Raw genomic sequence first — 95,486 nt, 5'->3', positions numbered from 1 at the left:
CGCTTCCGTCTCATACTCGACGTGCGAGGTCGCGATCGTGATGCCACGCGCCCGTTCTTCTGGCGCATTGTCAATCTGATCATAGGCCCGTACTTCTCCACCAAACTTCGTCGACAGCACCTTCGTCAGCGCCGCCGTCAATGTGGTCTTCCCATGGTCCACGTGACCAATCGTTCCCACGTTTACATGCGGCTTCGTCCGCTCAAATTTCCCTTTGGACATCAGAAACTCCCCAAGAAAACAGACCCAAGAAAAAAACAATATGGAGCCCACAACCGGATTCGAACCGGTGACCTCTTCCTTACCAAGGAAGTGCTCTACCGCCTGAGCTATGTGGGCCTACTTCTGGAGCGGGTGATGGGAATCGAACCCACACCATCAGCTTGGAAGGCTGAGGTTCTACCATTGAACTACACCCGCATAAACCGTGGCGCCCGCGCCGCTTACTACTTATTAACCTATGCATTCTTAATCGAAATATGGTGGAGGGAGGAGGATTCGAACCTCCGAAGGCAGAGCCGTCAGATTTACAGTCTGATCCCTTTGACCGCTCGGGAACCCCTCCACGATTAGCGGCGCATTGTGCCGCTTAGTGCTGGCACCTGTCAATAGAAATTATGACAATCTCTGTCGCACTTTATTTATCCCGCACCACGCCAGTCAAGTGCCCCAGGTGGCTTTTTTGATCTTGATTTTAAAAGATCCTCTTTGCTTATTGTGCCCATTTCTTGACATCGTTGCCGATTTACAACATTCTCTGCCTGGCTGTACTAGATTTTGCTAGGTAGATTTCTGCCCGGGCTTGAGAGGAGGGTTTATAATGCAACATATTAAACGTATTACGCTGATGCTTGCCATCAGCGGCGGTTTTATTGCTGGAACGGCGTTTGCTGATAATGCTTACAACGGTTATGCCATTGAGGCTGGTGGAAAGCCGGTAGTCGCTTCCAATGGTGCTTGTGTCCGTGGCGGACGTCCAGTCACGGATGGCGCCATTCCTGCTTATTGCGCACCTCAGCCTGCTCCGGTTGCGGTGAAGCCAGCACCCGCTCCGGCTCCCGTTCCGGCACCTATTGCCCCAGTCGAACGTACGGTTCTGGTCAGTAAGCCCATTACCATTACTGGCATCAACTTTAAATTTGATTCCTACAAACTCCTGGATCATGACATCAGAGTTTTGGACGAAGTAGCCGATTTTGCCAAAAATCATCCGGCGGCTGTTCTGGACGTGAATGGATATTGCAGCAAGGTTGGTAGTTACGCCTACAACCTGAAGCTGTCCAAGTTGCGCGCCCAAAGCGTTGCTCAATACCTTGCCAATCATGGTGTTTCCAATGATCGCATGGTCTTGAAAGGACATTCCTACAATGATCCCGTCGCCAGCAACGCCACTTCACAAGGGCGCTTCCTGAACCAGCGTGTGGAAATCAATTCCAACATCAAGGTTCAAAAAACAGTTCAGTAACCAGTCCTGAACGGCTGAATAAGGCGGGTCGAAATTGATCCGCCTTTTTTGTGCCTTTTGTCCATCATGCAGCATTCAAATTCCATGCTAGACTAGCGACCATGCGACAATCCCTGCTTCGTTTCGTACGTACTCTGCACATCACTCGCGTCCTGGTGAGGTACCGCCTGGATGAAGTGCTTTATTTTCTGCCCATATTAAAGCCGTATCAGGCTATTTTACGCCTTAGCCCCATGTCCTGGCTGGGTCCCAAGCCGCAGGGGGATTTTGCAGAACGACTGCGCCAGGCTCTGGAAACTCTGGGACCAACTTTCATCAAGCTCGGACAAATGTTGTCGACCCGACGCGATCTTCTGCCTGACTATATCACCCAGGAACTGGCCAAGCTGCAAGATGCCGTCCCACCCTTCCCCTCTGAAGAAGCTTGCAAAATCATTGAAAGCGCATTGGGCAAACCGATCAATACAGTGTTTTCAGAGTTTCATTCCAAACCGGCTGCGGCGGCTTCTATTGCTCAGGTTCATTTCGGCGTGCTGCAGGATGGTCGCGAAGTCGCTATTAAGGTCCGCCGTCCCGGCTTAAGACGAATTATTGATCAGGATCTGGCTATTTTAGGCCTGTTGGCTGATTTGGCGGAACGCTATTCCCAGGAAGGACGACGACTGAGAATTCGCGCTGTTGTCGCGGAATATGCCAAGACCTTGCGCGGAGAACTGGATTTGCTTCGCGAAGCTGCTAATGCCAGTCAATTACGTCGCAATTTTGCCGCCGATCCTGATCTGCTTTATATCCCTGAAATTTACTGGGATTACTGCAGTTCCTCGGTCCTGGTCATGGAACGGATTTACGGTATCCCGATTGGTCAGTTGGATGCCTTACGCGCTGCCGGCATCAACTTTGATCAACTCTCCAGACGCGCCGCAGATATTTTCTTCCGTCAGGTTTTTCGCGACGCCTACTTTCATGCAGATATGCATCCCGGCAACATTTTCATAGATCCCCAAAGCGGGCGCTTTATTGCTGTGGACTTTGGCATCATGGGCAGCCTGGATGATGCCAGCCAGCATTATCTGGCAGAAAACATGATCGCCTTTTTTCAAAGAGATTACCGGAGAGTCGCCGAGGCGCATGTGGAGGCAGGCTGGGTTCCGCCCGATACCAATGTTCAGGATTTTGAAACAGCGATCAGGGCCATTGCCGAACCTGTGTTTGAAAAACCCCTAAACGAAATATCGGTCGCTAACTTGTTGCTGCGCTTATTCCAGACGACCCGGGCCTTTCACATGCAAACCCAGCCCCAACTTCTATTGCTCCAGAAAACTTTAGTGAACGTCGAAGGTATCGCCCGCGATTTCAATCCTGCATTGAACATGTGGGAAGTGGCCACTCCACTGCTGACTGAATGGCTCAGTCGTCAGCGCGGCCCCCGTGGCTGGTGGACGGAAATGAAGCGCCATTTTCCAGAATGGGGACTGGTCCTTCCGGAAATGCCCGTTTTACTGCATGGCATTCTTCGTCAGGCCCAACAGGGAGAGCTGCCCCTGGTTATTCGTAATCAGGATCTGGAAGGGATTCGTAAGGAAATCCGTCGCGGCATGTTGCGCCTTTCATTTGGTGTCAGTGGTACTTTCATTGTCGTCGGCATTGGTATTATGGCGGCACTCGCGCATAAATTGGATTACGCGATTTTCGATCTGCCTCTCTGGGCATGGTTGATTTTAATACCTGGATTCACCTGGGTTGGCGTTCGATGGGTCGGTAGTTTTTTCAGGATCCGAGATTAACGCTTAATCGATAAACAACAAGGGAGGATTGCTTTTATGTGGGTCATTATTTCGCTGGTGATTGCTGCTGTTGCTGTCCTATTCGCCGTACAGAATAATACCATGACATCCGTGCATTTTTTTTCATGGACTTTTGCCCAATCTCAGGGCGTGATTTTACTGGGTGGATTTGTGGCGGGGTTTATAGCCAGTATGCTGATCTATCTACCCACCCATATCCGCAACAAGCTCAAAATACGTCGTCATGAACGCCGCCTGTCTGATCTTGAAGGGCAACTCAATGAAGAAAGGGGCAAGCGGGAATATATCGAAAAAGAACATGCCGCCGCCTTACGCATCCAGAAAAACAACGGTGTGACCGGGTCCAAGGCCGAAAGCTGAGAACCCGGCGATATTGGTCTGCTTATTCGGCTTTTTTGTCCGCGACGGGTACCGCAGAAGCCGTTTTATTAATCGGCACAGCACGGGCAAGTACTTCGAGGTTTTTGGTAGCTTGCGTGTTACCTGCTTCTGCCGCCTTGTGCCACCACAATGCCGCTTTGGCGTAATCCTGAGGAACACCCTGGCCCATGAAATAGAGGTTGCCCAGATTATACTGAGCAGCCGAAACCCCCAACTCTGCCGCCTTATTCCACCAATAGGCCGCTTTAATCAGGTCTTTGGGCACCCCCTGACCAAAATAATATTGCATGCCCAGGTTGTACTCGGCCTTGCCGTAACCGTGCATGGCTGATTTTTCAAACCACTGTGCCGCCAACGTGTAATTTTGTGGCACACCATCGCCCAATGCGCAGCGAGTACCAATGCTGTTTTCCAGTTTGGCGGTGGTCAAATCGGTCGGCTGCGAGCTGGCTGAGTCTTCCATTTCTGCTTTATTGGCCGTCGTCTGGGCATTGGCCAAGGGTGTGGCAAGGAGCAAAAACGCGGCAGCCGAACAAGCAAGCACCGCAGGATTGGAAAATAAACGATGAGCTGGCATGATTCACTCCATAAATGAGGGTTAATAGCTTTCAGATGTGAAGGTTACACCATAAAGCTAAGAAACTGCCACAACTTTTTACGCCAACCTCCCAACCAGGGAAAATCCTCTTTCAGGATTTTGTGCTTTGCTCTATCTCGCTCTGGCGCCAGCGCTGGGCCAGCTTATCAAGTACCGCATTGACAAAACGATGTCCCTGTTCAGCCCCAAAGTCCTTTCCCAGTTCAATGGCTTCATTGATGACTACCCGGTATGGTGTTTGCGGCAGATCTCGGAGCTCATAGGCGGCAAGACGCAAAATGGCGCGCTCCACTTCACTGATTTCATCAGTCCAGCGCCGATCCGGGATTTCTTCGGCAATGGCCGGATCCAAGTGCGGAATCGCCTGGCAAACGCCTTCCCATACTGTCGCAAAGAAAGCGCGATCAGCGCCCTGAAGCCGTTCCGGGTCTGTAGTAAACTGAAGCGCAATTTCTGCACAATGTCCCGGATTCAGCTGCCACTGATAAAGGGCCTGGATAATAGCCTGACGCGCCAGGCGACGACGACTGTTTTTCATGGAGACTCAGATCTGACCCAGAAGCTGTACCATTTCGAGAGCCGTCATGGCCGCATCAAAACCTTTATTGCCTGCCTTGGTACCGGCACGCTCAATAGCCTGTTCAATGCTGTCAGTGGTTAAAATGCCGAAAATCACCGGAATACCTGTGTCCATGGCCACCTGTGCCACACCCTTGGAAACCTCTCCTGCTACATAATCAAAATGGGGCGTTCCGCCACGAATAACGGCACCCAGACAAAGAACCGCGTCGTAATTTCCACTACGCGCCAGTTTTTGCGCAACCAATGGAATTTCATAAGCGCCAGGCACATAGACCACATGAATTTGTTCATCACTGGCACCATGACGACGCAAAGCATCTATAGCGCCCTGCTCCAGTTGCTGGGTAATGAAACTGTTAAAGCGGCTGACCAGCAGGGCAAATCGAAACTTACCGGCCTGGAGACTACCTTCTATTTCCTGAATCATGATTTTTCCTTATTTATTTTCCTGAAATGGACGCTGGCCCACAATTTCGAGACCAAATCCGCCAATACCCCGGTACTGGAAATGGCTGTCACTCAGCACCTCGGCACGATGCACGCCCAGATCCGTGAGGATTTGGGCGCCAATACCAAAAGTGCGCAAAACCCGACCAGCATCTCCAGCCTGCCCAGGCCCTTTGGGCATTTCCGGCAAGGCAGATACTTCCTGGACCAGCTCTTCCACACTTTCTTCATGGTGCAAGTACACCAGCACGCCCCGACCCTCAGCCGCAATCCGCTCTAACGCGCGCGTATTCGGACTGGCCGCTCCCGCAAACAAATCATTGAGGGTTTTACCCACCTGAACACGCACCAGCACGGGACTTTCTGTAGCCGCCACTTCACCCATGACCAAGGCAAAATGCGTTTCTTTCGCTACCCAGTCCCGATAAACCGTTAGCTGGAATTCTCCATGGGGACTCTGCCATGGCCCCTGCGCTTGACGCTCGACAATCCGCTCTCTTTCAAGGCGATAGCGGATCAAGTCGGCAATGGTGCCAATTTTGAGTCCATGCTTTGCTGCATAGGGAAGCAGATCGGGTAAGCGAGCCATTTCCCCATCGGCATTGAGAATCTCGCAAATCACTCCTGCTGGCTGACAACCCGCCAGTCGTGCCAGATCAACGGCCGCTTCGGTATGCCCGGCGCGGACCAGAACCCCACCCGGCTCGGCAGCAAGGGGAAAAATATGTCCGGGCATGACCAGATCTTCGGGCGCAGCATTTTCAGCAATAGCAGCCTGAACTGTGGCTGCCCGGTCGGCTGCAGAAATACCCGTAGTCACTCCCCGAGCCGCTTCAATGGATACTGTAAAGGCGGTTCCCAGGCTGGCCGTATTATGTCCGACCATTTGTGGCAGACGCAGCTGCTGGCAACGTTCCCGGGTCAAGGGCAGACAGACCAGTCCGCGTGCCTGGGACACCATAAAATTAATGGCGGCGGGAGTCACGAACTCCGCCGCCATGATCAGGTCACCCTCATTTTCACGGCCCTCGTCATCCATGAGGATCACCATACGACCCGCTGCAATTTCGGCAATAATTTCTTCGGCGGGACTGATGTTACCTTCACTCATACGGGGTATCCTCTGGCAGCTAGTGATTCGCGGGTAATTTTCGATTTTAGCCCCGACTGCGCCTCCGTCGCTACCCAACGTTCCAGATAGCGGGCAATCAGGTCCACTTCGAGATTGACCGCCTGACCCGCACGCCAGGCTGATGCAGTCGTATTTGTCAGTGTATGGGGAATCAGATTAAGCATAAATTGCTCGCCTTCCAGCGCATTGACGGTCAGGCTGATACCATCCACGCAAATGCTGCCTTTGGCGGCGATATAGCGCAGCAGTTCGCGCGGTGCGGTCACCGCAAAAACCTGTGAACGTCCGGATTTCTGCACACTATGGATTTGTCCGACCCCATCCACATGACCCGCCACCAGATGACCGCCCAGACGGTCAGCCAGACGCAGTGCTTTTTCGAGATTCACGGCACTACCTGTTTTAAGGCTACCCAGCAGGGTCTTGTCCAGGGTCTCGCGGGAAATATCCACGGCAAACCCGTCTTTGTGCAGTTCCACTACGGTCAGGCAAACACCCGATACAGCAATACTGTCACCGAGTTTGACATCACCCAAATCCAGCCCGCCAGAGGCGAGCGTCATCCGAAAATCACCGCCCTGAGGCTGCAATTGTCTAACCTGACCCAAGGCCTCGATAATACCGGTGAACATGAATCAAAACTCCTGCGGACCCAGGGTCCACTTCAAATCATTACCCAGCGACTCGACCCGAAGACTCCGCCAGCGCGGCGCTTCGGTCAGTTGTTGAAAAGGACCAACCTGCATGGCGGGCAATGCCCCCTGGCCAAGGAGCATGGGGGCCATATAGAGCAACCACTCATCGACCAATCCGGCTGCAAACAGGGTACTGGCCAGACCCGGGCCCGCCTCTACCAATACTTCATTCATTTGTTTCTCTGCCAAAATGCGCATGACTGCCGGACAATCCAGGCGCTCGCCATCCAGCGGCACGGCAAACAAATCTGCACCTGCCGCCTGCAATGCATTTTTGGCTGCCTCCGGCTGGTCCGGCCCATGAAATATCCAGACCGCGCCGGGTGAAGCAAACAGTGCCGCATCCGCCGGGGTCCGCAAACGAGTGTCCAAAATCACCTTCAATGGACACCGGCGCAGCGGAATATCCAGACGCGGGGCCAGACGCGGGTTGTCGGCCAGAACCGTGCCAATCCCCACCAGGATGGCACTGGCGCTGGCCCGCTCTTTTTGCACATCGGCGCGCGCCAAGGTACCGGTCAGCCACTGACTTTGTCCATTGCCCAGCGCCACACCTGCATCCAGACTGACTGCCTGCTTTAAGCGAATCCAGGGACGCCCACCTTCCATGCGCATAAAAAATCCGGGGTTCAGCGCACGACTTTCGGCTTCGCAACAGCCCAGTTCAACCTCGATGCCAGCGGCTCTGAGCCGGGCAATGCCCTGCCCGGAAACCAGAGGATTGGGATCCTGAACCGCCACCACCACCCGTTTCACCCCTGCGGCCATCAGGGCGTCCGCACAGGGGCCGGTCCGCCCCTGATGACTGCAGGGTTCGAGGGTGACGTACACGGTCGCGGCACGCGACGCCGCTCCGGCTTCGGCAAGGGCCAGCACTTCGGCATGGGCTTCACCAGCAAAAAGGTGAGCGCCACGACCAACAACGATCCCTTCCTGCACCACCACCGCACCCACTCGCGGATTAGGGTGCGTCGAATATAAACCCCGCTTCGCCAGGTCCAGGGCCATTTCCATGAAATGATGGTCCTGCTCAGTCAGCACCAGAACGGCCTTTTCCGGGTACCTGTTGCTGATCAGGATGGGGGCCCTCTTTCAGGCGGGCAATTTCCGCACTGAATGCATCCACATCTTCAAAACGCCGGTACACCGAAGCGAAACGCACATAAGCCACCGGATCGAGGCCACGCAAAGCTTCCATAACCAGTTCGCCAATCAGGCGCGCCGGCACTTCGCGTTCGCCCCTTTCGCGAAGACGCCGTTGAATCAAACGCAGGGCTGAATCTACCTGGTCGGTAGCGACCGGACGCTTGCTCAGCGCCCGCGTCAAACCACGCTGCAATTTGTCTTCGTTAAAAGACTCACGACGCCCATCGGTTTTAACCACCATGGGCAAAGCGAGTTCGGCACGCTCAAAAGTCGTGAAGCGCTGATTACATTGCGGACATTCCCGACGGCGCCGCACCGTCCCGCCCTCATCCGCAAGGCGGGAATCCACCACCCGGGTGTCAGCGAAGGCGCAGAACGGGCAATGCACGGAACCTAGCCGTACACCGGAAACTGCTTGCACAGGGCAGTCATATCCGCCTTGACCCGAGCAATCACTGCGGCATCTGCGGGAGCATCCAGCACATCGGCGATCCCCTTGCCCAAGCGCTGCATTTCCGCTTCTGCAAAGCCACGGGTGGTTGCTGCCGGGGTGCCGATGCGAATACCACTGGTCACCGCTGGCGGACGGGTATCGAAAGGCACTGCGTTTTTGTTGACCGTGATGTGCGCCTGACCCAGCGCTTCCTCGGCTTCCTTACCGGTCACCTTTTCGCCCAGATTGAGGAGGAAAAGGTGATTATCCGTACCGCCTGACACGGCTGTATAACCTCGCCCGGCAAGTACCTGACTCAGCGCCTGGGCGTTGCGAATGACCTGCTGCTGATAGGTTTTGAACTCCGGCTGCAAAGCTTCACGGAAAGCTACCGCCTTGCCAGCAATGACGTGCATCAGAGGACCACCCTGCAAGCCAGGAAAAATCAACGAGTTGACCTTCTTGGCATATTCTTCCCGACAAAGGATGAGACCACCACGCGGTCCACGCAGGGTTTTGTGGGTCGTGGTGGTGACAAAATCCGCATGGGGAACGGGACTGGGATGTAAACCGGCCGCAACCAATCCGGCAATGTGGGCCATGTCCACCAGCAAATAAGCGCCGATACTCCGGGCAATTTCACCGATCCTTTCGAAATCGATAATGCGCGAATAGGCACTGGCCCCGGCGACGATCATTTTGGGACGTTCCTGCTCGGCCTGCGCTGCCATTGCCTCATAGTCAATTCGACCATCTTCGGCGCGCACCCCATAAGCGGCCACCTGAAACAGCTTGCCCGAAACATTTACCTTGGCTCCGTGGGTCAGATGTCCACCATGCGCCAGACTCATGCCCATAATTTTGTCGCCCGGCTTCAATACCGAAAGATAAACAGCCTGATTAGCCTGAGAACCGGAATGGGCCTGAACGTTGGCGTGTTCTGCGCCGAACAGCTCCAGAGCCCGATCAATGGCCAACTGTTCAGCAACATCCACATACTCGCAACCACCATAATAGCGTTTGCCCGGATAACCCTCGGCATACTTGTTGGTCAGCACTGAACCCTGCGCCACCATTACCATGGGGCTGGCATAATTTTCAGAAGCAATGAGTTCCACATGATCTTCCTGGCGCTGGGTTTCTTTGCACATGGCATCCCATAGTGCAGGATCAAAATCAGCAATACTGAGGGTTTTGGAAAACATGGTGCACTCCTTCAAAAACTTCCGTTAAAATTGTGGCTAGACACTAATGGATGCAAGAACGAACGGCAAGGGTAAAAAATGCGTGCAAGTCATGAATGAAACTCATCAGAGTTTGACACGCACCGGCTGCGGGTGATGGGCGAGTACAAAGCGGGCGGCCTTCTTTTCTTTCTTTTTTCGGGGAGGACGCCGCTTGTCAGCAAAAATATCCTGATAGGCCACATGGATGACCGGTGGACCCAACACCCAGACAATCAAGCCCAACCATAACTGGGAAAAAGCTGGCATAAACAGATTCGCCAGCAAAATGACGGCCCAGAGACCGATCAGAGGATCCCGCAATTCCGGCCTGAACAGCAGGGTGAGTGTAGTTTCCACTTCTGACTCCAGCCAGCCATGTCCTTTGTGCAAGGCAAGGGCAATCCCGAAAAAAGCCGGAGAGAACCAGAAGTAAGGCATTAGCGATAAATCCGAAAACCGCTGTCCGAAAGCGAACCACCAGCCCCAGAATCCCTGACCCATGCCCGAGTCGTCATGCCAGGGAATATTGATCCCGACCAGCAAGCTGCCCATGACCACTATGTCTTGGCCAAATTCGAAAATCATGCCAAAAACGGCAAAAAGCATACCCCAAACCACCGCCACATGGAGGGCATGCCGCATTTGTCGGTTCGTATAAGATTCCGTTTCTTCATCGGTATTGGCAGCGATTTCCAGGCCAAACAGCAGGCCAAAGGGCGCCATGGCGTACATCAACCATTCGGGAAAGGGAATGGCCGCAAACACCAATGCAGCAGCGGAAAGCAGCAGCCATGGCCGAGGCCGGGCCACTACCAGCTCAGCACCTCCCTCGACCCAGCTCACTACACGATTTACCCACTTCCAGGCCAAAATCATCTCCCAGCAACATGACACACGGCCAAGCACAACTTGTCGCTCATGCTATCTCTTTTGATTCTAAACCATCAAGGCGCATAAAACTAAAAACAGCAGTTGCCGTGGGTGCTTTGCCGCGACTTTTGTTCTGAGCCGTTGTTGTTCTTGGCGAAATCCTGCGCCCGTCAGGAGAGCTGTTTGAGCCCGCAGGGCGAGTTCTCTCCTGACAGCAGGATGAGCCATAGAACAACAGGCGAGGAACAATGGAGCAAAAAGCACCCACGGCAACTGCCGTTAGGATAAACACAAAATGCTGCCGCCTTACGCCGCTTGTCGCCGACGGTCTTGACGTTTAGACTCTTCCGGCTCTGTTTGATGATTATAAAAGCACACAATGCCTGCTCAGATACCCGCTGATTCCGTTGGACTGGTAACCCCGCAGACGGTCACTTTTCCAGCTGACCTGCAACTGGAGTGTGGGCGCAGCTTGCCGGGTTACACCCTGGTTTATGAAAGTTATGGGGCCTTGAACAAGGATCACAGTAACGCGATTTTACTCTGCCATGCGCTTTCTGGTGATCATCACGCTGCCGGGTATCATCACATGGATGATCGTAAGCCGGGCTGGTGGGAGCATCTGCTTGGACCCGGCAAGGCCATGGATACTGAACAGTTTTTTTTCGTCTGCGCCAATTTTATCGGGTCCTGCAAAGGCTCAACGGGTCCAGCCAGCATCAATCCTGAAACCGGCAGTCCCTGGGGTCTGGATTTTCCTATGGTCACCGTCCGCGACTGGGTAAAAACCCAGGCCGACCTGGCCGATCATCTGGAGATTGAACAATGGGCAGCGGTTATTGGCGGCAGCCTGGGTGGCATGCAGGTTATGCAATGGAGCATGGATTATCCGGACCGGCTGCGTAACGCCGTGGTCATTGCTGCTGCGCCCAAACTGACGGCGCAGAACATCGCCTTCAACGAAGTTTGTCGCCAGGCCATCATGACGGATCCGGATTTTCATAACGGCCGTTATTATGCCCATGACACCAAACCGCGCCGGGGACTGTCACTGGCGCGCATGATCGGCCACATCACCTATCTTTCCGATGACGCCATGCGCACCAAGTTCGGTCGGGATACCCGGGGCGGCAAGGCCTTTTCCTTTGGCTTTGATGTAGATTTTGAGGTGGAAAGTTATTTGCGCTATCAGGGTTCAAGCTTTGTCGAACGCTTTGATGCCAACAGCTATTTATATATTACCAAGGCATTGGATTATTTTGATCCGGCCAGTGCGTATGGCGGCAGCCTGGCAGAGGCCTTTGCCCGGGTACAAGCGGCATTTTTGGTAGTCTCTTTCAGTTCTGACTGGCGGTTTTCTCCGGAACGTTCCCGCGAAATCGTGCAGGCACTATATACCTGTAATCGCGATGTCAGCTATGCGGAAATTGAAGCCACCCACGGCCACGATTCGTTTTTAATGCCCATTCCCCAATATGTCGCCGTTCTCGGCACTTATCTGCAACGTGTTGCAGAGGAAATCGGACTATGAAGCTACGCCAGGATCTGGCCATTATCGCCGAATGGATTCCCCCGCAAAGCCGCATTCTTGATCTGGGCTGCGGGGAAGGAGAACTGCTGGCCTATTTGCGCGCCGAAAAGGGCGTGCAAGGTTATGGGGTGGAAATTGAGGAAGATCGGGTCGTCGCCGCCATCCGACGCGGAATTCCGGTCATTCAGCAGGATCTTGATCAGGGACTCAAAAATTTTGCAGACCAGAGTGTCGATACGGTAGTACTTTCCCTGACCCTGCAGGCTTCTACCTATCCCCGTCAGTTATTACTGGAAATGTTACGCGTCGGCCGTGAGGTCATTGTCACCTTTCCCAATATGGGACACTGGCATGCGCGCTGGCAACTGGGCGTGCTGGGCAAAATGCCCACCACAGACGCCTTGCCCCATACGTGGTACGATACCCCCAACATCCATCTGTGTACGATTCGTGACTTTGAACAACTCTGTGCCGACAACGGCATCGCCATCCATCAGCGGGTCGTGCTCAATGAGCGGCGGCGCAGCACTTGGCGCAACCGTTTGTTACCCAACCTATTTGGAGAAGTCGCTTTATATCGTTGCGCCCTGGTCGCACGCTGAAGCTCATGCGAGGAGAACGCCATGACCCTGGAACTGATCAGCTTCCCCCTCTGCCCCTATGTACAGCGTTCGGTGATTACTCTGCTGCACAAACAGGTAGTCTTCAAACTGACGCACATTGATCTCGCCCACAAACCCGAATGGTTTCTCGAACTTTCGCCCATGGGCAGGGTCCCCTGCCTGAAAATCGGCACTGACGCCGTACTGTTCGAGTCTCAGGTGATTAATGAATATCTGGATGAAACCATTGCACCGCCACTGCATCCTTCTGACCCGCTGGAACGCGCCCGGCACCGCGCCTGGATTGCCTTTGGCAGCGAAATGATTGGTGATCAGTTCCAGATGATGGTGGCCCAGGGTGAAGAACCTTTTACGGCGGCCAGTCGCCAGCTTTTTGACAAGCTTGAGCGGATGGAAAAAAACATGGCCGAAGGACCATTTTTTGCGGGTCAACATTTCAGTCTGGTGGATGCTGCCTTTGCTCCCTTATTCATGCGCATGGAAATTCTGCACGCATTACGGCCATTGCCGCGTTGGGAATCCTTGGGCAAACTGCGCCGCTGGACGGCCTTACTCATGGAATTACCCGAGGTAGCAGGCTCCGTAACCGCCGACTTTCCAGAACGGCTGCGGAATTATATCAGCGAAAAAGGCAGTCTTCTGCTACGCTCAGTCTGAATACAAGCTGCCGCATTTACGATTTGCACAGGAGTCATGCGTATGAGTGATCAACAGGGAGAGGACATGCAGGATCAGGCGCTCGTGCCCACCACCCACTTTGGTTATCAGGAAGTTCCGGAAACGGAAAAAGAACACCTGGTCAAAGGGGTTTTCAGCAGTGTCGCGGGTAAATACGACCTGATGAACGACCTGATGTCACTGGGTGTGCATCGCCTGTGGAAACGCTTCACGGTTGACCTCGCCCGTCCCCGTCCCGGCCAACGGGTGCTGGATCTCGCCGGAGGCACGGGTGACCTGGCTGCCGCCATTTATCCGCGCATCAAACCCAATGGTTCCATTGTGGTCTCCGATATCAATCCGGAAATGCTGGCGGTTGGCGAAAACCGCCTGGCGGACAAGGGTATCATCGCAGGCGTCGAGTTTGTCGAAGCCAATGCGGAAGAACTCCCCTTTCCCGACCGCGAATTCGACCTGGTCACCCTGGCCTTTGGCATCCGCAACATGACCCATCCCGAACGGGCCTTGAAGGAAATTCACCGCGTCCTCAAAACCGGCGGGCGGGCATTGATTCTGGAGTTTTCACACCCGCGCTGGCCGGGGTTGCAGTCCATTTATGATCTGTATTCCTTCAAGTTACTGCCGCGCATTGGCGAACTCGTCGCCAGGGATCGAGACAGCTATCAATATCTGGTGGAATCCATCCGCCGCTTCCCCGATCAGGAAACCTTCAAAATGATGATGGAAGAAGCCGGTCTGGAACGGGTTGAGGTGTTCAACCTGTCGGGTGGTATTGTTGCCCTGCATCGCGGCTTTCGTATGGATTGATGAATGCTTTTCATCTGAATGCCTAAAAATTCCCTCTTGAGCCGAGACTCCGGGCAGGGCATGATGGCGACAATTTTCGCAGAGGAGTAATGCCCATGACGTCCGTCCACAGTCTCGGTTTTCCGCGTATCGGTCATAAACGCGAACTCAAAAAAGCACTGGAAAGCTTCTGGTCCAAAGAAATTGATGAGCAGGAACTGCAGTCCCGCGCTGCCCAGTTGCGTGACCGTCACTGGAAAATCCAGCAGACCTGCGGGATGGACTTCATCCCGGTCGGAGATTTCAGCCTCTACGATCACATGCTGGACATGAGCTGCACCCTCGGTGCCATTCCTCCCCGTTACGGATTCTCCGGCGGTCTGGTGGGTCTAGATACCTTTTTTGCCATGGCACGCGGCTCCAGCACCCAGCCCGCCATGGAAATGACCAAATGGTTTGATACCAACTATCACTTCATTGTGCCGGAATTCCATGAAAACATGGAGTTTCACCTGGGCAGCGAACGCCTGTTCGACCAAATCAAGGAAGCCCAGGCCCTAGGCCTCAAGGCCAAGCCCGTACTGGTCGGTCCCATCACCTATCTGTGGCTGGGCAAGGAAAAAGATCTGAATGCCGAAGCCCATCACGAAGCCCAACATCATCATGACGACAGCGCCTGTCATGGTCATGGTGCACCGGCGGGTAATGCCTGCTTTGACCGTCTGACTTTGCTGCCCAAGGTGCTGCCTGTTTATGCCGAAATACTCGAGCGTCTTGCCGGCATGGGCGTGGAATGGGTGCAAATGGATGAACCCGCTCTGGCACTGGATCTGCCCGCCGAATGGCACCAGGCTCTGACCTCTGCCTACCAGACCCTCAGCAAGGGCAAAAGCCCCAAGGTATTGCTGGCCACCTATTTTGATTCTGTAGCGGAGCATGCCGAGGCTCTCAAAGCCCTTCCCGTCGCCGGCCTGCATCTGGATTTGCGGCGCGCTCCGCAGCAGCTGGACAGCTTCCTGAAAAATTATCCGGCTGACAAAGTGCTTTCTCTGGGCGTGGTAGATGGCCGCAATGTTTGGCGCGCCGACCTGGATGCAGCCATCAAGATCCTGGAACCTGCACATAAACAGCTGGGAGACCATCTCTGGGTAGCGCCTTCCTGCAGCCTGTTGCACACCCCGGTTGATCTGGATCAGGAAACCGAACTCGACACCGAATTGAAATCCTGGCTGGCTTTCTCCGTACAAAAGCTCGATGAAGTCGCCCTTATTGGTCGCGCTCTGAGTGAAGGCGTGGCAGCCGTAGCGCAGGAACTGTCAACCGCCCGTGCCGCCGTACAAGCACGTAAAACTTCACCACGTATCCACAACCCGGCTGTTGCCCAGCGTCTGGAAGGGCTGGGTAAGGACGACGGTCAGCGCAAAAGTGCTTTCCAGGCCCGTGAAGCCGCACAGCGTGCTCGCTTCAAACTGCCGGCTTTCCCCACCACCAGTATCGGCAGTTTCCCGCAGACCCCCGAAATCCGTAAAGCCCGCCTGCAAAATCGCAAGGGCGAACTGAGCAATGCCGACTACCAGAAAGCCATGGAAGCAGAAATTGCGCTGGTCGTGAAAGAACAGGAACGTCTGGGTATTGACGTGCCGGTCCATGGCGAGCCCGAACGCAATGACATGGTGGAATACTTCGGCGAACAGCTCGCTGGATTCGCTTTTACCCGGCATGGCTGGGTGCAGAGTTACGGTTCACGTTACGTCAAGCCGCCGTTGATTTTCGGTGACGTATCCCGTCCTACCCCCATGACCGTGACCTGGAGCAAATATGCCCAGTCTCTCACCAAGCGGCCCATGAAAGGCATGCTCACCGGTCCGGTGACCATCCTGCAGTGGTCTTTTGTACGCGATGATCAGCCCCGTGAAAAAACGGCACTGCAGATTGCGCTGGCCATCCGCGACGAGGTCAAGGACCTGATTGACGCCGGTATCGGCATCATCCAGATTGACGAACCCGCCTACCGTGAAGGACTCCCCCTGAAGCGCAAGGACTGGGATCAGTATCTGAACTGGGCATCGCGTGCATTCCGCATTTCTGCGCAAATTGCGCCTGATGACGTGCAGATTCACACCCATATGTGCTACTCGGAATTCAATGACATCCTCCCCGCCATTGCGGCCATGGATGCAGATGTCATTACCATTGAAACTTCCCGTTCACAAATGGAGTTGCTGGATGCTTTTGCCACTTTCAACTACCCCAATGAAATCGGACCTGGCGTATATGACATTCACTCTCCCCGCGTTCCCAGCGTGGAAGAAATGGTCGGCCTGATGGAAAAAGCGGTCAAAGTGGTTCCCGCAGAGCGTCTGTGGATCAACCCCGACTGTGGTCTGAAAACCCGTAAGTGGGCAGAAGTCACCCCGGCTCTGGAAAACATGGTCGAGGCAGCCAAACAGGTACGTGCCAAACACGCCTGATTGAAGACCGGCTTCAAACTGACAAGGCCCCATCCGGGGCCTTTTTTAATGCTTGCTGATTACCAGCCCCCCCTATAAACTCACTGGCAATTAAAAAGATACCATGTGATTGCTTGCACCGTGCTCCGCGACTCATAAGTTTCCTGCTATCTTTTTGGAACTTTTCATGAATCAGTCAATCAATCTTTCCCCACTCAAAAATCTACGGGCCGATGCGCCTGCCGCCGTGGTCGTCGCTCTGGTCGCCATGCCCCTCTGTCTTGGAGTCGCCCTGGCTTCCGGCACCCCACTGATTGCGGGTTTGATCGCTGGCATCATGGGTGGGGTTCTGGTTCCTCTGTTCAGCCGCTCGCCCCTGGCCGTCAGTGGCCCCACCCCAGCCATTGTGGCCACGCTGCTGGTGGCCATGGAAACCCTGCACAGTTTTCCGGCGTTACTGCTCGCTGTGGTTATTGCTGGCGGCATTCAGATTATTCTGGCGCTCTTGCGTGCAGGGGTGGTGGCTTATTTTTTCCCGTCGGCCGTCATCCAGGGTATTTTGTCGGCCATCGGGATTATCATCATCCTCAAACAATTTCCCTATGCCATTGGTTTTGATATTGGCGAATTTGGTAATCAGGATTTTTTTGATGCCCATGGAGAAAACACCTTCAGTGCCGTTATTGCCGCACTCGCCCATGTGGAATGGGGAGCGCTGCTGGTCAGCGTACTGGCCCTGGTCATCCTGATTGTCTGGGATAAGATAGCCGTCCTGCGCAAACAGACCTGGCTCTCCGGCCCGTTGATGGCGGTGGTGTTCGGAACCCTCCTGAATGTGCTGTTTGTCCATGCCCTGCCCGGGCTTGCTATCGACAAAAGCAATCTGGTCAACCTGCCTGAAATTCGTTCTCTGGCGGACTTAAGGGGCATGCTGCAAATGCCTGACTGGGGCATGATCGGTTCAAAAACCGTATGGATGACCGCTATCGCCATCACCTTTATTGCCAGCCTGGAAAGCCTGCTTTCCACAGAAGCCTCCGACAAACTGGATCCTTTCAAAAGACGCACCCCTCTTGACCGCGAACTGCTGGGACAGGGAGTGGCCAACATCGCCAGCGGCCTCATTGGTGGACTTCCGGTTGCCGCCGTCATAGTGCGGAGCACGGCCAACGTGGCGGCCGGGGCACGCACCAAAGCCAGCGCTTTTTTGCACGGGATTTTTCTGTTGCTGGCCGTCCTGTTTCTGGCTACGCTGATGAATCACATTCCGCTGGCTGCCCTGGCTTCCATCCTGATTTTCGTCGGTTTCAAACTGGCTCATCCGAAAATTTTTCAAAAAATGTTCAGGCTGGATAAATCCCAGTATTTGCCCTTCCTCATCACCATTATTGCGATTTTGTTCACCAGTCTGATTACCGGCGTAGTCATCGGACTGCTCACGGGTATTTTCTTCGTCCTCAAAGCCAACTATCACAGCGCCATCGATATTGGACGGGAGGGCAACGCCTACAAAATCTCCCTGAACAGGGAGGTGACTTTCGTCAACAAGGCGCGTCTTTCCCACATTCTGGAGAGGCTGCCCAGAGACGCCGAAGTGATTCTGGATGGCAAAAAAGTCCGTTTCATTGATCACGACGTGCTGGAAGTCATTCGTGATTTCGAACGTGCCGCCGAACTGAAAAACATCCAGTTACGCGAACAGAATTTCGACACACCGATACTCAAAGCCCCCGTATAATCCTTACAATCGGCCCTGGGAGAGCAGCTCCGCGTTGCCTCCTGCTGCCGTGGTGTTGATGCTCACCGTCTGTTCGGCCACCATGCGCAATAAATAATGGGGACCACCGGCCTTCGGGCCGGTTCCACTCAAGCCTTCGCCACCAAAGGGTTGCACACCAACCACTGCACCAATCATGTTACGGTTGACGTAAACATTGCCGCAGCGGGACCGCGCAGCGATATGTGCCGCCCGCCCATCAATCCGGGTCTGGACACCTAAAGTCAGCCCAAATCCCAAAGCGTTGATGGCATCCACCAGGGCATCGATTTGTCCGGCTTTCCAGGTGACCACCTGCAGCACCGGACCAAATATTTCCTCGCGAACCTGACTGACATGAGTAATGGCATACGCACAGGGGGCTACAAAATGCAGATTACTCTGCTGATCGTCCTGCATGGTCAATGCTACAGAATCATCCGTAACCCGGGCATTTTCCAGCAAAGCCGGGGGCCAGGCACAACGGGCCAGCAATTTTCCCCCGCCCTGCTCCACCCGGGCAATTTGTGCCAGAATATTGGCCTGCGCTTCGGCATCAATAACGGGTCCGACATCAGTGGCATAATGGATGGTCGCTCCGATCACCAGTTCCTGCATGGCCCCTTTGAGCATGGTTAGAATTTCTTCTGCACATTCTTCCTGTACACAGAGCAAACGCAGTGCCGAACAGCGTTGTCCGGCGGAACGAAATGCCGAGGCAATCACTGCATCCACCACCTGTTCCGCCAGAGCCGTTGAATCCACAATCATGGCATTAATGCCGCCGGTTTCGGCAATCAAGGGCACAATGGGGCCTTCCTTGGCCGCCAGACCCTGGTGGATGTGGCGAGCAACACCTGTTGAACCGGTAAACACCACGCCGCCAGTCAGCGGATGCTCTACCAGAGCCGCGCCTACGGTTTCGCCAGCACCGGGCATCAGCGCCAGCACATCACGGGGAACTCCGGCCTCCCACAAAAGTTCGACAAAAGCCTGGGCAATGGCCATGGTCTGCTCGGCGGGCTTGGCTGCCACACTATTGCCCGTAACCAGCGCCGCAACAACCTGACCGGCAAAAATTGCCAGGGGAAAATTCCAGGGACTGATACAAACGAACACACCGCGCCCCCGCAGACTCAGGGAGTTGGCCTCACCGGTGGGACCGGGCAGAGCTTCCTTGCGCATGAGCGCCTTGGCCTGAATGGCATAATAACGGCAAAAATCTACGGCCTCACGCAGTTCGGCAACCGCATCTGCCAAAGTTTTATGTGCTTCGCGCATAATCAGAGCAAGCAATTTGTCCTGTCGGGTTTCCAGCAGCTCAGCCGCCTGAGCCAAAATTTCGGCACGACGCTCGACGGGTACTGCATCCCAGCGCATTTGCCCGGCATGCAGTGTGTGCATTAAGGGGTCTACTTCTTCCACCTGTATTTCTTCGGGGGTCTTTACCCGCAGGGCCAATGCGGCTTCCAGGGCGGGGCTACGTTCAGCAATGTAAGTCATATCCATTCCTTGGCTGTTCAGTCGTAATTCACCATGAAGATGGCCGTAAATCTCTATGGGTTTGGGCAAGGCCGTCTCTTCCGCCCGCCAGAGCGGACTGATCAGCAGATCTTCGGCAGCCACATGCTGATTAGCCAACTGATGAACAAAAGACGTGTTGGCGCCGTTTTCGAGAAGCCGCCGGACCAGATAGGCAAGCAGATCGCGATGACGACCCACCGGGGCATATATCCGCAAGTGCTGAATGCGGGCGTGGCGTAAAACCTCCCGATAAATTCCTTCTCCCATGCCATGCAGACGCTGCATCTCAAAACGGGCATCGGGTTGTTGATCCGCCAATTGCAAAACAGCAGCAATGGTCGCTGCATTGTGGGTGGCGAATTGCGGGTAGACCAACGCCTGAGGACCGTTGGCGTTTTCAAGGAGCCGCGCCGCACCGGCCAGATAGCTGATATCAGTATGATGTTTATGGGTAAACACCGGATACCCGGACAAGCCCATCTCCTGGGCTCTTTTGATTTCCATATCCCAGTAAGCGCCCTTGACCAGCCGCATCATCAAATGGCTCTGATTGCGGCGCGTTCGGGCCAGAACTTCGTCAATGGCAGCATCTGCCCGGCTCTGATACGCCTGCACGGCAATGCCGAGACCGTCCCAGCCCGCACAAGTGGCCTGCCCGGCAATATGCTGTTGCAAGGCATCCAGCAAATCGAGCTGCAACTCAAGACGATCGCTTTCTTCCGCATCCAGCGTCAGATTCAAACGCCCCTGAGCCGCCAGTTCGGCCAGTTGCTGCAACTTGGGGAACAGCTCTTTCCACAGACGGGCGCGCTGGGCTTCTTCAAAACGCGGATGCAGTGCTGACAATTTGATGGAGATGCCATCCCGCTCCCGGGAACCCCCACTGCCGGGTTGGGTAGCCAAAACGCGCAAGGCAGATTCATAAGAAGCCGCATAGCGGGTTGCATCGGCACTGTTGCGGGCACCTTCTCCCAACATATCGTAGGAATAGCAGAGTGCGGGCTGTTTTTTTCGGGCTTCGGCAGAGCGCCGGCGCGCCTCACCAAGATCCTGCCCCAGTACAAACTGCCGCCCCAGTAGCGCAATGGCCCGCACTGCTGCTGTCACGACGGTATTCATGCCCAGTCGTTGCACCAGACTGCGTGTTTCTTTTTCGGCAAGCAGACGGCGGGATAGAATCAGCACCCGACCCGAAATCTGGGTAATCCATGACTGTTTTTCCTCACCGGCAAAGCGCGCCCTGCCCAGCTGATCCGCTGCCAGCAAGGCCGCCGTACCCGTATCGGGCACGCGCAGCAGGGCCTCGGCCAGACGCATCAAGGCCAAGCCTTCGGCGCTAGTGATGGGGTACTCCCTTAACAGCGACTCCAGAGCCCAGAACGGGGCTGGCTGCTTGCGCACCGCCTCCACCCAGGGCCGCGCCTGATCGATGACGTTCAGCCAGTTCAGCTTGCCGCTGAGCGCCGACAGCAGTGCTTCAACCTGCTGATTTTCATCCCGGTACGGGGGTGGTAGTGACACAGGCTCCTGAAGAAAATCCGGAGAATCATTGAAATCACTGGGCAAAATGGTATGTAAACGGGTTTGAGACATTCCTACAAGGCTCCTTGCAGCAGGTAATCGGGTCCATGATCAGCCTGTGCCTGCCTCCTTTTTTCATTTACGGGTTTTTATGCGCTTTTGGCTATTGCAGCGCTACAACCTCTTGTAATCAGGTTGTCATACTTGGGGTGCCTGATGCAAGTGATTGGACAAGGCATTCCAGATGCTTACCCGCCATCTACATTTCAACTCATTCAGGTGGGTTGTTAGCTACCACATAACGGGATGTTGGCATTGCCAGCAAGTTCCATCTATGCCAAGGTCCATTCCTCTATAATATCCGAGTCCTTCCATGCATATCTGGGTCGATGCCGACGCCTGCCCCAATGTCATCAAGGAAATTCTGTTTCGCGCCAGTACGCGTCTGAAACTGCCCTTGACCCTGGTCGCCAATCAGCCCCTGCGCGTGCCCCAATCGGCTCATATTCGCAGCGTGGTAGTGCCGGGCGGCTTTGATGTGGCCGATAATGAAATTGTGCGCCGTATTGAAGCGGGCGATCTGGTCATTACCGCCGATATCCCCCTGGCCGCTGCCGTACTGGAGAAAAATGGCCATGCGCTCAGCCCACGCGGCGAGCGGTACTCCTCCGAAACCATCCGTGAGCGTCTACGGATAAGGGATATGATGGAGCAACTGCGAGATTCCGGCGTGCGTACCGGCGGCCCTGCCACTCTGAGCCAAGCCGACCGCCAAGCCTTTGCCAATGCTCTGGACCACTTATTGCCACGCGCTTGAGCGGTTCGTTCAGACAATTTAAGCACCGATGCAGATCAGCCAACAAAACAAGTCTTCATCCTCTTGCGTTAATAGACTGATAACGCTATCCTTGCGAACTTTTCCGGACAGTACCGGGTAAAACCCTTGTTGGAGGTTTGTGATGTACGCGGTCATTGAAAATGGTGGCAAGCAGTATCGGGTGACGGTGGGCGACAAGCTCCGGCTCGAAAAGATGGAAGCAGAGCCAGGTGCGGAACTCGCGCTGGACCGGGTACTGATGGTCGGCGTTGGCAGTGATGTAGTGGTCGGTCAACCGCTGGTAGCAGGTGCAGCCGTCAAGGCCACCGTGCTCAGTCAGGGACGGGCTGCCAAGGTGCATATTTTCAAGATGCGTCGGCGCAAGCATTACCGTAAGCAGCAGGGACATCGTCAGTATTTTACTGAAGTCCGCATTACCGGCATTGAAGCCTAAGGAGCACAGTCATGGCACATAAGAAAGCGGGTGGCTCTTCGCGCAATGGACGCGATTCAGAATCCAAGCGCCTGGGCGTGAAACGTTACGCCGGACAGCTGGTTATCCCCGGCAACATCATCATTCGTCAGCGTGGCACCCAGTTTTATCCGGGTAGCAACGTCGGTATCGGCAAGGATCACACCCTCTTTGCCACCGCAGAAGGGGTCGTAAAATTCGAGCGCAAGGGACCGCGCCAGGTACGTACCGTCAGCGTCGTATCCGTGGCCTGAACCGGCCTCTGCGCAGAGGGACCCCGCCCCGTTTTTGCGGGAGCGGGGTTTTTTATGAAGTTTATTGATGAAGTACGCATCCATGTTGCTTCGGGTACCGGTGGGCACGGCTCCCTGAGCTTTCGTCGGGAAAAATTTATCCCCTTTGGCGGTCCAGATGGTGGTGATGGTGGCCGCGGTGGCAGCGTTTTCCTCGTCGCCCAGGCCAGCCTCAATACCCTGATAGATTTCCGCTACCAGCGCCGTTACCGGGCCGAAACCGGGCATGGTGGTGCGGGTAGACAAATGACCGGGCGCGCGGGTCTGGATAAGGAAATCCACGTCCCGGTGGGCACCTTGGTCTACGATGACGACACCCGTGAATTATTGGGTGATTTGCGCGAAGACGGGGAACGTTTGCTGGTCGCTCAAGGCGGACGCGGCGGACACGGCAATTTGCATTTCAAATCCAGCATCAATCGCGCACCCCGTCAATATGAAAAAGGCACGCTGGGAGAAGAACGCAATCTTCGCCTGGAACTGCGGGTTCTGGCCGATGTCGGCCTGCTGGGCCTGCCCAATGCGGGCAAAAGCACGCTGATCAGGGCAGTCAGTGCGGCCCGTCCGAAAGTAGCAGACTACCCGTTCACCACCCTCTACCCTAATCTCGGCGTAGTCCGGGTGGCGACCCACGAATCTTTTGTTCTCGCGGATATTCCCGGCCTGATCCCCGGAGCCTCCGAGGGCGCCGGGCTAGGTACCCGTTTTCTGAAACATCTCAGTCGAACCCGCCTGCTCCTGCACATGGTCGACATGGCTCCTGTGGATGAGAGTAACCCTGCCGAGAACATTCGCGGTCTGGAAGAAGAGCTGCTCGCTTACAGCCCCGCCCTCGCTCAGCGCCCGCGCTGGCTGGTAGTCAATAAGGCCGACCTGTTCAGCGCTGAAGAAGGCGAGGCGCGTTTTCAGGAGATTCGTGCCGAGCTTTCCTGGGATGGTCCGGCATTTTTGATTTCCGCTGCCAGCGGTGCGGGCTGCAATACCCTCACCCACGCCATCTGGCAGGCACTGCCAGATCTGCCACCCGCACCTGATCCAGTACAGTCGGAAGAATGGGGCGATGAAGAGGAAAAATATCTGGAAGAGTGGGAAGGTGATGATTTGAGCGCCGACTGGGATGACGATGAATGAGCCGCGACCTTAAAAATGCCCAGCGCTGGGTCATTAAAATCGGTAGCAGCCTGCTCACCAATAATGGCCAAGGTCTGGACCTCCCTGCTATTGAGGCCTGGGTCAAACAACTGCTGGTGCTACGCCGGCATGGCCTGGACATCGTACTGGTTTCTTCCGGCGCCGTGGCAGCCGGCATGGAGCGCCTGGGCTGGACGAGCCGCCCCAATGCCCTGCACCAGCTGCAGGCGGCAGCCAGCGTCGGCCAGGCAGCACTGATTCAGGTGTATAACGAATTCCTCCGCCGGGGCGGGGTTCACGGCAGTCAGGTCCTGCTGACCCACGAAGACCTTCAGGAACGCCATCGCTATCTGAATGCGCGAGCAACCCTGCGTACGCTGCTGGAACTCGGGGTCATTCCCATCATCAATGAAAATGATGCCATTGCCAGCACCGAAATCCGTTTTGGCGACAATGATACTCTCGCTGCCATGGTTGCCAACCTGCTGGAAGCTGATTTACTGGTGATTTTGACGGACCAGGCGGGTTTGTACGACCAGGATCCCCGTAAAGCCCCTGATGCCCGTTTACTGACCGAAGTGGAGGCTGGGGATCCTGCCCTGCTGGGCATGGCCGGGGGCAGCGGCAGCGCCGTCGGCACCGGCGGAATGAGCACCAAGGTCCACGCAGCCAGCCGTGCGGCACAATCTGGTGCGGCCACCATCATCGCGCCGGGTGGCGCTGAGGATGTCTTGCTGCGCATCTGGGCGGGAGAACCTTTGGGCACCTATTTTCGGCCCGGCGTCGCCAAGCTGGCGGCACGCAAGCGCTGGCTGGTCGGTCAGCTCCGCACCAACGGGTTGTTGCATCTGGATGCCGGTGCGGTAAAGGTCTTGCGCGAAAAAGGTAGCAGCCTGCTACCTGTAGGGATTACTGCTGCCGAGGGCGATTTTCAGCGCGGCGATCTGTTATGCTGCGTCGACCCGGAAGGACAGGAAATAGCCCGTGGCCTGGTGAATTTTGCTTATGAAGATGTCCTGCTGAGAATGGGAAAAAGCAGCAAGACGCTTTTGGAATTATTCGGAGATATTGACGAGGTGGAAATCATCCACCGTGATAATCTGGTACTCAGCAACTAACTTTGCAAATGTTCAGAAAATTATTTGCCCGCTGGAGCCTGCAAAGAACAGACCCCGGATTCCTGCATTCCCAGACAGGTCCCGTACAAATACAGGCTATGATCGCTGATGAAAAACCCCTGAGCTCCGGCGATTTCATTTTGACGGGCTTCCAGCGCCTCATCAAAAAACTCCAGAACCTTGCCACAAGCCGTACAGACCATATGGTCATGGTGACCGGTTTCGTTCATTTCAAAAACGGCCTTGTCCCCTTCAAAGTGATGACGGCGTACCAGACCAGCCATCTCAAACTGGGTCAATACCCGATAGACCGTGGCCAGACCCACTTCTTCGCCGGCATCCAGCAACTGACGATACACTTCTTCCGCCGTTAAATGCCGGGTGTCACTGTCCTCAAAAATGCGGAGAATCTTCAGACGTGGCAATGTAGCTTTCAGACCAGCCCGCTTCAATTCGTCACTATTCAATTTTTCGTAGTTCATGTGCTCGTAGCAATTCCCATGCGTAATGGTTTAGGATAGTTGTACCTGACGCTTAAGACAAGGACTATGAGAAGCCTCCGCCTGATTACCCTGATTACCTTTTGTGCCCTCTCGCTCGGAGCCTGCAGTATTTATCGGGTTGCCGTACAGCAGGGTAACGTCGTCACCAGCCAGCAACTGGCAGAATTGCATCCGGGTATGGATGCGCTGCAAGTGCGTACCATTCTGGGTTCACCACTGCTGAAGGACCCTTGGCACCCCCATCAATGGATTTACTCTTATAGCTATAAGCCAGCCTATAGCAGTACCCAGGTTCGCAAGGTGATTGTCCTTTTTGACAAGGACGACAAGCTCATCGGCGTGCAGGGGGATGTGAAAGGCACAGTTAAAAGCCCGGAAAAACCCGACGCCTAGACGGATAAACCTAAAAACGGCAGTTGCCGTGGGTGCTTTGCAGCGACTTTTGTTTTGAGCCGTTGTTGTTCTTGGCGAAATCCTGCGCCCGTCAGGAGAGCTGTTTGAGCCCGCAGGGCGAGTTCTCTTCTGAAAGCAGGATAAGCCTTAGAACAACAGGCAAGGAACAACGGAGCAAAAAGCATCCACGGCAACTGCCGTTTTTAGGGTGAAAACCTAAGAAGATGGACGGTCCCCTGTTACCGGAATGGCTGCAGGGGGGCCATATACAGCGCGCGCTCTTTGCGCAAAACGCTGCACCATGGTTTCAGCTGCCTGCTTGAAAATGGGCTCCAGAAACGCGCCCACCAGCCGTGAGGCAAATTCGAAGCGCATATCCAGCGTCACCCTGGTGCCCTTGGAGTCAGGTTCAAGCTGCCACAATCCTTCCAGAAAACGAAAAGGACCATTCACCAGACGCACTTCTGCCAGCTTGGGGCGCTGATAGCGGTTTTTGGTGGTAAATGATTTACCAAATGCACCATGAGAAATGGTGATTTCGGCAATCACTTCTTCGCCCCGATCCTGAATGATTCGGGTTCTGCCACACCAGGGCAGAAATTGTGGGTAGGAACGAATATCTTCAATTAGGGCCATAACCTGACCCGCGCTGTACGGCAACACAGCCGTTTTACAAATATGATGCATGCATCCTCTCAATAACGGCGTTGACCCATGGCATGGGCCTGCACCCAGCGATCGAGCTGAGCCAGGCACCATTCCGGCAAACGTCGCCAGTAGGGGCGTTTACGCCAGGGTTCTGGATCGATTTTTCGGGATATGGCAAATTCACGCACAAATAATCCGTGCAACAGCAAGGATACCCGGGCCAAACGCAGTTCAAGATTGAGCTCGTGATTAAACCACAAACTCAGGAAATCAAAATTTGCCGAACCCAGTGTCGCCCAGGATCGGTCTACCAATACGTACTTGGCGTGGAGGAAAGCGCCCTGATATTCATAAATATGCACGCCTCTACGCATCAGTTTTTGATAATACGCCTGAATCCCGAATCGCAAAAGTGGATGATCAGTAATGCGTCCAGCCAGCAGCAACCGCACATCCACCCCGCGCTGCACCGCCCGATAAATACTGCGCAATATCACCGGATCAGGATTGAAGTAGGGCGTCGCAATCCAGATGCTTTGGCGCGCCCCCCGAATGGCCGCCAACAAGCGTCGGCGCACCGCATAACTGGCAGGCGGAGTTCCTTCGAGAAATCGCCCTTCGCCCCAGGATTCTGGAGAGAACGCCATTTCTTCACTCACTCCGGCAGGCAGGGCTGGCAGATGTTCCGGCCGGTGCCGGAAAAATATTTCCCGACCACGATCCACCAGAGCACCACGACAGGCAAACAGCATGTCCCGGTAAGGCGGACTTCCTGGTTTGGCATCCAGCCACTCATCATCCAGGGCAAAGCCACCAACGGCCAGCCATTGGCCATCAATCGCGACAATACGACGGTGGGTACGCCGCAAGCGCTTTTCCAGCCCCTTCAGTTGCAAACGGTGATAAAAATGCAGGTGCGCTCCAGACTGGCGCAGCTCGCTAATCCAACTTTCGGGAAAGCTGCGACTACCCAGGGCATCGAGCGTAATATATACCGCCACTCCGGTCAGGGCTTTGTCGCATAATATCCGCAAAATTTGCTGGGGCCAGAGACCCGCCACAAAAATATAATTTTCCAGTAAAATTTCCCTGGACGCGGCGCTCAAGCGGGTTTCCAGCCATGCGGCAATGGACTGCATGTCATTCAGCAGCGCCCAGTCAGGAATAGCCTCCTGTTGCCGGGTACGACGTCGTAGCAAGTGCCCCGTCAACAATCTGGACTCCACCATGTTCCTCCCTTCGCACTGAGCAAAAATTCCACAGGAGGGCATGTAAAGTCAATGCCACTTTCTGCATACCCCTTTTTTCACGTACAATCATCGGCTGACTGGCACGGGAGTTGTGCAATGAGCAGCACCATCGCCCTGAATCGTGAGGCGAAACACGATTATTTCATAGAAGAACGTTTTGAGGCGGGAATCGTCCTGGAAGGCTGGGAAGTCAAATCCATGCGCGCCGGGCGCCTGAACCTCAAGGACAGTTACGTCATTGTCAAAGACGCTGAGCTCTGGCTGCTGGGTGCGCATATCAGCCCCCTGCTGACCGCCAGCACACACATTCACCCTGATCCTACCCGAACCCGCAAGCTGTTGATGCACCGCGAGCAAATCAACCGGATGATTGGCAGCGTGGAACGCAAGGGTTTTACCATCGTCCCTCTGGCCATGTACTGGAAGCAGGGCCGGGCCAAGGCAGAAATAGCGTTGGTCAAGGGCAAACAGGAACATGACAAGCGGGCAACGATCAAAGAGCGGGAATGGCAAAGGGACAAGGCCCGGATCATGAAAGGCGGGTCCAGGGATGTTTGATGGGCTGCACGCCCAAATGATATCCATTTTGCCTCACAACTGAAGCATACAAGGAATTATGCCCATGATTCATGCACTGAAAAATTTGCACCGGACTTGTCTGACGCTTTGCTTATTGCTGGGGGTTCTACTTGTTCAGAGCGCCTCGACCGTTGCCGTCGCTGGACCAGCAACAGGCAGTGACGGGGATCAGGATTATTGGCAGGCCCTGACCCACACCCATTACATTCAGGAAGGCAGCAAGGGACCGATTATTTATGATTTTTACGACCCCAATTGTCCTTATTGCCATGAAATCTATACCTGGCTGCAAAACCCAATCCATAACAAACAAATACAGGTCAGATTCATTACCGTAGGTTTTCTGACACCCAGTAGCGCCGGTAAAGCTGCTGCCATTCTCGCGGCCAAGGACCCGCTAGCAGCCCTGAAACTGAATGAAAATAAATTCAGTACCAAAGATGGTCCAGAAGGGGGCATAGATCCTGCGCCCATAGCCGTACAAAATAAAATGAGTGATGTACTGAATTTCAATGCTTCGCTTTTGGTCAACAAGGAAGCCGAAGTGCTCGGGATTCCCGGAGCCAGTGTGCCTTTTCTGGTCTATCGCCAGGATGGCAAAATTCGTTATGTCCCTGGTTTACCCAACAACAAACAATGGTCAGAAATTATTCACGCACAATGACTGCGTCCAGATACGCATCCTGGCTGGCGGCTCTGGTCATTCTGGCTGGCATCCTTGCCTTTTCGCTGGTGCTGTGGCTGCAGTTTGCGCAAGGTGAGCAACCTTGCAGCATTTGTGTTTACCAACGTCTGGCTGATCTGGCCGTCATCGTCATTGTTACCATGGGCTTTTTCTGGAAAGGCACGGTACGCCAGGGTTTATGGATATTGGCAGCGTTATATGCCCTGCTGGGCGCAGCCCTGGCAGGGTGGCAGTGGCACCTGACGCAGATGGCGGCAGATCAGATAGAAACCTGCTCTTCGGTCCAGGTTTTTCAGAGTAGTCCCGCCCTGGGCGGCTTGGGAAATGATTTAGCCTCGACCTTATCCGGCCATGGTTCCTGTGCGCTGGCTGGCAGCAAAAGCCTGGCAGGATGGCCCATCACCCACTGGAGTATGGCTTTTTTTGTGGGTTGCGCCGTCCTGCTCCTGATCGCCCAGTGGTTGAGCCGCCGCGTTCAGACTTAATCCTGAAAACGGCAGTTGCCGTTTTTTCAGCGGGCAGGCAGTTAACGCGGCCAGTTCCAGTCCTGGCGCAGCGTCTCCAACACCGCCAAAGCCCGCTCGACATCAGAACTCAAGGCATTTACATGGCCCATTTTGCGACCGGGGCGGGCTTCCTTCTTGCCGTACAAATGAACCTTGATTTGCGGATGCTGGAACAGCTTCTGCCAATCCGGTCCGCCTTCTTCCCACAAATCACCCAGCAGATTCATCATGACTACGGGGCTGAGCAGACGGGTATCTGCCAGGGATAACCCGCAAAGCGCACGTACCTGCTGATCAAACTGACTGCTGACACAGGCATCAATGGTATAATGACCACTATTGTGGGGGCGCGGGGCCATTTCATTGACCAACAGACGGCCCTCTTCCTCCACAAAAAATTCAACGGCAAGCACACCGACATAGTTCAGCGCCTCAGCAATGCACGCCGCGCTTTGTCGCGCCTGATTTTGTAGTGCCTCTGGAATTCGGGCGGGCACAATACTGAGATCAAGCACAGCATGGTGATGACGATTTTCTGCCAGGGGATAAAACACCATCATCCCCTCCACTGAACGCGCCAGCACTACGGAAAACTCCTGCACCAGTTTAATCCGTGACTCCAGAATGGCTTCCGGGGTATTCAGGCTGGCCCATGCGGCTGGAAGTTCGCTGGCCGTGGTCACATTCTGTTGCCCCTTGCCATCATACCCAAAGCGGGTAGTTTTCAGGATGGCAGGAAAACTCAGCTTTCGTGGCACAAGCTCCACATCATCCTTTTGTCTGAGCAGTGCAAAAGGCGCGACTTCCAGACCGAGGTCCTGAAAAAAGGTCTTTTCCCGGACCCGGTCCTGGGCAATGACCAACGCCGTGGAGCCGGGGCGCACAGGTATTCGCGCTTCCAGATAAATCATGGCCGAGGCAGGGACATTTTCAAACTCGGCGGTCACCGCTGCACAGTGATCCGCCAAAAGTTCCAAGGCAGAAAAATCATCATAGCGTGCACAAAGATGACGGTCTGCCACGGCCGCCGCCGGACAATCTGGATCAGGATCGAGAACCCATACACCATAACCCATGCGCCGGGCCGCCAGCGTAAACATTTGACCCAACTGCCCACCTCCCAGAATTCCGAGGGTGGCACCGGGTAAAATCATGGCTCAGAATCCGGCAAAGTCATGGCTAATACGGCTGCTTCCTGTTGGTAACGAAAATCCTGCAGGCGCCGGGCAAGCATCGGATCACTTGCCGCCAACAAGGCTGCGGCGAAAAGACCGGCATTGGCGGCACCCGCAGTGCCGATGGCAAAAGTGGCTACCGGAATGCCCTTGGGCATCTGTACAATGGACAGGAGTGAATCCATGCCGTTCAGATGTCGGGAAGGCACCGGCACACCCAATACCGGCAAGAGGGTTTTGGCGGCGAGCATCCCCGGCAGGTGGGCAGCGCCGCCCGCTCCGGCAATAATGCAGCGCAGCCCCCGGGATGCGGCCGTCGCGGCATAATCAAAAAGCAGGTCCGGGGTTCGATGCGCCGAAACCACCCGCTTTTCATGGGGAATATTCAATGCCTGCAGTTGTTCTGTCGCAGCGACCATGACTTCCCAGTCACTGTTGCTGCCCATTACCACCCCGACCAGGGGATGTTCCATGCCTGCTCTCCTCTCTAGGCCTGCACATTAAACGAGTTATAATGCCTGTCATGGAAGAAGCGCTCAATACCGGGCAACGCCCGATTCGCAGTTTTGTATTACGCCAGGGACGTATTACCGCCGCACAACGTCGGGTGATTCAGGACGCCCTCCCCGCTCTGCAAATCCCAACCGGGGAACCCTGGCAGGATCCCTGGAATGGGCAACGGAACATCACCCTGGAAATCGGTTTTGGCAACGGCGAACATCTTGCCGCCCTTGCCGCCGCAAATCCCGATCAGAGTTTTATCGGTGCAGAAGTACACACTCCCGGAGTCGGCTCTCTCCTGTTGCAGATGGAAAAAGCGGGCATTGATAACATCCGTATTATTCATGATGATGTCGCCGCCTGGATGAAAACCCTGCCAGATGCTTTGTTTGCGCACATCATCATTCAGTTTCCCGATCCCTGGCCGAAAACCCGGCAACAAAAACGCCGCCTGATTCAGGCTGAGTTCGCGGACACATTGCAGCGCCTGCTCAAAACGGGTGGAGAATTACAACTGGCAACGGACTGGGCTGATTACGCAGAACAAATGCTGACCGTCCTCAATCAGACCCAGGGCCTGATAAATACGGATTCTGGAAATAGCTTTTCGGAGCGACCCGCCAATCGTATTCCGACCCGTTTTGAACGTCGTGGCGAAAAACTCGGACACAGTGTTTATGATCTGGTGTATCGACGCACAAGTTGATCCATAAACGGCATCTGCCGTGGGTGCTTTTTGCTCCGTTGTTCCTCGCCTGTTGTTCTAGGGCTCATCCTGCTGTCAGGAGAGAACTCGCCCTGCGGGCTCAAACAGCTCTCCTGAAGGGCGCAGGATTTCGCCAAGAACAACAACGGCTCAAAACAAAAGTCGCGGCAAAGCACCCACGGCAGATGCCGTTTTTAGGATAAGACTTTTCGGTATGCTGCCTTCCGTTATGGTGCAATATCCCGGAAAAGGTTTTGCGATATACTCATGCATCGAAATGGATGCTTTTATATGGAAACCCATGAACGAGGACCGATAACATGCACAAAGTCAGCATTATAGGAGCAGGGTTTGGGGGTTTGACCGCCGTGCGGCAAATTCGCCGGCAGTTACCCGATGCCGAAATCACCCTCATCGCCCCCAAGGCAGAGTTCATTTATTACCCCAGTTTGATCTGGATTCCCACCGGTCTCCGTCAGGGTGAGCAGCTCCGCATCCCCCTTGACTGGTTTTTTCAGCGCAAAAATGTGCATTTCCATGCCGGGCGGGTGACGGAATTGCGCGACGCAGGTCGGACGGTGGTTACTGATCAGGGTGAAATAGTCAACGATATTTTGATTATTGCCAGCGGTGGCCGGGGTCTGCGCAAATTGCCGGGCATCGAGCATAGCCTGGCCATCTGTGACGGTATTGAGGCTGCCGAGCAAATTCGCGATCGCCTGGCGGCCCTGGACAAGGGCACTATCGCCTTTGGCTTTGCCGGTAATCCCCAGGAGCCCACCGCTGTGCGCGGCGGGCCTGTTTTTGAGCTCCTGTTTGGCATTGACAGTTATCTGCGCAAAACCGGCAGGCGTGAACAGATTGATCTGGTATTTTTTAATCCCATGACCGAACCCGGTAACCGCCTGGGTGCCAAAGCAGTTACCGGATTGCTGGCCGAAATGGAAAAACGCCAGATCAAGACGCATCTCGGTCATAAAATCACTGGATTTTCTGCAGATAAAGTCATGACGGAAGGTGGCGAAATCGCGGCAAATCTGATTCTCTTCATGCCCGGCATGACGGGACCTGATTGGGCACAACAATCCGGTTTACCGCTTTCGACCGGTGGCTTTATCCAGGCGGATGAGTACTGTCAGGTTCCCGGACATCCGGGGGTTTTTGTGGTGGGCGATGCGGGATCCTACGCCAACAGTCCGGACTGGCTGCCCAAGCAGGGCCATACCGCCGACCTGCAGGCCGAAGCCGCCGTGCACAATGCGGTTTTAAATCTCCAGAACCAGGCTTCTGACAAGCCTTTCCGGGCTGAGCTGGTGTGCATTGTGGATGCGCTGGACAGCGGCATCATGGTGTTTCGCAATAAGGACCACGCCAGCGTTCTCCCCAATCCCCTCTGGCATGCCGCCAAAATGGCTTTTGAATGGCGGTATCTACTGCATTATCGATAAGAACGCATCCATTCTGCGCCATTTATCAGTGTTTTTCTCCAGACTGGTCATAGTGGCGCCCTTTCCAGGCGCCCCCTTTGCCCAGATAGTGACGGCGTGCAGAATCCAGCGTCATGAGCATGTAAAGCATGGCTGCAAGGGGCAAGGTCAAAACCCAGAGGCTGTTCTGTGCATAGAGGCGGACGCTGGGTAAATAAGCCCTGAACATCAGGGCCAGGGTCAATGCCGACAGGATCAGCCCTAGCCATTGCTGCTCCCAGCATCCGGCAATCAACAAAATCAGTGGTACGGCGTAAAGAAAAAGCATGGCCACTGTCGCCGTCAACAGCCGCCATGGACTGAACTCCAGCTGCACGTAGGCCGAACGTGTCACCATCCGCCATATTTCGCCGAGAAAACGATAGTCACGCAGGCTGTAACTTTCGGTACCCAACCCTAACCAAATCGGGCCCTGAGTTTTCAACAAGGCAGCCAGCGTACAGTCATCAATCAAGGCCCCGCGCATGGCAGCAAAGCCCCCTGCCTGCATCAGTAAATCCCGCCGCAACAACATGCACCCGCCTGCGGCTCCAGCCAGCTTGCGGCGCGGATCATTCACCCAGGGAAAAGGATAAAGCATCTGAAAAAAGAAAATGAAGGGCGGGATCAGCAAGCGCTCCCAGAAACTGTGACAGGACAACATCACCATCAGCGACACCAATGCGCGGTTTGCACGCTGCTGCAGGGCCACCAAGCGGGTGAGCACATCAGGACCATGGACAATGTCCGCATCGGTAAACCACAGCAGTGACACATCCTCAGCAGCCAGCGCACCCTGGTGCATGGCCCAGACTTTGCCCGCCCACGCTTCGGGTAGCGTTGTTCCACTGAGAACCTGCAGACGATCTGAAGCCCCTGCCTTTTCAGCGGCTATTTTCGCACGCTGTGCAGTTCCGTCCTCACTTTGATCATCCACTACGATGACCCGCAGCTCTCCCGGATAATTCTGGCGCAGCAAAGCCGTTACACAGGGTCCGATGCCTTCGGCCTCGTTACGTGCCGGGACAATGGCCGTCACCGCCGGAAGACCGGCGGTATTGGTTTCAGCGGCTTTCAGGAATTCTGCGGAGAGCACCGGCAAGCGCTGATCAGCGCGCCAGAAAAATCCCCGGGCAAAAAACAGCACCAGCCAGGCCAGGAGATCCAAGGCTGCTAGTGCATCCAGAAACCAAAACACAGGGCTTCCCGCTATATTTGCCACTTATCCTCGGAAGAATGCTTAACCCCTGGGTCATCCAAACCGCGACGCAAGCAATCCTGCTTGATAGCCAAACGTAAATCATTTTGAGAATCGGCGGCACGGAGCGCATCTTCATATTCCACCAAACCCTGAGCGTATAAATTCAGCAGACTCCGATCAAAGGTTTGCATGCCCACATCATTGGTGCGACCCATGGCTTCCTTGAGCATTCCGACTTCGCCTTTGTAGATAAGATCAGCAATCGCCGGCGTATTAATCAACACCTCAATGGCGGCAATACGTCCCGCCTGCCCCTTGATGGGCAGAAGTCGCTGGGAAACAACGGCTTTCAGATTCAGGGATAAATCCATCAGCAACTGCTTTTTCCGATCTTCGGGGAAAAAGTTGATGATGCGTTCAATGGCCTGGTTGGCATTATTGGCATGCAGAGTAGACATGCATAAGTGCCCGGTTTCTGCGTAGGCCATGGCGTGATCCATTGTATCCCTATTACGCACCTCACCAATCAAAATCACATCAGGCGCCTCACGCAGGGCATTTTCCAGTGCTCTTTCATAACTAAGCGTATCTATGCCGACTTCCCGCTGATTGACAATCGATTTCTGATTCTTATGAATAAATTCAATAGGATCTTCGATGGTCAGGATATGACCGGCAGCATTCTGATTACGATACTGAATCATGGAAGCCAATGAGGTACTTTTACCCGAACCGGTCGCGCCCACAAACAGCACCAGACCTCGCGAAGTCATGGCGAGATCCTTCAGAATGGGTGGCAATTTGAGCTGCTCCAGGGTCGGGATTTGGGTTTTAATGGCACGCAACACAAAACTCAGTTCACCACGCTGATAAAATCCATTGACCCGAAAACGCCCGATGCCTGTAGCTGAAATAGCCATGTTGATTTCTTTTTCGTGCTGAAATTCCTGCAGACGCTCCATCCCCAGAATTTCCTTGGCGAGACTGAGCACTTGCCCGGGTTTCAACATATCTGTACCCAGATTTACGGCGCGTCCATCAATTTTCATGACCGGCGGAGAACCCACAGTCAGATACAAATCAGAACCGTTTTTTTCGACCATCAATGCCAGCAGATCATCCAGTACAGACATTCAATATTCCTCAGGCCACATTCATAAAACTGTCTTTGTTCTGCACCCGGCGCATTGCCTCTTCGCGAGTAATTTTATGGGCACGCACCAAATCTGCCAGGCATTGATCCAGCGTTTGCATGCCCTGGTTTTGTCCGGTCTGAATGACTGAGTACATTTGTGCCACTTTATTTTCGCGAATGAGATTACGAATAGCCGGCGTGGCAATCATGATTTCATGAGCTGGAACCCGCCCTTTTCCATCGGCAGTTTTCAGCAGGGTTTGCGAAATGACCGCCCGTAAGGATTCAGACAACATGGAGCGGACCATGTCCTTTTCCCCGCCCGGGAAAGAATCGACAATACGATCAATGGTTTTTGGTGCTGAACTGGTATGTAGCGTCGCAAAAACAATGTGTCCGGTTTCTGCTGCCGTCAAGGCAAGCCGCATGGTTTCCAGATCACGCAACTCACCGACCAGAATAATATCCGGATCTTCACGCAGCGCCGAACGCAGGGCGTTTTCGAAGGAATGGGTATTCGGCCCCACTTCACGCTGATTAATCAGGCACTTTTTAGCCGTATGGATGAACTCTATGGGATCTTCGATGGTAATAATATGATCTGGCCGATTAGCGTTGATATGATCCACCATAGCCGCCAGGGTCGTGGACTTACCAGACCCGGTTGGTCCGGTAACCAGTATCAGTCCACGCGGGATATTAATAATTTCCGTAAAAGATTTTGGCGCATTGAGATCTTCCAGACTCAGCACCTTGGCCGGAATAGTGCGAAATGCCGCAGCGGGACCCCGATCCTGATTAAAAGCATTCACCCGAAAACGCGCAATACCGGGCAGTTCATAGGCAAAATCGATTTCCAGATTTTCTTCATACCATTTTCGCTGGGAATCGGACATGATGTCGTAAATCATCGCGTGGACAGCCTTTCCGTCCAGTGCTTCAACATTGATGGGACGTATATCGCCGTTAATCCGCAACATGGGTGCGAGACCCGCAGATATGTGCGTATCTGATGCGTTATTCTTCACCGCGAAGGTGAGTAGTTCAGCAATATCCATCTATAAATCTCCACATGGCATGGTAATACCCGGCATTTGGGCATTGGGACTCATGCGCGTTACTATAGTCGACCTTGGCCATTTCGCCCACGTTTCATGGAGCAGCATGTCCCTCGCTGAAAATCTGGCAAATATAAAGCGCACTCTAAGGCAGCCCGACCGCCCCACATTACTGGCGGTGAGCAAGAGGGTCCCGGCGTCTGTCATCCGCGAAGCCCATGCCTTGGGAATGCGTCATTTCGGTGAAAATTACCTTCAGGAAGCGCTGGATAAACAGGATGAACTACACGATCTGAAGGATATTTACTGGCACTTTATCGGACGGATTCAGCGTAACAAAACCCAGGAAATTGCCCGGCACTTTGCCTGGGTCGAAAGCGTTGACCGTCTGCTGATTGCCCAACGACTAAACAGTGCCAGACAGGAAGTTTCGACTCCCTTGAATGTGCTGATTGAAGTGGCCGTCAGCTCGGAAGACAGCAAGGGAGGATGCCCACCTGCGCAGCTTGTGGCACTTGCAGAAGGCATCCAGCAACTCCCCTTTCTCCGTTTGCGTGGCCTGATGGCATTGGTCCATCCCGACCCTGACCAAGCAAACGTCAATTTTCAGCAAATGCACAGCTTATTCAACACGCTGCTACAAAGCGGGAATTACCCTGACCTGGATACTTTGTCCATGGGAACTTCGTCTGATTTTGTGCAGGCGCTAGAGCATGGAGCCACAGAAATCCGCTTGGGTACGCGCTTGTTTGGCAGCCGTCACCAGGAGGCAACATGATTGAACAAGATATCGTATTTATTGGCGCAGGCAATATGGCTCGTGCCCTTATTTCCGGAATGCGCCAGCTTGGCGTACCAGGTAGCCAGATTCAGGTACATGCCCCCAGTACCCAGCGTCGTGAAGCCCTTGCCGAAGAATTCGGCCTGCGTAGCCGTCCTGCCAAGGCCGAAAAGCTGCCGCAGAACAGTCTGGTGATTTATGCCGCCAAACCCAAACAGGTAGATGGAATTCTCAGCGAATGGCGGGAATCATTCGCGGATGCCCAAGTCCTTTTTGTATCCGTTGCAGCGGGCATTTCCAGCCAGCAAATGCGCAGCATCCTGGGAGAGAATGTGGCCGTAGTCCGCGCCATGCCCAATACGCCTGCGCAGGTGGGAGCGGGAGCGACGACCCTCTTCGCCCAGGCAACGGTCAAGGCAGCGCAGTGCGACATCGTGCAGCAGATTTTCTCAGGGGTGGGCAAGGTGTTCTGGTTGCATGACGAATCCCTGATGGACGCAGCTACCGCCCTGGCGGGCAGCGGCCCTGCCTATGTATTGTTATTTCTGGAGGCACTGGAAGACGCCGCTGTACTTGAAGGACTGGATCGGAACACCGCCCGGGCTCTGGCTTTACAGACGGTGTGGGGTACCGCCCAGATGGCAGCAGCAAGTCCTGCGAGCCCCAGTGAACTGCGCCACCAGGTCACCAGTCCCGGTGGTACGACCGCTGCCGGTCTGGCGGTCTGGGAAGAGCAGTTGCGGCCCCTGGCCCAGCGTGCCCTGGCTGCAGCCGCCGCGCGCAGTCGTGCTTTGGGCCAGTTTCTGAAGACCAAAGCATGAATGCAATCAGCATTGAAGCTGCTCGCCTGACGGATCTGGTACTTACCCTGCTGTTCTGGGCCATCCTGATTCGCGCCATTTTATCCTGGGTCCAGCCGGATCCCCGTAACCCCATTGTCCATTTTCTGGACCGGGTAACCGGACCCATCCTTTATCCCCTGCAGCGGATTATTCCACCCATTGGCGGAATGGATCTCAGCCCGCTGGCGGCCCTTTTACTCATCGAGTTATTGAAAGGTCTGCTGGTCAATGCCATTCTGAACCTCGGCGGCGTTTAATACGCCAGGCACCTTTCGACGCGAACCGGAAACGCACATGACACCTTCTAAACACACTTACAGCCTGGACAGCATCCTGGAAATCTATGCACGTCCTTTCAATGATCTGATTTTTGAGGCGCAGCAAATTCATCGTCAGCATTTTGATGCCAATACCATCCAGTGTTCCACCTTACTGTCCATCAAAACTGGCGGTTGCCCGGAAGACTGTGGCTATTGCTCGCAAAGCGTCCACCATGACAGCAGCCTGAAACCGGAGCCCCTCATGGATATTGAAGCTGTGCGCAGTGCCGCCACCGCCGCCAAGGCCAACGGTGCGCAACGCCTGTGCATGGGGGCAGCCTGGCGCTCTCCACACGACAAGGATATTGAAAAAGTCGCCGCCATGATTCAGGTGGTCAAAGAGCATGGGCTGGAAAGCTGCGTCACCCTGGGCATGCTGAAAAGCGGGCAGGCAGAACGTTTGCAGGCTGCCGGACTGGATTACTACAATCATAATCTGGATACCTCCCCGGAATTTTATGGTGAGGTCATTCATACCCGCAGCTTTCAGGATCGTCTGGACACTCTGGAAGCCGTCCGCGATGCGGGCATCAAAATCTGTAGTGGCGGTATTCTGGGCATGGGTGAATCGCGCCGGGATCGGGCCCGGATGCTTCAGGTGCTGTCGCAACTGCCTCAGGCACCGGAAAGCATTCCCATCAATGCCCTGGTACCCATTCCCGGCACGCCTCTGGAAACGGCCTCGCCCATTGACGGCCTGGAGTTTGTCCGCACCATAGCCGCTGCCCGGATCATCTTTCCGCAAGCCTATGTCCGCCTTTCTGCAGGACGGGAAACCATGAGCGACGAATTGCAGGCTCTGGCTTTTCTGGCTGGTGCCAACAGTATTTTTCTGGGGGATCGATTACTGACCACCAGCAATGCCAGCAGCGGACATGACCAGATTTTATTTGAAAAGCTGGGGCTTCACGCCGGATAAGCTGAAAGCCCTCTGACCCATAAGGAATCAGAGGGCGTAGCCAGCTCTAAAAACTCAAATCAGGAATGCTCCCCGAAGGACAAGGGCATGGAATAATTGAGCATGATTTCATCTTCGCCCGGATCGCTATCCTTGATATAAGCATTCGAAATATGAGCGATTTTCAGGCCGAAACGGGACTGATTGGCAAACTGGTAATCGAGACTGAGCTCCAGACGAAACTGAAAAGTGCCATCCAGATATTTGCCCCGCCCTTGATGATAACCACCCATGGCCAAAACGGGGGTCAGCACCCAGTGATCCCAGGCAACATCCGTATAAAAGCCCGTATACCCCATAAAGCCGCCATTGGTATTGGCCATCAGACCATAGACAGCACCAACCCCGAATAACTTGGCACCCGTTTGATATTCGAGGTTAATCTCTGGAAGTGTGGCATTAGTATAGCCTGGACCAGGAGTCACACCTGCCGCATTAAATGCGCCAAGACCAATATTAAAATACGAAGGTCCGCCCTGAATCACGTGCAAACCTTCGCTATCCGCCAGTGCTGGAGTTGCCGCCAATAATCCGAGAACGGCACTGCCTAAAATACCCGTCCAGGCCCACTGTTTGTTTTTCATGATTACTCCTTATATCCAGTTCATTCATGCATCATCTTGCCGACTTGAAGTGTTTAGGTTAAGGTATCAACCGAACGGTCAGTATGCGATTTACTTCCGAGCCTGTCAAAATTTAACAACAGGACTGAACTTACGCTACTGACTCACCGGAGTACCCTGGAGCCTAGTATATATGGAATATTATGCTTCGTTGATGGGGTGCTTCTGGAATTGGCTGCAGTAATTGCAACACAAGGAAAGCTATGCGCTGGCTCAAACGCTTTTTGGTCCTGATCATTCTCATTATTGTCGCTTTCGGTGCCTATGCCTATTTTCAGATTGCCAATTATTACCCCAACACCGATGACGCTTACATCCATGCCCACGTGGTCAACATTTCGCCACGCGTGACTGGACATATTGTTCATATTTATGTGCGCGACAATCAGGTGGTACACGCCGGGCAGCCTCTGGTCAAAATAGACCCCGAGGCCTACCAGTACGATGTAGAGAAAGCCGAGGCAGAACTCGCTCAGGCAGAACGCCAGACGGATGCTATTCAGGCCAACATTGCGGCAGCCGAGGCGCGAGTCAGTGCCGACCAGATCACTTACCAGAACGCCCAACGCAATGCCCAACGCGCTGCGGCACTGGCAGCTCAAAAATATCTGTCTGCGCAGGAAGCAGATAACCGGATGACGGCTGCAAAAGGCGCCATGGCACAATGGCAAGCCGAAAAGGCCAATTTGTCTGCTACCCGCGCCCAGCAGAGCCTGAATGCAGCTCGAATCGCCGCAGCCAAGGCCGCACTGGGGACCGCCAAAATGTATCTTGCGGAAACCACTTTGTATGCGCCAATCACCGGGGTGGTCAGCAAAGTCGACAAAATTCATGTGGGCGATGTCGTCAGCATCAACCAGGATCTTTTCCCGTTGATCGGAAACGCTCAATATTGGGTGGAGGCCAATTACAAGGAAACCGATCTGAATCGGGTTCACCCCGGTCAGGCTGCCAGTATCCACGTAGACATGTACCCCAATCACCAATTCAAGGGGACGGTGGTCAGCCTAAGCGGCGGTGCCGGCAATGCTTTTTCCTTGTTACCACCGGAGAATGCGACAGGTAACTGGGTAAAGGTCACGCAACGGGTACCCGTACGGGTGATGATTACCAACCCTGATCCAAAGCTGCCCTTACGTATTGGTACCAGCGCTTCGGTCACCATCAATACCGGCGGTGCACCGGGTTGGGTCAAGTTTCTGAAACCACTTCTGTAGTCTCCTGAAACGGCAGTGGGGCTTGTAAGCTTTGCAGCGACTTTGGCCCGCGCCGTTGTTGTTCTTGGCGAAATCCTGCGCCCGTCAGGAAAGCTGTTTGGGCCCGCAGGGCGAGCTCTCTGCTGACAGCAGGACGAGCATTAGAACAACAGGCAAGGGACGTTGGAGCAAAAAGCTTACAAGCCCCACTGCCATTTCAGGACAAATCGTAACGCCAGCCCATGATTGATGGAACCCGGCTATGGGCGCTACGCGAACGCCTGCGATTTTTTTCAATGTGTACCGTACGCATACCCATCCAGCGAGCAGTCCGCAAATTAGCCAGCGTGTCATCAAAAAAAACACAACGCCAGGCGGGAACTTTCAATCTTCCAAGAACCTGATGATAAGCATGATGCTGGGGTTTCCCCTGAAAACCTGCGGTCTCCATATCAAATACATCCACCACAATATCCGCCACGCCCAAACGCTCCAGCACCCGCCAGGCATGACTGGCCAAGCTGTTCGTAAAAACAAATACGGGGCCGGGAAGTTGCACGAGCCAACGACGTAATTCCGGATTTTCGGGGACCTGGGCAGACAGAACCGGGGGATGAATGGCCTTCAGGAAAACCCGGGGATCAACAGTATGATGCCGCATCAAACCCGCGAGGGTGGTCCCATAAGTCCGCCAGTAATGGCGCCGCAACTGATCGGCGGCTTCCATCTTCAGGCCAAGCTCCTCCATCAGGAAGGCATTGATGTGCTCATGCATCCAGGGAAAGCAGTAACGGTCTGCATCATACAGGGTATTGTCGAGATCAAAGAGAAAAACCGGCAGCGGGCCGCGTCGCCAGGCTAACAGACGACGCTTGCGGGCTGCCGCAGAAAAAGCGTGTCTGTTACGCTGTGGAGCAGGAACGGACAGCTTTTTCAATGGCTGCCAGCAATCAATGTCCCCACCCCGGCGTCGGTAAAAATCTCCAGCAACAAGGCATGGGGGACTCTGCCATCAATAATATGCGCAGCCTGCACACCGGCAGCCACAGCATCCAGACAACACTGAATTTTGGGCAGCATGCCACCATATATCTGACCATCGGCAATCATTTGTGCCACTGCGCCAGCCTCCAGCCGGGTTTGCAGGGTACCCTCTTTATCCAGTACCCCAGCCACATTGGTCATTAAAATCAGCTTTTCGGCTTTCAGGGTGGCGGCCAGCGCTCCGGCGACCAGATCGGCATTGATGTTGTAAGACTCGCCCCGAGCGCCGACGCCAATGGGGGCCACTACCGGGATAAAGTCGCCCTGGTCCAACCAACGAATGACTTCCGGATTGACGGCGGCCACTTCACCGACCATCCCCAGATCAGCCACCGCATTGCGCAGCGGACGGGCGCGGAGCAAAGCCCCATCTTTGCCGGTCAGCCCCACTGCCCGCCCACCGGCACGATTGATTCCCTGAACAATTTCCTTGTTGACGCGACCGCCGAGCACCATTTCCACTACTTCCATGGTCGCCGCATCGGTTACGCGCATGCCATCTACAAAGCGGGTTTCGACGCCCAGACGTTCAAGCATGGCGCCAATTTGCGGCCCCCCGCCATGAACCACCACAGGATTCATCCCTACTTGCTTCATCAAGGTCACATCATAGGCAAACTGCTCTTGCAGATGCGCCTCTGTCATCGCATTACCACCATATTTGATGACAATGGTCCGTCCATGAAAGCGTTGCATGTAGGGCAGGGCTTCCACGAGAACATGGGCTTGCAGTTGAGGATTTTTATCCATAAGAATCTCTATGTGGGATGAAGCAAAACTCAGGATGAGGCCGGGACCAGCCCACGCAAAAGAATTTCGACAATACCCGCATCATATCCGGCAGGATCGTCTGCAAAAGTAATGGGGGGATAATGCCGTAATATATCTCTCGACTGGAAAAAAAACACGTTGGCACCCAAGAGGAGCGTAGCGACCAGAGCCGGATCAAAGTCCTGGCGAAATTCGCCTCGGCTCTGTCCCAGCTTCAGAACATCTACCAGAGCAGAAAACATATCCGCGAAACCCTGCTCGGCAAATTCCTGTGCTCGTGGCGCGCCCCTTTCCAGGATCTCCCGCCAGACCAAACGCACCAGTTGTGGCCTGTTCAGCAGTGCCTGCAGATGATTGCGGGCAAAATGCCGCAATACATCCAGAACCGAGCCGTGGGCACTGACGGCTTCGTTCAGCACCGCACGCAGATTATGGCTGGCCACGCGCAACACCGCGAGATACAGCGTGTCTTTATTCGGAAAATAGTGGTAAATATTGGCTTTACTGATACCAGCCTCGCAGGCAATAGCATTCATGGAAACCGCATCAAAGGCTTTATCCGAGAAGAGTTTTTCGGCAGCAGCGAGGATACGTTGCCGCCCCTCGCCTTCTACCATCGCCAGCGTATTATCCATAAAATCCCCTCAGCGATCTCTTTCCACATATTATCAGCCACTTGAAAAACACCCGACCAATCGGTCAATATCAGGTCAGTGTAGCATCAACAAAGGCGATTGTCGCTTTACAGTAAAAATCTAACCGTTATCCTTGGCATTCATCCTCAAGATCGGTTACTGAAAAAGGAAGCTCCCATGTTTAGTCATTCTCCCAGTCAGGGAGACCTGTCTTTTTCGCTATTACTGCGCGCATTACGGGGAATCACCCTCTGGCAACCCATTTTGGTGTATGTCCTCGCCGTTTTTATCGGCATGGCGGGCCTTGAATTTTTTGTGCAGTGGCTAGGTGGGATGCTGGGTGCCAGCATCGGAATGCTGATTTTGTTCGTCAGTTTTGGGGTGGGGTATCTGGGTGCTGGCGGGGTACTATTACATGAAGCCCGGGGTGACTCCTTACCCGGGATTTTGCGTAGTCTCCGCTTTGGCTTAAAAGCTCTGCCCCGGCTGATTGGCTTGCTGATCATCGAAAGTCTTTTGCTCTTTGGCATTTTTGTGGTTGAGCTACTGGGATTTCTGGCCTGCAAAATACCAGGAATAGGAGCGATTTTGTTTGTACCGCTTTTCCCGGTGGCCATGTTGATAAATGCCGTAGTTTTCGTTCTGGCCATCATTGTTTTCAATCTGTCCGGTCCAGCGCTTTGGCATGGTGAATCGGTCAGCAACTCCCTGCGCCACACCATTGGTATTGCCCGTAACAAACCCGGCTCCATTTTGCTGATGATGTTGTTACTCGGGGCGTTATCTGCTGGTCTGGCAATCATTATCGCCATCATCCTTTACACCGGATACAGTATGGCACTGTCCGCTGCGGCCCCAGCTCTGGCCAGCGAACTGAGCCGTAGCGCCGATATGTTTTGGCAGATGATGGATGCGATCACGGGTTATCCTTTTATGCTGGACCATGCAGCGCATTCCAGCATCACTGCGAATACTGCCCTGTATAATGTCGGGCTCAGCATGGGGATGGGCGTTGCCACCGCATTGGTTTTCATTATACCCAACGTCGTATTTTTGCTGGGCATGGCCCATATTTATATTGAGGCCCTTGAACTGGTTGCCCCTGAGGATGTCTAATTTGCTTATGAAAAAATGGTTACGCCAACTGGAAATCGAAAAAAACCGCTGCCAAAGTTGTGGTATGCCTTTACAGTTTGATCCGCAAGGCGGTGGCACGGAAAGCGATGGCAGCCACAGTCGGGATTACTGCAGTTACTGCTATGCAGATGGCACGTTCAAGGACCCCCAATTAACCCTGGAAGCCATGCAACAGCGAGTAAGGCAATTGCTGCGCAAAAGACAGGCCCCTTGGTATATCCGTGCCTATATGGCCCATCGGGTGCCCATGTTAAAGCGTTGGCGCAGTTGCAAACGCTAATGCCCGACGTAAAAAAGCCCCCGAACTCAGTAATTCGGGGGGGCTTTTAACTACATGAAATTAGAGCGCGCTGCGCGGACGCCGTCCACGACGTGGCTTTAGTTCCTGCATCAATGCATTTCCATGAGAATCCAGTTCCTGCAATGCATGATGGTTATCGCCTACCCGATCCCGTACTTCGGCAATAGCTGCCAGAATCTGGGTAGGTTCCCAATCAGGTACCAGACGGGAAATGCGATCCATCAAAGAACGCCGCTGTGCTTCACGTTCGCGTTTGGCACGCGGATTTTCCTGCAAAGACTTTTTCTGCTGCTCAATTTTGGCCAATTGCTCGCGCAGGCGCAATTCCGTTTGACGTTGCTTCTCTTCCAAATCAGCAAGGCGCTCTTCGGCACTACGACGATGACGTTTTTTTGTTTGAGATTCCATACCCGCTCACTCCTGAAAAAATAAGTTGAAATTTTGGCTAAAGTCGCCAATAAAATTATTATGTCAGCTTGTTTTTGCTTTGGCAAATACAAATGCGTCTGCGAATATATGTTCTGAATCCAATCCTGCCTGAGCTAAAGCCGCAGATAAAGAAAAAACCATATCCGGATGGCCGCAAATATAAGCATCAAAAGCACTGGCATCAGGAAAATCTTTAATCACCTGCTCTGTTACATATCCCGTAGGGCCCGACCACCGGCTATCCGGTTGTGAGACAATTTTGGTCAGATTAAAATGGTTATGGAGCGACTGCCATTCCTGTAACAGATCTTCATAATAAAAATCTTCAGAATGACGCACCCCCCAATAAAAGTGTATTGGCCGTATTGATCCGTGAGCAAAAAGTGATTCAAGCATCCCCTTGAGCGGCGCAAAGCCTGTCCCTGTAGCCACCATCAATAACGGTCGGGTTGATTCCTGGCGTACAAAAAAAGTGCCCAAAGGTCCCTCAAATCGCACAATATCCTTTTCTTTCATTGCTGAAAAAACGTGCCCGGTGAACGTACCACCCTCTACTTTCTTGATATGTAATTCCAGCAAAGCGTCATCATTGGGGGTATTCGCCAGCGAGAAACCCCGACGCCCGCCATCCTTCAGAAGAAGGTCTATATACTGGCCGGGGAGGAACTGCAGGCGCTCTGTACTGGGTATTTTGAGGAACAGTGCGCGCACGTCTGGAGCCACGTCCTCTATTTTAGCCACCCGTGCCGGCAGGGTTTTAATCTGAATATCCTTGGCTGCACCAATTTCGCGTACTTCAATTTTCAGATCAGATAGGGGCATAGCCTGGCAAAACAGGGCCAAACCGTCCATTTTTTCTGCCTCACTGAGCACTTTTTCTTCAATATCCCCATAATCTACCGTGCCACTTAAAATACGCCCCTTACAGGTTGCACAAGTACCATTGCGACAGCTGTAGGGAATATTAAAGCCATGACGCAGTGCCGACTCGAGTATGGTTTCATCACTATCGCAATCCATCTCGTGACCGCTGGGTTCAATTGTCAGACGATAAGGCATGTTTTGCCCCTCTTAAAATGGTAGATGCAGATATTCTAACAGAAGCACCGGATGTTGACTGCTGTTGCAACCACTTCAGGGATATTCCCGATTCAGGTCAAAACCATTCACTATCTTGCAAAATAGTTCAGCCGTCTGGCGCGCATCATATAACGCTGAATGTGCCTGCTCATGATCCCAGGATAAACCTGCCGCCAGTGCCGCTTTGGCCAGTACCGTTTCACCATAAGCGAGACCCGCCAGACTGACGGTGTCAAAAGTACTGAACAGATGAAATGGATTGTTTTTCACTCCGGAACGTTTTTCTGCTGCCTTGATAAAAGACAAATCAAAGGCGGCATTGTGACCTACCAGAATCGCCCGCCGGCACTGTGCAGCCTTTACCGCCGTACGAATGGCGCGAAAAATGTTGCGCAGTGCTTCTTCTTCGGAAACCGCTCCGCGCAATGGCTGAAAAGGATCAATTCCGGTAAAAGCCAGCGCCGCAGGATCAAGCACCGCGCCCGTAAAGGGCATGACGTGAAAGTGATGGCTGGCTACCGGTTTCAGCTGTCCCACTTCTCCACCGATAATGACCGCCGCCACCTCCAGCAGAGCATTACGCTCAGGGTCAAAACCCGCCGTCTCCACATCCACCACTACGGGCAAAAAACCACGAAAACGTCCAGCCAGTGCGGCCATATCAATTATCCTTCGGTACGCTGCGAAAAGGTCAGGGCGTAAGGTGCCGCCAACAAGACCGCCGTAGAAACACTCAAGGTGACTGAGGCGGTCAGCATCAGCATCACCACCAACTGCATGGAAACCGCTGCAAGCGGCGCCATGCCCGCCAGAATCATGCCCGCTGTAATACCTGGAATATGAATCATGCCGACACTTTTCAGGCTATCAATGGTAGGAATCAGCGAACTGCGCACCACAATGCCGTAGAGACTGCGCATGGCCTGACGATGTCCGGCACCCAGCGCCAGCATCGCCAGCAACATATCCTCGCGCTGATCAATTTCACTGCGCAAACGATTCAACGCCAGAGATACGGCATTCATGGCATTGCCAATAATCATCCCGCCAATGGGCACCAGAGACTCGCCGCGCCAGAATACCAAACCCGAGAACAGCATCCAGGTCAGCGTGACTGTTGCAGCAAGGCCTATACTACCAACACCAATCCAGTAGGCGTGGGGGATACCGGCGCCCCGTTTGCGATTGAAGCGACCGGCCATCAGAATCATCAGGACGAGAAACGCCAGCAGCAACCAGGGTTGATGCTGGCGAAACAGCCAGCCCAGCACAAAACCCATGATTCCCAGTTGCACCGTCGCGCGCGCAGCAGACCAGAGCAGGTCCTTGCCGACCCCCAATTTCTGCCATGCCGACAGGGCCCAGGCACTGCCCAGAAGTCCCAGTACGCCGGTCAGGGCCCAGGGTGAAAAGGTACGGAATATATCCGGTGCGGCATTATGCATAGATGCGATTTTCTATCTGGATTAACGATGGATGGAAAGCGGTCGCCATGCACCGGCGACAAAACCTTCCAGGGGCGAAAAACGCCTTTTATAATCCATTTTTGGACTTTCTGCGACCCAATAACCCAGATACAGGTAGGGAAATCCCTGGCTGCGGGCCCATTCGATCTGACTCAAAATCGCAAAAATACCCAGGCCGCGCTTCACCAGGTCGGTTCGGTAAAATGTATAAACTGCCGACAACCCGCGACCTACCTGATCAACCAGAGCTACGGCCAAGGGCTCATCATCCATTTCAAAAATCAGCAGCCGCGAATCCACGGGGCTGGTATCTGCCATCATTTCTGCATACAGACGCTCAGCCTCTTGGTCCATGCCACCATGCGGATGACGCAAACGCTGATAATCGGCAAACAGGCGGGCATGTTGCGCATTCCGGTATGGTCGTGCCACACGCAGACTGAGATCCTGATTCCGTGCCCAGGTGCGTTTTTGCCCCCTGTCCGGCTGAAACTGATCCACCGGGATACGCACGGAAATACATGCATCACATTGCGGGCACATAGGCCGGTACGCGACGGGACCGTTGCGTCGAAAGCCATTCTGCAACAGTTGATCGTATTCCCCACGCTCCAGGACTGCGCGTGGATCACTCAACACCAGCAGTTCTTCCTGTTCCGGCAGATAGGGACAGGTTTGCAAGGTCGACATGTAAAAACTCATCGCCAAAAAATGTGCTCCCAGGGCAGGAACTCCTGCCACGCCCCTTGAGTTGCCTGGGCTTTCAATCTGGTCAAAAGCTGCAAAAATTCAGCACGTGGAATTTCAGATGCACCCATACTTTGCAGGTGTGGGGTCAAAAATTGGGTATCAATCAGACCAAAACCCCAATGCGTCAAATGTCGGGCCAACCAGACCAAAGCTATTTTTGAGGCATCGGGAACCCGACTGAACATGGATTCCCCGAAGAAAACCGCTCCCGACTCGACACCATACAATCCACCGACCCTCTGGCCATGTTGAAAAATTTCTACACAGTGGGCCATCCCCGCAGCAAAGAGATCCAGATAGGCATTACGCATCTCGGCAGTTATCCAGGTCCCGCCCTGACCTGAACGCGGGGCCGCACACTCATCCATAACAGCAGCGAAATCCTGATCGAGAACCACCTGCCAGGACGCGACCTTGGCATTTTTCAGCAAACTGCGACTGATATGAATGGCACGGGGTTCAAGCACCCCGCGTGGATCAGGGGACCACCACAAGATAGGGTCTTCTTCTCCGAACCAGGGAAATATTCCCTGAGCATAGGCTTGGAGAATACGTTTCCGGGATAAGTCCCCACCAACGGCAATCAGGTTACTGTCGGCTTGTTCCGGATCCGGAAAAATGACGGAGGCATTTTGACTGCTGAGGAGAACCGGTTTTACCCGTTCAGGACGCAATGCTGTCCACTCCCAAATTCAGGTGCATCTAAAATCACTCCCCAGCCAGAATACTAAGGGTAACTATACCCTTTTTGCAGAGCCTGCAAAGCCGCAACCCGTGCCTCAAGACTGGGGTGGGTGGCAAACAGCCCATGCCAGCTTCCCGAAATATAGGCGGTAGCCATGGGATCACGGACCGCATCATGCTCGACGTGCATGGCTGTAGCCCGCTGATGCAGCTTCTGCAAGGCAGAAATCATCGCCCCAGCGCCGACCTGCTCTGCGGCAAAACGATCTGCTGCAAACTCCCGGCGGCGCGAAAACCAGGTGATGGGAATCAGTGCCAAAAACGACAAGGCAACCTGCAGGAACATGGAAACCGCAAAAGCAATCATCGGGCGATCATCAAATTGCCGGGCCGCCAACATCGACAACCAGAATACAAAAGTATTCATTAACCCCTGAAGCAACGTCGTGCTGACCATATCGCCATTGTAAACATGACCCATTTCATGGGCCAGCACCGCTCGAACTTCATTATCATTGAGCAGATTCACGAGCCCGCTGCTGACCGCCACCATGCTGTGGTTACGCCCCGGCCCCGTAGCAAAGGCATTAGGATCATCACTCCAGTAAACCCAGACTTCCGGCATCCGGATGCCCAAACGCGTAGACAACTGTGCCACGGCATCGTAAATCAGCCGCTCCTTGGCGGACTGAGGTTGCTCGATGCGTTGCATCTGCATACCTGCCCGCGCCAGCTGCTTGGACATCAGCAGGGAAATAAAAGCGCCCCCAAAACCAATGACCAGCGCCCAGAGTAAATCTGTCACACTGACTACCCCGCGCAGATCTACGCCAAAAGCGGGTAAAACCACATTCACCAGGACCGAAAAAGTAATGGAAAGGGTGATAAAAATAAGTAAATTGGTACCCACCAACAAGGCTATGCTCTTGAATGATTTCATGACATTCACGCTCCATCAGAATATCTACGTTTCACTGTCACGGCTTCCGCTGTAATACCCGCCGCGCCGTGACCAACTGCCCTCTATTTTTTTATGGCAGACGTTTGAATCCTAACATCAATCCCAACACGCCGGAAGAGACAGATACTGACTCCTGCAGACACTGGATGCTTCTGCCTGAAAGGGGATTTCTCCCAGGCAGGGGCTGGGCATTAGTCGCTGCAAAGTTTCCAGGGTTCCCGGAGCGAGATCGGGTTGAAGATGATTAGCCACCCAGCCCGCCATCGGCAAAGCACGGGCAAGAATAGCCTCGGCACTAAGCAGGGCATGGTTGATGGCTCCCAGGCGCAGACCTACGACCAAGAGCACCGGAAATTGCAAACCAAGGGCCAGGTCAGCAAAACTCCAATTATCACCCAGCGGGACCAGAAAACCGCCCGCTCCCTCTACCAGTACGGCATCCATATCTGCTGACTGCTGTTCAATAAAGCGCTGAATCTTGTGCCGGTCCAGGGTCAGGCCGGCTTGTGCTGCCGCCCAATGCGGAGCGATGGGCGGATCCAAAGCATAAAGGCAGGTTTGTTCAAAAGAGCGTGAGGGCGTTGACGCGGTGCGCAGAATTTCCACGTCACTCCACTGCCCATTGGCTTCCACACCGGAAACCACCGGCTTTAAGGCTGCGACCCGGCCCATTTCACGTGCACAGCGTTGCGCCAGAGCAGCTGTCACCGCCGTCTTGCCCACACCTGTATCCGTCCCGGTGACAAAAAGACTCCGGAGCGGCTGCGCTGGCGGATTTTCCAATGTTTCTGACGGATTCATTTTATGTGCCTCCGCATTTGCGGATAGGGCAGGGTAACTGCGCCATCTTCGCGAATCTCGGGGCGCGGGCCACTGCTCCAGGCATGCCCGTAAACCACCTCATAGGTGGCTGGCAAATACCCATCTTTACGAAACTGTTCATAAGCATCGCGCAGGATCTGCAGGCGACGAGGCGTCAACAGGCCGCGTGGGCGATTGACCGAGGCATTGGTCGCACCAATGCTGCGCAAATCGCGCAAAAGATCCTCCAGCGCTGCGTAAGTCAATTGAAAATGTTCGACATCCAGCACCGGCATTTCATAACCCTGGCGGACCAGGGCATCGCCAATATCGTGCATATCCATAAATGGTATGACATGGGGTTGATCATCCAGTCTGGCAAAAGACTGGCGCAACTCGCTGAGGGTATCCGGACCCAGGGTACTGAACATCAACAGCCCCCCGGGACGCAGGACCCGGGCAAATTCGCGCAGCACCCGATCCAGATCATTACACCATTGGATGGACATGTTGGCGAAAAGCAGGTCCATGGATCCTGTCGCCAGCGGCAGATGTTCGGCATCCCCCTGACAAAAGTACTGGCGTTGCCGCCAGCTCTTGCGCAGTCGCGCCTGCTGGAGCATGCCGACGGCCAAATCCACCGCCAGCAACCGTGCCTTGGGATAACGACGATTCAGGCGCCGACTTTGCAGGCCGGTGCCACTGCCCAGATCCAGAATCCATTGTGGTTCCAGCTTGACCAGGTCCAGTCGTTCGATGAGTTGCTGGCCTACCTGGTCCTGAAGAACAGCACTGGCCTCATAGGAGCTGGCAGCCTGGTCAAAAGCGCGGCGGATCGCGCGCTTTTCCAGCTGATAATCTGCTGGCGTCGATGGATTCATGCCCAGACCTCCAAAAGAGCATCCCGGCAGGCTTGCGGCTGCGATAAAAAGGGCGCATGCCCTGCCTTTTCCAGCACATGCAGATGGCTGCCGGGAAGATGTTGCTGCAGGTAAAAACTGGCTTCCGGAGGCACAATGCGGTCCTGCGCACCATGAATCAGCTGAACCGGCATGGACAAGCTATCCAACCGATCGCGTAAATCTACTTCGTGGAGAAGAGTCAACCCATCAGCCAGACAGACGGGATCAGGCGACGGCCAGTTGCTCATACCCTCCAGCGCCCGTCGTCCTTGTGGATCACCCAAAACCTGCAGGGCTAAAAACCTTTTGCGGGTTCCCTGGGGATCACTGTGCAGGCGCTGGCCAAAATCTTCCAGGGTTGCGGCAGGAATCCCTGCCGTCCAGTCTGGACGCTGGCGGAAACTCGGCGAACTCGCCATCAGTACCAACCCTTTCAACGAGGCGGGCTGCGTCAGACCCAGTCCGAGGGCGAGCAGCCCACCCAGAGACCAACCCAACAAAATCGGCGCCTCTACTTCACGATCCAGCATGTCCGTCAACTGTTCCAGAACATAAGCCCATTGCATGCCATCCGCCGTACAGGGGCTGCGGCCATGACCGGGCAAATCGTAGGAAATGCAGGTAAAATGCTTTTCCAGAAAAGGGCGCCAACCCGCAAAAACCCGGCTTTCCATGCCCCAGCCGTGGAGCAACAGCAAGGCTGGCCCTTGACCCGTCTGTTCCCGATACCAACTCATAAAATCTCCCGAAGGGCGGTCACCAACTGCGTGAGGTCTTCGCGATGATGCGCAGCACTGAGGGTGATCCGCAAACGGGCGCTGCCCTTAGGCACGGTCGGGGGGCGCACTGCCGGGCAGTACAGTCCGGCCTCGCGCAATCTGGCAGCCGCCTGCACAGCCGCCGTTGCCTCTCCCAGTACCAGCCCCTGAATGGGCGTTGTGCTGGGCAGCCAGGGCGCATCGGGAAGCTGGGCATGCAGCCAGTCCTGATGCTCTACCAGGCAGGCACGACGGGACTCCCCGCCGCGCAACAACTGCAAAGAGACCCGCGCTGCCGCCGCCAGTGCCGCAGGCATGGCCGTATGATAAATAAAACTCCGTGCCCGGTTACGCAGCAGGTCAATCAGATCCTGACTGCCTGCCACAAAGGCTCCATAGACGCCAAAGGCCTTGCCGAGCGTCCCCATGATGACATCCACAGAGTGCGTATCCAGTTGATAGTGCGCGAGGGTTCCTCGCCCCTCTGCGCCCAACACGCCCAAGGCGTGGGCTTCATCGAGAATGATTCTGGCCTGATACCGGCGGGCAAGAGTTACGATTTCAGGCAGGGGGGCGAGATCACCGTCCATACTGAATACACCATCGGTGATGATCCACGCCTGCCCCGAAGTACCGCGCTCCAGCAGCTGCTGCAAATGCGCCATATCGCCGTGCCGGTAACGCTGCAGACGCGCCCCGGACAGACGCACACCATCCACCAGAGAGGCATGATTGAGACGATCGGCATAAACCCGGTCCTGACGGCCGACCAGGGCGGAAATAATTCCCAGATTGGCCAGATAACCACTCCCGAAAAGCAGCACGGCTTCCACACCCAACCAGCGTGCCAAATCTGCCGCCAGAGCCTGATGGGCCGGACGCTCACCGCCCAGCAGGGGGGCTGCGCCGGCGCCCACCCCACTGCGTTCCATTTCGGCAATGGCTGCCTGTCGTAACGCGGGCTCCCTGCTCAGACCCAGATAGTCGTTACTGGCAAAAGAAAGGAGTAAGCGACCTTCCGCATCCACAAACAGTGGACGATCGGCGTCCGGGTCCGGTTGTAGAGACTGCAACTCCCGCCATAGTCCCTGCCGACGAATATCCGCAAGCTGCGTACTCCAGGTATTTTCTGCTGTATCAGGCATAGCTTCTTATAAGGACGGGTATCTACCTTGTCAATGTCAGCCCGAAGCGCCAGAATCCATAAACTGCAGCCTCCCACTTTCGCAAAAGGTGTACGGATTCCCTTGCCCCGCTTCTCCCTGCAACAGCTTTCTCAAAGCAGGCGAAAACTCACTCAGTGGCTTTTCCCGGAACATTGCCGCGCCTGTGGCGTGCCCGGTACTGCCCTCTGCGAGGCCTGCGCCCGGGATTGGCCACGCCTGCCGGAAAACCGTTGCAGTTATTGTGCATTGCCGCTCCTGGCCAACGGTGACTGCCCGGTATGTTCTGTAGAAGCGCCCCAGTACGACCATGTCTACACGCCTTTTGTGTATGCTGAACCCCTCAATGCTGCCATTCTCGCCTGGAAATTCCACCAGCGTCTGGACTGGACCCGCGCCTTGGCGACGACCTGGGCAGACAGTTGGGGCACGCAGCCACCTTCGCATCCCGCATGCTTGCTACCCGTGCCTCTGCACCCCAAACGACTGCGCGAGCGCGGCTACAATCAGGCGCTGTTGCTGGCCCGCTATTGGGGAAAGCGCTGGCGTATTCCGGTAAAAGCTGGCGTGTTACGACGCTGTCGGAATACTCGTCACCAGACCGGACTGAGCGCGGCCGCCCGGCGTGAGAATCTGGATTCTGCCTTCACCCTGCGGGGCAAATTGCCCGACCATGTGGCCATTATCGATGATGTGATGACGACGGGAACAACAGCGGGGCAAATTGCCGAGTTATTGAAAAGTGTGGGTGTGCAGCGTATTGATGTCTGGGTTCTGGCCCGCGCCCTGCGCGAAACGGTCCCTGCCCATGCCTGAAACTTTTTTGCACGTCATCCTTTATGAGCCGGAAATCCCGCCCAATACCGGCAATGTTATCCGGCTCTGCGCCAACACCGGCGCGCGCCTGCATCTGGTGGAGCCCTTGGGTTTTGCCTGGGATGATCGTCGTCTGCGCCGTGCGGGACTGGATTATCATGAATTTGCCGAGGTGCTGCGGCATCCGGATTGGCAACATTGCCTGAATGCGCTGCATGGAGCACGAATTTTTGCATTCAGCACCAAAGGAAAAAACCTGTATCAGCAGGTGGCTTTTGAGGAAGGCGATGCCCTGCTGTTCGGACCGGAAACCCGTGGCCTGCCCACGCCGATCCTGGAGAGCCTCCCCACCCAGCAGGTACTCCGTTTACCCATGCGTCCGGGACAGCGTAGCCTGAATCTTTCCAATGCCTGTGCTGTGGGTGTATTTGAAGCATGGCGACAATTGGGATTCAAGGGCGGCACTTGAAAGGCAAACCTGGAGAGCACAGGTTACTCGCGCAACTTTCGGGTGCCGTTTCCGGCATAACGGGGCGGTGGATATTGCTTGTTGCGGGCAGTGTCCTGCTGAGCGTTTTATTCCGCTCCTGGCAGATTCCCGCCGCAGCCCTGTTTGCCGGTGTTGTTACTGGAATCGCCGTCAACAGTCTCGGGAATCTGACTTATCCCCGTCATTTTTCCCGAGCCGGACAAGCCATACTGGGCATGGCTATTGGTTTGATGTTTACGACTGCTGCGCTGGAGGCCATTTCCGCCCATCTGCTACCCATATTGCTGGTAACAGCTGGCACCCTGATTTTGAGCTTGGCTTCTGGTTTGCTCTTCAGCCGCTGGACGCAGATCAAAGCCAGTACCGGTCTGCTGTCCATGACTGCAGGAGGGGCGGCAGGGATTACCGCTATTGCCCAGGAATTCGAGGCCGATGTAGGACTGGTGGCGATCATGCAATACCTGCGCGCCATTCTAGTCATGATCAGCCTGCCTCTGGTGGTTCTCTTTGTTTTTCATGATTACAGCGCAAATACGGCGACTTTGGCGGGCGCGCATTTACCCGCATCCTGGGCAGGAAGTCTCCTGTTGCTGCTGCCCGGTGCCCCTTTCGGTATCTGGTTGGCCCGAAAAATCCATATCACTGCGCCCTATTTGTTGGGGCCTTTGCTGCTCACTCTCCTGCTGACCTTGCTTCACGTCAATCCAACCCGGGCGCTTCCTGGTCCGCTTCTGGAAGCTGCCTATTTGCTGATTGGCTGGCAAGCCGGGCTGCAATTGTCCATAAGCCGCCTTCGTCTGCACTTACGCCTGATTCCCCGTGCTTTGCTCATTATTCTCGTTCTGAACCTGTGCTGCGCCCTGCTCGGTGTTCTCCTGGCGCATCTGGTCGGCGTCAGTGATCTGGATGGTTATCTGGCGACCGCACCCGGTGCCCTGTATGCAGCGGTTGCCGTCAGCATGGCAGCTCACGGTAATGTCCTTTTTGTCCTCGGTGCCCACCTCATTCGCTTGTTGATGATGCTGCTGATCATGCCGCCGCTGGCGCGCAAATTGCTCGACCCTGCGCGCAACACCTGAGCCTGCTTGCAGGCCCTTCCCAAGCATCCGACCGGACGGTATCTTGTGTTAGACTAGGGATGACAAACAGAAATGACTTAAAAGGAGCAATCATGGCGCGTACACGCATTACTCCACTTCGTCTGGACGGTGAGAATGCTGAACAAAAACGGGAAGAAATTCGCAGGGTTTTCCATGAAACCTTCTCCTTGTATGAATCCTTGTTTGATCACTTGCAGGACTCTGCTGCCTGGGTGGAAAAAGCTATTCCTCTGCGGCATCCCCTGATTTTTTACTTCGGGCATACCGCTACTTTTTATGTGAACAAATTGCAATTTGCGGGACTGATTGAAGCCCGTCTCGACCCGCATCTGGAATCGGTATTTGCCGTCGGCGTTGATGAAATGTCCTGGGATGATCTGGACGAAACCCATTACGACTGGCCTACCCCTGAAGCCGTCCGCCTTTATCGCCAGGAGGTACGGAAAATGGTGGATAGACTCATTTCGGAGTTACCCCTGACTCTCCCAATTACCTGGGATTCACCCTGGTGGGTCATCCTGATGGGTATTGAACACGAAAACATTCATCTGGAAACCAGCTCGGTCCTGATGCGCCAATTGCCACTTTCCCGGGTCAGCCCGGTAGCCGCCTTTGCACCCTGGGATCAGGCCGGTACGGCCCCACAAAATGCTCTGCTGCCCGTACCCGGTGGCCTGGTCAAGCTGGGCAAGGCAAAAGATGACCGCCAATATGGCTGGGACAACGAGTACGGGAACCATCAACATGAACTGCAGCCTTTTACTGCCGCAAAATTTCTGGTCAGTAATCAGGAGTTTCTTGCCTTTGTCGAAGACGGTGGTTACCACAATCCCGACTGGTGGGATGAAGAAGGCGATGGCTGGCGGCGCTTCAGTCGCGCTGAACATCCGCCATTTTGGGTGCCCGATGTTGAAGGATGGCGCTTGCGTCTGATCGCCGCAGAGCGGCCCATGCCCTGGAACTGGCCGGTTGAAGTGAACACTCTGGAGGCAGCGGCTTTTTGTCGCTGGAAATCGACCCAAACTGGTGAAAACCTGCGTCTTCCCAGTGAGGACGAGTGGCGCCATCTGCGCAATCTCAGTGTTTTGAGTGACAGCGATGGCTGGGAAGATAAGGTCCCCGCCAATATTGGCTTGAGTGCCGGCTGCTCTCCCTGTCCGGTGGATGCATTTCCTCAGGGCGATTTTTACGATTTGATGGGCAACGTCTGGGAGTGGACCAGCACACCGATTTATCCTTTTCCAGGCTTTGAAGTCCATCCGGTGTACGACGATTTTACGGTGCCGACTTTTGATCAGCAGCATAATCTGATGAAAGGGGGATCATTTATCAGCCTGGGTAACGAAATGCAGAAGGAAGCACGTTATGCCTTCCGCCGGCATTTTTTTCAGCATGCCGGATTCCGTTATGTCACCTCAACCAACACCGTTCCTGAAGTACCCATTTATGAAAGCGACGCGTTAGTCTCCCAGTATGCGGAATTTCACTATGGACGCAGCTATTATGAAGTACCTAACTTTGCGGCTGCGGTCGCTGAACTGGCGCTTCGAGCCATGGCGGGTAAACCTTTGCGCCGGGCCTTGGATATTGGCTGCGCGGTGGGGCGGAGCAGCTTTGAAATGGCAAAACACTGCCCGGATGTGACTGGACTGGATTTCTCGGCGCGCTTCATCAGTGTCGGTGTACAACTTCGTGAGCGCGGACATTTTTCCTACACCCTGGTTGAAGAAGGGGACTTGCGGAGTTATCAGAGCATCGATCTGGCGGCCTTGGGTCTGCGGGAAACTGCGGACCATGTCCATTTTTTCCAGGCCGACGCCTGCAATCTCAAGCCATTGTATCGGGACTATGATCTGGTGGTCGCAGCCAATCTCATTGATCGCCTGCATCATCCCCGCAAATTTCTGGAGGATATTCGGCAGCGCATTGTACCGGGCGGCATCCTGCTCATCACCTCACCTTACACCTGGCTGGAAGAATATACCGCACGCAGTGAATGGCTCGGTGGCTATAAAAGAGATGGCGAAAATCTCACTACCCTGGCGGCCCTGAAAGAAATTCTGTCGCCCCATTTCCGGCTTCGGGAAGAAAGCCCGCTGGATATTCCCTTTGTCATCCGCGAAACCGCACGCAAATATCAGCACAGTATCGCGCAAGCTACCCTCTGGGAACGCCTATGAAAAATCATGATGATCTGGTCTCGCCATTTGATGCCGTTATTCCGCGTATGGGCACCGGTTCCGTAAAATGGGATGAAGCCGCGAATCGCTTCGGCGGCGAGGTTTTGCCCATGTGGGTTGCCGATATGGATTTTGCTGTTCCCGACCCTATCATCCAGGACTTGCGCAAGCGTCTGGAGCACCCGATTTTTGGATATCCCAGTGACGGGCCGGTCATGTTACGTGCAGCCGACGAATGGATGGCTGCACGTCATGGCTGGCGCCCGGAACCCGGCGCGACAGGAAGCATCAGCGGAGTGGTACCGGCCTTATTTGCAGCCGTGCGGGCATTTACTCAACCTGGCGACACCGTCATGGTTATGCCGCCCATCTATCCTCCCTTTATGAACGCCGTGCGGAAAAATGGTCGGGAGCTGCTCCTCGTGCCCTTACAAAAGGAAAAGGATCTTACTTACCATATCGACTGGCAGGCTCTGGAAAAGGCCTTAAGCCGATCTCGTCTGCTGTTGTTCTGTTCGCCGCACAACCCGGTGGGACGGGTCTGGACGGAAGAAGAACTTCAGCGTCTGGCCCGGCTTTGTAAGGCGGCCGACTGCTTGGTTGTCAGCGATGAAATTCACGCCGACCTCAGTTATGCGCAACACACGCCCTTTGCAAAGCTTGCAGCCCGGTCTGTATTACTGAGTTCGGCGGGCAAGAGTTTCAACATTGCCGGCATTGGCGGCGGAATTGCCATTATTCCGGATAACGAATTACGCCAGACTTTTCGGGATGAACTGTATCGCAGCCAGATTCATCAGACTAATGCCTGCGCCCTGACGGCCATGACCAGTGCCTGGCAGCAGGGTGCAGAATGGCAGACGGCGTTGCGGGAATACCTGTTTGCCAATGCACAATTCATTCAGGAATTCCTGCGCCGGGAACTGGCGGAAGTCGGTTACCGCATTCCGGAATTCGGTTATCTGGCCTGGCTCGATGTGGCGGCTTATGGCGACGACGATCACATTCAGAAAAGCCTGCTCAAGGCCGGACTCGGGCTCAATCTTGGACCCAGTTTCGGGCCGGGCGGAGAGGGTTTTGTACGTCTGAATTTTGCAGCACCCCGCAGGGTCCTGGAGGAAGGATTATTGCGTTTGCGGAGCGCTCTGTGGCGCGGACCAAAGTCGCTGCAAAGCCTCTCGGTCCGCTGCCAGCTCTAGGACAAATCCAGTTCTTCCAGAAGCTGCATGACCTTTTCCAGAGAACCGCGCTGCTTTTGGACAAGGGCCAAAGCTCTTTTTCCCTGTTCCTGGGCATCCTCGGGTTGGCGCAGCCAGTGCTCCAACCGGGCCTCCAGGGCTTCAGCATCATCAGCCTGAACGGCAGCTTCAGCAGTCAGCATATCCCGCGCAATACTCCGAAAATTTTCCATGTGTGGACCAAAAATAATGGGGCAGGACAATACCGCCGCCTCTAACGGATTATGTCCACCCACAGGGACAAAGCTGCCGCCGACCGTCACCAGATCCGCTGCTGCATAAAAATCCATCACTTCTCCCAAGGTATCGACCAGCAAGACGTTTTTACTTTCAACTTCAACATCCCGGGAGCGCAGCGCAAACCCTATCCCGGCCGCTTGCAGCTCCGCCTCTATGGCATCGCATCGGCTGGGATGCCGGGGAATCAGCACCAGCAAAAGGTGGGGCCAATGCACGCGTAAATGTTCGAGTACCGCTATTGCTATTTTTTCCTCACCAGCATGGGTGGAGGCAAACACCCAAACCTGCCGGGTTGCCAGATGTTGCCGCCAGATGCGTCCCTTTTCCAGGGCATCCACAGGTTCAGGAAGATCGTACTTGATATTTTCGATGACCAGGACCCGGGAAGCGCCCAGACTCTTGAAAGCCTCGGCATCCTCGGGACTTTGTGCCGCCACCGCCGTCATGGAGGCCAGCGCCGGGCGAAACAAACCCGAAAAACGTCCATATCCCCGCAGCGAACGCGGCGACAAGCGCGCATTGATCAATAATAGCGGGATGGAAAACCGGGCCGTCCAATAGCATAAATTCGGCCAGATTTCCGTTTCCATAATCAGACAAAGGCGGGGCTGCTGACGCTTCAAAAACCGTCTTACAGCTACCGAAGTGTCATAGGGCATGTAGTGTTGGCGCACTGCCGAACCCAGACGCTGAGCGACGATGGCAGCACCCGTTGGGGTTGTGCTGGTCAGCAGAATCGGAAGATTCGGATAGCGAGTTTGCAGGGCGTGCACCAGCGGGATGGCGGCAATGGCTTCTCCGACACTCACCGCATGAATCCATAGGGGGCGATCCTGATGCATTTCTCCCCAGCCGAAGCGTTCCCGCCATCTTTCCCGGTAAGGCGGACGACGCCAGCCGCGCCATAAGGTGAAAAGCAACAGGAACGGACTGAAAAGGCCAAGTAATCCGGCGTAAATACGGCGATTCATCATTCGCGACGCAGCAGACGATCGGTCAGCCAATCCAGACGATACCAGGGGCGGAAACTCTTCAGTAGCGCATCACGGTCATAATCGCGCTCTACCCACTGGCGCAGGGTCAGTCCCGGTTCATTGCCAAGAGCCAGTCGGTAACTCGCGAAAAACCAGTCAAGAATCCCGGTATTGGCATGACGGATATGACCAAAGGGCCATAAGCGCAACTGCTTTTGGGCTTCCGCAATGGGCTGCTGCAAGACCAGATGCATGTACAGGACACTCATGAACCCGGCCCGATCTGCCCCCGATTTGCAGTGCAACAAAAAAGGCTTAGGGAGCTCTGTCAATAAATCCATGGCCGCCAGCAAACGCTCTTTTTCGGGTAAATCCCGGGAACCGAAACCATGCAGAACAATATGCTGCATTCCGGTAGCGTCACAAATTTCCTGTTCCAGACGGTAATGGGGTTCCCGAGGCGCTGGGGCCCGCAGGTTCAGCACCGCCCGGAGAGCATGGCGCTTATGCCAGAGCCGCAACTGCCTGGGCGAAGGTTGTGCCGAACGAAATACACCCGGTGCCATTTCATGGAAATTGGCATAAAACCATTCCCGAAAGATGCCGTGATCGCTCCAGAATTGATGGCGACGATAGCGACGACGCTCTTCCGGCAAAAGCCTGAGGGACGGATTCATGAAGCGGACGACTCCAGCAGGGAAGATAAAGCGGCCCAGACCTGATCAGGCTCCAGCGCCTCCTGACAAAGTATCCGGCCATTTTGCGCCTCGGGCAACGGACAGCGGGCTTTGCCGCAGGGGGCGCAGGATTGTGGACTTTGGAGATTGATCTGTTGCTCACCTCCATGGGCTAACTGTTCTACAGATGTAGGTCCATACAGAGTTACTCCAGCCAGCCCCAGAGCACTGCCCAGATAAGACAGTCCAGTATCCATGCCGACAAAAGCCTGCGCTTTGCTCATGATGATTGCTAGAGTTTCCAGATTCAGACGGGGCAGCGCTATAACATTATCAGCACCCGCCTGTATGCTAGCCACCCGCAGGCGCTCGCGTTCGTCCGCTGCGGGTAGCAATAAATTCAAGCCCTTTACGCACAGATGAGAAGCCAGTGTCCTCCAGTGCCGTTCCGGCCATTCCTTGGTTTTCCATGCGGCAGAAGTTGCATGAAAGCCCATGACAAAAGGCTTTCTTACCCATTGCAGCAACGGATCAGCCAACGACTGATCCTGCCATTGCCTACGAAGAGGGGCTAAAGCAAAGTCCGGTGGCGTATCCGGAAGCGGATATTGCAACGCCGCCGCGAACAACTGACGATTGCGGGCAATGGCAGGACTGGACCAGGGAACCGTAAAGCGCTGTTGATACAAGCGGGAAGCCCCAGGCTCTCTGGCACTGTCCGCTGCCAGTCCCGAAACCGGAGCACCCGCCAACCGGGCCAGCAATGCACTTTTATAGAGTCCCTGACTATCCAGCACCGCATCATAGTGCTTCGCAAGCAGGGTGTTGCGGAGCTGGCGCAGTTCGGCAGGAAAAGTGAGTGGTGTTTGTTTCAGAGCTCGCAGAGAAAAAGGCATGGCATTTTTGACGTTCGGATGCCAGGCAACAACCGGAGCGAAAGCAGGCTCCACCAGCCAGTCCACTTCCACATCAGGACAATGCACCGCCAAATCGGACATGGCCGGCAAAGTATGGAGCACATCCCCCAAAGAGCTGAGGCGCAGCAGCAGCAACTTCACGAATTTTCCTTGTCCTGCAACTGCATTTCACGGGCAATAGCATATTTCATGAAGGCACCCAAGGCTGTGGTCCAGGCAATGGCGGCCCCATCGACGCCGTCGAGAATGCCTAGGCGCAAGAAATAAGCCCTGAAAAAAGCCCAAAATGCATGAGTCATAGGCATGTACGCACGTGAGATCCGCCGTTTTTGCAGAACTTGTTCGGCATTAAGAATGGCGTACCGGCGCATTTTATCCAGTAGTTCAGCATAATTTGCGTAGGAATAATGCAGCAAACAAATGTCGGGCAAAATATCACTGGGAGCACTGCTATGCCAGGCTTCATGCACCAAGCTGTTATCATAATGTCCCAAGCGGCGATCAAATAAGCGCAATACCCGATCATGAGCCCAGTCACCGTGGCAAATTTGCCTGCCATGGAATACACTGCGACGTCGCAGAAAATAGGATCCCACCGCTGAAGTGCAGGAGAGCACATTACTAATGGCTTGAATTCCCGCATCGGTAAGAATTTCATCTGCATCAAGCATTAATATCCATTCATGGCGGGCAGAATCAACAGCTAACTGTCGTTGTGCCGAGAACCCCTGCCAAGCATGAGAAATAATTCTGACATCATGGGCTTTGGCGATACTTAAGGTTTGATCTCTGGAGCCGCAGTCCACCATCACAATTTCTGCAGCGATTGTCTTTACCTTCTCCAAAGAACTGTTCAGATGTCTCTCGGCATTCAGGGTAATATAAACGACGGAAAGAGGCAGACTGGACATTATCAGCAGGCTTTCTTTGGGCTAGAAAGTCTTTGATGCAGGGGCAAACCCGCCATTAGGGCAATAGTAATAGAATCTGCGTAACCCCAGTTTAAACTATTGTACATGCCACCAACAATGTAAATAGCTATATACATCAGTGCAAACCAATTCTGAGGCATCAACCTGTCTTGCCAAGCTTCTTTAGCCAAGCTCCAAAGAAACCATAAAAAGGCCCCTATACCGATGATTCCCAAAACGGCAGCTTCGCTGATATAACTGTTTGCCGCTGTGTTCATAATGAACAAAGGCGTCTTCGGAAGCAAATGCGCATTCTGCATCGCGGTGATACCTGGCAAAAAATCACCCGTACCAACGCCAAACAGCGGGTGGGCAAAAAACATCCAGACGCCGCCTACCATAGCAATTATTCGCAATCCCCAACTAGAGTTCGTATCGGCAGCATGAATATTAAAATGAATCAATTGATGAACACCAAGTGAGAACATGGCATATACTGAAGGTATGAACAACATTCCCATTGCGCAGGCCAAAACCCCCAGAGAAAGCCAATATCGCCACCTTCCCTCATAAAGAATCCATATCGCTGCTGGAATCAATAAAATGAATAGCACTTGACCCGAACGGCCTTGCGCCAGAATCAACTGTGCGAAAAGTATAATAGCAATCAAAATGTTCAACCAGGGCTTAAAATTCCACGAAAACTTGAAATCCCAGAGCATCCACAAAAAAACATGGACAATAGCCAGAGAAATGAATATATGCCCACCAAAACCGGTGTAGGGTAGATTGTTCACATTGTGCCATGGCAAAACATGCCAAGTCATCAAAAAGGCTAAAACCGCATTAATCACCAATCCAGCTATAAACATTCTAATCAGAATTTTTATCCATTTTTCCTGCCAAGGTAAGGTAGCCCCCAAAAATGCAAAAACCCCGTAACCCGTAGCCTCAACCACTTTCATCCCAAAAAACATATTCGTTGACCAGGAAAGGCCTAATATGGTCCATCCAATCAATAATAACAAAGGAAACGACCACGATCTTTTGAAAATCTTCCGCCAATCTCGCCAATATCCGCTTAGTACATACACTAACAAAAGGAGTGCGGAAGATATACCAGCGCCAGCAGTACTTAAGGGAAAAAATAACAAAGGTAAAGCATACAATGAAAACATCAATCCGTCTGGAATTTTTATCCAATTCACGATGCTTTCCTCAATAAAATTTTGGTTAGCTCTGTAGAAATTTCATCCGCAATAGAGCAGCATGACTGATGCAACAAAAAAATCTCTGCTTTACTATGATAATGTTCAGGACTCGAGAAGTTGAACAACGCTAAGGTCGGAACGCCCAGGGCCACTGCCATATGATAAGGGCCAGAATCACTGGATACGAAAGCATCACATAGCTTGATAGCTCCAGTAAGGCTTGTCGATGATGTTCTACCGGCAATATCTATTATATGCGCATTATTACCCCATTTTACTTTATATTTATCTATAAATGATTTGTTTATAAAGCTTTCGTTGGGAGCACCTGTCAACAACAGGATATACGGGCTTTCTTTATAAGCTCTCCCGAAAGCCATTACTAATAAGTCCAGGTCAGGACGCTTCTGTTCGGCATCCGGTGTACCGCAACCAATATTTAGACCGATTATCGGCAAGTCTTTTGGCAAGATCTGCTGCATTTCATCACGAAATAATCGACCATCAGAGGTTTCCGTCAGGACTATGGATTGATTTTCTCGATGCAAACCGAGTGCTACCAGCGCTGCGAAGTCCCTTTCGGTATAGTCCATTGGCCAGTCAAGTTGCTCATTTTTAGCATATTGCTGCAGGCTCGGGCCCGACCTGTCATACAACAACCCACGCCCCATGACCTGATTAACACCGACTATGGCTGACTTGCAAAAGCGACGTAGCCATCTTGCCGCTATGGTAGTTTCCAAACCATGAGGCTCATGATCAATAATCAAATCAGGCTGAATCTGCTTTGCAATTTTTCTCAATTCCGGCAACAAACGCCTCCAGGTTCGAGGTCCCACCCCACGCATCCCCCAAAAATGCCCTTCCTGCATGGGCAGAAAATGTGCACTGGAAAGCAGGAAATGCTCACGAATCAAGGCCTCACTAGGATATCCAGGCCAGCGCGTTAAAAACAGCAAATGCAACTCGACATCGGGCCAACGGTTTTTGAGGACGGCCCAAGCCGCAGAGCTGCGGAGAATATCACCTATGCCCGCGCTGTGGGATTTGATCAGTAAAATACGCCGAGGATTGGCAGGAATAGCACGCGCCATGTTTAGCCCACAAAACCAGCAATCATTGCTGCAACTCCTGCAAAAATTTACAGGCAATGTTTTCTGAGGCAAATCCTGTTGCGTAAACAGGTCCTGCATCAGCAAAATTTTCTCGCAACGCCGGATCCGCCAACAAACTCAGCAGAGCATTTTCCCAGCGCACAACATCTCCAGCCGGCAACAACCATCCACCCTGGCCATCCACAAAACTTTCGGGAATACCCCCTATGTCCGCGCCCAGCACCGGTGTTCCACAGGCCTGCGCCTCCAGGCAAACCCGGCCGAAAGTATCGGGTTCTATGGACGGCAGGGCCAAAGCATCCATCACACTATACCAAGGCATTACCGGATTTTGCCAACCCAGCACATGGTGCCAGGGTTTATTGGCCAGTCGGGAGCGCAATGTTTCCTCGTGCGCCCCACCACCTAACCATAGGCCATGAACATGCGCATTTTGTGCGTGGGCGGCATCAATGGCATCGGCCAGCATAAAAACGCCTTTACCACGATGCCATGCACCCACAAAACCCAACAGAAAATCCGCATCAGTCAGCCCTAAATCGCGTCGCCGATTGTGACGGGCTTCAGCATCTCGATGGAATTCTGTTAGATGAATGGGATTCAGGAGTACTTCTACCCGCGCCGGAGGAATGCCCTGTTCAATCAGACGACGACGCAAGTATTCGGATATGGCGAAAAGTCGCAAGGGCCAGTGGGATAACAGCCAGCGGGTGCTGGGTCGGAGGCGTAAATCCATATGCCGGAACAAGGCCAGAGGACATCCACTCATCCGGCTGAGTATGGCCAGAGGCCAGTATTCCTTGCTGAAACTCCCGATCAGCCAATCGGGTTGCACATGACGGATAATTTTCCATAGCTTGCGCATGGCGGGCACATCGGCACTGTTACGAAATGCACCATAGTGCAGCTTGACCAAACTGCCAGACAAAGCCTCGCCAATATGTCCCCGGGGATGCACAAATACATGCATGTCCACGCCGACATCCGCCAAAGCCCGACACATGGTGATCATGTGGGTTTCTGTCCCTCCCCCCCCCGGATTTGTGCCTACCCAGAGCAAACGCCGCCCGGTGGTGCTCAATGCCGATCCTCATGCGCTGTCCAGATCTGCATGGGGAACACATGCGGGCCATGATGTCCGCCAACCATGACCCGGGGAAGGTCAAAAGGGTCCTCCTCCCCCGCTCGGGCGCGCCCCCGACGTACGGTCACGGCCGCCAAAAATCCGGCCTGTTTTGCCGCTTCCCGCTCGCGCTGTCCTGCCGCACCGTAGGGATAACAAAATTGCGTGACGGGAACAGCCAACAATTTTTCCAGATCCTGTCGGGAACCGGTCATTTCGTTCAGCAGATCCGCTTCCGTCAGATCCGGCAGACGGGGATGATGACGACTATGGGCGCCGACTTCCATCCCAGCTGCTTGCCATTGCCGCAACTCTGTTTCGGACATCAACGGCTTGTGTACGCCCAGAGCTTCCGCATCCCAGGCATTGTCCGCGCCCAGGGCCGCGCTAACCATGTAACAGGTCGCCGTAAATCCATAATGCTGCAAAACCGGCAAGGCATTTTCCAGATTATCCCGATAACCATCATCAAAGGTAATGGCGACGACTTTTCCTTTGGCTTCGCCACGAATATAAGGCAAGGCCGCAGACATGGACAAACCCTGATAACCAAGGCGATGCAGCAAGGCCATCTGGCGCCGGAATCGTTCTGGAGAAACGTAAAGACCGCGCAATTTCACCCCTTTGGGTGCGCGGTCAATATTGTGATACATCAAAATAGGAACAGGCATCAGGGTTCGGCACCCGGGTCAAGATGCACCGTATGGCGAATCACATAAGTCTTTTTATCCTGGGATTCATGATATATCCGCGACAACATCTCCCCGACAATACCCGTATTCAAAAACTGCAGTCCTCCCAGAAAAAACAGGACGCCCGCAATGAGCATGGGTCGACCGGAAATCTCTGCACCTTCGGCGAATTTATCAATAAACAAATAAATCAGCATGCCGGAACCTATAAACAGCGAAAACAGTCCGACGGTACCGAAAAAATGCATGGGTCGCTGGCTGTAACCCAGAAAAAACTTAACAAACAACAAGTCTACCAGCACCCGAAAAGTTCGGGAAATTCCGTACTTGCTCTTACCTGCCACGCGCGCATGGTGACGCACGGGCACTTCCACAATACGATCGGTGTAAGTCAGGGTCGATAACCAGGCCGGGATAAAGCGGTGCATTTCTCCATAAAGGCGCACCCCTTTGATCACCGAAGCCCGATAGGCTTTGAGCGTGCAGCCGTAATCATGCAAACGTACCCCCGTAAAGCGGCGAATGAGTCGATTGGCAATACGCGAAGGTATTTTGCGCAAAAACAGGCCATCTTGGCGATTTTTGCGCCAACCCGCTACCACATCCAGATTTTCAGCCAGCAAGCGCTCAGCCAAAGGGAGAATATCCTGAGGATCATTTTGCAGGTCCGCATCCAGGGTCACGATGACTTCCCCCTGGGCGGCATCAATTCCCGCCTGCATCGCCGCTGTCTGGCCAAAATTTCTTTGCAGATGAATCATCTTGAAATGGTTTCCGCGTGTTGCGGCTTCCCGGTCCAGGGCCGCCGCACTGCCATCACGACTACCATCATCGACAATGATGATTTCAGCATCTGCTCCCGCCAGCGCCGCACTCAGGGCATCACACAGCGGTGTGACGTTGTCGATTTCGTTGTACAGCGGGATCACGACGGAAATTCGGGGCACTCAGGGTCTCCAATAGCGCAGAAAATCACTGGTGGTAACAAAAGGATCAGGAGCGTCGAGAATTCCCGAGAGGATGGCAACCCCACTGGCCCCGGTAGCCATTGCTGCAGGAACCCTTTCCACACTCAGTCCGCCCAGGGCGATCAACGGAATAGCCGATGTTTCCACTAGTTCGGCAAATGCTTTTTCGCCCAATGGCAGCGTATCCGGATGGGAGCGAGTGGAAAACAATGGTGAAAGCAAGGCATAACGGGCCCCCGCCTGGGCCGCCTGGTGGATTTCCCCGGCATTGTGACAGGAAGCACCAAAGGGCTCCGAAGGGCGCAAGCCAGCTTCCAATTGGGATTGCGTCAAATGCCGACCGCTATGCGGCCAGTCCGGCAGAGGTTCAGCATGATTCAGCCAGACCTGCGCACCTGCGGCCAGGGATTCTGCACAAAGGGATTTCAACAACTTCGCGCTCTCTTCATCCACAGCGCTTTTGCAACGCAGAATCACCCATTGCAGGCCTGCTCTCAGCGCTTCCCGCCAGGCATGAGCGAATGCCTGGGGCTCCACACGGGCCGGATCTACAATCAGGCATAGTGGCGGGTGCGGCAAAGATTCTTCAAGTACGGCTGCCGTCATCCGCAGGTTGGCGGGCAGACACTCCAACGCCGGAATTTCCCAGGGGTACAACCAGCGAATTTGCTGCCCTTCCTTACCATGAGCCGCACCATCCCAGCGTCGCACCCGGTAAAAATGCAGACGCACCGTCCGCTCGGGATAGGTGTAATCCAGGGTCCGGAATGGCTCTGCATCCTGCACCCGGATGCCAATCTCTTCCCATAACTCCCGATGTAGGGCTTCCTCAGGCGTTTCACCCGGGTCCACTTTTCCACCGGGAAACTCCCAAAACCCCGGCCAGGGTTTGCCTTCAGGGCGCAAGGAAATAAGCAGACGACCATTTTCGTCCTCAAGAATACCTGTGGCTACAGGAACGACGGTCATCAGCTGCGATAATCGGCGTTAATACGCACATAGTCATAGGATAAATCACAGGTCCAGATTGTCGCGCTCGCCAACCCGCGACCCAAATCCACCCGCACCGGGATTTCTGCCTCAGCCATCACCGCCTGCCCGGCAGCCTCGGTGTAATCAGGGTCTCGGGCCCCATCCCGGACAATGCGCGTTTCTCCCAGACTGACCTGAACCTTATCCACTTCCAGATCATCCACCCCCGCTGAACCAATGGCGGCCAGCAAACGTCCCCAGTTGGGGTCTGAAGCAAAAAAGGCCGTCTTGATCAGAGGACTGTGCGCCATGCGATAGGCCACCTGCAGACATTCCTCCTCATTGCGCCCCCCTGCAATCTGGATAGGAATAAATTTGCTCGCTCCCTCGCCATCCCGAACAATGGCCTGGGCCAAAAATTGGGCCACCTCGGTAATTACAGAACAGAGCGGTGCATAGCGCGAATCTTCCACCCTGCTAATGGGCTCAGCGGCAATTTTGCCCGTCGCAATCAAAATACAGGCGTCATTGGTTGAAGTGTCTCCATCTACCGTAATCCGATTGAAGGACTGCGCCATGGCGTCCTGCAGACACTGCTGCAAGGCTTCTCCCTGCAGGGGGGCATCGGTAGCCATATAAGCCAGCATGGTCGCCATATCCGGACGAATCATGCCAGAACCCTTGGCCATGCCCGTTACCGTCACCTTTTGACCATCCAGATCAATCTGCCGCGAGCAGGCCTTGGGGATAGTATCGGTGGTCATGATGGCCGCAGCAGCTATTTCCCAATGATTTTCATCCAGGTGTATTTTTAAGGCGGGAAGCGCAGCAGAGATTTTTCCGGCCAGATCCACCGGCTCACCAATCACCCCGGTGGAAAATGGCAGCACCGACTCTGGAGGACAATCCAAGGCAACAGCAACAACCCGGCAGGCATCCTCTGCCGCCTGCAAGCCTGCAGCCCCCGTACCCGCATTGGCATTACCCGTATTGATGACCAGCGCCCGGATGGGGGTTCCCGAGGACAAATGCCGCTGGGCCACCACTACCGGAGCAGCCGAGAAGCGGTTCCTCGTAAACACTCCAGCTACCTGGGTGCCTTCATCCGCAGCAATCAGGGTAAGATCACGGCGTCCGACATAACGGATGCCCGCTTCGGTGACCGCCAGCCGCACACCGGCTACAGGCAGCAAATCGTGGGGAGGAAGAAGGCCAACAGCCATAGCAGCTCCTTATTGTAAGCGTCCGTGACAATGCTTGTATTTTTTGCCTGATCCACAGGGGCAGGGCTGATTCCGGCCAATTTTATCATCGGCAATCAGGGGCGACTGCGCAGAAGAATGAGTCGACGAATCAGTCAGCTGTTCTCCGAGGACGCCCCCGGCCAATGCGGTCAGGCCTGAATTTTCAGCCCCCGGCTCCGCCGCAAAATCAGGATGAGAAAACTGTAAGTGCTGGGGTGCGGCGGCACGCGCCAGGGCGTCCCAATCCATGGTTTCCGCTGCCGGACTGACATGCAGACGCGACAGGGTACTGATGACCTCTTCGCGCATGCGCGCCAACATACTGTTGAACATCGCCAGGGACTCTTTTTTATATTCCTGCTTGGGATTTTTCTGCGCATAACCGCGCAAATGAATACCTTCGCGAAGATGATCCATACTGGCCAGATGATCTTTCCACTGGCTGTCCAGCACCTGCAGCATAATGGATTTTTCAAAATGGCGCGCCATTTCGCTACCCATCAAGGCTTCTTTCTCGGCATAAGACGTTTGCACCAGCCCCATGACTTTGCTGCGCAGACCTTCGTAGTCCAAACGCTTGTCGAGTTCCAGCCACTGCTCAACGGGGGCTTCCAGCCCGAACACCCGCTGCAGGGCCGACTCCAGACCCGGAACATCCCATTCTTCTTCCATGACCCCGGCGGGGGTATGGTCTGCCAGCACCGCATCGAGCACATCTTCTCGCAACAACTGGATTTCTTCGCTGACATTATCCGCATCCATAAAGGCATTGCGCTGCTGATAAATGATTTTGCGTTGCTCGTTCGCCACATCATCATATTCCAGCAGTTGTTTGCGAATATCGAAGTTACGGCTTTCGACCTTGCGCTGCGCATTTTCAATGGATTTGGTGACCCAGGGATGTTCGATGGCTTCGCCCTCTTTCATCCCCAGTTTCTGCATCAGTCCACCCAAACGGTCACTGCCGAAAATCCGCATCAGCGGGTCTTCCAGACACAGATAAAAGCGGGTGGTGCCCGGATCGCCCTGCCGACCGGAACGACCCCGCAACTGATTATCCACACGCCGTGATTCATGACGTTCAGTACCAATAATGTGCAGACCACCCGCTTCGATTGCCCGGTCATGCAGACCTTGCCAACCATTTTTCAGAGATTCGGCGCGCTCGCTTTTACGTTCTTCATCCATATCCGGATCAGCCAGCACCATATCTACCTGATGACCAACGTTCCCTCCCAACACAATATCCGTACCACGACCGGCCATATTGGTGGCAATGGTTACCGCTCCGGGCGTACCCGCCTGGGCGATAATTTCTGCCTCCCGCTGGTGTTGCTTGGCATTCAACACTTCATGGGGGATTTTTGCCTGCTTGAGCAAATGCGAGAGAAACTCGTTGTGCTCAATGGAGGTTGTACCCACCAATACCGGTTGTCCACGCTGATGACAATCACGAATATCCTCAACAATCGCCGTCCATTTTTCCTGAGCAGTGCGATAAATAAGATCCGCCATATCCAGACGCCGAACCGGCTTGTGGGTCGGGATAACCACCACTTCCAGATTGTAAATCTGATTCAGTTCAAACGCTTCGGTATCTGCCGTACCAGTCATTCCGGAAAGCTTGTCGTACATCCGGAAATAATTCTGGAAGGTAATGGAAGCCAGCGTCTGATTTTCATTCTGGACCTCGACCCCTTCCTTGGCCTCCACCGCCTGATGCAATCCGTCGGACCAACGCCGCCCGGTCATCATACGACCGGTAAATTCATCCACAATACAAACTTCACCATCACGGACAATGTAGTCGGTTTCGCGATGATAAATGACATGCGCCCGCAGCGCCTGATTCAGATGATGCACCAGGGTGACATTAGCCAGATCGTAAAGATTATCTTCAGTCAGCAGGCCATGTTCAGCCATTAGCCTTTCGGCCTTTTCAATACCTTCCTCGGTGAGCATCACCTGCTTGGCTTTTTCGTCAACCGTGTAATCTTCCTCGACGACAAATTGCCCTACCAGCTTGTCTACCCGGAAATATAAATCCGTATTTTCTTCGGTAGGGCCACTGATAATCAGGGGAGTCCGCGCTTCATCAATGAGGATGGAGTCCACTTCGTCAATAATCGCATAATGCAAGCCACGCTGGACCCGGTCAGCAGGCGAGAATGCCATATTGTCGCGCAAATAATCGAAGCCGAATTCGTTATTGGTACCATAGGTAATATCGGCTGCATAAGCTGCACGCCGGTCTTCCGTAGCCAGATCGGAAATGATGGTGCCCACACTAAGGCCCAGAAAATTATGTATTTTGGCAACCCACTGGGCATCGCGGCTGGCCAGATAATCATTGACGGTAATTACGTGCACGCCCTTGCCCGACAAGGCGTTCAGATAGGCGGGCAGCGTAGCGACCAGTGTCTTGCCTTCACCGGTCCGCATTTCTGCGATTTTGCCTTCATGCAGCATATATCCGCCAATCAGCTGCACGTCATAGTGGCGCATACCTATCACTCGCCGGGTAGCTTCGCGAACTACAGCAAAGGCTTCGGGCAGTAAGGCATCGAGGCTTTCACCCCGGGCGATGCGCTCTTTGAAAAGCGCTGTCTGCCCGGCCAGACTGGTATCGTCCATGGCCTGGTATTGCTCTTCCAGCGCATTGATTCTGGCCACTACAGCACGGGCTTTCTTGATCAGGCGCTCGTTGCGACTACCAACCACATGACGGATGATGGTTCCAAACATGAATAGACAAACCTAGGTAAAAAATATTTTGCAGGTTAGCATGAAAGCCCATGAATGATAAACGACAGCGACCACAACGCCCATTTACCCTGCGCCACTCAGGTAATGTCGGCAGCATCGTACAGTATGCCCGCCTGCTGCGGGAACGTCAGCCTGCCTGGAATGCCATGCTCGACCTGGAAGTCCAGGACCACACCTGGCTGGTGGCCTGGTCGGGTAACACTTTACAAGTGCTTTGCCAAAGTCCGGTTTGGCACGCGTGGTTACGGCGTAATGAAAAAAAAGTGATTAAACGCTGGAACAAGGAATTCCCCGAAGATCCGGTGCAACAGATCCAGTCCAGCATCAGGCACTGGCATGCCCAACTACCCGCCCAGCCCAGAGTACAGAAAAAACCTAAAATCTACGCGGATCAGGCTGCCCAAACCCTCAAACAAAGCAGCAAGCAGATGGCGCCAGACATCGCCCGAGCCATGCTGCGCCTGGCAGAGACCCTGGAAAAAGCTCAGGCGGGAGAAGCCACCAAGCTTTCTGCAAAGGAAAAGGGGGCAGAGCTTTCGGAATAATCCGCAAACTCCCAGGCATCCTGACGCTGCAACAATGCTCGCAGCAGACTGTTATTGAGGGCGTGCCCTGCCTTATGCCCGGAAAAATGTCCCACCAGAGGATGCCCCAGCAGATACAAATCACCAATGGAATCAAGAACCTTATGACGGACAAATTCATTGGTGTAACGCAAGCCCTCTTCATTGAGGATGCGATAATCATCGACCACAATGGCGTTATCCAGATTACCACCCAGAGCCAGGCCCATTTTTCGGAGAGTTTCCACTTCCCGCATAAAACCAAAAGTCCGGGCGCGCGCCACTTCTTTCAGGTAAGAGGTGCGTGAAAAATCCACAGTCACGTCCTGGCCACCGTTTTTGACGACAGGATGGTCAAAATCAATGGTGAAACTCACCTTGAATCCATCAAAAGGTTCCAGACGCACCCAACGATCTCCGTCTTCGGCAAGCAGTGGCTTGGTGATACGGATGAAACGCTTGGGTGCATTCTGCTCTTCAATGCCCGCGCATTGAATCAAAAAAACAAAAGGCGCCGCGCTACCATCCATAATCGGCACTTCCGGACCATCCAGGTCTATATAGGCATTATCAATACCCAAGCCCGCCAGAGCGGACATCAGATGTTCAATGGTGCCCACACGAATCTGGCCGTCGCCAATATTGGTGGAAAGACGGGTATCCACCACATGGAGGGGATCAGCCTTGATCCAGGCGCCCCCTTCGATGTCACTCCGGTGAAAAACAATGCCGGTGTTAATCGGGGCAGGACGAAGACCCAGATAAACCTTGCGGCCGCTGTGCAGGCCGATTCCGGTGCCCCAAATCATATTTTTAAGTGTGCGCTGACGGATCATGATTTTAATTCCTATGCGATCCTCAGGACCGCCCTCCCATACAGTTGTGGTTTAGGTTACAACTTTTGTTGTCTCTATACAACTAACCGACTGGTCAGGCAGTTTACAGCGACCCACAGTCCTCGACAAGGCCTATTGACATTCATTAACAAATAATATTTTCCCATCAGACACTCTATCCTCATGGAAATACCCCAACAATGCGGTACTCATGTATAATCAACGAGCCGATGAAATCCCCTACGGGTTTCATGCTGAAGATATACTCTACTTGCGATCAAGGAAGTTCAAATATGGCCACGCCCAGCAGCAAAAAAACTCTGATGACATTGTATTCCAGCGACGATTGCGTGTTTGCCCACCGCGTGCGTTTTGTTCTGGAAGAAAAGGCAATGGAATACCAGATCATTGAAGTTGACCTCGCCCACAAGCCTGAAGAACTCGCTGAACTCAATTCTTATAATCAGGTTCCCACCCTCCTGGACCGGGACCTCGCCATCCATGAATCGGTGTTGATTATGGAGTATCTGGACGAGCGTTTTCCTCACCCTCCCCTTATTCCTGTTGATCCCATTTCCCGGGCAAAAGTTCGTCTGGGGCTGCTGCGCTTTGACCAGGACTGGTTCGCGCCGCTTTTCCAGCCCGGCTTCAGTCCGGAACAAATCAAGACAGCCAAAGAACAAATCCGCAGTACCATGGCGGGACTCAGCACCATTTTTACGCAACAGCGTTTTCTTTTTGGCGATGATCTGTCCATTCTTGATTGTGCCATTGCCCCCCTGCTCTGGCGCCTTCCCATACTCGACATCAGCCTGCCAGCAGCGGCCAAGGCTACCCAGGAATATATGGACCGCCTGTTTCAAATGGAAAGTTTCAAACGCAGCCTGACCCCTGCCGAGAAGGCCATGCGCTGAAATGGTGGCAGACCTTGAACGTTTTCGGAGTCTGCCCGAAGGGCTGTTCGCCCGTTGCACACTGGATCCAGATGGCTGTATTGCCCTGGAGCGCCAGCCCCAGGGCTTCCAGAAAGTCAGTGCCGCCCATTTTCAGGCCCGGGTACAGGCGCGTGCCGAAGGTTTGCTGCGCTTAGGTGTCAAAAGGGGAGAAAGAGTCATATTGATGGCCCCCAACTCCATGGACTGGGCCATTATGGATTTCGCCATTCTCAGCATTGGCGCCATCACGGTTCCTCTTTATCCCAGTTTTAGTCCCCGGGAAATTCACTACGTTCTGGGGGATAGTGGTGCCGGACTGGTATTGCTGGAGGGCAGTAATGAGTGGGAAAAAATGGGTGGCGAGGGTTGGGGGGTCCCGCATGAACGCATCTTACTCAGAAATCCTGACGCAGCCCGAAGCGCCAGCCTGAAAAACTGGGCACAACTCGAACAGGAAAATACCGCGCTGCACAAACAGGAGCTGACAGAACGCCTGGGTAGCTTGCAGCGTGAGCAGATTGCCAGCATTGTTTATACCTCCGGAACCACCGGATGGCCCAAAGGCGTCATGCTCAGTCATGGCAATATTCTCAGCAATATTGCCGGTTTTTTGCCTTTAGTCCCCTTGCGGCGCGGCCAGCGACTACTGTCCATCCTGCCGCTGTCACACGTGTTCGAGCGGGGGACCGGGCATTTTGGCGCTTACCTGCTCGGACTGGAAGTGGCTTATGCTGAACGCCCCGACACCGTCCTGCGCGATATGGAAGCGGCTCATCCTGATATCGTCATTGCTGTTCCCAGAGTCTTTCAGTTGCTTTACAGCAGGGTCCGGCGTGGTATTGAAGAACGCCATGGCCTGCTCGGTCGTTTCATGCAGCGCGGCGCCGGGTTATGTGACAGTGATCGCTCTGCCCCTCCATGGCAACGGTATGTCGCGCGCCGCCTTTTAGTCTCCGGGCTACGCAAAAAACTGGGAGGACGTCTGCGCTTTTTCGTTTCCGGAGGCGCTCCGCTGGATACAGATATCACCCGTTTTTTTCTGGACATCGGCCTGCCTGTGGTGGAGGGATATGGCATGACCGAAACCAGCCCGGTCATCGCCGCCAATCCTCTGGATGATATCCGACCAGGAACCGTCGGCCGCTTCCTGCCTAATTTGCAAGGTCGTATTGCCGCCGATGGCGAAATCCTGGTGCGCGGGCCATCTATCATGACCGGCTACTGGAATAATGACGGTGCCACCCGGGAAACCATCGTGGATGGCTGGCTACACACCGGCGATGTCGGCAGCCTTGATGAAAATGGATACCTGACTATTTATGATCGCAAAAAAGATCTGATCGTCAATTCGGCGGGCGAAAACATTCCCCCGCAAAAAATTGAAATGCGCCTGATGGCCCAGGCGCTTATCAGTCAGGCCGTCGTTTTTGGAGACCGCCTTCCCTACCTGAGCGCCCTGATTTTCCCCAACCCGGAACAGGTGCAGGCGCGTTTTGGCGCGAAGCCGGACACCAGTGTCCTGCGCAAGGCCCTTCAGGAAAGCATTCATACCGCCCTGCAGGATCTGCCTTCCTATGAACAGGTACGGCGTTTTGCCGTTTTGCCGGAAGCGCTGAGTGAAGCTCATGGTGAAGTAACACCCACCCTGAAAATCAAACGTCGGGTTGTGGCCGAACGCTATGCCGAATTATTAACCGAGATGCGCAAAAACTAGGTTTATGGAAATATTCATCCCGCCAAAACTGACGCCAATAATCAACGCGTTGGAACGTGCGGGGGCAAGGACGCTGCTGGTCGGCGGTGCGGTTCGCGACAGTCTGTTAGGCCTGCCCATCCATGACTGGGACATGGAAATCCATGCGCTGAATGAAACGCGACTGGAAGAATGCCTGGCGCCTTTTGCTGCACATCGGGTGGGTGGTCGCTGTGCAGTCTGGGTCGCTGGCGGTGCGGAATTTACCCTGCCCCAAACACGCGGCGAGACAGACCCGCACCTGCCCTGGTCCATTGCTGTCCAGCGTCGTGATTTTACGGTCAATGCCCTGGCCTGGGACTGCTGCTCCGGACAAATACTGGATGCTGTGGGTGGGCTGCGCGATCTGCAGAAAAAACGACTGCGCATCGTGAATCCCGGCACCTTTGCTGATGACCCTCTCAGAGCATTCCGGGCTGCGCGTTTGGTCGGGCAACTGGATTTTCATCTCGAAGCAAGCAGCATCGCACTTTGCCAAAAACTGGCGGAGCAACTGTCGGAAATCCCTACTGAACGGCTGCGCAAGGAATGGGAGGCGCTCCTGCTGCGTGGCTGCAACCTGCGGGCAGCCTGGGATGCACTGGCACTCACCGGTAGCATTCGCGCATTCCCTGCCCTCCAAGCACTGCAGGCCGTACCCCAGCGTCCAGATGCGCATCCTGAAGGTGATGTCTGGATACATACGGGAAAAGTGCTTGCCGAAGCCGCCAACCTGCGCCAAGGCCAGCCCGCACGCGACCTCATCCTGATGCTGGCAGCGCTCTTGCATGATCTGGGTAAAGCCGACAGCACCCGGCGCGATCCACAAAATCGCTGGCGGGCCATAGGGCATGAGCATTCCCTTGCCCGGGCACGCGACTTCCTGAATCGTTATTTTCCCGGACAACATCTACAACGGCAGATTTTACCATTACTCCGTTGGCACGGTGCTCCCCACGCCCTGTTTCGGGATCGAGCCAAGCAACAGGCCTATGCGCGTCTGGCTCTACGCGTTCCTGACCGCAGCCTGCTCCTGGATATTGCCCAAGCCGATGCACGGGGTGCCGGTTATAGCGATACGGCATCCATCGTGCGAGCCCGCGAAATCTGGCAGAAACTGGGGCTCTGGGAGACACTTCCTGAAGCGCTGATCCGTGGCGACGATCTCATGGACCTTGGCGTTCTTCCGGGACCAGAACTCGGCAAGGCCCTGCGCAGCGCCTACCAGAGACAGGTTTTGGGCAACCATCAAAACAAGGAAACCCTGCTCAGGGCATTACATGGCCTGATCCCCGCCATCAATCTCCCAAACGACCCCGCTTGTTAACCGCCGTAGCATTGCCCCATTGGCTCATGTCCTGTACCTGCACACCAACCCACCAATAAGGGGCCACACTGTCCTGACCGTGCCCGCCTACCAGCGCCTGCCCGGGCGCCAAATGCACATGTTCGAGCAGTTTTCTGGCGTCCTCCCGACTGCGGAAAATGGACCAGGCCACCACTCTTTCCATCGGCGTAGTTGAGGGAACATCGCGTGCTTCATCCAGAAAATTGTCAGTAATCATAATATTCACTCCTTCAGCAAACAGTACCGGTTACCTGGATACCCGATACACCACCCATTCATGTGAACAAAGTATAGTTCGCAAAATGGATGGTTTTTCTTCTGACAGTCCTGTTGAAAACGCGTATGATCCGCCTCGGAGTGGGCCAGACGACCGCCGCAGATTTATCTGGGGAGGAAAGTCCGGGCTCCATAGGGCAAGGCGCCGGTTAACGGCCGGGGGGCGTGAGCCTACGGAAAGTGCCACAGAAAATATACCGCCAAGCGCGCAAGCGCCGGTAAGGGTGAAAAGGTGCGGTAAGAGCGCACCGCATTTCCGGTAACGGAAATGGCAGGGAAAACCCCGCCTGGAGCAAGATCAAATAGGCATGCGATACCGTGGTCCGCGGTGCATGCGGGTAGATTGCTGGAGCCTGTGCGTAAGTGCAGGCCTAGAGGAATGGTCGTCCACGACAGAACCCGGCTTATCGGCCCACTCCAATTTTTATTCCTTGCGTCATCTGCTTCCGGCAGAAATACCGACACAACGACCCAACTGAATGAAATAAATAGATAATTTATTTACATCATGGCACATACAGCTGCTCTGCTGATTTTCTGTCAAACACGTTCAAAATCACTTTGTACTGCATAATCCAATGATTACAAGAACCCTTTAAAGTGTTTTATAGAGCTTTATCAACATGCTCTAACATGCCGTAATTATTCAATATTTCTTCTTGACAGCCAGATGTGCGCCCTCTATTCTTCAGCTTGTGGGGAAAAGTGGGTCAAAGTGGAAGGTTTTGGAGAGTAAAACGCAAAATGTTTAGGGGAACGCACCGGCACAATCTCGACAGCAAGGGACGCATGAACGTCCCGGCCCGCTTCCGCGACTGGCTGAATGCCCATTGCGACGGTCAGATTGTCGTCACCATTGATGTGCAAAGCCGCCCGGGGGAACATTGCCTGGTGGCCTACCCCCTTCCCACCTGGGAAAAAGTGGAAGCCCGAGTAGCCGAACTCCCCAGCAACAATCCCGCCGCCCGCCAGTTTCAGCGGATGTTTGTCGGCCAATCAGAAGAAATGCGTCTCGACAGTCAGGCACGCATCCTACTTTCACCCAATCTGCGCCGCTTCGCAGAAATCGACAAGGAACTGGTCGTCGTCGGTCAAATCAACAAATTCGAAATCTGGGATGCCCAATGCTGGGATCGTTACCAGGAAAACAGCCTGAACAATAACGATGGATTTGCCAGCCTGGGAGATCTCATCCTGTGAACATGCCCGCGTCCGGATCTCACATTACGGTACTTCTGCAGGAAAGCGTCGCCATGCTCCAACCCGCCCTCAGCGAGGGCTCAGCCAGACGTTGTGTGGATGTGACCGGAGGACGTGGCGGGCATAGTGCGGCATTGCTGGAAAAGCTTCAGCATCAGGATATGCTATTGATTCTGGACCGCGACCCCAGCGCCATCGCGGCACTGCAAGACCGCTTTGCCGACGATGAGCGGGTACTGATCCGCCAGGCACGCTTCAGTGAAATCCGCAGCGTTTTGGAAAGTCTTGGCTGGGAATCCGTGGATGCGATTCTCGCCGATCTGGGTGTCTCTTCTCCGCAACTCGACGAAGCCGAACGTGGCTTCAGCTTCCTCCGTGACGGTCCTCTGGACATGCGCATGGATCCCGGCAGCGGCATCAGTGCCGCCGAATGGCTGAACGGTGCTCCTGAAACAGAAATCCGCCAGGTACTGAAAAACTACGGTGAAGAACGATTTGCCCGCGCCATTGCCCGCAAAATCGTCAAATATCGCGAGCGGACCCCTTTGCAGCGAACCAGTCAGCTTGCCGAACTCATCGCCGAGGTCATTCCCCGTCACGACTCCGGATTGAATCCAGCAACGCGCAGTTTTCAAGGCATTCGTATTTTTATCAACCATGAACTGGAAGAGCTGGAACTGTTTCTTCCCGAGGCCATGGAGGTACTGCGTGCTGGCGGACGCCTGGCTATCATCAGCTTTCATTCACTGGAAGATCGCATGGTCAAACGCTTTTTCCGGGCAGATGCTTTTCGGGTCAGCAGCGACCTGCCCTTGCGCGCAGCGGAAATCCCACCCTTACCATGGTCCGCCGTCGGCAAGGCCATTCATGCCAGTACGGAAGAAATTCAGATGAACCCCCGTTCCCGTTCAGCGGTACTCAGAGTGGCCGAAAGGAGTGAACGTCATGCGGCGTAATACGGTAATTCTCGCCATTCTCATCATGGTAACGCTGCTCGGTATAGTAGCTGCACGGGAAAGCACCCGAAGCCAGTTTATTGCCTTGCAGGAAGCACAGGCGAAACATTTTGCCCTGGATAATCGCTGGGGACAGCTGCAACTGGAGCAGGCCACACTCGCCTCCAATGCGCGGGTCGGGGATATCGCCCGGCAGAAGCTGGGCTTGAGCGCCCCCAAAAACAGTCAGATTGTCATGGTGAAAGCGCAGTGACCCGGACTTCTGCCTATCCGGCCAAAATCCCCGCACGCCCATTACCGGCGTGGCGGGCGACGGCCGTTTGGGCAACCGTAACACTCGCCTTTGCTGCAGTCATGGCTCAGGCCTGGCGTGCCCAGGTGGAACATGGTCCATTTTTACGCGACCAGGGAGCCCAACGCTATTTGCGTCATTTTCCGTTGCCGGTGCAACGCGGACCCATTGTTGATCGCGATGGCAAGCCACTGGCTTTGTCCGTACCAGTCAAAACCCTCTGGGTAGATCCGCAAGTATTCACCCACCAGGAAAATCAATGGCCGCTTGTGGCTTCCGCCCTGGGAATCAGCGTCAACGAACTCGATGCCCGTGTCCATGCGGGTGGTAGCCACTTTGCCTTTATCGCCCGCCAGATCAGTCCCGAACGAGCCGAAAAAATATCGGCACTGCATATTTCCGGCCTGCATAGCCTCACCGAGAATCGCCGTTATTATCCTGCCGGAAGCATTGCGGCCCCACTGATTGGCTTTACCAATGTAGATGGTAAAGGCATTGAAGGATTGGAGTTGACCTATAACCAGTGGTTAACCGGCAAGGCGGGGGAAGAAACCGGGTTGCGTGACAATTACGGCCACCCGCTGAGCCTGCACGGCCCAGCCCGTTCTGCCCAGCCCGGCAAAGTCCTGACTTTGAGCATTGACCGCAATCTCCAGTATGTGGCTTACACCGCTCTGGCCTCGGCCGTACAACGCTTCCAGGCCCGATCCGGGGCAGCGGTGCTCATGAATGCCCGGACCGGTGAAGTGCTGGCCATGGTCAGTTATCCTGCTTTCAACCCCAATGATCGCCACGATTATCAGGCTGGTCTTTATAATAATCGGGCTGTGGCCGACACCTTTGAACCCGGTTCCGTGATGAAACCCTTCACCATTGCAGCGGCACTGGACGATAACAGTATCCAGCCCGACAGTACTTTCAACGTCAACACCAACTGTTTTCGAGTTGCGCGTTTCTGTATCCAGGATGATGTCCGTCACAGCAATCTGGATCTGGCGCAAGTCCTTAAATATTCAAGCAACATCGGGGCCGCAAAAATATCATTGCGCACCCCTCCGGCGGATCTTTTTCAAATGCTCCATCAGGCTGGCTTTGGACAAGGCAGCGGCCTCGGGCTCCCCGGAGAAAGTCCGGGGACGCTGCCGGCCTGGCAGGGTTGGGATATTGCCCGCAGAGCGGCGATGGCTTACGGATATGGTTTATCGGTAACTCCCCTGCAACTGGCGGCCGCTTATGCGGCCATTGCCAATCAAGGTGTGTATATAGCACCCACCCTGATCCGCCAGGATACCCGCTCAGTAAACGGGATCCGGATTATGCCTGCAAGCACTGCCGCACGACTGAGCCGATGGCTGAGTGGCGTTACCAGTCCGGGCGGTACCGGCTTTCTGGCCAGCATCCCGGGTTACAGGGTGGCGGGCAAAACCGGAACTTCCATCATGGCCAACGGTAAAGGTGGCTTCCATAAAAACCAGGTAAACACCAGTTTCGTGGGCTTTGCCCCTGCTCAGGATCCGCGCCTGGTGATGGCTGTCGTGGTCCGCGCCCCGACCCAGGGATGGCGCTATGGTGGAGTCGTGGCGGCACCGGTATTTCGGGTGACCATGGCAGCTGCCCTGCAAAGCATGGGCATTCAACCAGACCCGAGCCTTTTGAAAACCACTGCCGAATATCCATACCGCACTGTCACCGAGGCCCAGCAGTGGGCAGAAGGAGCGGGTGATGCAGCGCACTGAACCCCTATCCCGGCTATTTGATGCCGTACCTGACGCCTTCAGGGAACTGGCTGTAACCGGCATCGAAACAGATACCCGCCGCTTGCAGCCGGGCATGCTCTACGTGGGATTACACAATCATCGTGGCGATGCCGATCAGTTTCTGGCAGAAGCCTGGAAGGCGGGGGCCGTGGCCGCCGTGCTGGAAGCCGGGCACGAAGCCGTCATTCCGCAAGTCAATGGCCCTGCCTGCTGGCAGACTCCCGACCTTCGCGACAAGCTCGGCCAGGCCTTGCGCCGTTGGCATCGCTGGGATGAAGGAGCAGCACCGCTATTGATCGGCGTCACCGGCACCAATGGCAAAAGCAGCGTCACCCGGCTGATTGCCGAACTCGCCCCCCAACCGGCCATGATTATCGGAACCTTGGGCTCCGGGCCGGTTGATGCCCTCGTCCCCCATGCCAACACCACCCCGGAAGCCGTTCGACTCTGGGAGACGCTGGCCTCGCTCCGGGATCGGGGGGCCAAGGTCATCGCGCTGGAAGCTTCCTCCCATGCCCTGGCCCTGGGCCGGGTAGCTGCCGTCCCATTTGCTGCGGCCGTGTTTACCAATCTCAGTCGTGATCATCTCGATTTTCACGGCGACATGGATCAATACGGCGCTGCCAAAGCCCGTCTGTTCAAATTTCCCGATCTGAAACTGGCCGTACTGAATCGGGATGATCCCTTTTCTGCACAAATTGCGCAGCAAATCGATCCCTCCGTCAATGTTCTGGGTTTTGGATCGGGGGCCTGGGATTTTCAGGTCCGAGAAATACATGCCGGGGCCAGTGGTACGCTCCTGACCCTGGGTACACCGGAAGGTCTGCGGCAATTACGTAGTCCGCTCCTCGGGCAGAGCAATGTCGAAAACCTCCTGGCCGCCCTGGCCGTCGCCCATGGGATGGGCTGGAAAGTCAGTGACGCAGACGTTCACCATCTAGATTTGCCCGAGGGACGTTATCAGCGCCTGCCGGCAATATCCGGCAAGGCACAGGTCATGATCGACTACGCGCATACTCCGGATGCATTGGAACGGGTTTTGAAGGACATACGTGCCGTCGCCAAAGGACAGGTCCATGTGCTTTTCGGCTGCGGCGGCGATCGGGATCGGGGAAAACGTCCGGAAATGGGAAAAGTTGCCGAACTTCTGGCCGACCGGGTCACGCTTACAGATGATAATCCCCGCAGTGAAAATGCCGATGACATTATCCGCGACATTCTCGCGGGCATGCAGCACCCTGAAGCCATCGAGGTCATTCATGATCGGGCAGCAGCCATCCACCAGGCCATCCACCAGGCCCAAAGTGGGGATTGGGTGTTGATTGCCGGTAAAGGACATGAACGCACCCAGGAAATCATGGGTCAGAAAACTCCGTTTCATGACCAACAGGTAGCGATGGAGGCACTGCGCCCATGATGCGCTACTCCCTCAACGAAATAGCCCGCATCACCGGTGGCCAGCTTCTGCCTGGCAGCCAGGGAAAGGACGAAATACACGGCATTGCCACGGACAGTCGCCAACCAATGATTGGCAAACTGTTTGTTGCACTGACCGGAGAACACTTTGATGGGAACGACTTTGTTCCGGCAGCTTTAGCCCAGGGCGCGGCCGCCGTACTCAGCAACCGTCAGGTGGATGCGCCCGGAGTAGTGGTCAAGGACACTTTGCAAAGCTTGCAAAGCCTGGCACAGCATTGGCGCCAGCGTTTCAACATACCGGTGCTGGCGGTTACCGGCTCCTGTGGCAAAACCACGGTCAAGGAAGTCCTGACAGCCATTCTCGCCGAAAGCGGCCCCGTACTGGCCACTCAAGGCAATCAGAACAACCATATTGGCGTGCCCCTGACCCTGGCAAGACTGGGGGCGGAACATCGTTATGCGGTACTGGAAATGGGCATGAACCATCCCGGCGAACTCGCCCTGCTCAGCGCACTGGCCAAACCAACGTTGGCCCTCATCAACAATGCCGGCCCCGCCCATCTGGCGGGACTCGGAACTGTGGCTGCCGTCGCGGCGGCCAAGGGCGAAATTCTCTCGGGACTGGACAATCGTGGCATCAGCATTTTGAATGGTGACGATCAATTTGCCGACTTCTGGGCAGAAAAAGCTCCGGGCGAAGTGTGGCGCTTCAGTCTGAACAACCTCCCGGTACGCGTCCGTGGACATTGGCAGGATCGTTCAGGAAGCAGCGGCCAACTGGATGTACGCGCCCCCCAGGGCGAATTCACCCTCGAAGTCCCGCTCCCGGGAAAACATAATGGTGCCAATGTCCTGGCTGCCGTCACCGCCGCACTGGCCCTGGATATCAGCATCCCTCAGATTCAGCGTGCTGTGGCCGCGTTGGAAGCCATCCCCGGGCGCTTGCAATGGCGCAACGGAAGGGGCGGCTGCCGGGTTCTGGATGACACCTACAACGCCAATCCAGCTTCATTAGAGGCCGCATTACGTGTTCTTGCCGCCCAATCCGGCCAGCGTATTCTCATACTCGGAGATATGGGTGAACTGGGTCCCGATACGGTAGTTTATCACCGGCAGGCAGGAATTCTGGCCCAACAGCTGGGCATTGATGCGGTTTACGGACTGGGACAACTGGCTGCCGAAGCCGCCGAAGCGTTTGCAGCCGGTACAGAGCATTTTATGGAACTGCCCCCCCTGATTGATGCTCTGCAGCCCCATCTCAATCCGGAAACGGTGGTGCTGGTAAAAGGTTCCAGAGCCGCACACATGGAACGTGTCGTTCAGGCACTCGTGGCTGGAGACGCCTGATGCTCTACGCACTATTCATGCAACTCGGCCATATATACCACGGTTTTTACGTGTTTCAGTATCTGACCCTACGGGGCGTACTAGCGATACTGACCGCGCTAGTCCTCTCCCTGGTTATTGGCCCCTTTTTCATTGCCCGTCTGCGCTATTACAAAATCGGGCAGATGGTGCGCAATGATGGGCCGGAAACCCACTTCAGCAAACAGGGGACGCCGACCATGGGCGGGGCCCTGATTCTGCTGATTGTCATCATTACCACCCTGCTCTGGTCAGATTTGCGCAATCCTTTGGTCTGGGTGGCGGTCATCACTACTTTTGCCTTTGGCGCCATAGGTTTTATTGACGACTGGCGCAAGCTGCGGCGTAAAAACACCAAAGGTTTATCCGCCCGCGCCAAATATGGTTTGCAGTCCTTGTTTGCCCTGGCTGCAGCTGGAGTATTGTATGGACTGGCCAATAAGCCCGTAGAAACCAGCCTGATTATTCCTTTTGTACCGCATGTCCTGATTCCCTTGGGGTTCGGCTTTATCATTTTCAGCTACTTCGTTATTGTCGGCACCTCCAACGCCGTCAATTTGACTGATGGCCTGGACGGGCTGGCCATCGTCCCAACCGTCATGGTGGCTGCAGCCCTGGGAATATTTGCTTATGTTTCAGGAAATTCTGTATTCGCCCATTACCTGGATCTGCCCTGGGTGCCGGGTTCCGGACAAATGCTGATTTTCTGCGGATCACTGGTTGGTGCCGGGCTCGGCTTTCTCTGGTTCAACACCTATCCGGCCGAAGTATTCATGGGCGATACCGGCGCACTGGCCCTCGGTGCCGCCCTGGCCATTGTCGCCATCATCGCCAGACAAGAATTGGTATTGGTCATCATGGGTGGGGTTTTTGTCATGGAAACCCTGTCGGTGATGATTCAGGTGGCCTCCTTCAAGCTGACGGGCAAACGGGTGTTTCGCATGGCACCCATTCATCATCATTTCGAGAAAAAAGGCTGGCCAGAGCCACGGGTAGCCGTGCGTTTCTGGATTATCACCGTGATTCTCGTGCTCATCGGCCTTTCCAGTTTGAAGATCCGCTGACATGAAACTCAACGGCAAAAAGGTATTCGTCCTCGGCTTCGGCAAAACCGGACAATCTCTCCTGAAAACCGCCCTGCGCCTGGGTGGACATTGTCAGGTGGCGGATACCCGCCACCTGGAAAATGCTGACACCCTCCGTACGCAATATCCCGAAGTCACTTTTCATTTCGGGGCGCTTCCTGAAAATCTGCTTCTGGACAGCGATCTGATTCTGCTCAGCCCCGGTCTTGCCCCTGCCCTGCCTGCCTTACAGAAGGCCAAACAGGCGGGAATCACCGTCATGGGTGATATTGAATTATTTGCACTGCTAGCCTCTGCACCCATCATTGCCATCACCGGCAGTAATGGTAAAAGCACTGTTACCACGCTAGTCAGCGAAATTGCCCGAAAAGCCGGGATAATGGTTGCGACTGGTGGCAACCTGGGGACTCCGGCACTGGAGTTATTACCAGAATCTGGCCCTGAACCGGCCTGGTATATCCTCGAACTCTCCAGCTTTCAGCTGGATGCCTGTACGACTTTTCGACCCCGGGTGGCTGCCATTCTGAACCTCAGTCCCGACCATCTGGACTGGCATGGTGACTACACGCAGTACGGGGCCGCCAAAGCCCGGATTTTTCAGAATATGAATGCCGGTGATGTCCTGGTTTTGAACGGCGAAGATGCCTTTACGTCGAGCTTGCCCGGGCAAGTCCCAGACTCCGTGGCCATCCGTTGCTTTGCTGTTCATGATGAGCGCAGTGATGCCTATGTACTGAATGACCGGCTCACGCTGCGCAACAGCGGAGCCCTGCTTCCCGCAGCCGATCTGCGTATGCAGGGCGGACACAATATCGAAAACGCCCTGGCCGCAGCGCTCCTGGCCGAAGCGGCCCAATTTCCACTTGCTGCCATTCAGGAAGTGTTTTGCCAGTTTTCCGGTCTCCCACACCGACTGGCCTGGGTCGCCGAATATCAGGGGGTCAATTATTACGATGATTCCAAGGGAACCAATCTGGGTGCCACGCTCAAAGCCATGAGCGGCTTATCCGGACCGTTGGTGATGATTCTCGGTGGCGATGCCAAGGGCGCGGATCTCAGTCCGTTGCAGCAAGCCTGCCGTGATCAGCGCGCCGCTGTTGTACTCGGCAAGGATGCCAAAAAAATCGCGCAAATGCTTGAAAATGTCATTCCGGTAGATTACGCCGACAGCATGCAGGATGCGGTTCTTAAAGCCGCATCCAGAGCCATGCCCGGAGATCAGGTTCTGCTTTCACCAGCCTGCGCCAGTACCGATATGTTCCGGGATTATCAGGATCGGGGGCAGCAGTTCACTGCAGTTGTCCAGAAACTGGCTGGAGGGAAATCATGAAACGTCCAAGCTGGTGGCTGGCCGAAAACGGCCCGGCAGATACCATTCTGTGGTGGATCATTCTGGTACTACTGGGTTTTGGTCTGATCATGGTGTATTCCGCCAGCGCGCCCATTGCCCAGCATGAAACCGGTAATCCGTTCTTTTTTGCCGAACGTCAGGGCCTTTATGTCATTCTGGCCGCCGCCGTATTGTACTATTTTAGCCGTATTGATCTCGACTTCTGGGAACGCATGACCTTTCCCCTCATGATCATTTCCCTGATCGCCCTGGTGATGGTGTTTTTGCCGGTCATCGGCGTTGCCGTCAACGGCTCACATCGCTGGATCAATTTCATCATTGTCCGCCTGCAGCCTTCAGAACTGCTGAAATTTGCCCTGCTCTTATTCCTCGCACGTTATGTGGTGCGCAAAGGCGAGCTCCTCGGCAAATTCAAGGAAGGACTCTGGCCGATTTTTGTGGTGCTGGGGTTGCTGGGGTTGCTGCTGTTACTACAACCCGATTTTGGCTCATTTGCGATGGTGGTACTGCTCACTGGCGTCATGTTGTTCCTGGGCGGATTACCCATTACTTACGTTCTACTGGCAGGCATTGTTGCCGGTGGCGCGTTGGGAATTCTTGCCGTATCAGCCCCCTACCGGCTTGCCCGCATCACCGCTTTCCAGAATCCCTGGGCAGATCCCTACGGAGCGGGTTTTCAGTTGGTACAGTCCCTGATTGCCTTTGGCCGGGGTGGTATTTTCGGGGTCGGCCTCGGCGATGGCATCATGAAATACTTTTATCTGCCAGAATCCTATACGGATTTCATTCTGGCAGTGATCGGCGAAGAGTTGGGCATGATCGGGGTATGGGCACTGGCCATTTTCTACAGTGTGGCCTGCTGGCGTATTTATCGGATCGGACGCCGCGCTGCTGCCGCCGGAGATGCTTTTTTTGCCCTGTTCTGCTATGGCACGCTGACCTGGTTCGGCGGTGAGGCGGTCATGTCCATGGGCGTCAACCTTGGCGCTCTTCCTACCAAGGGTTTTGCCCTGCCACTAATCAGTTACGGCGGTAGTGCGCTGGTATTTCTCTGTGCCTCTCTGGGTGTCGTTCTGGCTGTCAGCCGTCGTTATCCAGCGCTTTCTGCTCAACAAACAGACCAGATGCAGAAGGAGGCACAGCATGGCTGAACGCGTCCTCATTGCTGCAGGCGGTACTGGCGGGCACGTATTTCCGGCTCTCGCGGTCGCCGACATGTTACGCGATCAGGGTGTGGAAGTGGCCTTTGCCGGAACCGTTGCCGGGATGGAGGCGCGCCTGGTCCCAGAACGCGGCTATCCCCTGCATACCATCGACATGCAAGGTGTTCGCGGAAAAGGCGTGGGACGCTGGTTGCGCATGCCCTGGCGGGTCAGCAAGGCCGTTGTTCAGGCCCGGAAAATCATTCAACAAACCCACAGCCAGGCCGTGCTGGGTATGGGCGGCTACGTGACGGCCCCCGTAGGCCTGGCGGCCTGGAGCATGGGTTGTCCACTGTGCCTGCACGAGCAGAATGCCATCGCCGGGCTGAGCAACCGTCTGCTGGCCCCCCTGGCCAAACATGTTTTTCTGGGATTTCCCGGGGCGCGCTTGCCCGGGGGTGAATGGGTCGGTAACCCGGTACGCCGCAGTATCCGCGAACTCCCCATGCCGCAGGAGCGCTTCGCCAGTCATCAGGGGCCTGCACGTTTATTGATTATGGGCGGCAGCCAGGGAGCCAAGGCGCTGAATAGCGTCAGTGTCGCCGCCATAGCAGCCATGCCCACGGAACAACGCCCACAAATCTGGCACCAGACCGGCAAGGATCATTGCGAAAGCACCCGAGCCGAATATGCGGCGGCAGGTATCGACGCCCGCGTTGAGCCTTTTATCCCGGATATCAGTGTCGCGTTGGACTGGGCGGATCTGGCGCTATGCCGCGCTGGCGCTGCAACTGTTGCCGAACTGGCAGCGGCAGGGCTGGGAGCCATTCTCGTACCTTTTCCCTTTGCCGTGGATGATCATCAGGCAGCCAACGCGCAGTTTCTGGAAAGCGCTGGAGCCGCGCGAATGCTTCGCCAGGAAAACCTCCATGCCCGGGAATTGCGGGATATTCTCAGCCCCCTGCTCAACGATCCGGCTTTACGCCTGCGCTGGGCAGAAGCGGCCAGACAACAAAGCCGGGGGGATGCCGCTGCAGCCGTCGCCCGAATTTGTATGCACCCCGAAGGAGTAAGCCATGCGTAACTGGGTCAGACAGATTCATATGGTCGGAATAGGTGGCAGCGGCATGCGTGGTATTGCCGAGGTTCTGCTTAATCTTGGCTATGCTGTTTCCGGTTCTGATTTGCAGCCAGGCAGTTCGACCCTGCGCCTTACTGATCTGGGTGCGCGGATTTTCTCGGGTCACGAAGCCGCCAATGTGCGCGGCACTGATGTCGTCGTGATTTCTTCGGCCATTCCCGACAGCAATCCAGAAGTACAGGCAGCCCGGGAATCACGTATTCCCGTGATTCGGCGCGCCGAAATGCTGGCCGAGTTGATGCGCTTCAAACAGGGCATCGCCATTGCCGGAACCCACGGCAAAACGACCACAACCAGCCTGGTCGCCAGTATTCTCGGCGCAGCCGGTCTGGATCCCACTTTTGTGATTGGTGGTCGGTTGAAAAGTGCCGGCGCCCATGCCGCCCTGGGTAGCGGTGAATACCTGGTAGCGGAAGCCGATGAATCGGACGCCTCCTTTTTGTATCTTGCTCCGGTCATGGCCGTCGTCACCAATATTGATGCCGACCACATGGAAACCTATGGCGACAGTCTCGATAATTTGCGCAATGCCTTTTTGCAGTTTCTGCAGCGCCTGCCTTTCTATGGTCTTGCCGTTCTTTGTACGGACGAACCCACGGTCGCCGGCCTGATTCCGGAATTACGCACGCCGGTGCTGCGTTATGGATTCGGTGCAGATACGGACCTGCAGGCCCGTAATGTGACCGTCCAGGGAGTGGGCAGTCACTTTGAGGTCTGGCGGCGGGTGGATAATGACTATGTGCACTGGCTGGATGTAGAGCTGGGGATTCCCGGACAACACAACGTCCTCAATGCCCTTGCCGCCATCGGCATTGCCAGCAAGGTCGGGGTGAGCGAACAGACCATTCGCAGTGCCCTGGCTGATTTTCGCGGGGTAGGTAGACGCTTCGAACAGGTCGGCGAGTTTGCCGGCATCACCATTGTTGACGATTATGGTCACCACCCCCGCGAACTGAGCGCCACCATCAGCGCCGCCCGGGCCGTATGGCCTGATCGCCCTCTGGTAGTCGCCTTTCAACCCCATCGCTATAGCCGAACCCAGACCTTGTTTGGCGATTTTGTCCACAGTCTGGCCCAGGCCGATCTGGTCATACTCACCGATATTTACAGTGCGGGCGAAAAAGCCTTACCCGGAGTCAGCAGTCAGGCACTCAGCGCGGCCATGCGTGCCCAGGGAATAAGCGTTCACTATTTACCGGAGCTGCTCAATGCCCCCGCGCAGATTCGCGCACTACTGCCTGCGAACGCGGTGCTACTCACCATGGGCGCTGGCAGCATTGCCCGTCTGGCGGGTCAATGGGCCGAAGTATTTGCGGAGGCCACCCCATGATGCCGGTCATTGGTGGCCGCCTGCGCCTGGGAGAATCCATGCAACGCCATACCAGCTGGCGGGTTGGAGGACCGGCTGATCGCTTCTATCTACCCGGCACCCTGGAGGATCTGCAAGGATTTTTAAGACATTTTGCGGTTCCTCCGCTCACCTGGATAGGGTTGGGCAGTAATGTGCTGGTGCGCGATGCCGGACTGCGCGGGACCACCATCTGCCTCGCCAATACCCTGGATCAGATCGTTTTGGCAGAAAATGATCTGCTGCGGGTCGGCGCCGGTGCGGGTGCGGTAAAAATTGCCCATTTTGCGGCCAAGGCAGGACTTGCCGGCGCAGAGTTTCTGGCGGGTATTCCCGGCACATTGGGAGGCTGCCTGAGCATGAATGCCGGCGCCCACGGAGGCGATACCTGGAGTCTGGTGGAATGGGTGGAAGTCATGCATCCCCATGGTGAAATCCAGCGTCTTGCTCCTCAGGATTTCCAGATTGGCTATCGGGAAGTGCACGGCCATGGTGACGCCTGCTTTGTTGCGGCCGGACTCCGCCTGATTCCCGAGGAAAGTACGGCAGTCATGCAACGCTTGCGCGCCTGGCAGGAGAAACGCGCCGCCACTCAGCCTCTCGAATGGCCCAGTTGTGGTTCGGTGTTCCGTAACCCGACGGGTGACCACGCGGCTCGCTTGATTGAAGCGGCCGGGTTAAAGGGAAAAGCCCGTGGGCAGGCCGAAGTCAGCAGCCAGCATGCCAATTTCATCATCAACCGGGGACATGCCCGGGCCGCTGACATTGAGGCCCTGGTGGAAGAAGTACAAACACAAGTCCAGCAACAGTTCGGCATCAGGCTGCAAGCTGAAATGCGTATTCTGGGGGAGGCGAAGCATGGCTGAATCCATCCGCACAGCCGTCCTTTACGGTGGTCCCTCTGGCGAACGCGAGGTGTCATTGCTGAGTGCTGCGGCAGTCCTTGATGCACTGCGCAGCAGTGGCATGGAAGTGGTAGGCATCGATATCGAACCGGCACGTCTGCAACAGCAGTTGCAGGATGAACGCGTCCGTTTCGCCTTCAATGTCTGCCATGGCGCCATCGGCGAGGATGGCCTCCTCCAGGCCGTCCTTGAAACCCTTGCCATTCCCTACACCGGGAGCGGCGTCTTGAGTTCGGCACTGGCCATGGACAAGTGGCGTTCCAAGCAGATCTGGAAAGCCGCCGGCCTCCCCGTAACGGAAGGGATTCTGATGCGGCGTCACGATCAGCGGCCTGATCTCGCGGCAAACTCCACCTGGCCGATTTATATCAAACCCAATCATGGTGGTTCCAGCCTCGGGGTCAGCCGGGTGAATGGGCCGGAAGAACTGGATAAAGCCATAACGGATGCTTTTGCTCTCGAAGATGAAATTCTCTGCGAAGCCGCTGTCATTGGTCATGAAGCCACGGTCGGCATTGTCGATGGTAAAGCCCTTCCACCCATTGTCATTGAAACCCCGCACGCCTTTTATGACTACGATGCCAAATATCTTGCCGAGGATACCCGTTATCTGCTGCCTTCTGGACTGGGTGCCGGCAAAGATGCCGAACTGCAGGCCCTGGCTCTCCGGGCATTTGCCGAACTGGGTGGCAGAGATTGGGGCAGGGTCGATTTCATGATCAGTGCATCCGGGAAAATACATCTTCTGGAAATCAACAGTGTTCCCGGCATGACCAGCCACAGCCTCGTACCCATGGCCGCCAAAGCTGTGGGCATGGATTTCCCCGAATTATGCAAGACCATACTGCGTACGGCGCAGAGGAGAGTGAATCATGGTTAGTGTCATGCGTGATTATCGCCACGGACAACAGCCACAACGGCCAGCAGCCACCCTGAAGGAAAAACCCAAAGCCGCTCCCCGGACGGCACCCGTCAAGGCCGCTGCCAAAGCCCATAAGCCCCTGCCCTGGAAGCTTTATGGAAAGGTCCTTGCGGGTGGACTGAGTATCAGCATTCTCGCCTGGGGAGGATGGTCCGGATGGCAATGGCTCCAGCAACCCTCCCTGATGCCCATCAACACCCTGACCATTACCGGCAGTTCTCCCAAAATTCCTCTGGCCGAAATCAACACGGTTCTCAAGCCCTATGCGGCGCGTGGCTTTCTGTGGGCGAACCCCGAACAAATCCGCCATTCTCTGGATGCCCTGCCCTGGGTCGCCGATGCCGAGGTGCGGCGGGTCTGGCCCGACCGCCTGACGGTCAATATCAAACCC

The 95,486-nt window shown here is 54.8% G+C and carries 98 protein-coding genes, 3 tRNA genes and 1 other RNA gene; 51 read left to right on the top strand and 51 right to left on the bottom strand.

What is annotated here, in order from left to right:
- The 4 genes from BLW97_RS01820 to BLW97_RS01805 all read right to left on the bottom strand — a co-directional run.
- Window positions 1-222 (bottom strand): GTP-binding protein (locus BLW97_RS01820; RefSeq protein ID WP_242947650.1); only part of this gene is annotated, 222 nt, incomplete at its 3' end.
- A gap of 41 nt (window positions 223-263) precedes the next feature.
- Window positions 264-339, bottom strand: a tRNA-Thr gene (locus BLW97_RS01815).
- 7 nt (window positions 340-346) lie between these two features.
- Window positions 347-420: transfer RNA gene (locus BLW97_RS01810), tRNA-Gly, on the bottom strand.
- Between the two features lie 60 nt (window positions 421-480).
- Window positions 481-565 (bottom strand) — tRNA-Tyr (locus BLW97_RS01805).
- 255 nt (window positions 566-820) lie between these two features.
- Between BLW97_RS01805 and BLW97_RS01800 the strand changes: the two genes are divergently transcribed.
- The 3 genes from BLW97_RS01800 (at window position 821) to BLW97_RS01790 (ending at window position 3,630) form a co-directional block, all read left to right on the top strand.
- Complete coding sequence (locus tag BLW97_RS01800) at window positions 821-1,465, top strand: OmpA family protein (protein ID WP_010639713.1); 645 nt, start codon at window positions 821-823, stop codon at window positions 1,463-1,465.
- 101 nt (window positions 1,466-1,566) lie between these two features.
- Entirely contained in the window at window positions 1,567-3,249 is a 1,683-nt protein-coding gene (ubiB, locus tag BLW97_RS01795) for a ubiquinone biosynthesis regulatory protein kinase UbiB (protein ID WP_075322134.1), read from the top strand.
- 36 nt (window positions 3,250-3,285) lie between these two features.
- The gene (locus BLW97_RS01790) at window positions 3,286-3,630 is read left to right on the top strand and encodes a LapA family protein (protein ID WP_024894705.1); all 345 of its coding nucleotides are present in this window, start codon (window positions 3,286-3,288) and stop codon (window positions 3,628-3,630) included.
- Between the two features lie 22 nt (window positions 3,631-3,652).
- Here BLW97_RS01790 and BLW97_RS01785 read toward each other — a convergent pair whose 3' ends face one another.
- From BLW97_RS01785 to BLW97_RS01745, 9 genes are all read right to left on the bottom strand, one after another.
- The gene (locus tag BLW97_RS01785; protein ID WP_031573649.1) at window positions 3,653-4,228 is read right to left on the bottom strand and encodes a tetratricopeptide repeat protein; all 576 of its coding nucleotides are present in this window, start codon (window positions 4,226-4,228) and stop codon (window positions 3,653-3,655) included.
- Between the two features lie 112 nt (window positions 4,229-4,340).
- Complete coding sequence (nusB, locus tag BLW97_RS01780) at window positions 4,341-4,787, bottom strand: transcription antitermination factor NusB (protein WP_010641392.1); 447 nt, start codon at window positions 4,785-4,787, stop codon at window positions 4,341-4,343.
- Between the two features lie 6 nt (window positions 4,788-4,793).
- Window positions 4,794-5,258 carry a 6,7-dimethyl-8-ribityllumazine synthase gene (ribH, locus tag BLW97_RS01775; RefSeq protein WP_075322133.1) on the bottom strand — a complete coding sequence of 155 codons (465 nt, stop codon included), beginning with the start codon at window positions 5,256-5,258 and terminating at the stop codon, window positions 4,794-4,796.
- A gap of 9 nt (window positions 5,259-5,267) precedes the next feature.
- Entirely contained in the window at window positions 5,268-6,389 is a 1,122-nt protein-coding gene (ribB, locus tag BLW97_RS01770) for a 3,4-dihydroxy-2-butanone-4-phosphate synthase (protein ID WP_075322132.1), read from the bottom strand.
- Window positions 6,386-7,042, bottom strand: coding sequence for a riboflavin synthase (locus BLW97_RS01765; protein WP_075322131.1), 657 nt, complete (start codon window positions 7,040-7,042; stop codon window positions 6,386-6,388). The genes ribB and BLW97_RS01765 overlap by 4 nt, the downstream gene beginning before the upstream one ends.
- Before the next feature lie 3 nt (window positions 7,043-7,045).
- The gene (ribD, locus tag BLW97_RS01760) at window positions 7,046-8,146 is read right to left on the bottom strand and encodes a bifunctional diaminohydroxyphosphoribosylaminopyrimidine deaminase/5-amino-6-(5-phosphoribosylamino)uracil reductase RibD (RefSeq protein WP_075322130.1); all 1,101 of its coding nucleotides are present in this window, start codon (window positions 8,144-8,146) and stop codon (window positions 7,046-7,048) included.
- Window positions 8,136-8,639, bottom strand: coding sequence for a transcriptional regulator NrdR (gene nrdR, locus BLW97_RS01755; protein ID WP_035210942.1), 504 nt, complete (start codon window positions 8,637-8,639; stop codon window positions 8,136-8,138). The genes ribD and nrdR overlap by 11 nt, the downstream gene beginning before the upstream one ends.
- A gap of 5 nt (window positions 8,640-8,644) precedes the next feature.
- Window positions 8,645-9,889, bottom strand: coding sequence for a serine hydroxymethyltransferase (glyA, locus tag BLW97_RS01750; RefSeq protein ID WP_065957719.1), 1,245 nt, complete (start codon window positions 9,887-9,889; stop codon window positions 8,645-8,647).
- A 105-nt stretch (window positions 9,890-9,994) separates the two neighbouring features.
- The gene (locus BLW97_RS01745) at window positions 9,995-10,786 is read right to left on the bottom strand and encodes a hypothetical protein (RefSeq protein WP_419177219.1); all 792 of its coding nucleotides are present in this window, start codon (window positions 10,784-10,786) and stop codon (window positions 9,995-9,997) included.
- Between the two features lie 373 nt (window positions 10,787-11,159).
- Between BLW97_RS01745 and metX the strand changes: the two genes are divergently transcribed.
- The 6 genes from metX (at window position 11,160) to BLW97_RS01715 (ending at window position 18,586) form a co-directional block, all read left to right on the top strand.
- Window positions 11,160-12,311, top strand: coding sequence for a homoserine O-succinyltransferase MetX (gene metX / locus BLW97_RS01740; protein WP_010641375.1), 1,152 nt, complete (start codon window positions 11,160-11,162; stop codon window positions 12,309-12,311).
- Complete coding sequence (metW, locus tag BLW97_RS01735) at window positions 12,308-12,913, top strand: methionine biosynthesis protein MetW (protein ID WP_010641373.1); 606 nt, start codon at window positions 12,308-12,310, stop codon at window positions 12,911-12,913. Before metX ends, metW begins: the two co-directional genes overlap by 4 nt.
- Window positions 12,914-12,934: 21 nt before the next feature.
- The gene (locus tag BLW97_RS01730) at window positions 12,935-13,591 is read left to right on the top strand and encodes a glutathione S-transferase family protein (protein ID WP_075322129.1); all 657 of its coding nucleotides are present in this window, start codon (window positions 12,935-12,937) and stop codon (window positions 13,589-13,591) included.
- Window positions 13,592-13,633: 42 nt separating this feature from the next.
- On the top strand, window positions 13,634-14,419 hold the full coding sequence (ubiE, locus tag BLW97_RS01725) for a bifunctional demethylmenaquinone methyltransferase/2-methoxy-6-polyprenyl-1,4-benzoquinol methylase UbiE (RefSeq protein ID WP_075322128.1): 786 nt from the start codon (window positions 13,634-13,636) through the stop codon (window positions 14,417-14,419).
- Between the two features lie 95 nt (window positions 14,420-14,514).
- On the top strand, window positions 14,515-16,869 hold the full coding sequence (metE, locus tag BLW97_RS01720) for a 5-methyltetrahydropteroyltriglutamate--homocysteine S-methyltransferase (protein WP_075322127.1): 2,355 nt from the start codon (window positions 14,515-14,517) through the stop codon (window positions 16,867-16,869).
- Between the two features lie 166 nt (window positions 16,870-17,035).
- Entirely contained in the window at window positions 17,036-18,586 is a 1,551-nt protein-coding gene (locus tag BLW97_RS01715) for a SulP family inorganic anion transporter (protein WP_075322126.1), read from the top strand.
- Window positions 18,587-18,589: 3 nt separating this feature from the next.
- Here BLW97_RS01715 and BLW97_RS01710 read toward each other — a convergent pair whose 3' ends face one another.
- Window positions 18,590-21,721: an L-glutamate gamma-semialdehyde dehydrogenase gene (locus BLW97_RS01710; RefSeq protein WP_207650536.1), complete on the bottom strand. Its 3,132-nt coding sequence runs from the start codon at window positions 21,719-21,721 to the stop codon at window positions 18,590-18,592.
- 301 nt (window positions 21,722-22,022) lie between these two features.
- On the opposite strand from BLW97_RS01710, the gene BLW97_RS01705 reads away from it, so the two are divergent.
- The 5 genes from BLW97_RS01705 to proB all read left to right on the top strand — a co-directional run bounded on the left by BLW97_RS01705 (window position 22,023) and on the right by proB (window position 25,480).
- Entirely contained in the window at window positions 22,023-22,466 is a 444-nt protein-coding gene (locus BLW97_RS01705; protein WP_075322125.1) for a YaiI/YqxD family protein, read from the top strand.
- A 142-nt stretch (window positions 22,467-22,608) separates the two neighbouring features.
- Window positions 22,609-22,920, top strand: coding sequence for a 50S ribosomal protein L21 (rplU, locus tag BLW97_RS01700; protein ID WP_010641361.1), 312 nt, complete (start codon window positions 22,609-22,611; stop codon window positions 22,918-22,920).
- 11 nt (window positions 22,921-22,931) lie between these two features.
- Window positions 22,932-23,192, top strand: coding sequence for a 50S ribosomal protein L27 (gene rpmA / locus BLW97_RS01695; protein ID WP_010641358.1), 261 nt, complete (start codon window positions 22,932-22,934; stop codon window positions 23,190-23,192).
- A gap of 54 nt (window positions 23,193-23,246) precedes the next feature.
- A complete protein-coding gene (cgtA, locus tag BLW97_RS01690; RefSeq protein WP_075322124.1) occupies window positions 23,247-24,362 on the top strand; it encodes an Obg family GTPase CgtA in 1,116 nt (371 codons plus the stop codon).
- On the top strand, window positions 24,359-25,480 hold the full coding sequence (gene proB, locus BLW97_RS01685) for a glutamate 5-kinase (RefSeq protein ID WP_075322123.1): 1,122 nt from the start codon (window positions 24,359-24,361) through the stop codon (window positions 25,478-25,480). Before cgtA ends, proB begins: the two co-directional genes overlap by 4 nt.
- Window positions 25,481-25,500: 20 nt before the next feature.
- On the opposite strand, the gene fur is transcribed toward proB, so the two are convergent.
- Window positions 25,501-25,962 (bottom strand): ferric iron uptake transcriptional regulator, encoded by a 462-nt coding sequence (gene fur / locus BLW97_RS01680; RefSeq protein WP_010641352.1) that lies wholly within the window; start codon window positions 25,960-25,962, stop codon window positions 25,501-25,503.
- A 66-nt stretch (window positions 25,963-26,028) separates the two neighbouring features.
- On the opposite strand from fur, the gene BLW97_RS01675 reads away from it, so the two are divergent.
- The gene (locus BLW97_RS01675) at window positions 26,029-26,376 is read left to right on the top strand and encodes an outer membrane protein assembly factor BamE (RefSeq protein ID WP_010641350.1); all 348 of its coding nucleotides are present in this window, start codon (window positions 26,029-26,031) and stop codon (window positions 26,374-26,376) included.
- Window positions 26,377-26,592: 216 nt separating this feature from the next.
- Here BLW97_RS01675 and BLW97_RS01670 read toward each other — a convergent pair whose 3' ends face one another.
- A complete protein-coding gene (locus BLW97_RS01670; RefSeq protein WP_075322122.1) occupies window positions 26,593-27,063 on the bottom strand; it encodes a type II toxin-antitoxin system RatA family toxin in 471 nt (156 codons plus the stop codon).
- 8 nt (window positions 27,064-27,071) lie between these two features.
- Entirely contained in the window at window positions 27,072-28,253 is a 1,182-nt protein-coding gene (locus BLW97_RS01665) for a phospholipase D-like domain-containing protein (protein WP_075322121.1), read from the bottom strand.
- Between the two features lie 117 nt (window positions 28,254-28,370).
- Between BLW97_RS01665 and smpB the strand changes: the two genes are divergently transcribed.
- The 3 genes from smpB to BLW97_RS01650 all read left to right on the top strand — a co-directional run bounded on the left by smpB (window position 28,371) and on the right by BLW97_RS01650 (window position 30,023).
- Entirely contained in the window at window positions 28,371-28,832 is a 462-nt protein-coding gene (smpB, locus tag BLW97_RS01660) for an SsrA-binding protein SmpB (RefSeq protein ID WP_031569980.1), read from the top strand.
- 64 nt (window positions 28,833-28,896) lie between these two features.
- The gene (locus tag BLW97_RS01655) at window positions 28,897-29,517 is read left to right on the top strand and encodes a thioredoxin fold domain-containing protein (RefSeq protein WP_010641343.1); all 621 of its coding nucleotides are present in this window, start codon (window positions 28,897-28,899) and stop codon (window positions 29,515-29,517) included.
- Window positions 29,514-30,023: a disulfide bond formation protein B gene (locus BLW97_RS01650; RefSeq protein WP_142089370.1), complete on the top strand. Its 510-nt coding sequence runs from the start codon at window positions 29,514-29,516 to the stop codon at window positions 30,021-30,023. Before BLW97_RS01655 ends, BLW97_RS01650 begins: the two co-directional genes overlap by 4 nt.
- A 41-nt stretch (window positions 30,024-30,064) precedes the next feature.
- Here BLW97_RS01650 and BLW97_RS01645 read toward each other — a convergent pair whose 3' ends face one another.
- Window positions 30,065-31,198 (bottom strand): 5-(carboxyamino)imidazole ribonucleotide synthase, encoded by a 1,134-nt coding sequence (locus BLW97_RS01645; protein ID WP_075322119.1) that lies wholly within the window; start codon window positions 31,196-31,198, stop codon window positions 30,065-30,067.
- A complete protein-coding gene (purE, locus tag BLW97_RS01640; protein ID WP_010641336.1) occupies window positions 31,195-31,692 on the bottom strand; it encodes a 5-(carboxyamino)imidazole ribonucleotide mutase in 498 nt (165 codons plus the stop codon). Before purE ends, BLW97_RS01645 begins: the two co-directional genes overlap by 4 nt.
- Window positions 31,693-31,733: 41 nt before the next feature.
- On the opposite strand from purE, the gene trmB reads away from it, so the two are divergent.
- Together trmB and BLW97_RS01630 are read left to right on the top strand one after the other, a co-directional pair.
- A complete protein-coding gene (trmB, locus tag BLW97_RS01635) occupies window positions 31,734-32,426 on the top strand; it encodes a tRNA (guanosine(46)-N7)-methyltransferase TrmB (RefSeq protein ID WP_077218172.1) in 693 nt (230 codons plus the stop codon).
- 320 nt (window positions 32,427-32,746) lie between these two features.
- Window positions 32,747-33,874, top strand: a complete 1,128-nt coding sequence (locus BLW97_RS01630) for an NAD(P)/FAD-dependent oxidoreductase (protein WP_075322118.1) — start codon at window positions 32,747-32,749, stop codon at window positions 33,872-33,874.
- Window positions 33,875-33,899: 25 nt separating this feature from the next.
- On the opposite strand, the gene BLW97_RS01625 is transcribed toward BLW97_RS01630, so the two are convergent.
- From BLW97_RS01625 to BLW97_RS01615, 3 genes are read right to left on the bottom strand one after another with little or no spacing between them, the layout of a single operon-like run.
- The gene (locus BLW97_RS01625) at window positions 33,900-35,090 is read right to left on the bottom strand and encodes a glycosyltransferase (protein ID WP_075322117.1); all 1,191 of its coding nucleotides are present in this window, start codon (window positions 35,088-35,090) and stop codon (window positions 33,900-33,902) included.
- Window positions 35,091-35,101: 11 nt separating this feature from the next.
- Window positions 35,102-36,226, bottom strand: a complete 1,125-nt coding sequence (locus tag BLW97_RS01620; protein ID WP_024893379.1) for a PilT/PilU family type 4a pilus ATPase — start codon at window positions 36,224-36,226, stop codon at window positions 35,102-35,104.
- 10 nt (window positions 36,227-36,236) lie between these two features.
- The gene (locus BLW97_RS01615) at window positions 36,237-37,286 is read right to left on the bottom strand and encodes a type IV pilus twitching motility protein PilT (RefSeq protein WP_075322116.1); all 1,050 of its coding nucleotides are present in this window, start codon (window positions 37,284-37,286) and stop codon (window positions 36,237-36,239) included.
- Window positions 37,287-37,392: 106 nt separating this feature from the next.
- Between BLW97_RS01615 and BLW97_RS01610 the strand changes: the two genes are divergently transcribed.
- The 4 genes from BLW97_RS01610 to bioB are packed head-to-tail and all read left to right on the top strand — an operon-like array spanning window position 37,393 to window position 40,148.
- A complete protein-coding gene (locus BLW97_RS01610) occupies window positions 37,393-38,064 on the top strand; it encodes a YggS family pyridoxal phosphate-dependent enzyme (protein ID WP_075322115.1) in 672 nt (223 codons plus the stop codon).
- A complete protein-coding gene (gene proC, locus BLW97_RS01605; RefSeq protein WP_075322114.1) occupies window positions 38,061-38,888 on the top strand; it encodes a pyrroline-5-carboxylate reductase in 828 nt (275 codons plus the stop codon). The genes BLW97_RS01610 and proC overlap by 4 nt, the downstream gene beginning before the upstream one ends.
- The gene (locus BLW97_RS01600) at window positions 38,885-39,166 is read left to right on the top strand and encodes a YggT family protein (RefSeq protein WP_010641324.1); all 282 of its coding nucleotides are present in this window, start codon (window positions 38,885-38,887) and stop codon (window positions 39,164-39,166) included. The genes proC and BLW97_RS01600 overlap by 4 nt, the downstream gene beginning before the upstream one ends.
- Window positions 39,167-39,203: 37 nt before the next feature.
- On the top strand, window positions 39,204-40,148 hold the full coding sequence (bioB, locus tag BLW97_RS01595; RefSeq protein WP_075322113.1) for a biotin synthase BioB: 945 nt from the start codon (window positions 39,204-39,206) through the stop codon (window positions 40,146-40,148).
- 59 nt (window positions 40,149-40,207) lie between these two features.
- Here bioB and BLW97_RS01590 read toward each other — a convergent pair whose 3' ends face one another.
- Window positions 40,208-40,771: an acyloxyacyl hydrolase gene (locus BLW97_RS01590; RefSeq protein WP_024893374.1), complete on the bottom strand. Its 564-nt coding sequence runs from the start codon at window positions 40,769-40,771 to the stop codon at window positions 40,208-40,210.
- Window positions 40,772-41,013: 242 nt separating this feature from the next.
- Here BLW97_RS01590 and BLW97_RS01585 point away from each other — a divergent pair, with 242 nt between their 5' ends.
- Window positions 41,014-42,027, top strand: coding sequence for an HlyD family secretion protein (locus tag BLW97_RS01585; protein ID WP_010641319.1), 1,014 nt, complete (start codon window positions 41,014-41,016; stop codon window positions 42,025-42,027).
- Between the two features lie 196 nt (window positions 42,028-42,223).
- On the opposite strand, the gene BLW97_RS01580 is transcribed toward BLW97_RS01585, so the two are convergent.
- The 3 genes from BLW97_RS01580 to BLW97_RS01570 are packed head-to-tail and all read right to left on the bottom strand — an operon-like array spanning window position 42,224 to window position 44,456.
- Window positions 42,224-42,943: a pyrimidine 5'-nucleotidase gene (locus tag BLW97_RS01580; RefSeq protein WP_075322112.1), complete on the bottom strand. Its 720-nt coding sequence runs from the start codon at window positions 42,941-42,943 to the stop codon at window positions 42,224-42,226.
- Window positions 42,940-43,800: an acetylglutamate kinase gene (gene argB / locus BLW97_RS01575; protein WP_010641315.1), complete on the bottom strand. Its 861-nt coding sequence runs from the start codon at window positions 43,798-43,800 to the stop codon at window positions 42,940-42,942. The genes BLW97_RS01580 and argB overlap by 4 nt, the downstream gene beginning before the upstream one ends.
- Before the next feature lie 29 nt (window positions 43,801-43,829).
- A complete protein-coding gene (locus tag BLW97_RS01570; RefSeq protein ID WP_010641313.1) occupies window positions 43,830-44,456 on the bottom strand; it encodes a TetR/AcrR family transcriptional regulator in 627 nt (208 codons plus the stop codon).
- A 177-nt stretch (window positions 44,457-44,633) separates the two neighbouring features.
- Here BLW97_RS01570 and BLW97_RS01565 point away from each other — a divergent pair, with 177 nt between their 5' ends.
- Complete coding sequence (locus BLW97_RS01565) at window positions 44,634-45,572, top strand: hypothetical protein (protein ID WP_010641311.1); 939 nt, start codon at window positions 44,634-44,636, stop codon at window positions 45,570-45,572.
- A 7-nt stretch (window positions 45,573-45,579) separates the two neighbouring features.
- Window positions 45,580-45,873, top strand: a complete 294-nt coding sequence (locus tag BLW97_RS01560; RefSeq protein ID WP_010641309.1) for a zinc ribbon domain-containing protein — start codon at window positions 45,580-45,582, stop codon at window positions 45,871-45,873.
- Between the two features lie 60 nt (window positions 45,874-45,933).
- Here the strand turns inward: BLW97_RS01560 and BLW97_RS01555 are convergent, their stop codons facing one another.
- The 11 genes from BLW97_RS01555 to bioF all read right to left on the bottom strand — a co-directional run bounded on the left by BLW97_RS01555 (window position 45,934) and on the right by bioF (window position 54,870).
- Window positions 45,934-46,302, bottom strand: coding sequence for a hypothetical protein (locus tag BLW97_RS01555; protein WP_010641307.1), 369 nt, complete (start codon window positions 46,300-46,302; stop codon window positions 45,934-45,936).
- Between the two features lie 63 nt (window positions 46,303-46,365).
- The gene (locus tag BLW97_RS01550) at window positions 46,366-47,382 is read right to left on the bottom strand and encodes a CDP-6-deoxy-delta-3,4-glucoseen reductase (RefSeq protein ID WP_075322111.1); all 1,017 of its coding nucleotides are present in this window, start codon (window positions 47,380-47,382) and stop codon (window positions 46,366-46,368) included.
- 75 nt (window positions 47,383-47,457) lie between these two features.
- Window positions 47,458-48,063, bottom strand: a complete 606-nt coding sequence (gene rnt / locus BLW97_RS01545) for a ribonuclease T (RefSeq protein WP_010641303.1) — start codon at window positions 48,061-48,063, stop codon at window positions 47,458-47,460.
- Between the two features lie 5 nt (window positions 48,064-48,068).
- Window positions 48,069-48,848 (bottom strand): ABC transporter permease, encoded by a 780-nt coding sequence (locus tag BLW97_RS01540; protein ID WP_075322110.1) that lies wholly within the window; start codon window positions 48,846-48,848, stop codon window positions 48,069-48,071.
- Between the two features lie 21 nt (window positions 48,849-48,869).
- Entirely contained in the window at window positions 48,870-49,559 is a 690-nt protein-coding gene (locus BLW97_RS01535) for an arginyltransferase (RefSeq protein ID WP_242947647.1), read from the bottom strand.
- Window positions 49,560-49,567: 8 nt separating this feature from the next.
- Window positions 49,568-50,293, bottom strand: coding sequence for a leucyl/phenylalanyl-tRNA--protein transferase (gene aat, locus BLW97_RS01530; protein WP_075322108.1), 726 nt, complete (start codon window positions 50,291-50,293; stop codon window positions 49,568-49,570).
- Between the two features lie 53 nt (window positions 50,294-50,346).
- On the bottom strand, window positions 50,347-51,243 hold the full coding sequence (htpX, locus tag BLW97_RS01525) for a protease HtpX (RefSeq protein WP_075322107.1): 897 nt from the start codon (window positions 51,241-51,243) through the stop codon (window positions 50,347-50,349).
- A 117-nt stretch (window positions 51,244-51,360) separates the two neighbouring features.
- A complete protein-coding gene (gene bioD, locus BLW97_RS01520; RefSeq protein ID WP_024893367.1) occupies window positions 51,361-52,065 on the bottom strand; it encodes a dethiobiotin synthase in 705 nt (234 codons plus the stop codon).
- Window positions 52,062-52,946, bottom strand: a complete 885-nt coding sequence (gene bioC, locus BLW97_RS01515) for a malonyl-ACP O-methyltransferase BioC (RefSeq protein WP_075322106.1) — start codon at window positions 52,944-52,946, stop codon at window positions 52,062-52,064. The genes bioD and bioC overlap by 4 nt, the downstream gene beginning before the upstream one ends.
- Window positions 52,943-53,704 (bottom strand): alpha/beta fold hydrolase, encoded by a 762-nt coding sequence (locus BLW97_RS01510; protein WP_075322105.1) that lies wholly within the window; start codon window positions 53,702-53,704, stop codon window positions 52,943-52,945. Before BLW97_RS01510 ends, bioC begins: the two co-directional genes overlap by 4 nt.
- Window positions 53,701-54,870: an 8-amino-7-oxononanoate synthase gene (bioF, locus tag BLW97_RS01505; protein WP_010641288.1), complete on the bottom strand. Its 1,170-nt coding sequence runs from the start codon at window positions 54,868-54,870 to the stop codon at window positions 53,701-53,703. The genes BLW97_RS01510 and bioF overlap by 4 nt, the downstream gene beginning before the upstream one ends.
- Window positions 54,871-54,972: 102 nt before the next feature.
- Here bioF and BLW97_RS01500 point away from each other — a divergent pair, with 102 nt between their 5' ends.
- The 5 genes from BLW97_RS01500 (at window position 54,973) to BLW97_RS01480 (ending at window position 60,673) form a co-directional block, all read left to right on the top strand.
- Window positions 54,973-55,704, top strand: a complete 732-nt coding sequence (locus tag BLW97_RS01500; protein ID WP_075323533.1) for a ComF family protein — start codon at window positions 54,973-54,975, stop codon at window positions 55,702-55,704.
- A complete protein-coding gene (trmL, locus tag BLW97_RS01495; protein ID WP_010641284.1) occupies window positions 55,697-56,173 on the top strand; it encodes a tRNA (uridine(34)/cytosine(34)/5-carboxymethylaminomethyluridine(34)-2'-O)-methyltransferase TrmL in 477 nt (158 codons plus the stop codon). Before BLW97_RS01500 ends, trmL begins: the two co-directional genes overlap by 8 nt.
- The gene (locus BLW97_RS01490) at window positions 56,170-57,273 is read left to right on the top strand and encodes an AbrB family transcriptional regulator (protein ID WP_158025102.1); all 1,104 of its coding nucleotides are present in this window, start codon (window positions 56,170-56,172) and stop codon (window positions 57,271-57,273) included. Before trmL ends, BLW97_RS01490 begins: the two co-directional genes overlap by 4 nt.
- Before the next feature lie 92 nt (window positions 57,274-57,365).
- On the top strand, window positions 57,366-59,474 hold the full coding sequence (ovoA, locus tag BLW97_RS01485; protein ID WP_075322104.1) for a 5-histidylcysteine sulfoxide synthase: 2,109 nt from the start codon (window positions 57,366-57,368) through the stop codon (window positions 59,472-59,474).
- Window positions 59,471-60,673 carry a MalY/PatB family protein gene (locus BLW97_RS01480; protein WP_075322103.1) on the top strand — a complete coding sequence of 401 codons (1,203 nt, stop codon included), beginning with the start codon at window positions 59,471-59,473 and terminating at the stop codon, window positions 60,671-60,673. Before ovoA ends, BLW97_RS01480 begins: the two co-directional genes overlap by 4 nt.
- Here BLW97_RS01480 and waaA read toward each other — a convergent pair.
- The 12 genes from waaA to secA are packed head-to-tail and all read right to left on the bottom strand — an operon-like array spanning window position 60,670 to window position 74,501.
- Window positions 60,670-61,926: a lipid IV(A) 3-deoxy-D-manno-octulosonic acid transferase gene (gene waaA, locus BLW97_RS01475; protein WP_075322102.1), complete on the bottom strand. Its 1,257-nt coding sequence runs from the start codon at window positions 61,924-61,926 to the stop codon at window positions 60,670-60,672. The genes BLW97_RS01480 and waaA overlap by 4 nt on opposite strands.
- Window positions 61,923-62,603, bottom strand: coding sequence for a protein-tyrosine phosphatase family protein (locus BLW97_RS01470; protein WP_024893357.1), 681 nt, complete (start codon window positions 62,601-62,603; stop codon window positions 61,923-61,925). Before BLW97_RS01470 ends, waaA begins: the two co-directional genes overlap by 4 nt.
- Window positions 62,600-63,661 carry a lipopolysaccharide heptosyltransferase I gene (gene waaC, locus BLW97_RS01465; protein ID WP_031569536.1) on the bottom strand — a complete coding sequence of 354 codons (1,062 nt, stop codon included), beginning with the start codon at window positions 63,659-63,661 and terminating at the stop codon, window positions 62,600-62,602. The genes BLW97_RS01470 and waaC overlap by 4 nt, the downstream gene beginning before the upstream one ends.
- Entirely contained in the window at window positions 63,658-64,431 is a 774-nt protein-coding gene (locus BLW97_RS01460; protein ID WP_010641271.1) for a glycosyltransferase family 2 protein, read from the bottom strand. Before BLW97_RS01460 ends, waaC begins: the two co-directional genes overlap by 4 nt.
- 2 nt (window positions 64,432-64,433) lie before the next feature.
- Entirely contained in the window at window positions 64,434-65,639 is a 1,206-nt protein-coding gene (locus BLW97_RS01455) for an O-antigen ligase family protein (protein WP_237747378.1), read from the bottom strand.
- Window positions 65,636-66,736, bottom strand: coding sequence for a glycosyltransferase family 9 protein (locus BLW97_RS01450; RefSeq protein WP_010641266.1), 1,101 nt, complete (start codon window positions 66,734-66,736; stop codon window positions 65,636-65,638). The genes BLW97_RS01455 and BLW97_RS01450 overlap by 4 nt, the downstream gene beginning before the upstream one ends.
- A gap of 22 nt (window positions 66,737-66,758) precedes the next feature.
- Window positions 66,759-67,838, bottom strand: coding sequence for a glycosyltransferase family 4 protein (locus BLW97_RS01445; protein ID WP_075322101.1), 1,080 nt, complete (start codon window positions 67,836-67,838; stop codon window positions 66,759-66,761).
- The gene (locus BLW97_RS01440) at window positions 67,835-68,551 is read right to left on the bottom strand and encodes a polysaccharide deacetylase family protein (RefSeq protein WP_031569541.1); all 717 of its coding nucleotides are present in this window, start codon (window positions 68,549-68,551) and stop codon (window positions 67,835-67,837) included. The genes BLW97_RS01445 and BLW97_RS01440 overlap by 4 nt, the downstream gene beginning before the upstream one ends.
- Window positions 68,551-69,519 (bottom strand): glycosyltransferase family 2 protein, encoded by a 969-nt coding sequence (locus tag BLW97_RS01435; protein ID WP_010641260.1) that lies wholly within the window; start codon window positions 69,517-69,519, stop codon window positions 68,551-68,553. The genes BLW97_RS01440 and BLW97_RS01435 overlap by 1 nt, the downstream gene beginning before the upstream one ends.
- Window positions 69,520-70,509 (bottom strand): Nudix family hydrolase, encoded by a 990-nt coding sequence (locus BLW97_RS01430; protein WP_024893352.1) that lies wholly within the window; start codon window positions 70,507-70,509, stop codon window positions 69,520-69,522.
- The gene (gene argJ / locus BLW97_RS01425; RefSeq protein WP_075322100.1) at window positions 70,509-71,735 is read right to left on the bottom strand and encodes a bifunctional glutamate N-acetyltransferase/amino-acid acetyltransferase ArgJ; all 1,227 of its coding nucleotides are present in this window, start codon (window positions 71,733-71,735) and stop codon (window positions 70,509-70,511) included. Before argJ ends, BLW97_RS01430 begins: the two co-directional genes overlap by 1 nt.
- A 9-nt stretch (window positions 71,736-71,744) precedes the next feature.
- Entirely contained in the window at window positions 71,745-74,501 is a 2,757-nt protein-coding gene (secA, locus tag BLW97_RS01420; protein WP_075322099.1) for a preprotein translocase subunit SecA, read from the bottom strand.
- Window positions 74,502-74,551: 50 nt separating this feature from the next.
- On the opposite strand from secA, the gene BLW97_RS01415 reads away from it, so the two are divergent.
- Window positions 74,552-75,067 (top strand): DciA family protein, encoded by a 516-nt coding sequence (locus BLW97_RS01415; RefSeq protein ID WP_024893349.1) that lies wholly within the window; start codon window positions 74,552-74,554, stop codon window positions 75,065-75,067.
- On the opposite strand, the gene lpxC is transcribed toward BLW97_RS01415, so the two are convergent.
- The gene (lpxC, locus tag BLW97_RS01410) at window positions 75,007-75,921 is read right to left on the bottom strand and encodes a UDP-3-O-acyl-N-acetylglucosamine deacetylase (RefSeq protein ID WP_010641253.1); all 915 of its coding nucleotides are present in this window, start codon (window positions 75,919-75,921) and stop codon (window positions 75,007-75,009) included. The two genes, BLW97_RS01415 and lpxC, sit on opposite strands and share 61 nt — an antisense overlap.
- A 293-nt stretch (window positions 75,922-76,214) precedes the next feature.
- Between lpxC and BLW97_RS01405 the strand changes: the two genes are divergently transcribed.
- Genes BLW97_RS01405 through BLW97_RS01395 form a run of 3 tightly spaced genes read left to right on the top strand, consistent with a single transcriptional unit; the run spans window position 76,215 to window position 79,915 of the window.
- Window positions 76,215-76,835 (top strand): glutathione S-transferase N-terminal domain-containing protein, encoded by a 621-nt coding sequence (locus BLW97_RS01405; RefSeq protein WP_024893348.1) that lies wholly within the window; start codon window positions 76,215-76,217, stop codon window positions 76,833-76,835.
- Window position 76,836: 1 nt separating this feature from the next.
- Window positions 76,837-78,570, top strand: coding sequence for an AMP-dependent synthetase/ligase (locus BLW97_RS01400; RefSeq protein WP_010641249.1), 1,734 nt, complete (start codon window positions 76,837-76,839; stop codon window positions 78,568-78,570).
- Between the two features lie 4 nt (window positions 78,571-78,574).
- Complete coding sequence (locus BLW97_RS01395) at window positions 78,575-79,915, top strand: tRNA nucleotidyltransferase/poly(A) polymerase-related protein (RefSeq protein ID WP_075322098.1); 1,341 nt, start codon at window positions 78,575-78,577, stop codon at window positions 79,913-79,915.
- On the opposite strand, the gene BLW97_RS01390 is transcribed toward BLW97_RS01395, so the two are convergent.
- A complete protein-coding gene (locus BLW97_RS01390; protein WP_075322097.1) occupies window positions 79,887-80,153 on the bottom strand; it encodes a hypothetical protein in 267 nt (88 codons plus the stop codon). The two genes, BLW97_RS01395 and BLW97_RS01390, sit on opposite strands and share 29 nt — an antisense overlap.
- 137 nt (window positions 80,154-80,290) lie before the next feature.
- Here BLW97_RS01390 and rnpB point away from each other — a divergent pair.
- The 15 genes from rnpB to BLW97_RS01315 all read left to right on the top strand — a co-directional run.
- Window positions 80,291-80,635, top strand: an RNA gene (gene rnpB, locus BLW97_RS01385) — RNase P RNA component class A.
- Between the two features lie 321 nt (window positions 80,636-80,956).
- Window positions 80,957-81,412, top strand: coding sequence for a division/cell wall cluster transcriptional repressor MraZ (gene mraZ, locus BLW97_RS01380; protein WP_024893345.1), 456 nt, complete (start codon window positions 80,957-80,959; stop codon window positions 81,410-81,412).
- A 2-nt stretch (window positions 81,413-81,414) separates the two neighbouring features.
- Window positions 81,415-82,368: a 16S rRNA (cytosine(1402)-N(4))-methyltransferase RsmH gene (rsmH, locus tag BLW97_RS01375; RefSeq protein ID WP_075322096.1), complete on the top strand. Its 954-nt coding sequence runs from the start codon at window positions 81,415-81,417 to the stop codon at window positions 82,366-82,368.
- Window positions 82,358-82,621, top strand: a complete 264-nt coding sequence (gene ftsL / locus BLW97_RS01370; RefSeq protein WP_024893343.1) for a cell division protein FtsL — start codon at window positions 82,358-82,360, stop codon at window positions 82,619-82,621. The genes rsmH and ftsL overlap by 11 nt, the downstream gene beginning before the upstream one ends.
- Entirely contained in the window at window positions 82,618-84,396 is a 1,779-nt protein-coding gene (locus BLW97_RS01365) for a peptidoglycan D,D-transpeptidase FtsI family protein (protein WP_075322095.1), read from the top strand. The genes ftsL and BLW97_RS01365 overlap by 4 nt, the downstream gene beginning before the upstream one ends.
- Entirely contained in the window at window positions 84,383-85,834 is a 1,452-nt protein-coding gene (locus BLW97_RS01360; protein ID WP_075322094.1) for a UDP-N-acetylmuramoyl-L-alanyl-D-glutamate--2,6-diaminopimelate ligase, read from the top strand. The genes BLW97_RS01365 and BLW97_RS01360 overlap by 14 nt, the downstream gene beginning before the upstream one ends.
- Window positions 85,831-87,183, top strand: a complete 1,353-nt coding sequence (locus tag BLW97_RS01355) for a UDP-N-acetylmuramoyl-tripeptide--D-alanyl-D-alanine ligase (protein ID WP_075322093.1) — start codon at window positions 85,831-85,833, stop codon at window positions 87,181-87,183. Before BLW97_RS01360 ends, BLW97_RS01355 begins: the two co-directional genes overlap by 4 nt.
- Entirely contained in the window at window positions 87,183-88,265 is a 1,083-nt protein-coding gene (gene mraY, locus BLW97_RS01350; RefSeq protein WP_010641233.1) for a phospho-N-acetylmuramoyl-pentapeptide-transferase, read from the top strand. Before BLW97_RS01355 ends, mraY begins: the two co-directional genes overlap by 1 nt.
- 1 nt (window position 88,266) lies before the next feature.
- Window positions 88,267-89,616, top strand: a complete 1,350-nt coding sequence (murD, locus tag BLW97_RS01345) for a UDP-N-acetylmuramoyl-L-alanine--D-glutamate ligase (protein WP_075322092.1) — start codon at window positions 88,267-88,269, stop codon at window positions 89,614-89,616.
- Window positions 89,613-90,788: a putative lipid II flippase FtsW gene (gene ftsW / locus BLW97_RS01340; protein WP_075322091.1), complete on the top strand. Its 1,176-nt coding sequence runs from the start codon at window positions 89,613-89,615 to the stop codon at window positions 90,786-90,788. The genes murD and ftsW overlap by 4 nt, the downstream gene beginning before the upstream one ends.
- Window positions 90,781-91,863 carry an undecaprenyldiphospho-muramoylpentapeptide beta-N-acetylglucosaminyltransferase gene (gene murG / locus BLW97_RS01335; protein ID WP_075322090.1) on the top strand — a complete coding sequence of 361 codons (1,083 nt, stop codon included), beginning with the start codon at window positions 90,781-90,783 and terminating at the stop codon, window positions 91,861-91,863. The genes ftsW and murG overlap by 8 nt, the downstream gene beginning before the upstream one ends.
- Window positions 91,856-93,250 (top strand): UDP-N-acetylmuramate--L-alanine ligase, encoded by a 1,395-nt coding sequence (murC, locus tag BLW97_RS01330; RefSeq protein WP_075322089.1) that lies wholly within the window; start codon window positions 91,856-91,858, stop codon window positions 93,248-93,250. The genes murG and murC overlap by 8 nt, the downstream gene beginning before the upstream one ends.
- Entirely contained in the window at window positions 93,247-94,134 is an 888-nt protein-coding gene (murB, locus tag BLW97_RS01325) for a UDP-N-acetylmuramate dehydrogenase (RefSeq protein ID WP_075322088.1), read from the top strand. Before murC ends, murB begins: the two co-directional genes overlap by 4 nt.
- Window positions 94,127-95,053: a D-alanine--D-alanine ligase gene (locus BLW97_RS01320; RefSeq protein WP_075322087.1), complete on the top strand. Its 927-nt coding sequence runs from the start codon at window positions 94,127-94,129 to the stop codon at window positions 95,051-95,053. The genes murB and BLW97_RS01320 overlap by 8 nt, the downstream gene beginning before the upstream one ends.
- Window positions 95,046-95,486, top strand: a 441-nt coding sequence (locus BLW97_RS01315) for a cell division protein FtsQ/DivIB (RefSeq protein ID WP_143214897.1), incomplete at its 3' end; no start/stop codon positions are given. The genes BLW97_RS01320 and BLW97_RS01315, both read left to right, overlap by 8 nt.

Origin of the sequence: Acidithiobacillus albertensis (assembly GCF_001931655.1) — a bacterium.
GTDB classification, from domain to species: domain Bacteria; phylum Pseudomonadota; class Gammaproteobacteria; order Acidithiobacillales; family Acidithiobacillaceae; genus Acidithiobacillus; species Acidithiobacillus thiooxidans.
This window is presented reverse-complemented; position numbering and strand designations above follow the sequence as displayed.

Excerpts from the sequence above, each read along its gene's own strand:
- ribH (WP_075322133.1), bottom strand. The coding sequence starts at position 5,258 with ATGATTCAGGAAATAGAAGGTAGTCTCCAGGCCGGTAAGTTTCGATTT.
- BLW97_RS01510 (WP_075322105.1), bottom strand. The coding sequence starts at position 53,704 with ATGAGTTGGTATCGGGAACAGACGGGTCAAGGGCCAGCCTTGCTGTTG.
- BLW97_RS01665 (WP_075322121.1), bottom strand. The coding sequence starts at position 28,253 with ATGGTGGAGTCCAGATTGTTGACGGGGCACTTGCTACGACGTCGTACC.
- murB (WP_075322088.1), top strand. The coding sequence starts at position 93,247 with ATGATGCCGGTCATTGGTGGCCGCCTGCGCCTGGGAGAATCCATGCAA.
- cgtA (WP_075322124.1), top strand. The coding sequence starts at position 23,247 with ATGAAGTTTATTGATGAAGTACGCATCCATGTTGCTTCGGGTACCGGT.
- BLW97_RS01630 (WP_075322118.1), top strand. The coding sequence starts at position 32,747 with ATGCACAAAGTCAGCATTATAGGAGCAGGGTTTGGGGGTTTGACCGCC.
- BLW97_RS01400 (WP_010641249.1), top strand. The coding sequence starts at position 76,837 with ATGGTGGCAGACCTTGAACGTTTTCGGAGTCTGCCCGAAGGGCTGTTC.
- rnt (WP_010641303.1), bottom strand. The coding sequence starts at position 48,063 with ATGGCCGCACTGGCTGGACGTTTTCGTGGTTTTTTGCCCGTAGTGGTG.
- BLW97_RS01555 (WP_010641307.1), bottom strand. The coding sequence starts at position 46,302 with ATGGAATCTCAAACAAAAAAACGTCATCGTCGTAGTGCCGAAGAGCGC.
- BLW97_RS01360 (WP_075322094.1), top strand. The coding sequence starts at position 84,383 with ATGCAGCGCACTGAACCCCTATCCCGGCTATTTGATGCCGTACCTGAC.
- BLW97_RS01715 (WP_075322126.1), top strand. The coding sequence starts at position 17,036 with ATGAATCAGTCAATCAATCTTTCCCCACTCAAAAATCTACGGGCCGAT.
- bioF (WP_010641288.1), bottom strand. The coding sequence starts at position 54,870 with ATGCCTGATACAGCAGAAAATACCTGGAGTACGCAGCTTGCGGATATT.
- smpB (WP_031569980.1), top strand. The coding sequence starts at position 28,371 with ATGAGCAGCACCATCGCCCTGAATCGTGAGGCGAAACACGATTATTTC.
- BLW97_RS01620 (WP_024893379.1), bottom strand. The coding sequence starts at position 36,226 with ATGTCTGTACTGGATGATCTGCTGGCATTGATGGTCGAAAAAAACGGT.
- nusB (WP_010641392.1), bottom strand. The coding sequence starts at position 4,787 with ATGAAAAACAGTCGTCGTCGCCTGGCGCGTCAGGCTATTATCCAGGCC.
- purE (WP_010641336.1), bottom strand. The coding sequence starts at position 31,692 with ATGGAACATCCCCTGGTCGGGGTGGTAATGGGCAGCAACAGTGACTGG.
- rpmA (WP_010641358.1), top strand. The coding sequence starts at position 22,932 with ATGGCACATAAGAAAGCGGGTGGCTCTTCGCGCAATGGACGCGATTCA.
- BLW97_RS01480 (WP_075322103.1), top strand. The coding sequence starts at position 59,471 with ATGAAAAATCATGATGATCTGGTCTCGCCATTTGATGCCGTTATTCCG.
- BLW97_RS01590 (WP_024893374.1), bottom strand. The coding sequence starts at position 40,771 with ATGAAAAACAAACAGTGGGCCTGGACGGGTATTTTAGGCAGTGCCGTT.
- BLW97_RS01730 (WP_075322129.1), top strand. The coding sequence starts at position 12,935 with ATGACCCTGGAACTGATCAGCTTCCCCCTCTGCCCCTATGTACAGCGT.
- secA (WP_075322099.1), bottom strand. The coding sequence starts at position 74,501 with ATGTTTGGAACCATCATCCGTCATGTGGTTGGTAGTCGCAACGAGCGC.
- BLW97_RS01790 (WP_024894705.1), top strand. The coding sequence starts at position 3,286 with ATGTGGGTCATTATTTCGCTGGTGATTGCTGCTGTTGCTGTCCTATTC.
- metE (WP_075322127.1), top strand. The coding sequence starts at position 14,515 with ATGACGTCCGTCCACAGTCTCGGTTTTCCGCGTATCGGTCATAAACGC.
- BLW97_RS01535 (WP_242947647.1), bottom strand. The coding sequence starts at position 49,559 with ATGTCGACCTTGCAAACCTGTCCCTATCTGCCGGAACAGGAAGAACTG.
- BLW97_RS01645 (WP_075322119.1), bottom strand. The coding sequence starts at position 31,198 with ATGATTTTACCCGGTGCCACCCTCGGAATTCTGGGAGGTGGGCAGTTG.
- BLW97_RS01675 (WP_010641350.1), top strand. The coding sequence starts at position 26,029 with ATGAGAAGCCTCCGCCTGATTACCCTGATTACCTTTTGTGCCCTCTCG.
- rplU (WP_010641361.1), top strand. The coding sequence starts at position 22,609 with ATGTACGCGGTCATTGAAAATGGTGGCAAGCAGTATCGGGTGACGGTG.
- BLW97_RS01585 (WP_010641319.1), top strand. The coding sequence starts at position 41,014 with ATGCGCTGGCTCAAACGCTTTTTGGTCCTGATCATTCTCATTATTGTC.
- BLW97_RS01450 (WP_010641266.1), bottom strand. The coding sequence starts at position 66,736 with ATGGCGCGTGCTATTCCTGCCAATCCTCGGCGTATTTTACTGATCAAA.
- BLW97_RS01390 (WP_075322097.1), bottom strand. The coding sequence starts at position 80,153 with ATGATTACTGACAATTTTCTGGATGAAGCACGCGATGTTCCCTCAACT.
- trmL (WP_010641284.1), top strand. The coding sequence starts at position 55,697 with ATGCCTGAAACTTTTTTGCACGTCATCCTTTATGAGCCGGAAATCCCG.
- BLW97_RS01460 (WP_010641271.1), bottom strand. The coding sequence starts at position 64,431 with ATGTCCAGTCTGCCTCTTTCCGTCGTTTATATTACCCTGAATGCCGAG.
- BLW97_RS01320 (WP_075322087.1), top strand. The coding sequence starts at position 94,127 with ATGGCTGAATCCATCCGCACAGCCGTCCTTTACGGTGGTCCCTCTGGC.
- murC (WP_075322089.1), top strand. The coding sequence starts at position 91,856 with ATGCGTAACTGGGTCAGACAGATTCATATGGTCGGAATAGGTGGCAGC.
- BLW97_RS01440 (WP_031569541.1), bottom strand. The coding sequence starts at position 68,551 with ATGCCTGTTCCTATTTTGATGTATCACAATATTGACCGCGCACCCAAA.
- BLW97_RS01710 (WP_207650536.1), bottom strand. The coding sequence starts at position 21,721 with ATGTCTCAAACCCGTTTACATACCATTTTGCCCAGTGATTTCAATGAT.
- bioC (WP_075322106.1), bottom strand. The coding sequence starts at position 52,946 with ATGAATCCATCGACGCCAGCAGATTATCAGCTGGAAAAGCGCGCGATC.
- BLW97_RS01800 (WP_010639713.1), top strand. The coding sequence starts at position 821 with ATGCAACATATTAAACGTATTACGCTGATGCTTGCCATCAGCGGCGGT.
- BLW97_RS01355 (WP_075322093.1), top strand. The coding sequence starts at position 85,831 with ATGATGCGCTACTCCCTCAACGAAATAGCCCGCATCACCGGTGGCCAG.
- argJ (WP_075322100.1), bottom strand. The coding sequence starts at position 71,735 with ATGGCTGTTGGCCTTCTTCCTCCCCACGATTTGCTGCCTGTAGCCGGT.
- BLW97_RS01705 (WP_075322125.1), top strand. The coding sequence starts at position 22,023 with ATGCATATCTGGGTCGATGCCGACGCCTGCCCCAATGTCATCAAGGAA.
- murD (WP_075322092.1), top strand. The coding sequence starts at position 88,267 with ATGAAACTCAACGGCAAAAAGGTATTCGTCCTCGGCTTCGGCAAAACC.
- ubiE (WP_075322128.1), top strand. The coding sequence starts at position 13,634 with ATGAGTGATCAACAGGGAGAGGACATGCAGGATCAGGCGCTCGTGCCC.
- metX (WP_010641375.1), top strand. The coding sequence starts at position 11,160 with ATGCCTGCTCAGATACCCGCTGATTCCGTTGGACTGGTAACCCCGCAG.
- BLW97_RS01550 (WP_075322111.1), bottom strand. The coding sequence starts at position 47,382 with ATGCCTTATCGTCTGACAATTGAACCCAGCGGTCACGAGATGGATTGC.
- trmB (WP_077218172.1), top strand. The coding sequence starts at position 31,734 with ATGCCTGTCATGGAAGAAGCGCTCAATACCGGGCAACGCCCGATTCGC.
- bioD (WP_024893367.1), bottom strand. The coding sequence starts at position 52,065 with ATGAATCCGTCAGAAACATTGGAAAATCCGCCAGCGCAGCCGCTCCGG.
- murG (WP_075322090.1), top strand. The coding sequence starts at position 90,781 with ATGGCTGAACGCGTCCTCATTGCTGCAGGCGGTACTGGCGGGCACGTA.
- BLW97_RS01655 (WP_010641343.1), top strand. The coding sequence starts at position 28,897 with ATGATTCATGCACTGAAAAATTTGCACCGGACTTGTCTGACGCTTTGC.
- ubiB (WP_075322134.1), top strand. The coding sequence starts at position 1,567 with ATGCGACAATCCCTGCTTCGTTTCGTACGTACTCTGCACATCACTCGC.
- BLW97_RS01650 (WP_142089370.1), top strand. The coding sequence starts at position 29,514 with ATGACTGCGTCCAGATACGCATCCTGGCTGGCGGCTCTGGTCATTCTG.
- lpxC (WP_010641253.1), bottom strand. The coding sequence starts at position 75,921 with ATGATCCGTCAGCGCACACTTAAAAATATGATTTGGGGCACCGGAATC.
- fur (WP_010641352.1), bottom strand. The coding sequence starts at position 25,962 with ATGAACTACGAAAAATTGAATAGTGACGAATTGAAGCGGGCTGGTCTG.
- proB (WP_075322123.1), top strand. The coding sequence starts at position 24,359 with ATGAGCCGCGACCTTAAAAATGCCCAGCGCTGGGTCATTAAAATCGGT.
- mraZ (WP_024893345.1), top strand. The coding sequence starts at position 80,957 with ATGTTTAGGGGAACGCACCGGCACAATCTCGACAGCAAGGGACGCATG.
- glyA (WP_065957719.1), bottom strand. The coding sequence starts at position 9,889 with ATGTTTTCCAAAACCCTCAGTATTGCTGATTTTGATCCTGCACTATGG.
- argB (WP_010641315.1), bottom strand. The coding sequence starts at position 43,800 with ATGGATAAAAATCCTCAACTGCAAGCCCATGTTCTCGTGGAAGCCCTG.
- ovoA (WP_075322104.1), top strand. The coding sequence starts at position 57,366 with ATGGCGCGTACACGCATTACTCCACTTCGTCTGGACGGTGAGAATGCT.
- rsmH (WP_075322096.1), top strand. The coding sequence starts at position 81,415 with ATGCCCGCGTCCGGATCTCACATTACGGTACTTCTGCAGGAAAGCGTC.
- waaA (WP_075322102.1), bottom strand. The coding sequence starts at position 61,926 with ATGATGAATCGCCGTATTTACGCCGGATTACTTGGCCTTTTCAGTCCG.
- ftsL (WP_024893343.1), top strand. The coding sequence starts at position 82,358 with ATGCGGCGTAATACGGTAATTCTCGCCATTCTCATCATGGTAACGCTG.
- BLW97_RS01540 (WP_075322110.1), bottom strand. The coding sequence starts at position 48,848 with ATGCATAATGCCGCACCGGATATATTCCGTACCTTTTCACCCTGGGCC.
- BLW97_RS01560 (WP_010641309.1), top strand. The coding sequence starts at position 45,580 with ATGAAAAAATGGTTACGCCAACTGGAAATCGAAAAAAACCGCTGCCAA.
- htpX (WP_075322107.1), bottom strand. The coding sequence starts at position 51,243 with ATGAAATCATTCAAGAGCATAGCCTTGTTGGTGGGTACCAATTTACTT.
- BLW97_RS01745 (WP_419177219.1), bottom strand. The coding sequence starts at position 10,786 with ATGATTTTGGCCTGGAAGTGGGTAAATCGTGTAGTGAGCTGGGTCGAG.
- proC (WP_075322114.1), top strand. The coding sequence starts at position 38,061 with ATGATTGAACAAGATATCGTATTTATTGGCGCAGGCAATATGGCTCGT.
- BLW97_RS01785 (WP_031573649.1), bottom strand. The coding sequence starts at position 4,228 with ATGCCAGCTCATCGTTTATTTTCCAATCCTGCGGTGCTTGCTTGTTCG.
- BLW97_RS01765 (WP_075322131.1), bottom strand. The coding sequence starts at position 7,042 with ATGTTCACCGGTATTATCGAGGCCTTGGGTCAGGTTAGACAATTGCAG.
- BLW97_RS01395 (WP_075322098.1), top strand. The coding sequence starts at position 78,575 with ATGGAAATATTCATCCCGCCAAAACTGACGCCAATAATCAACGCGTTG.
- BLW97_RS01415 (WP_024893349.1), top strand. The coding sequence starts at position 74,552 with ATGAATGATAAACGACAGCGACCACAACGCCCATTTACCCTGCGCCAC.
- BLW97_RS01405 (WP_024893348.1), top strand. The coding sequence starts at position 76,215 with ATGGCCACGCCCAGCAGCAAAAAAACTCTGATGACATTGTATTCCAGC.
- BLW97_RS01670 (WP_075322122.1), bottom strand. The coding sequence starts at position 27,063 with ATGCATCATATTTGTAAAACGGCTGTGTTGCCGTACAGCGCGGGTCAG.
- BLW97_RS01430 (WP_024893352.1), bottom strand. The coding sequence starts at position 70,509 with ATGACCGTCGTTCCTGTAGCCACAGGTATTCTTGAGGACGAAAATGGT.
- BLW97_RS01565 (WP_010641311.1), top strand. The coding sequence starts at position 44,634 with ATGTTTAGTCATTCTCCCAGTCAGGGAGACCTGTCTTTTTCGCTATTA.
- BLW97_RS01615 (WP_075322116.1), bottom strand. The coding sequence starts at position 37,286 with ATGGATATTGCTGAACTACTCACCTTCGCGGTGAAGAATAACGCATCA.
- mraY (WP_010641233.1), top strand. The coding sequence starts at position 87,183 with ATGCTCTACGCACTATTCATGCAACTCGGCCATATATACCACGGTTTT.
- BLW97_RS01470 (WP_024893357.1), bottom strand. The coding sequence starts at position 62,603 with ATGAATCCGTCCCTCAGGCTTTTGCCGGAAGAGCGTCGTCGCTATCGT.
- BLW97_RS01600 (WP_010641324.1), top strand. The coding sequence starts at position 38,885 with ATGAATGCAATCAGCATTGAAGCTGCTCGCCTGACGGATCTGGTACTT.
- bioB (WP_075322113.1), top strand. The coding sequence starts at position 39,204 with ATGACACCTTCTAAACACACTTACAGCCTGGACAGCATCCTGGAAATC.
- ftsW (WP_075322091.1), top strand. The coding sequence starts at position 89,613 with ATGAAACGTCCAAGCTGGTGGCTGGCCGAAAACGGCCCGGCAGATACC.
- ribB (WP_075322132.1), bottom strand. The coding sequence starts at position 6,389 with ATGAGTGAAGGTAACATCAGTCCCGCCGAAGAAATTATTGCCGAAATT.
- metW (WP_010641373.1), top strand. The coding sequence starts at position 12,308 with ATGAAGCTACGCCAGGATCTGGCCATTATCGCCGAATGGATTCCCCCG.
- BLW97_RS01570 (WP_010641313.1), bottom strand. The coding sequence starts at position 44,456 with ATGGATAATACGCTGGCGATGGTAGAAGGCGAGGGGCGGCAACGTATC.
- BLW97_RS01610 (WP_075322115.1), top strand. The coding sequence starts at position 37,393 with ATGTCCCTCGCTGAAAATCTGGCAAATATAAAGCGCACTCTAAGGCAG.